Here is a 115,343-nt window from a genome sequence, read left to right on the forward strand (position 1 = left end):
GCCAACTGCAAACTCAATTCGGCCAAACCTTGAGTTTTTGCCATCATCGCAATATGCCAGAAAATCATGCTGATAACCTGCTGTATCCGATCGGATGCGAACTGTTTCCACACTATCTGGCAGAAGCCTTAAGGCATCTTTGAGAACCCTATCCTGTTGAAAACCTGCAGAAACATTGCCATCACGGAACTCAGAATAAAGTAAAAGCTTATGTTCAGCCCAAAATACATTGAAAGGCTGGTAAGCCTTAAACCCCTTGTAACAGTAAAGAGCTTCAGCCTTAAGCGTTTCAATTAAAGTGGCATCCATATCCAAAGTGGCTATTTTTTTCTCGCACTGCTTTTGAATAAAGGCAATGATATCTTTGTTTATCAGGATCAGGTCTCTCAAATTAGAGCTTGTTTCCGGTATTTTCGATTCCCCCATACGAGACTTATAAGTATTTGCAAATTCAGATAAATATCTGTGTATACTTGCTGGAGATGGCGTTACTCTTTTCCGTTCTTTACGCCAGCGAGTCTTTAAACGTCGGCGTTCTGAGCGGGGCACCCCGTGATTCTGCATTTTTTCTAAAATACACCGAAATCCCTCATCCTCTTCCAGGATTCTCATATCTTCGACGCTTTCACCACCAGCAAGATTCAGCATCATAAGTGAAATAATCACTTCGCTGTCTGTAAAACCCTGCTTTTTATTGGCTCCGATCTTCATATGTTTTTCAATAGAATCCCGCAGACCCATGGCATGTATCAGATCCAGATAAAGCGGAAGACCTCCCAGTGCTGTTAATCCTACGCCTCTTTTTTCTTCTTCGTACTTGAATGGAAGGATGCCTTGTGTCATAATTTTTAAAATCCCCGTTGGTGATAGTTTTTGTTCGCAACAAATACTCTATCATACTGTTTTTACAGTAACAACGGGGATTTTTATTTTTTTGATGAAAGATCGGGGACAGAAAAACAAGATGAAACTTTTTTTCAAAACAGCCTTTCCATGGCCTCTTCCACCGTCTTTACCCCTTCCAGCACCATACCCTCAGGTGCCTGCAAACGCCGGGCAGAAGAGACCGGAACCAGACAGCGGGAAAAACCCATCTTCAAAGCTTCACCCATGCGGGTCTCCAGATGACTCACGGCCCTCACCTCACCGGTAAGCCCCACCTCCCCCAGAACCACGGTTTTTCCGTCCACTGGCCTGTCCAGAAAACTCGATGCTAAAGCCGCCACCACACCCATATCCACAGCAGGCTCATCCACCCTTACCCCACCTGCCACATTCATAAAAATATCATGTCCGGCAAGATTCAGACCCACTTTTTTTTCAAGCACCGCTGCCAGCAGCGCCACCCGATTACTGTCAAGGCCTGCAATGGTACGGCGGGGGGAACCACCTCCAGCACCAGTCACCAGTGCCTGCAGCTCCACCAGAATGGGTCTTGAGCCTTCCATGCTGGTTGTGACCACGGAACCGGCGGCAGCTTCCGGTCTTTCCGCAAGAAAAACCGCCGAAGGATTGCCCACTTCCCGCAGCCCCACATCCTGCATTTCAAAAACCCCGATTTCATTGGTGGACCCGAATCGGTTTTTAACTGCCCTGAGTATGCGGAACACATGATTGCGATCCCCTTCAAAATACAGCACAGTATCCACCATATGTTCCAGCAGGCGGGGCCCGGCAATGGCACCATCCTTGGTGACATGACCCACCAACAGGGTGGGAATCCCACTTTTTTTTGCAAAAAGCATAAGTTTAAGGGTTGCTTCCCTGACCTGAGAAACGCTGCCTGGTGCCGAAGACAGGTCTGGGCTGAACATGGTCTGGATGGAGTCTATGACCAGCACATCGGGTTTACCTGCTTCCGCCAGATGCAGAACCCTTTCCACATCCGTTTCCGCAGCCACAAGAATCCCCGGCTTCACAGCCCCCAGGCGCTGGGAACGCAGACGGATCTGCCGGATGGACTCTTCACCGGAAACATAAAGAACCTCCCTGCCCTGTTCCGCAAGCCCCGCAAGGGTCTGCAGCATGAGGGTTGACTTTCCTATACCCGGATCTCCGCCGATGAGCACAAGGCTTCCGGAAACAAGCCCTCCTCCCAGCACCCGGTCCAGCTCAGCGATACCTGTTTCCGTACGATTTTCCGCATCCAGAGGGATGCTGTCCATGGGATAGACCTGAGGTTCATTGCCCTTGCGCACCGCTGCCAGAACCTCCCGCTCCTCCAGAAAACTGTCCCAGGCATCACATTCAGGGCAACGCCCCATCCACCTCGGAGCCCTGTGTCCGCAGGACTGGCAGACAAAAATACTCTTCTGATTTTTCTTCACCATTTGACCCCCGAAGCCAATCAGGATAGTGTTCTCTGCGGATTCGGCCTGATCCGTTCCGCCTTAAACCGTAGAAAGGATAAGTCCATGCTTGACTACCATGTCCATACCCCCCTGTGCAAGCACGCCACGGGCAGGCCTGCTGCCATGGTTCAGGCCGCCTTTGATGCAGGACTAAAAGAAATCGCCTTTCTCGATCACCTGACCCTGCCCCCACTGCCCACGAACCACAGCATGGCTGCCAAAGATATACCCTTTTATCTGAACTGCATCCGGGAACTGGCCGTTGCATGGGAGGGGAAAATCCGGGTGCTGGCCGGTCTTGAGATTGATTATCATCTGGAAAGCCTTGAAGAAATACTCCGTATTACCCAAAGCTATGATCTGGACATGGTGGCAGGTTCCGTTCACTTTGTTCAGGGATACAACATTGCCAGCCGAAGCCGGAGGAACTCATGGTCCCACCTGCCCCCTCTGCCCCTCTTCCATACCTATATCGATGCCATGGAAGCCATGGTGGAGGCGGATTTCTGCGATATTATCTGCCATCTTGATCTTATGGACAAATTCGCTCCGTCCCTGAGTCCTGAGGAGAGAAAAGAAACGGACAACCGGATGGAAAAACTGCTGGATGCCGTATCCCAAAAAAAACTTGTGGTGGAAATCAACGGCTCAGGCCTGGATCAGCCCATGGGAAGGCCCTATCCTTCGGACTTTCTACTGAGTGCCTGCAAAGCAAGAAATATCCCCGTCACCCTGGCCTCGGATGCCCACAGCCCTGATTCAGTGGGAAAGCATGCGGAAACACTCTTAGGCCATATCCGTGCCGCAGGATACAACAGCGTCACAGGCTTCTACAGACGCGAACCCCGGACAATGTCCATAACGTAACTACGATAAAGACCCGATAATAAACTCAAAGGAGAACCCATGTTCATACGATACATCCTTTTTCTTATGATGGCCCTGGCCCTTATGTTACCCGGCCAGAGGCTTTACGCTGAAAAATCCACCACCCTGCCTGCACCGCAGGATATTGAATTTATCCCGGTTCTGGACAGCCTCCTCAAAGAAGGCGTGGATGCTGCCCGGCTTGAAGCCCTCTTCTCCCATCCGGATATGCGCTTCAACCCGAATATACCTGCCCTTTTTTTCACGGTTCAGGACAGCCAGCTGGACTATGGACAGTTTTCAAGACCAGAATCGATCAGCCGTGCAAAACACTATATAAAAGAGCATAAAAAAACCCTTAAAAAAGCCGAAAAAGAATCCGGCGTTCCACCGGAAATCCTCACAGCCCTGCTGCTGGTGGAAACCAGACTCGGCACCTTCATGGGAAGAAATGCGGCAATCGCAAACCTTGCCAGCATAGCAGCCATGACTGATCCGGAAGTTCAGGAAAAAATCCGTAAGCATGTGGGGGATAAAAGCCGTTATCCGGACAAAGAAGCCTTCAGAAAAAGGGCAGAAAACCGGGCGGCATGGGCACAGAAGGAATTGGCCCCCCTGCTGCGCTACGCAGAGGCCAAGGACGTGCATCCCGCTGAAATCAAAGGCTCCTATGCCGGAGCCGTGGGGATATGCCAGTTCATGCCCTCCAATATCGAAGCCTACGCCGCAGACGGGGACGGGGACGGAATAATACGACTGAGTACCCATGAGGATGCCATATTCAGTGCTGCCCGCTATCTGAAGGAGCATGGGTGGAAACGGGGAATGAATATCCAGGAGCAGGAAAGGATACTCCTAACCTACAACCGCAGCAGACCCTATGCCCGTGCCATTCTGGATGTGGCTGAAAAACTCAGGGATTAAAGAAAGGATAAATATAGATGGAAACCGTTCTTGTGTGGGCAGGCCTTGGCTTTCTCTTTCTTCTACTCACCAATCTGGCTTTTTTTGATGTTCTACGAAGGGATTTCGGATCCAGGGGTAAAAAAGTATTCTGGGGTTTTGTGGCCCTCATCCCCTTTATCGGCTGCCTGATCTACGCCATCATAGGCATACATATGGGCAGACGCATTCCAGAAGAACCCGAAGCATAAGAAGGAAAAAAACATGGATCGTATACCGGTTATTCTCACGGCCTTCGGCACCCGCGAAAACACCAGCAGGGTAAGGGATTTCATGGAAGCGCATTTCAGCAAGAACTTTCCGGACTGCAACTTCCACTGGGCCTTTGCCGCCAGAAGTGTGCAGAAAAATAAAAATCCGGACACACCCCCTTCGCCGGAAGAGGTACTGCAGTACCTTGCGGATCAGGGACACGAAAGGACAGTTCTTCAATCCCTGCACGTTGTCTGTGCGGCAGAATTTCACAAACTGATTCCCATCTGCAAAAAAGCCACCCTTGAAACTCACCTTAGCCTCCCTCTTCTGGCATCCATGGAAGACTGCAGGGCTGCTGCCCTTGCCATGGACGGAATTTCCGGACTCCCAGAGGATACGGCAGCGGTACTGGCCCTGCACGGCTCTTCCCACCCCGGTGGTGCCCTCTTTCATCTCATGGGAAAAACCTTCAGGGAGGTGTGGGGGAATCGGGCCTTTTACGGCATGATTGAAGGGGAACCCGGAGGGACTGCAACGGCAGCGGTCATAAAAAAAGCAGGTTTTTCCAAAGCAGTGGTATTTCCCTTTACACTTGTTACGGGAAGACATTTCAAAGAAGATCTTACAGGAGAGAAAAATTCCTGGCATACCGCATTCATGGAGGCCGGAGTCAGACCGGATTTCCATGCCGAGGGTATCGGCATGAACCCGGCCATTGCGGATATCTTCTGTGCTCACTTGCGCCATGTTCTGTAAAAAAACGCCGCATGAAGCAAATCAGACTTCCAAAATTTCCATGATCCGGTTTAAAAGTTTTTCTTCATCAGGGTCCACCACCAGATCGGAAAGGGCAAGACACTGGGCCATTTCCACAACACTGAAGCGATCCGCAGGGTCTTCCAGAAGAATGGGCAAGGCCTCCATGGCAGCGGCAGGATACAACTCCAGAATTCGGGACTGCTCCCGGACCAGCTGACGAATACGGGCATCCGGGAGGTTACCGGTCTTGGGATGATTACGAATCAGCTCCAGAAGTACGGTTATCTCTTCCTGATACACCACACCATCGGCACCGGCTACAGCCACCAGCACACGTACCAGTGCTTCGGCAAAGCCTCCCTTTGTAATTTTTTCCCGCCATAGCACATCTTCTGCAGAACGCCATGCCGCCTCATGGGGCTTGCCCTCCGCCACGGTCGAAGGGAGGTTCAGCTGAGATTCTGAAACCATCCGCACAAAGGGATTGCTGTAAATCATGGTAAAAAGCTGTTCCTCGGCAGCATCCTTCATGCGGGTTCCTGCTTCCATGAAAGAAGCCATTAGATCCATCCCAACACTTTCCGTCTGGCGGAAAATGTTATCCGGTGGAGCAGGAGCCCTGTGGCTTCGTATCACTCGCGCAGCCAGCTTTACGGGCAGCATCGCAGGATTGATATCCGCCAGCACCATGCGCAAAAACCTCTGGGGATGATGCTGCCGCATAAAAGCCGCAGACTGGGGAGTCACCATGCTGCGTATCCAGGGCTGAAAAAAACTCCGGTAACAAAGATCATTGATCCTGGAGATTTCCGCCACAGGATAAAAATCCAGCTCATCCTCCACGCCGTCATCCAGATTTTCAATGTCTTCAAAGGCCCTCGACTCAAAACGCACCCTGTAGGCCTTCTCTGAATACCTGGGGTCCCCCTTCTCAATAACCATCTCATAAAGGCCGGGAGCCAGATAATCCACCATGTCTATACTGCCGATGATTTCCGTGTGTTCTTTTTTGGCAACCCTGTCCGACACAAAAAGACCAATATGCCCAACATTCTCATGAACCATATAGATGATGACCTGTTGTTGCCTTTTCACCTCATCCAGAGTCCCCCAGACCTTCAGAATCCAATTCAAAGCCTGCTGGGGCGGGGTGACATTATCTCCATCCGAGGAAAAAAGAACTATTGGGTCCTCAAGCTCCCGCAGATTAATACGCTTTCCTTCCTGAAAACTCACCTCTCCCATCTCAAGTTTATTTTCAATGAAAAGATGCTGAATCATAAAACGGATTTCTTCTGCGGTCATCAGGTAATAACTGCTCCACCAGCGGGAAAAATCCCGGAACCTCTCAGATTCCGTATCCACATTGGCATATAGATTATAAGGGCTTCTGCAATAGGCCTCCGCAGGATCCAGAGCTTCATGACCTGAAGCCAGATTGGCACCATCAAAAAATCCAGCCCCGAGATCACTGGCCAGCTCCACCCCCCATACACCACCGGTCAGACCTGCCTTATACCGCACCACATGGCGACCCCGTACCCCGGCCCAGTAAGAAATGGGAGATCCGTTAAGTACAAGGGGACCGGCGAGGCTGGGCTTATCAGCACTCATCAGGGCAACAGCCCAACCTGCCTGACTGTTACCGATGATGCTGGGCTTACCACTATCCGGATGCAAACGGGCCACCTCTTCAATGAAGCAGATCTCAGCATTTTTAACATCTTCCAGTGTCTGGCCGGGCACAGGCTCAGGAAAAAACAAAATGTAATAAACAGGATGTCCCTTTTCCAGGGCAATGCCGATTTCAGATGCACGCTTGGAGCCGGCAATACCCGGTGCATTGCCGGAACGTGGATCAATAACCACTACAGGTCTGCGGTCATGATCAAAGGAGTCTATCTTCTTTTTCTTTACCCTGCCCTTCTGCCGCCTGTCCCTCATGCGCACCAAAGCATAATTCACAGGCCTTTCAAAGGTTCTCCCATCCAGTACAATTTCATAAGGGAAATAGAGCACCGGAGGCTGACCGTCGGCAAGATACTGAAAAAAATCATTGCCGTGGTTACGCAGAACATCCCAGTAAAGGATCTGCCGCTGGGATGCATCCACAAGGTAGTCCACCCAGTCCAGACCGCTGCCCGCAAGGGGGAGCATGTCCGCAATTCTTGAAAGATCCGATCTCATGGTATCCTCAGATTCAGGTAAAAGGTTTAGGGAACAAAGCAAAAAGTCCTGTAAATGCTCAGCACACTTTTCTTAGGGAAAAGATCATGTTTAAATCCTTTCCCCGCTCCAGCGCAGTTTGGCCTTGAGCACATCAAAATAACGCTGCCCCGGCAGGGTAATCAGACGCAGAGGCGTATTTGCACGCTCAACGCAAAGACTATCACCATGCTGCAGGTCATGTCCGGACTGACCGTCACAGGTCAGCATTATGTTCTCAGAAGAACGGGAGTCCAGACGAATGGTAATCCTTGCCGCCTCAGGAAGGATCAGGGGCCGGTTAGTGAGGGTAAAGGGGCAGATGGGTGTCAGCAGTATCGCCTCCAGAAAAGGATGGACCACAGGGCCACCTGCAGCCATGGAATAGGCCGTAGAACCCGTAGGGGTAGCCACAATCAGCCCGTCACCAGTATATGTGGTGAGATAACGCCCGTCAATTTCCGTACGTACCCTTGCCAGACGTGCCATGGCGCTCTTTGCTATTACCACATCATTCAGCACCCTTTCCTCCAGAAGAATCTCGTCCCCCCTGTGCAGACTTACCTTGAGACACATCCTCTCCTCTGCGGTATAAAAACCCTGAAGCACTGCATCGGCAATTTCATAAAGCCGGTCCTCGGGTACTTCCGCAAGAAAGCCCACCTCACCGAACTTAACCCCCAGGAGAGGAACCCCCAGATTACCAACCCAGCGGGCTGCGGAGAGAAAGGTACCATCTCCTCCCAGAACAAAAACCACCTCCACGCCCTTTACTGCCTTGCAACATGCAACAGGCCCATATCCGGATGCCAGCGCACGAACAACCTCAAGCCCTCTGTTTACCAGCCAAACGCTGAAAGCATCGGCAGTTCTCTGGGCCTGCTCATCATCTTTAACCATCAATCCAACGGTACGAGCCATGGACGCCCCTTCTATATTGTAAGCTCTTGCAGCATAACGGGTTCAGGACGCTGCGTAAAGGTATTTCCCCTAAGATCTTACAATGAAAATCCCTTTCTTCTTGACGCCCCACCTTCACTTAACTATTTATATCTTTTATTCGTATTTTTATTTTCAACTCCCACTCCATAACATGAGGTAAAAACATGAAATCTTTTATCCGGCTTTCCCTTAGCATGGCCCTGATTCTTCTGGCCACCTCCTTTCTTTTTTCCTGTGGCAAAAAATCCGAGGAAGAGGTCATCAAAATCGGTTATGGCGGTGCCCTTTCCGGAGATCTCGCCTCCTATGGCATCCCCAGCAAAAGGGCTGCAGAAATGGTAATCAACAAAAAAAATGCCGAAGGCGGTCTTCTCGGAAAACAGATTATCCTCTTGGCCGAAGATGATGTATGCCGTCCTGAGGTTGCCACCAACACGGCAACCAAACTTGCCACTGAAGGCGTTGTTGCAGTTATCGGACACATCTGCTCCGGTGCCACCATCTCTGCCTTAGGTATTTACAACAACACCAATACGGTATGCATCTCCCCCTCCGCCACCAGCCCGACAATTACCCAGAGCGGTGAATACCCCGTATTCTTCAGAACCATTGCCCCGGATGACGCCCAGGCAAAACTGCAGGTGGACTTTGCCCTGAAACAACTGAATCTTAAAAAAATCGCTATCCTCCATGACCGCGGAGATTATGGCCGGGGCCTTGCGGAATTTGCAAAAAAATACATTGAAGAAGCTGAAGAAGCCGAAGTGGTTCTCTATGAAGGCGTTACCGTAGGTGCCGTGGATTATACTGCTGTGGTGCAGAACATCCGCAGATCCCAGGCCGACGCTGTCATCTTTGGCGGCTACCATCCTGAAGCTTCCAAAATCCTGATGCAGATGCGCAACAACAACATGGATACCATTTTCATTTCCGCAGACGGCATCAAGGCAGATACCTTCATTCGCATTGCCGGTGAATACGCAGAAGGTGTTTATGCAACAGGTCCTGTGGATGTTTCAACCAACCCCCTTGCCACAGAAGCCCACAAACAGCATGTGGAAATCTACGGTGATGAGCCGGGGAACTTCTTCCTCAATGCCTATGCCGCCACCATGGCCCTGATCAATGCCATTGAAAAAGCAGGTTCCACGGACTCCGCAGCCATCATGAATGCCCTGCGTACGGAATATATTGACACCCCCCTTGGCAGCATAAGCTTTGACAAAAAAGGCGATGCCATTGGGGTGGGCTTCTCCATGTATCAGGTTCAGGACGGTATTTTTGTAGAACTGCCATAAAACACAATTGAAGCATCATATCCTTTCAGGCTGGCTGCTGCGGCAGCCGGCCCTTTTTTAAGAAACTGATTACATGGCTGAAAACGACCATTCTGCTCCAAGTCTGAAACTTAATAATTTTTTTTATACGGACTTGCTCCTGAGTGAAAAATATTATAATACAGCCTCTTGTTAAAAGGTCTGACCATCAGGCAAAAAACTGTGCTCCATACATTTTTTAAAAACTGGAAGCCCATACCATGGAACAATTTCTCGAATACTTTCTCAGCGGACTCACCCGGGGCAGCATCTATGCCCTGATTGCACTGGGATACACGATGGTTTACGGTATCATCGGGCTTATCAACTTTGCCCATGGTGAAATCTACATGATAGGGGCCTTTACCGCCCTGATCGTGGCAACAGCCCTCACCTTTCTGGGGTTCCCCCCTCTGGCCATCCTGCTGCTGGCCGCCCTGGCCTCTGTCATCTGGGCCTCCGCCTATGGTTTTACCATTGAAAAAGTGGCTTACAAGCCCTTAAGGGGTGCCCAACGCCTTTCCCCGCTTATCAGTGCCATCGGTATGTCCATCTTTCTGCAAAACTATGTGATGCTGGCACAAACCTCTGACTTCCTGCGATTTCCTTCCCTGGTTCCTGACTTTCAGTGGCTGGCTCCATGGTCCCATATCATGAGTTCATCCCGCTTCATTATTCTGGCAACGACCGCCCTGGCCATGATTTTCCTTACCATCCTCATCAAATACACACGTACGGGAAAAGCCATGCGCGCCACATCCCAGGACCGGGAGATGGCCCTTCTGGTGGGCGTGAACGTGGACCGTGTCATCTCCAGCACCTTCATCATCGGCTCAGCCCTTGCGGCCATAGGCGGACTTCTCATTGCATCCCATGTGGGCCAGATCAATTATTATGTGGGCTTCATTGCAGGACTCAAAGCCTTTACCGCAGCCGTACTCGGTGGCATCGGCTCCATTCCCGGTGCGGTGCTGGGCGGCCTGATTCTGGGATGGACGGAAAGCTTTGCAACGGGTTATATTTCATCCGAATATGAGGATGTCTTTGCCTTCGGCCTTCTGGTTCTGATCCTAATTCTGCGACCATCTGGGATTCTTGGTAAAAACAGTACCCAGAAAGTGTAATGCCCGGAGCAGACAAAAAACTCAAAGTCCTGCACCTTAAGAGGTTGTCATGTTCAGTCTTCAGGAAATAAAAAAATCAAGTATCGCGGCCATCTGGTTCATGTTCCTGACCTTTCCCATTATGGTCATCCGCGTCAATCCTCTGCAGAGAACCATAGAATGGCGCTGGGATAATATGCTATATGTTGGCATAGGTATTTTTGCCCTCTCTTTCCTGTGGCGGGAAATGCTCCGCAGAAAGGAAATGGGCTTAAAGAAAAAAATGCAGGAAGATGGCAATGAAAAACCGGGCTTCCTGCAGAAATCCGCCGAAAATCCCAAACTCATCATCCCGGCCCTGGGACTTGTCATGGGGATTGCCCTGCTTTTTCCCCATCTGGTGAACCCCTATCAGATCAGCATCATGACCCTGGCCCTCATCTATGTGGTTTTAGGTCTGGGACTCAACATTGTTGTGGGACAAGCGGGCCTGCTCAACCTCGGATATGTGGCCTTCTTTGCCGTGGGAGCCTACACCTATGCCCTGCTGAACAAGCATTTCGGCCTCGGATTCTGGACCTGCCTGCCCATCGGTGCAGGCTTGGCAGCCCTCTTCGGCATTCTTCTGGCCCTTCCCATATTGCGCCTCCGGGGGGATTACCTGGCCATTGTAACCTTGGGTTTTGGTGAAATAACCCGCATTGTTCTGGAAAACTGGGGAAAATTCTCCGGCGGCCCCATTGGTATCCGAGGCATTCCAAGGCCGGAATTCTTTGGCATGAGCTTTTCCCTCAGTGAAGCCATAGTCTATATTTATTACCTGATGATTGCTGCGGTCATCCTCACCATTTTTGTCATCAACCGCCTGCAAAGCTCCCGGCTGGGAAGAGCATGGGTGGCTCTCAGGGAAGATGAAATAGCCTGTCAGGCCATGGGCATAGACAAGGCTAAAGTCAAACTTTCAGCCTTTGCCCTGGGTGCCACATGGGCAGGCATGGCAGGAGTCATTTTTGCGGGATACACCACCTACATCAATCCCAAAAGCTTTACCTTCATGGAGTCTGTCATCATCCTCTCCATTGTAGTGCTGGGAGGCATGGGCTCCATACTCGGGGTGGTACTCGGTGGCCTGATCATGATTCTTCTGCCGGAATACTTAAGGGAAGTCGGACATTACCGCATGCTGATCTTTGGCGCAGCCATGATTACCATGATGGTCTTCCGGCCCCAGGGCCTTATCCAGAGCAAGCGCAAAGCCTATAAATTTCAAGAAGACAAAGGGGCGGCCTAAAACCATGGAACCCATTCTGAAAGTCCAAAATCTCACCATGGATTTCGGTGGCCTTCGTGCCCTGAACCGGGTGAGCCTGGATATCCGGGAAGGTGAAATTGTGGCCCTCATTGGTCCCAACGGAGCCGGAAAGACCACTTTTTTTAACTGCATTACAGGGATCTACAAACCCACAGGCGGCGATGTTACCATACACCCGCCGGGCAAAAAAAACCTCCGCATCAACGGCATGAAACCCAACCTTGTTACAGGAAACGGGCTGGCCCGCACCTTTCAGAACATCCGCCTTTTTCCCAATATGACGGTGCTGGAAAATGTCATGATCGGTCGCCATGTCCGTACGAAAGCCGGTGTGCTGGGTGCCGTCTTCCGTCCGCCTTCCGTTAAAAAAGAAGAACGGGAAACCGTGGAGCACTGCTACAGGCTTCTGAAAAAGGTCAATCTGGCTGGAGAGGTCAATGAGCTGGCAAAAAATCTTTCCTACGGTGCCCAAAGACGCCTTGAAATTGCAAGGGCCATGGCCACCGACCCCTTTCTCCTGCTCCTCGATGAGCCTGCTGCGGGCATGAATGCCTATGAAACCATTGAACTTGATCAACTCATACGAAAAATCCGGGATGAGGATAAAATCAGTATCCTGCTCATTGAACATGACATGAAACTGGTCATGAACATTTCAGAGCGTATTTTTGTCATGGACTACGGATCAAAGATCGCCCAGGGAACCCCGATGGAAATCAAACAGAACCCCCTTGTGATCAAAGCCTATCTCGGAGAGGATGCCGATGCTGACCATTGAATCCATCAACACCTATTATGGCAACATCAGGGCTTTAAAGAATATCTCCATCGAAATTGCCGAAGGGGAGATTGTGGCCCTAATTGGTGCCAACGGTGCCGGTAAAACCACCACCCTGAAATCCATATCCGGTATCACCCCGCCCAGAAACGGCCGCATCAGCTTCATGGGTAAAGACATACAGAATGCACCTCCTGAAAAAATTGTGGCCATGGGGCTATGCCATGTCCCTGAAGGCCGCCATATCTTTCCTCAGCTTTCTGTTATGGAAAACCTTGAGATGGGAGCATTTCTCCGCAGGGACAAAGCAGAGATTAAAAAAGATCTGGACTATATCATGTCCCTTTTTCCCATACTGGCCCAGCGCCGCAAACAGGCAGGCGGCACCCTCTCCGGCGGTGAACAGCAAATGCTGGCCATATCCCGAGCCCTCATGGGCCGACCCAAGCTCCTTCTTCTGGACGAACCCTCTCTGGGCCTTGCCCCCCTCATCATCCGGCAGATTTTTGAGATTATTGAACAAATCAACCGCAGCGGTACAACGATCTTCCTAATTGAGCAGAATGCCAACCTCGCCCTGAAAAGCTCCCACAGGGGTTATGTCATGGAAAACGGTGAAATTACCCTTACGGATACAGCAGACAACCTCCTGCGCAATGATGAAGTCAAAAGAGCCTATCTGGGGATTTAAAGGGATAAAAAATAAGAGCCTGAAATTTAAAAGAATAACCTGCCAGCATTGTAATTATTCAGCACATTTTTTTATGCAAAATTATGCATTAATTTCAAAGCACTGGTTCCAGCAAAAGACAATCGGGCTGTTTGTGAGTGACATTGCAATCGTTTCGGATCAGAGCTTTGCAGGCCTGTGCGAAAGAAGCGGCAAACTGTCAGAGCCGCCAAAAGGCAGCGTGCTTAAGCCTGCCATGGTAATCAAAAAGCTTATCCTGCCTGTGGCGGGGAGTTTTTGCCGCTTCCGCACAGGATAAGAAGCTTCCGAACAAGATTGCGTCACGAACAAATGGTCCGGTTGTCTATGCACCTAATTAATTGTGCTGAGCAGCACCCCACGCTGTGTTACGGCGTTTTGTCATAAAGTAACTTTTGAAGTTACTCAGAAGTTACCCAGCATTTACCATATTATAAGTACATCCCCTTCCTTTAACAGAAGAGCCCTTAGGATCCGGATTTATTTCCACAAAGACCTGGAATATTGACCTTCTTTCAAGAGATAAGATTGTGAGTTTTGCCGATCAAACAAAAAAGGTGCTCTTTCCATCATGGAAAGGCACCTTCGCTGCATACCATACAAGCACATAAAAAAAATATCCTGCCAGCCTTAAAGACTGCATGATACAATCACAAAATAAAGAAAACCCATGAAAAAAAGGCCGGAAAAACCGGCCTTTTTTCAACCAGCATCAGGCTTCTGCCGCTTCTGCAGCAGCAACAGGTGCCGGATCAACAAACTCAATCAGGGCCATGGGTGCAGCATCACCTGCCCGGTAACCCAACTTGATAATACGGGTATAGCCACCCGCACGATGGCCAAAGCGATCCTGTGCTTCGGCAAAGAGCTGATGAACTACACTTTTTTCCCGAATAACGGAAAGAGCCTGACGTCTTGCGTGCAGATCCCCCCGTTTAGCCAGGGTTACCATCTTGTCCACCCAACGACGCAATTCCTTGGCCTTCACATCCGTTGTACGAATACGACCGTGCTTGATCATGGACGTAACCATGTTACGGAACATGGCATCCCGATGGCTGGATGTGCGATTGAGTTTTACGCCTGCTTTTCTGTGTCGCATGCTCCGCTCTCCTACTCGTCGTCTTCCTCAGTCGCTTCTTCTTCAAAGGGTACAAATCCCTCAAGCTTCATGCCAAGGGACAATCCCATATCCGTAAGGACTTCCTTGATTTCATTCAAAGATTTGCGACCGAAATTTTTGGTCTTGAGCATCTCATTTTCACTCTTTTGCACCAGCTGCCAGATCTTAAGAATCTTTGCATTTTTCAGACAATTGGCACTCCGGACAGAGAGTTCAAGCTCATCTACATTCCTGTAAAGATGTTCATTGAATTCACGGCTGCCACTTTCTTCTTCCTCAACAAAGGAAACTTCCGGTACAACCTCTTCATCAAAATTAATAAATACTGACAACTGCTCCTTGAGAATTTTGGCAGCATAGGCCACGGCATCCTCCGGAGAAACACTGCGGTCAGTCCAGACCTCCAGGGTCAACTTATCATAATCCGTCTTTTGTCCAACCCGTGCATTCCCAACGGTATAACGAACCCGCTGTATGGGAGAAAACACGGAATCAATGGCCAGTGTTCCCACAGGCGCTTCGGGATCCTTATTGTAAGATGCAAGGGCAAAACCCTTTCCCAGCCTTACCGTCATTTCCATTTGCAGACGACCACCCGTATTCAGGGTAGCGATATAGTGATCGGGATTCAGGACAGTAACCCTGCCATTGTCCGATATAATATCTGCGGCGGTAATGCGTTTTCCCTCAGACACATCAATACGTATGGTCTGAGGATCAGGATCTTCCGTAAGAAGACGAACTTCCTTGAGGTTAAAAATAATTTCACTGACATCTTCCAACACATGGGGAATCGTCGTGAACTCGTGCATCACATCTTCGAACTTAACGGACACAATGGCAGCACCATGGAGGGAAGAAAGTATCGTCCTGCGCAGAGCATTACCAATGGTTGTCCCAAAACCTCGTTCCAGGGGCTCGAATACAAATTTACCGTATTCTTCTGTTGTCTCCACCTGGATTTTATCGGGCCTGATCATGTCCGTCCAGTTAACATACATAAGTTCGTTCGATGACATATGGCCTTATCTCCAATCGGTTCAGAGGATGCCCGATCCGGTTCGGGAAGCAACAGCCCTACCCGCCCGGTCATGTGACCGAGGATGACGGGGCCTACTTGGAGTACAATTCAACAATGAGCTGCTCCTGAATTGGCAGTGTAATATCTTCACGTACAGGTGCAGATTTTACAGTCCCTTTAAATCCATCCTTATCCAGTTCCAGCCACTGGGGAACACCACGACGCACCACAGCATCCATGGCATCACTTACAGCCTGAACCTTCCGGCTTTTTTCACGAATTTCAATCACATCACCAGCCTTAACCACATAGGAAGGGATATTCACCCGAATACCGTTCACTATAAAATGGTTATGACGGACAAAATGACGGCCCTGGGTTCGGGAATTCACAAAACCCATGCGATAAACCACGTTATCCAAGCGGGATTCCAGATGCATCAGGAGATTAACACCGGTTATTCCCTTTTTCTGTTCCGCTTTGCTGAAAGTAAGCCGGAACTGTTTTTCAGAAAGACCGTACAAACGCTTGACTTTCTGTTTTTCACGAAGCTGTATACCATAATCCGAAACCTTGCTCCGACGCTGGCCGTGCTGACCAGGAGCATAAGGTCTGCGGTCAAAGCTGCATTTGTCCGAAAAGCAGCGATCACCCTTAAGAAATAATTTCATGTTTTCACGTCTGCACATACGGCAAACGGAACCGCGGTATCTGGACAAAGTCTCCTCCTTCAAACACTCAGCACTACGCTACTATGGATTACCGATGCCCCGCCTATGGCCGGACCGGGGTTCAATTTACACCCGGCGACGCTTGGGGGGACGGCAGCCGTTATGGGGTACCGGAGTGACATCTTTAATCATGGTCACTGTAAAACCCGTTCCCTGTATGGCACGCAGAGCGGATTCACGACCCGATCCGGGGCCTTTTACATAGACTTCAACATTACGCATGCCGTGTTCCTGGGCTTTTTTGGATGCATCTTCTGCTGCCATCTGGGCAGCAAAAGGTGTACTCTTTCTTGAGCCTTTAAACCCCATGGCTCCGGAAGAGGACCAGGCAACCACACCACCGGCTGTATCGGAGATGGTTACAATGGTGTTGTTAAACGTGGACTGAATATGCACAACACCTGTCGATATATTCTTTTTAACCTTTTTGGTTTTTTTAGCAGAACGTGCTTTGGCCATAATCTAATCCTGTCTCCTGCTTACTTTTTCTTCTTGACGGCCGCTCTTCTCGGTCCTTTACGCGTCCGCGCATTGGTCCGGGTCCGCTGACCATTAACAGGCAGTCCCCTGCGATGCCGCAGGCCCCTGTAACACCCCAGATCCATCAGCCGCTTGACGTTCATGGAAACTTCAGAACGAAGTTCTCCTTCCACCTTGAACTCCCCGTCAATTGCCTTACGGATACCATTGATCTCGTCATCCGTCAGAGCATCAACCTTGGTGGCGCCATCAAGACCCAGCCCACCTACAATTCTCGATGCACTGGTTCTGCCGATACCATAAATATACGTTAAAGCGATATCCACACGCTTTTTTCTGGGAAGATCCACACCTGCAATTCGAGCCAAAGTATCCCCCTTTACCCTTGCCGCTGTTTATGCCGCTTGATTTCACAAATAACACGTACCACACCCTTGCGCTTCACGACTTTGCATTTCGTGCAAATCTTTTTAACTGAAGCCCTGACTTTCATGGGAAGCTCCTCATTTCTTAAACCGAATCCTACTTGGACCGGTAGGTGATCCGTCCCCGGGTCAAATCATATGGGGACAACTCAACCGTCACCTTATCTCCGGGCAGAATCTTGATAAAATGCATACGCATTTTCCCGGAAATATGCGCCAAAATTTCATGCCCGTTTTCGAGGCGCACGCGAAACATCGCATTAGGCAAGGTTTCAACTACTTCGCCCTGCACCTTGATTGCATCTTCCTTGGCCATTGATCCTCCTGGGTACCCCAAAGGGTGTACCCGTATAATTCAAAGACCCGGAAATATAACACCACAGGATGCCCGAGTCTATACTTATTTCCCGGTCCGCAAAGGGACCGGGAAAAACTGATCATCCGCGGCGTCCCCGAATCCTTCCTGTTTTCTTATTCAAAAACCCTTCATAGTTCCTTGTCAGCATGTGGGATTCCATTTGAGATACGGTATCCAGAGAAACCGCCACAACGATGAGCAAAGCAGTACCCCCGAAATAAAAGGGCACATTGAACTGAGTAATGAGTATGGAAGGCAGGACGCATACAGCTGACACATAGGTTGCCCCACTGAGGGTCAGGCGTGTCAGCACCTTATCAATAAAATCTGAAGTCCGTTTACCAGGTCGAATTCCGGGAATATATCCGCCATTTTTTCTCATGTTCTCTGCCACATCCACAGGATTAAATACAATGGCTGTATAAAAAAAGCAGAAGAAAAAAATAAAAACGACAAATATAGTCTCATAAAGAAAACCACCAGGGTGCATGGCATCCATAACTCCCCTCATCATGGGAAGATCAATGAAGCTTGCTATGGTTGCCGGAAACATAATTATGGAAGATGCAAAAATTGGTGGAATAACTCCTGAAGTATTAACCTTCAATGGCAGATGAGATGTCTGTCCGCCGTACATCTTATTCCCGACAACCCGTTTTGCATAATGTACCGGGATGCGGCGCTGTCCCTGTTCCACAAAAACAATAAATGCAACCACACCAATCATCATGATTACAAGGAATACCACCAGAAAAATACCCATCTCACCAGTTTTGAGAAGGCGGAAGGTATTTCCCATGGCAGATGGCAAGCCTGCCACAATTCCAGCAAAAATCACCAGAGAGATTCCGTTTCCAATACCCCTTTCAGTAACCTGCTCACCCAGCCACATGATAAATGCAGTCCCGGATGTCAGGGTAATCACCGTCATGATACGAAAGCCCCAGCCAGGCTCCAGCACAACGGCACCACCACCCGGTGCCATCATACTCTCAAGGCCTATGCTGATACCAAGTCCCTGAATAATACTAAGGACAATCGTTCCGTAACGGGTGTACTGAGTAATCTTGCGACGGCCCTGCTCACCTTCTTTTTTAAGACGCTCCAGGTGGGGAACGGCTACGGTAAGCAGCTGAATAATGATGGAGGCACTTATATAGGGCATGATTCCGAGGGCAAAGACCGACAGTTGTTCCAAGGCCCCACCGGAAAACATGTCAAACATGGCAAAAAGGGTTCCCTGTGTCCGGGCAAAAATAGCCCCCAGAGCCTCCCTGTCGATGCCAGGAGTAGGCACATGAACCCCGATACGGTAAACCACCAGCATCATCAGGGTAAACAAGACCCGCCGTTTTAACTCTGGTACCCTGAAAATATTCTGAAAGCCACTACCCACCATAAGTCAATTACCCTTCGACTTTGCCACCAGCTGCTTCAATTTTTGCCTTAGCAGCCTGGCTGATCCGGGATACCTGTACAGTCAGAGGCACTGAGACTTCTCCCATTGCAAGGAGCTTAACACCGTCTTTTACCTGCCTGACCACACCTGCCTGAAGAAGTGTCGCTTCATCCACAAGGGAGTTAGCTTCAAATCTGGACAGGTCCGAAAGATTAACAACGGCAAACTGAGTTTTAAAAATACTTGTGAAGCCGCGCTTGGGAAGTCGGCGGTGCAAAGGCATCTGCCCACCTTCAAAACCGGCACGGACTTTACCGCCGGAACGGGAATTCTGTCCGTTGTAACCACGGCCAGCAGTCGTACCATTCCCGGAAGCGACACCACGTCCCTTGCGCTTACGTTTACGGGTCGAGCCCTCTGCCGGAGAAAGTTCATAGAGTTTAACCATCTTATACCTCCTCCACTTTCACCATATGGGCAATTTTGGTAATCATACCCTGTATGGCAGGATTGGCATCAAGGGTTACCATTTTATGCATCTTGGTCAACCCCAGAGCCCGCAGCACTTTCCGCTGCTTTTCAGGTTTACCCACCATACTCCGTACCAACTGAATATTGAGCTTGGTTCCCATTACGATATTCCCCTTTACAGATCTTCGATCCGCAGACCGCGCCGTCTGGCAATCTGGGCCGGGCTTTCCAGTCTGCTCAGCCCCTCAATGGTTGCTTTGACCATGTTATGGGGGTTGTTGGACCCAAGGCATTTCGTCAGAATGTCCTTTACACCGACAGCCTCAAGTACGGCACGCACAGCACCGCCGGCAATCAGCCCAGTACCCTGAGAAGCTGGCTTGAGCAGTACCTTGCCAGCACCGAATCTCCCGGTAACTTGAAAAGGAAGAGAGCCTTCCGCAGTGAGTTGAATTTTTACCATATTCTTCTTGGCCTGCTCAACACCTTTACGGATGGCTTCAGGAACTTCCCCAGCCTTACCAAGGCCCCAGCCAACCTTACCTTCACCGTCACCAACAACGACAATGGCGCTGAAACTGAACCGACGACCACCCTTGACTACCTTGGCAACGCGGTTGATATACACAACCTTGTCGATGTACTGTTTTTCACCCGTGTCTTTTTTAAACAAGGCACAGCCTCCTTACCTTAAAATTCCAGGCCCGCTTCTCTGGCACCGTCGGCCATGGCTTTAACCCGGCCATGATAAATAAAACCATTGCGGTCAAAGACCACCTGGGTCACGCCACCGGCCACGGCACGCTCTGCCAGTTTCTTACCGATTACTTTTGCCTGTTCCAACTTGGCACCAGCTTCTTCGGTTTCCATTATGTCCTTTTCAACACTGGAAGCAGAAAACAGAGTACGCCCTTCAATATCATCAATGACCTGAGCATAAATATGCCTGGCACTTCTGAAAACACAAAGTCTCGGGCGCGCAGCAGTTCCCCGTATCTTTTTACGGATACGGGTCTTTCTTTTCAGCCGCGTCGCATTTTTGGAATTGCAGCTCATTCCCTTAAATCCTCATTGGTTTCGAAACGTCCCACTATGGCCCCTTTGGGCCTGGGCCCGATCCTTTTTTACTTAGCGGCCTTACCAGCCTTACGAATTATATGTTCATCCGCATACTTGATGCCCTTACCCTTATAGGGTTCAGGAGGACGAACGGACCGGATCTCCGCAGCGACCTGTCCAACTTTCTGCTTGTCAACACCGGATATCGTAATATCATTGTTCTTTGCCACAGCCAGACTTATTCCTTCCGGGACAGGATAGTCCACAGGGTTGGAATAGCCCACATGCAGAGTAAGAACATCAGTTTTAAGCTCGGCTCTGTAACCAATACCATTGATTTGAAGAACCTTATTAAAACCTTCACTGACACCGGTAACCATATTAGCCACCAGCGCCCGGGTCATACCTTGAAAAGCAACGGCCTGCCTGTCTTCCGTCAGGGGCTTCACATGCATTACATTTTCAAGCAACTCAAGGTCCACAGACGGATGAATTTCACGCTGCAGTTTTCCCAGAGGGCCATCAACGCTCAGCACACGATCGGCATAACGGACAGTAACCTTGGCCGGAACCTGGATTGGTTTTTTTCCAATTCTTGACATGATCTCTCCTCGACTCCTACCAGACGTTACAGAGCACTTCTCCACCGACATTCTCAGTCTTGGCCTGCTTGTCGGTGAGAATCCCCTTGGAGGTGGAAAGAATCGCTATGCCAAGTCCATTAAGAACGGGCTTTATCTCACCAGTCTTTGCATAGGTCCGACAACTGGGCTTGCTCACGCGGTCAATGCCATAAATCACATGCTTCTGGCCCTCTGAATACTTCAGATACACCCGAAGAATGCCCTGTTTGCCATCATCAACTTTTTTGAAATTTTTGACGTAACCCTGCTCCTTGAGAACCCTTGCAAGTTCCACTTTAATTGTAGAGCTGGGCATATCCACACTGGCGAATTTTGCTTTCCCGCCATTTCTTATACGGGTCAGCATATCCGCGATGGGATCTATGATTGCTGCCATTTATTTCTCTCCATTATCGTCCCTTGATTCCATTCCAGATCCCGCTTTTACCAGCTGGACTTGGTTACCCCGGGCAACAAACCTTCGGATGCCATCTTTCTAAAACAGATACGGCATAAACCAAACTTCCGAAGAAAAGCTCTGGGGCGGCCACAGACAGGACAGCGGTTATACGCTCGTACCTGGAACTTGGGCTTACGATTTGCTTTTGCGATCAAAGATTTCTTGGCCACTTTTTTCCTCCTAAATTCCCTTCCGAAATAATTCTCATCAGTTCCGGAAAGGCATCCCCATGAGCCGGAGCAACTCCTTGGCTTCCGCATTTGTTTTAGCGGATGTCACAATGCAGACATTAAGCCCCTTGACCTTATCTATCTTATCATAGTCAATCTCAGGGAAAATGATCTGCTCCCGAATACCAAGGGTATAATTGCCGTTACCATCAAAGGCTTTACCCGAAACCCCTTTAAAATCCCGAACACGGGGCAAAGCGGCATTGAGAAGACGCGTCAGAAAATCATACATCCGCTGCTGACGAAGGGTTACCGTACAGCCAATGGGCATTCCCTCGCGAAGTTTAAACGCAGCAATGGACTTTTTTGCCCGTGTAATAACAGGCTTCTGACCAGCAATCTTACCAAGTTCATCGGCAGCAGCATCCAGGATTTTGCTGTTATGGATAGCTTCACCAAGACCCATATTAAGGACAACCTTCTCAATCCGGGGAACCTGCATGGGATTCCTGTACTGAAAGGCTTCCATGAGCTGGGGAACCACTTCCCCCTGATACTTACTCTTTAAATACGACATTCGATCCTCCGGCACGATCCTGAACCATCCGCCCGGTAATTAAGCGTCAATGTTTTCATTGCATTTTCTGCATACACGCACTTTTTTTCCGTTTTCCAGTTCCTGCATCCGGATGCGTGATGCCTTCATGCAGTGATTGCACATCAGCATTATATTGGACAGATGAATCGGGGCCTCCTGTTCGATGATCCCGCCCTGCCGATTTTTCATATCCGGCTTCACATGGCGTTTCACCTTATTGATGTTCTCAACAATTACCCGGTTATCTTTACGGATCACCTTGAGAACCTTGCCGATCTTTCCTTCATCCTTACCGGCAATAACCTTGACCTTGTCTTCTTTTTTAATACTCGTCTTTACCGTCATCACGTACTCGTTTCTCCTTGTGGGCTGCCGGTTAGAGGACCTCTGGCGCCAGGGAGACAATCTTCATGAAACGCTTTGCACGCAACTCCCGTGCAACAGGTCCGAAGATACGGGTGCCGATGGGTTCTCTGTTGTTGTTAATCAAGACAGCGGAATTGTCATCAAAGCGGATTTTGGAACCATCCGGACGTGAAATCTCCTTGGATGTTCTTACAATCACTGCTTTCTGCACATCCCCTTTTTTAACTTTGGAATTGGGGATCGCTTCTTTGACAGACACCACAATAACGTCACCGATGCCGGCGTAACGCCGCTTAGATCCTCCCAGAACCTTGATGCAATAAACTTCCTTGGCTCCGGAATTATCTGCCACCGTAAGTCTGCTTTCAGCCTGAATCATGGCGATCTTTCCTTATATCAAGCCGTTTTTTCAACGATTTTACTGACACGCCAGTGTTTACTTTTGCTTAGGGGACGGCTTTCCGTGATAATCACACGATCCCCTATCTTACAGGCGTTTTCCTCGTCATGGGCCGCATACTTCTTATGCGTTTTCACATACTTTTTGTACAGCTTGTGCTTGATCACCCGCTCTACCCGGACAACAACGGTTTTATCCATTTTGTCCGAAACAACGGTTGCAAGCTGCTGCCGCTTCATTCCACGCTCATTCATTATGCATCCTGCCCCTTGGATTTCCGTTGCTGGATCACTGTCATGACACGGGCCACCTTCTTTTTAATCAGTTTAAGGGAGGCTGTGTTATCGAGCTGTGCCGTCGCATGACGGAAACGCAGGTTCATATGTTCCTGCCTGAAATCCTTCAATCTGGCTTCAAGCTCATTCATGTCAAGCGATCTCAATTCATTTGATTTCATTGCCAATCGCCTCTTTCTACGAACCGGGTTTTTACCGGAAGTTTGTAGGAAGCCAGGCGCAAGGCCTCCATGGCCTTCTCCCGGGATACACCTTCCATCTCATAAAGAATCCGTCCGGGCTTAATTACGGCCACCCAACTGTCATGGGGACCCTTACCCTTACCCATACGAACCTCTGCGGGTTTTTTAGTAATGGGTTTATCCGGAAAAATCCTAATCCACATTTTACCGCCACGCCGGACATGGCGAGTCATGGCAATACGCGCAGACTCAATCTGACGGGAGTTGATATAGCCGCACTCAAGGGCCTGAAGACCAAACTCACCGAAACTCAAAGTAGCCCCGCGCTGGGCTGTGCCCTTCATTCTGCCACGCTGCTGTTTCCGGAACTTAAATCTCTTGGGACTCAGCATGTCTCATAAACTCCTGAAGCGACCTACCGGGCGGCAGCCGCCTGAACTTTGTCCTTGCTCAGAACTTCGCCTTTAAAGATGAAAACCTTCACACCAATCTGTCCATAGGTCGTCTTGGCTTCGGCGAAACCGTAGTCAATGTCCGCCCGGAGAGTATGCAGAGGAATACGTCCCTCTTTATACCACTCTGTCCGGGCCATTTCCGCGCCACCAAGACGGCCGGAGCAGATAATCTTCACACCTTCTGCGCCAAAACGCATGGCTGAAGAAACACCTTTTTTCATGGCACGACGGAAAGCCACACGACGCTCCAGCTGCTGCGCCACGTTTTCAGCCACCAGCTGGGCATCCAGCTCCGGCCTGCGCACTTCCTGAATATCAATCATAACTTCCTGGGAAACAACCTTCGCCAGCTCCTGCTTGAGCTGAGCAATTTCTGCTCCCTTTTTCCCGATAACAATGCCGGGACGTGCCGTAAAAATCCTCAGGCGCACACGTTTATTGGATCGTTCAATTTCAATCTTTGATACGCCTGCATGACCCAGGCGTTTTTTCAAGAACCTGCGGATTTTAAAATCTTCATAAATAAAATCAGCATAGCTTTTCTTGGCATACCAGCGGGAATCCCAGGTTTTAATGATCCCCAATCTCAGTCCTGTCGGATTAACTTTCTGACCCAACCTCTCCTCCTTCCTAGGCCGTCTTCTCGGCAACGATGACCGTAATGTGACTGGTCCGTTTCAGAATCCGGGAACCCCTTCCGCGGGCACGGGGACGGAATCTTTTGAGGGATGGTCCCTGGTCTACGAAAATATTTTTTATAAAAAGGGAGTCGACGTCGATTTCCTGCTGATCCGCATTGGCAACAGCAGATTTGAGCGTTTTCCCCAAGATCCCAGCAGCTTTCTGGGGCATAAACTGCAACACATTGATCCCCGCATCCACCGGTTTACCTTTAACTGCATCGATGATCATGCGTACCTTCTGGGGAGAGATGCGTACATATCGGGTAACTGCCTTAACCTCCATCTCCGTCATCCTTTACTTCTTCATTTTGGATTTTTTATCCGCAGCATGACCATAGTAAGTCCGCGTCGGCGAGAATTCGCCCAACTTGTGCCCTACCATGTTCTCGGAAACAAAAACCGGGATGAATTTCTTACCATTATGAACAGCCAGTGTCAGGCCGACCATTTCGGGAAGAATAGTAGAGCGCCTGGACCAGGTTTTAATAACCTTGTTATTCCTGGTTTCCTGCGCAGTAACAATTTTCTTGAAAAGACTCTGGTCCACATACGGACCCTTTTTCAGCGACCGAGGCATGAAAAAAATCTCCCTGTGCACCGGTTTCATACCGGTGTTAGACGGTTATTTGGAGCGCCGTCGTACAATGTACTTGTCGGTGGCTTTATTTTTCCTGGTTCTGTAACCCTTGGTGGGCTTACCCCAGGGAGTACATGGATGACGTCCACCGGAAGAACGGCCCTCACCACCACCCATGGGATGATCCACAGGGTTCATGGCTACACCACGCACACTTGGACGAACACCCATCCAGCGCTTACGTCCGGCTTTACCCAGAGAAAGATTGGCATGATCCTTGTTACCCAGCTCACCTATAGTGGCTTTGCAACGCAGAAGAATCATACGGACTTCACCGGAGGGAAGTTTAACCAGTGCATAGCCATCTTCCTTGGCCATAAGTTGGGCAGAAGCACCGGCAGACCGGACAATCTGTCCGCCCTTGCCAATTTTCAGCTCAATATTATGGATATGGGTACCCAGAGGAATATTAGCCAGAGGCAGTGTATTACCTGGACGGATATCTGCCGTTTCTCCGGACTGTACCGTATCACCGACCTTCAGATTAAACGGGGCCAGTATATAACGTTTTTCACCATCTGCATAGTGCAGGAGTGCAATACGGGCTGTACGATTGGGATCATACTCAATGGCCGCTACCTTGGCCGGAATATTTTCCTTGTCCCGCTTGAAATCCACAATACGATAATGACGTCTGTGTCCACCACCCCGGTGCCGGCAGGTTATACGTCCGTTGACGTTCCGGCCACCGCTCTTACTAAGGGGGCGCAGCAGACTTTTTTCAGGCGTGCTTTTTGTAATCTCGTCAAACGCAGAGTACTCCTGTGCTCTGCGACCCGCCGATGTAGGCTTTACTTTCTTAATTGCCATTGGATGCCCTCTGCTTATACGCCGTCAAAAAATTCGATTTTCTCCCCAGGCATTAACGTGGCAATCGCTTTTTTCCAATCTTTCCGCTTGCCGACAATCCTGCCCCGCTGCTTCACCTTTCCTTTTACATTCTGGGTGTGCACAGACAGAATTTTAACGTTAAAAACCGATTCGATAGCTTTTTTCACTTCGATACGGTTTGCCTTGGGAGCCACCTCGAAGGTAACCTTATTGCCTTCTTCAAGAAGGATATTGGTTTTTTCCGTGTTCAGGGGACGAATAAGAATATCATGGTAATTCATGATGCAAACCTCCCTTCAATACTCTGAACCGAAGACGGCACAAGCAGAAGATCATCGTAGCGGAGAATATCATAAACATTGAGACCTTCTGCTTTCAACACCTTAACGCCGGGAATATTCCGGGCGGAAAGCTCAAGATTCCGATTTTCTTCACCGATGACAATGAGCGTTTTCCGGGTGTTCAGAACCTGCATGATACCAACGAAATTTTTTGTTTTAATTCCGTCGAGACTCAGGTCTTCCAGCACCTTGATGTTCTCATTTTTCAGCTTGCTGCTAAGCGCCATTTTCAACGCCAGCTGCCGAACCTTCTTGGGGAGACTGTACGCATAGGAGCGAGGGTGGGGTCCGAACACAACCCCGCCGCCCCTTAAGAGCGGAGACTTAATATCTCCGCGCCGCGCACGGCCGGTTCCTTTCTGACGGAACAGTTTCCGGGTAGAACCCTTAATATCGGACCGGTTTTTTACGCACGCAGTCCCTGCCCGCCTTTTAGCCAGCTGCATCTTAACTACCTCGTGCAGCACAGCAGGCTTCACTTCCACATTAAAGACGCTGTCTGAAAGCTCCAACTGGGAAACTTTCTCGCCTTCTTTATTCCAAACATCAACGACAGCCATGGTGTTTCCTCATCATATCCAAACGCCGCAGTCCCGACGCACCGGACGGAAGCTATTTCTGGTATTTCCGCTTCTTGATCTCGAGGATTCCGGTTTTGTGACCGGGGACTGCGCCCTTGATCAGGAGGAGATTTTCCTCGGGGCGGATATCTACTATCTGAAGGTTTCTGGCCGTTTTACGATCCACACCCATATGACCGGGCATTTTTTTACCCTTTACAACACGGGAAGGCCAGGCAGAACACCCCACAGAGCCAGGGGCACGAACGTTATGGGAACCATGGGTGACTGGCCCGCGGTGAAAACCATGACGTTTTACTGTACCGGCAAAACCTTTACCCTGAGTGGTTCCAACCACATCCACAAGATCTCCAACTTTAAAGAGATCCACGGTAACTTCCTGACCCAGCGTGAACAGGGAAGGATCTTCCACTGCAAACTCCTTTACCACGGAGAAGCACTGAACTCCGGCCTTGGCAAAATGGCCCTTCATGGGCTTGTTTACTCGCTGTTCTTTTTTCGGACCAAAAGCTACCTGCAACGCATTGTAGCCATCGGTTTCTACTGTTTTAATCTGGGTAACAACACAGGGACCGGCCTGGACGACGGTAACGGGAATACTGTTCCCATCCTGGTTAAAGATCCTTGTCATCCCCAGCTTTTTTGCGATCAGTCCTTTGCACATGATCAAAGCTTCCTCTTACAGTTTGATCTCCACGTCTACACCGGGAGACAGGTCCAACTTCATCAAGGCATCGACCGTCTGCTGGGTCGGCTCCAGAATGTCAAGCATACGCTTGTGCGTCCGGATTTCAAACTGCTCCCGGGACTTTTTGTTGACATGGGGAGACCGGAGAACACAAAACTTGTTTATGCTCGTCGGAAGCGGAATCGGACCGACTATCTTGGCACCGGTCTTTTTGGCGGTATCCACGATATCCAGCGCAGACTGATCCAGCAGCTTGTGATCGTAGGCCCGCAGCCTGATTCTGATTTTCGCGTTCATCATAGTATCAAATTTTCCATTAGTTTCTCTGTTAGCCTCATACCGGCACCCTTACAGCAGCTCCACCTGCTTCTTTTCCTGATACACTCCGGAGCCTGCCAGTGCTATGCCTGCGGATTGAATTCTTATCTTTCTCGCCGGTCTGTTATGTCCTGATTCTTTCCAGAATCCCGGCTTTTCCGCTTAAGACCGTCGGCTACCAACGATAATGGGCAAATGCCTTGTTGGCTTCAGCCATACGGTGGGTATCTTCACGCTTTTTCACGGAAGCCCCACGCTTGTTGGCAGCATCGAGAAACTCCGCCGCCAGCCGGCTGGCCATGGTCTTTTCACCCCGTGCACGGGCATAAGTGATAAGCCACCGAATGGCAAGGGCCGTTCGTCTTTTTGGCCTCACATCCGTAGGCACCTGATAGGAGGCGCCGCCCACACGCCGGGACTTAACCTCCAGCATGGGCTTGACATTCTCCAGAGCCTTTTCAAAGGTTTCAAGCGGAGCTTCTCCGTTTTTTTCAGCCAGAATATCAAAGGCATCATAGAGGATGGATTCGGCGGTACTCTTCTTGCCATCCCGCATCAGCTTGTTAATGAACTGACTCATAAGGACGCTTCCGTACTTTGCGTCCGGGATCATTTTCCGCTCCGGAACTTCTCTTCTTCTGGGCATTCCCTATACTCTCTCTTTTCTCATCACTTGGGTTTCTTAGCACCGTAAAGGGACCGGCTCTTCTTCCGATCCGCAACACCCAGGGTGTCCAGTGCCCCACGAACGATGGAATAGCGCACACCCGGAAGGTCTTTTACACGGCCACCTGCCACAAGCACAACGGAGTGTTCCTGAAGGTTGTGACCAATACCAGGAATATAGGCTGAAACCTCTACTCCCGTGGTCAACCGGACCCTTGCCACTTTACGAAGGGCCGAGTTAGGCTTCTTCGGTGTTGTGGTGTAGACGCGGGTACAAACACCCCGCTTCTGCGGCCCCCCCTTCAACGCCGGCGTACTGACCTTACTGACCATACGCTTGCGTCCTTTCCGGACGAGCTGGTTAATGGTTGGCATCTTTTTGTTCTCTCCTTTCCAATGGACCCGAATACCATTACGACAAAATGTTTATTTTTATACAGACATATCCGACTTGTCAATAAACTATTCTTCTTCTACTGTAGCAATAATGTCTTCAAGGACCTTTATCTCCAGCCCCCGATACTCGTCAATCCCTGTACCTGCAGGGATAAGGCGACCCATTATCACATTTTCCTTTAAGCCACGGAGGTCATCAATTTTAGCCCGAATTGCTGCTTCAGTAAGAACTTTTGTGGTTTCCTGGAAAGAAGCGGCAGAAATAAAACTCTCTGTGGCAAGGGAGGCCTTGGTAATACCCAGAATCAAGGGTTCACCCTGAGCCGGACTCCCCCCCTTGGCAACAACCTCCCGGTTAACCCGCTCAAAGACCTTCCGGTCAATACTTTCCTCCAGAATAAAATCCGTATCTCCGACCTCCACAATTTTAACCATGCGCATCATCTGACGCACTATGACTTCAATATGCTTATCATGAATACGTACACCCTGAAGACGGTAAACCTCCTGAACCTCGTCCACAACATAGGCGGCCAGAGCAATCTCACCTTTAATATTGAGAATATCCTGGGGGTTGACGGAACCTCCGCACAACTGTTCACCAGCGCGCACATAATCACCGTCATATACGTTAAGATGCTTGCCTCTGGGAATCAGGTACTCACATTTTTCACCTACATCCACGGGCTTAATGGTTACTTTCTGCTTACCTTTTGTTCCCTTGGAAATAGCTACATATCCGTCTATCTCACTAAGAACAGCGGTCTCCTTGGGTTTTCTTACCTCAAAGAGTTCTGCTACACGGGGAAGACCACCTGTAATGTCCTTGGTTTTCGTGGTGGCACGGGGGAGCTTGGCCAGAATATCACCGGCACGGACCTCATCTCCTTCCTCCACCATAAGAACCGCACCCACAGGAAGAAAATATCTGGCCATGCCGGAACCTGTGGACAAAACAGCCGTTTTCCCGCTCTCATCCCGTATGGAAATACGTGGACGGATATCAGCAAGCTTGGATTCCATAATTGTCCGGCTGGCCTTACCCGTTACGGGGTCCACCTGCTCCTGCATGGTTTTACCCGAGTAGATATCCGAATACTTGACCACACCATCCACTTCCGTGATGATGGGGGTTGTGAAAGGGTCCCATACAGCCAGCAGCTCACCGGATTTTATCCTCTGACCATCCTCCACCTTAACCGTAGCGCCATAAATCACCCGGTGACGCTCCAGCTCACGACCCGTATCCCCCATAATGGCAAATTCACCACCACGACGGTTCATGACCACAGTATTTCCCTCGGCATTGGTTACCACCTGAATACCGTCAAAGCGGACAGTTCCTTCCATCCGGGCCTTAAGGTCAGCCTGCTCCACGCGCCTCGAAGCCGTTCCGCCGATATGGAAGGTACGCATGGTCAGCTGGGTTCCAGGCTCACCTATGCTCTGGGCAGCAATAATTCCAACGGCCTGCCCCACTTCCACGGGAAGGCCATAAGCCAGATCCCTACCATAGCAGCGGGCACAGACCCCCCTTTCCGCTCTGCAGGTAAGCACAGAACGGATTTTAACAGCATTAATACCTGCATTCTCTATTATTTCAAGAACTTTTTCATCAATTTCAACATTGGCAGGCACAATGGATTCATCGGTAAAGGGATCCAGAATATCCTCAAGGGTCACACGACCAAGAACCCTCTCCCCAAGACGCTGAATGATTTCCCCCCCCTCCGTCAGAGCATGCACCTCAATACCGCTCACTGAGCCGCAATCCGTCTCAGTCACAGCACAATCCTGAGCCACATCAGCAAGACGACGGGTCAGATACCCGGAGTTTGCCGTCTTAAGAGCTGTATCCGCAAGACCTTTACGGGCACCATGGGTAGAGATGAAATACTGAAGAACCGTAAGACCTTCACGAAAGTTGGCCGTAATGGGAGTCTCAATAATCTCACCGGAAGGCTTGGCCATGAGGCCACGCATACCAGCAAGCTGTCTCATCTGATCCTTGGAACCACGGGCACCGGAGTCGGCCATCATAAAGATGGCGTTCATGCGGTCTACTGCCCCTTCTTCCGCATGTTCATGGCGCTTGGTTTTTTTCATGCCATCCATCATGGAATTGGCAATGTCATCGGTTCCTCTGGCCCAGATATCCACAACTTTGTTATATTTTTCACCCTGAGTAATAAGACCCTCGGTGTACTGACGGTTAATCTCAGCAACCTTATCTTCAGCATCCTTGAGAATATCCCACTTATTATCCGGAATAATCATATCATCGATACCAACGGAAAGACCGCCTTTTGTGGAGATACTGTAGCCAAGATCCTTCAGACGATCCGCTAGAATAACTGTTCCCTTGGGTCCGAGGTTTCTATAGGCATAATCCACAAGCTTCCGGATAGTTCCCTTGTCCATGACTTTGTTAACAACGGAAAATGGTATCTCCATCTGCCTGTCGACAACTTCAAAAAAGTGATACTGCCCGCCGTCTTCCATAAGGGGAGACAGGCTACCGGGTTCCATGGCAAAAAGCTGCTGTACGGCAGGCCCCTTTATCCCGAAAACACGGGAAAATTCCTTGGGATCCAGAAAGCCAATGTAGGCGTTGTGATAAACATCGGCACTCTTGGAATACTGCTGAGCTACTTCCGTGAAACGTGCACCCGATGCAAGGGCCTTTTGCACCAGATCCAGGTCTTCTTGACTGGTTACCATGATATGATTGAAACTGGAAACCATGGCATCGGGAATCAGCTCCCAAAGCAGAACGCGACCCGTGGTGGTATCCACCCGGCTGCCATCCTTCATACGCACAACAATGGAGGCATGCATGGAAATTTCGCCAGCATCATAGGCCTGCCTGACTTCCATCACATTGGCAAAACGGGTTCCTTCACCCTTCACCCCTTCAATTTTCTGGGTCAGATAGTAAAGGCCCAGAACAATGTCCTGGGTAGGAATAATGATGGGCTCACCATTGGCGGGACTTAAAATATTATTACTGGCCAGCATCAGCACCCGGGCCTCAATATGGGCCTCTACGGAAAGGGGCAGATGCACAGCCATCTGGTCACCGTCAAAGTCGGCATTAAAGGCAGTACATACCAAAGGATGCAGACGGATGGCCTTCCCTTCTATGAGGACAGGCTCAAAGGCCTGAAGACCAAGCCTGTGGAGAGTCGGAGCACGGTTCAGCATCACAGGATACTCTTTGACCACTTCATCAAGGGTATCCCAGACTTCCGGCGTCTCCCGCTCCACCATCTTCTTGGCGCTCTTGACCGTGGAAACCAGACCTTTCTGTTCCAGATGATGATAAATAAAGGGCTTGAAAAGCTCCAGGGCCATTTTTTTAGGAATACCACACTGATGCAGACGAAGGTTCGGTCCGACCACAATAACGGAACGGCCGGAATAATCCACACGCTTACCAAGAAGGTTCTGACGAAAACGCCCCTGCTTTCCCTTCAAGGTATCAGAAAGGGATTTCAATGGCCTTTTATTGGTACCCGTGACCACGCGACCATGACGACCGTTATCAAAAAGCACATCCACGGATTCCTGAAGCATCCGCTTTTCATTGCGAACGATAATATCCGGGGCTTTCAAGTCCATCAGCCGCTTGAGACGGTTGTTCCGGTTGATGACCCTCCGGTACAGGTCGTTCAGGTCTGAAGTAGCAAAACGACCACCTTCCAGGGGCACAAGAGGCCTCAGATCCGGAGGCAGAACCGGCACTGTTTCCAGAATCATCCAGACCGGGCTTACGCCTGAATTCCGGAAAGCATCCACAATGCGCAGCCGCTTGGATAATTTCTGACGCTTTGCAACGGAAGTGGTTGCTGAAATATCCTCCCGGAGCTGATGATAAATAGTTTCCATGTCCATGGTTTCCAGCAGTCGCTGGATGGACTCTGCGCCAATTCCCGCCTCAAAAGCCCCTTCACCATAAAGATCCAGTGCCTCATAATATTTTTCATCGGAAAGCAGCTGAAGTCTTGAAAGTCCTGTCTCCTTGGGATCAACCACCACATAGGAATCAAAATAGAGAACCTTTTCAAGATTCTTCAGGGTTATATCCAGAAGGTTACCAATCTTGCTGGGCAGACTCTTCAAAAACCAGATATGCGCCACAGGACAGGCCAGCTCAATGTGTGCCATACGGTCCCTGCGTACCTTGGACTGAATGACTTCAACACCACATTTTTCACAGACCACGCCCCTGTGCTTCATCCGCTTATATTTACCGCAGTTACACTCATAGTCTTTGGTGGGTCCAAAGATCTTGGCGCAGAAGAGGCCATCCCTCTCAGGCTTGAAAGTCCGGTAATTGATGGTTTCCGGCTTGGTAATCTCACCAAAGGACCAGTCTCGGATCGTCTGGGAAGAAGCTAGGGAAATCTGAACTCCCGAATATTTTCTCGGGTCCATCGGCTTGGCAAAAAAATCATACAGAGTTTCCAAGTATCCCTCCTCCTTATTCACCTTCGATCAGGTTGACATCAAGACCCAGCGCCTGCAATTCTTTAATAAGTACCCGGAAAGATTCCGGCAGGCCGGGTTCCAGAACGTTCTGACCCTTGACTATTTTTTCATACATGCGTGTTCGTCCTGCCATATCATCGGACTTGACCGTGATAAATTCCTGCAGTGCATGGGCGGCACCATAGGCTTCCATGGCCCAGACTTCCATCTCCCCAAGACGCTGCCCACCAAACTGGGCCTTACCGCCCAGAGGCTGCTGGGTCACCAGAGAATAGGGGCCGATGGAACGGGCATGGAGTTTATCATCAACCAGATGGTGCAGTTTAAGCATATACATGGTTCCTACGGTAATGGGACCGTCAAAGGCCTCACCCGTAAGACCATCATAGAGGGTTGCCTGACCCGAAACACTGACTCCGGCCTCTTCCAGCAACGCCTTGATTTCAGACTCCTGAGCACCGTCAAAAACCGGAGTTGCCATATGCACGCCCCTTCTGTAGCGGCCTGCAAGGGCTATCAGATTTTGATCATCGGACTCATTAATACTTTCTTCCATCTCAGCCTGGGATTTAAAAATACGACCCATTTTATCACGCAGGGCGTCGCTGTCCTTTTTACGTATCATTTCATCCAACTGCTGCCCCAGACAACGGGCCGCCCTGCCCAGATGAATTTCCAGAATCTGTCCGACGTTCATACGGGAAGGCACACCCAAAGGATTAAGAACCATATCCACGAAGCTGCCGTCTTCAAAGTATGGGAGATCTTCCACCGGCAGAATACGGGAAACAACACCCTTGTTACCGTGACGTCCTGCCATTTTGTCCCCAACAGAAAGGATACGCTTGATGGCCACATAAATTTTGATCATTTTAATCACGCCGGGGGGCAGATCATCACCCTTTTCATAGCGACTTACCTGCTCTTCAAAAACCTGGCGGGAATTATCTATCTCACTGCGCCAAAGATCTATCACCCCATGTACACGTTCGGTGACTGCGGCATCTTCAAGGATAAGCCCTTCTAACTGAGAAACGGAAAGTCCTTCAAGGGCAGAAGCATCCACAACCGTACCAGCTGACAGCAGGGTCTTTTTCGCCTTACGCAGATCACTCTGAACAGTCTGGCCCATGAGAAGGCCAAGAATTCTCTGCAATGCCGCTTCTTCAATGATGGCAATACGCTCGTCCCTGTCTTTTTCATACTGACGGATTTCTTCATCCTCAATACTTCTGGTACGTTCATCCTTATCCACGCCTCGGCGGGAAAAGACCTTTGCATCAATAACAATACCTTCAACGCCGGGAGGTACCCGCAGGGAGGTATCTTTCACGTCACCGGCTTTTTCACCGAAAATAGCCCGAAGAAGCTTTTCCTCAGGAGAAAGCTGAGTTTCACCCTTGGGGGTTATTTTACCCACAAGAATATCTCCGGGAACTACTTCAGCTCCAAGACGAATAATTCCTGAATCATCCAGATCTTTCAATGCCTCTTCACCGACATTGGGAATATCCCGGGTAATTTCTTCCTTACCAAGCTTGGTATCCCTGGCTACAACCTCAAATTCCTCAATATGGACGGAAGTGAAAACACCATCCTGCACCAAACGTTCACTGAGAAGAATAGAGTCCTCGAAGTTGTATCCGCCCCAGGGCATGAAAGCCACGGTGACATTTTTACCCAAAGCCAGCTCACCCTGCTCTGTGGAGGGACCATCAGCCAGCACCTGACCCTTAACAACCCTTTGACCCATTTGAACAATGGGACGGTGATTAAAGCAGGTGTTCTGATTGGAACGGGTAAATTTAGAAAGGGCATAAATACTTACCTGATTGTCGAGGGATTCCCCCTCTTTCAGTTCATGTCGAACCACAATGCGGGAAGCATCCACGTTCACAACCACGCCATCCCGTCTGCAGACAATGGCGACCCCGGAATCTCTGGCCACAACACCCTCTATACCGGTTCCCACAAGGGGTGCTTCCGTCCGGGTCAGGGGAACAGCCTGACGCTGCATGTTGGAACCCATGAGTGCCCTGTTGGCATCATCATTTTCAAGGAAGGGAATCAAAGAGGCAGACACACTCACCAGCTGATTGGGTGAAATATCCATCATCTCTACTTCACCGGCGGGAACCATCTGAAATTCACCGGCAATACGGGCAGTCACAAGGGGATTCACATACCGCCCATCATCACCCACAACGGCATTGGCCTGGGCAATGGGGTGATCTTTTTCCTCAAAGGCGGACAGCATGCGAACATCCGTTGAAACCAGCCCTTCCCGAACCATACGATAAGGCGTTTCAATGAATCCAAAATCATTGACCCTTGCATAGGTACACAGAGATACAATCAGACCGATGTTGGGACCTTCCGGTGTCTCAATGGGACAGATCCTGCCGTAATGGGAAGGATGCACGTCACGGACTTCAAAGCCTGCACGTTCACGGGTCAGACCACCGGGTCCCAGGGCGGAAAGACGACGTTTATGAGTTGTTTCAGAAAGGGGATTGGTCTGATCCATGAACTGGGAAAGCTGACTGGTCCCGAAAAATTCCTTAACCACTGCAGAAACGGGCTTGGGATTCACCAGATCATGGGGCATGAGGGTATCAACTTCCTGCATGCTCATACGCTCCTTGATGGCGCGCTCCATACGCACAAGACCAATGCGATACTGGTTTTCCAAAAGCTCGCCAACGGCACGCACGCGGCGGTTACCAAGGTGATCGATATCATCCACCACGCCCTGGGTATCCCGCAGTTCCACCAGGGTTCTGGCGGTCAGCAGAATATCTTCCTTGCGAAGGGTGCGCACATCAATATGAGTATTTATACCAAGGCGATGATTCATTTTCAGGCGGCCCACTCCCGAGAAATCATAATAAGCAGCCTTGAAAAAGAGATGATCTATAAACTCTAAAGCCACTTCTGGAGTGGCAGGATTACCCGGTCTAAGCCTTCGGTATATTTCAACAAGGGCTTCTTCCCTGGATGTGGTTTTATCCGCCATCAGAGTTTTACGTATACAGTCAGCACTGTAGTTGGCATCCACAAAAAGAAGCTCAAAATCCCGCACACCACTTTCCTGCATGCGGGCAAGAATTTCTTCTTCAAGAATATCACCGGCTTTAACTATCAGATCCCCCGATTCAGGATCAAGAATATCTGCCGCAACACCCCGGTCAATCAGCTCTTCCGCATTTACCTTCAGCTCAGTAACACCAAGGTTTCTAAGCTGGCGTATGGCCCTTTTGGTGAAAAAACGGCCTTTACGGACAATAACTTCTGAAGTTTCAGGATCCAGGACATCTTCGCTGGCCCGCTGTCCTTTAAGGCTCTGTTCATTAAAGGCCTTAAAATATTCTTCACCACGGACTTCAATACGCTCTTTCAGATAGAAATAAGCCAGAAGATCTTCGTTGGTATATCCAAAGGCCTTGAACAGGATGGTCACAGGGAATTTACGGCGGCGGTCGATCCGGATATATACAATATCTTTAGGATCAATTTCCATATCAATCCAGGACCCGCGCACAGGTATCACCCTGGCCGTGTAAATAATTTTTCCGCTGGAGTGGGTCTTTCCCTTGTCATGATCAAAGAAAACACCACTGGACCGATGAAGCTGGCTGACCACAACACGCTCGGTACCATTCACAATGAAAGTACCCCGGGGCGTCATCAGAGGCACGGTCCCAAAATAAATTTCCTGCTCTTTTATATCCCTTATGGTTACGGTACCCGCATCTTTATCCACGTCATAGACGACAAGACGGACCCGGATACGCACAGAAATTTCATAGGTCATTCCACGATGGATACACTCGCTTACTGAGTGCTTCACCTCACCGAAATCATAGGACACGAACTCCAGTGATGCGGTTCCCGTGAAATCCTTGATTGGGAAAACAGATTTAAAGACCGCCTGCAGACCGATGTCCCGACGTTGATCCGGCGTCACATCCATTTGAAGAAATCTCTCATAAGATTCCCGCTGCATCCCGATAAGATCCGGGATATCAATAATGGTGTGCTTTCCGCCGAAACGCTTTCTCACACGCTTGTTGGCCAGAGGGCTTCCGGACATGGCTTCTCCCCGATTGCTTACGCAACAGCGGAACAAGTCCGCGAGCCAGGGCCCACGGACTTAATTCCGCAACAGCGTTTATGTGAACGGATGGTGAAAACGACAGGACAAGACAGGAATCGACTACTTAAGCTCAACCTTTGCACCAGCTTCTTCAAGCTGCGCCTTGAACTTATCTGCTTCTTCCTTGGCAATACCTTCTTTGACGGGAGCGGGCGCACCTTCAACAAGATCCTTGGCTTCTTTGAGACCAAGACCAGTAATGGCACGTACTTCCTTGATAACGTTAATCTTCTTGTCTCCTGCAGCCACAAGAATAACGTCAAATTCGGTTTTTTCTTCAGCGGGAGCAGCAGCAGCACCGGCAGGCATAGCAGCCATGGCAACGGGAGCAGCAGCAGATACACCGAATTTCTCTTCAAGTTCCTTAACAAGCTCGGAAAGCTCAAGAACTGTCATGTTTGCAATAAAATCAATTACATCCTGTTTGGTAATTTCAGCCATGGATCAAGCCTCCAAAAAACAAGCGTTTTTATAATAAATAAGGATAATAGTAAACGATCTGCCTGCATGCCAAAGTATCAGGCAGCTTCTTTCTGGTCTTTGATGGCCGTCAGGACATTCACAAGACCACTGGGAACAGCATTGATAACGCGGACAAAACCGGTAGGTACTGCAATCATAGTAGAAAGTACCTGTGCCAGCAGCTCTTCACGGCTCGGAAGTTCAGACAGAGCTTTAAGATCAGCAAGTCCTAAGGGTTTTCCTTCGAGGACAGCAACCCTGATTTCCAACTTATCATTGGCTTCTGCAAACTTGGTAAGAACCTTTGCAGGAAGAACCGGATCCGTTGTGCTGAAGCAAATGGCACTTGGGCCTTTAAAGTGGTCCCGTATAACATCAACCCTGGTTCCTTCCGAGGCCCGCCTAAGAAGAGTATTCTTAACAACCTGAATTTCTGCACCAGCTTCCCGGAGTTCCCGTCTGAGACGGGAGAACTGTTCTACATTCAGTCCTTTATAATCCGCAACAATAGCAATCTGTGCACTGGCGAGACCTTCGTGCAATTTCTGCACAAGCGCTTCTTTTTCGGACAGCTTCATTTCCTAACACCCCCTTTCTTTTTAAATTTGCATGGAGGTGCCGGCCAAACCCAAACATCTTCTGTCTCGGTAGGTCGGCAGCGCCGTTTACACACTCCATGTGTACCTACTGTCTCTGACAGCACCGGTATTTCCGGTTTATGTGAAAAAGCAGGGAGGACATACAGCCTCCCCCCCATTTGCTTCACCTGAATTCAGACAGTTTTTTTACTTCAAAGTAAGGGTATCCACCTTCACACCCCTGCCCATGGTTGTTGAAACAGCCATGCCGCGAATATATGCACCCTTGGCAGCAGAAGGCTTTAGCTTCATAATGCTGTCCAGAAATGCCCGGATATTTTCTTCCAGCTTCTCAGGACCAAAGGACTTCTTACCCATGGGGGCATGAACAATTCCTGCTTTTTCTACCCTGAAATCGATCTTACCCGCCTTCAGTTCATCAACTGCCCGGGCAACATCAAATGTTACAGTACCGGTTTTGGCGTTGGGCATCAGTCCTCTGGGACCAAGAAGCTTACCAATTCTACCCACAACACCCATGGTATCAGGCGTAGCTACGGCTTTATCAAAATCAAACCAGCCGCCCTGGATTTTTTCCACAAGATCTTCAAGACCTACATAGTCAGCGCCAGCTTCTTCAGCTTCCTTAGCTTTTTCGCCTCTGGCAAAAACCAGCACCCGAACTTCCTTGCCAAGACCATTAGGAAGAATGCAGGTACCGCGGACCATCTGATCCGCATGCCTGGGATCAACCCCAAGACGTACGGCAACATCCACACTCTCATCAAATTTCACATATGTGGTTTCAAGGGCAAGCTCTATGCCTTCCCGCAAACCTAATTTTGCCGTGAAATCATGACCTTTGCCCGTTTCCAGATATTTCTTACCGCGCTTCGGCATTTTTTCCGACTCCTTATTTTACTGAACAATCTCGATACCGATGCTTCTGGCAGTACCGGAAATGATCTTCACAGCGGTATCCAGGTCATAGGCGTTGAGATCCGGCATCTTGAGCCTGGCGATTTCTTCAACCTCATTCCGGCTGATTTTTGCCACTTTGTTCAGCTTCGGATTGCTTGAACCCGAAGCAATTTTTGCGGCCTTTTTCAGGAGTACGGACGCAGGAGGCGTCTTGGTTATAAAGGTAAACGTACGATCCTGATATACTGTAATCACAACAGGAATAATCATGCCCGCATCATTCTGCGTACGCGCATTGAAAGCTTTACAGAAATCCATTATATTAACGCCATGCTGCCCCAGAGCCGGACCGATGGGGGGAGAAGGGTTCGCTTTCCCCGCAGAAACCTGGAGCTTTATTTGCGCCATCACTTTTTTTGCCATCTTGGTCTGTACTCCTTACACCTTAAAGCTTGGTAACCTGTACGAACTCCAGCTCAACGGGAGTCGATCGGCCAAAAATACTGACAAAGACCTTGATCTTCCCTTTTTCCGGATTGACTTCTTCAACCGTACCGTTAAAGTTTGTGAAGGGTCCGTCAATCACCCGAATTTCATCGCCGGGTTCAAAATGATATTTTGGCTGCGGCTTCTGCTTGCCCGCTTCCATCCGCCGAAGAATCTGATCCACTTCAGCATCTGTAATGGGTGCCGGCTTGTCTCTGCCACCAAGAAAACCTGTAACCTTAGCAGTATCTTTAACAAGATGCCAGGTATGGTCTGTCAGAGCCATCTGCACCAAAATATAACCGGGGTAAAACTTCCGGGAAGATTCTTTTCGCTCCCCCTTTACCAACTCCACCACTGTTTCCGTAGGAACGATGATCTCACCAAAGTAATCCTTCAGGGGGGAGCTTGCGATCCGTTCCTCCAGAGAGCGTTTCACCTTGCCCTCGAATCCCGAATACACATGTACAACATACCATCTTTTAACCATATCCCCCCCATAATCACCAATTCAAAGCAAGCCGAACCAGACGGGTGAGAACAGCATCGGCAACCCCCAGAAAGAAAGACAATATAAGCACTAGAACAATCACAACCCCGGTAGAAGCCATTGCCTGTTGCCTGGATGGCCACACAACCTTTGAAAGCTCCGCACGGGCCTCCTGAAAAAACTCAAGCCCCTTAGTTACAGCCGTTTTCTTGTCAGGCTTTGCAACCGAGCGGCTTCCCTGAGGTGTTTTGGATGCTTTGTCTGCCTGAGATATACTGATCTCACCAGATTTGTGGGGTTTTACATTTTCAGATGGGGACTCAGCATTTTCATCCTGACCAGCCTTTAACTTCAGCTTTTTTTTCTGAACCTGCTTATCTGTTTTCTTTTTTAATAAGCGTCCCATAACACCCTGCCCCGTTTTCAGCTATGATCAAACCAAGCTTCATGTTTTTGATTTGGCAGGCCAGGAGGGACTCGAACCCCCAGCCTACGGATTTGGAGTCCGCCGCTCTACCATTGGAGCTACTGGCCTGCATAAAAGACCTGCCGACCGACAAAATCTGCCGACAGGTCTTTACTATCATCAAAAAAGAGCGCTACTTGGTTTCTCTGTGCTTGGTGTGATGCTTGCAGAATCTGCAATATTTACTGAACTCCAGCTTATCCGGAGTGGTCCGCTTATTCTTGGTCGTAGTATAGTTGCGCTGCTTACACTCTGTGCAGTTCAGCGTTACAATAACTCTCACCGGACTCTCCTTGGATTAGGCAACAATTTCAGAAACAACACCCGCACCAACGGTACGGCCACCTTCACGAATAGCAAAACGAAGTTCTTTTTCCATGGCGATGGGGGCAATTAGCTCGGCAGTAATGGTAACATTATCACCGGGCATAATCATCTCAACACCTTCCGGCAGATTCATAATGCCGGTAATATCCGTAGTACGGAAGAAGAACTGGGGACGATATCCGCTGAAGAACGGAGTATGACGACCACCTTCGTCCTTAGAGAGAATATAGACTTCCGCCTGAAACTTGGTGTGGGGAGTGATGGTGCCAGGCTTGGATACTACCTGACCACGCTCTACCTCGTCACGCTTGGTACCGCGGAGAAGGAGACCTACGTTATCGCCGGCACGACCTTCATCCAGAAGCTTGCGGAACATCTCAACACCGGTACATACGGTCTTGATAGTCGCACGGATACCAACAATTTCAACGTTTTCACCGGGCTTGACAATACCACGCTCAATGCGACCAGTAACAACAGTACCTCGACCGGAGATGGAGAAGACGTCTTCCACAGGCATCAGGAAGGTTTTGTCCACATCACGCTCAGGCTCAGGAATATAATTGTCAACGGCATCCAGAAGAGCCCAGATACACTTGCAGTCTTCCGAATCAGGATCATCGGACTCCAGTGCCTTCAACGCTGAACCACGAACTATAGGAGTATCACTTCCGGGAAAATCATACTTATCCAGAAGCTCCTGAAGCTCCATCTCAACAAGCTCTATAAGCTCTTCGTCGTCCACCATGTCACACTTGTTCAGGAAAACAACAATACGGGGAACACCTACCTGACGCGCAAGAAGAATATGCTCACGGGTCTGGGGCATAGGACCATCACTGGCTGAAACCACAAGGATGGCACCATCCATCTGGGCTGCACCAGTAATCATGTTTTTAATGTAGTCCGCATGACCCGGGCAATCCACATGGGCATAATGACGCTTTACAGACTCATACTCAACATGGGAGGTTGAGATGGTAATACCGCGCTCACGCTCTTCCGGAGCCTTATCGATATTATCATAATCCACTTTCTGTCCAAGACCTTTTGCTGCACAGGTCTTGGTGATCGCTGCCGTCAGGGTAGTCTTGCCGTGGTCGATATGCCCAATGGTCCCGACGTTCACATGCGGCTTCGTGCGCTCAAATTTTGCCTTAGCCATTGATTCGCCTCCTAAAAAAACCTGCTTGATCGTTTTCTCCGAAGGATTGCGTCCGCCTCTTCACACGACGTCGGACCCACTCGAAAAACCTCAAATAAAAAATAAGCAACAAATGGAGCCCATGACCAGAATCGAACTGGTGAACCTCATCCTTACCAAGGATGCGCTCTACCGGCTGAGCTACATGGGCACACTTATTGCCTTCAAAACATCAGGTAAAAAACCTGACGAATTTAACTGGAGCGGGAGACGAGGTTCGAACTCGCGACGTTCAGCTTGGAAGGCTGATGCTCTACCAACTGAGCTACTCCCGCCAGAAGGTTCTTATGAAGAACCACTCTTTTGTTTTGCAGGCAGCCATGTAGTACAATTGCGATTTCATTGCAAGCATTTTTGCAAAAAAATCTTCTACAAGACCGTTAAGATGGTGGTGGGGGGAGGATTTGAACCTCCGAAGGCTTGGCCGGCAGATTTACAGTCTGCTCCCTTTGACCACTCGGGAACCCCACCGTCTTTTTTTGGAGCCAACGAAGGGATTCGAACCCCCGACCCGCTGATTACAAGTCAGCCGCTCTGGCCAGCTGAGCTACGTTGGCCCTCAAAGACAACTCCTTCTTCTAAACGAATCCAACCATGCTTGACAAGCTTTTTTTTAAAAAAATTTTAAAACCCCCCCCTCATACAATCATGCTATCAATTATATTTATAAATTTAAAAACTTTCTCTGTCACCCTACAATGAGCGAAGCAACACTACCCAAGACATATGAAAATTAACTGAGGGTTAAACCAGTACCTGCCACAGAAAGCACAATTCATCATTGACACAGGCAAGCACCTTGCGTTACTTTTTTAATGTATGCTGAATACTATAAATGAAATCTAAAACAAACCGTCCGTTACGGAACAGACTTTCAGCGCAAATCCTACCTTTTTGATTCAATACATTAACAGTTAAAATACTGACTTTTATATTATGAGCAAAGCAAATTCACATTACCGACAGAGATACCAAATGTTTTTAATACAGAAACAGAGCAAAGCCTCTTTCCTGCATTAAATTATAATACACGTTTACTCATAAATTTTTACATTCTCAAACAACCACAGCTAAACATCTTGATAGATTAACAACATCGGCTACTTCTTACAAAATCATCAAGCCGGCAATGCTGCAAAAATTCTTATACGAGGTCCTTTCAGCATGAAACGTCTAATCCTTTGCCTCTTCTGCTCCAGCCTGTTTTTTTCCGGTTGTGCATCTTTGCATCAAGCACAGGACACCAGCAACGGAAAGCTCAAACAGAGCCATAAACCACATGAAGCTACTCAAAAGCATGTCACGACAAAGAAAAAAACACATATCCCGCCATCCACCAACCTCACCCGCACCGCCTCCCCGGACCTGAAGGGCACAACAACATCATTTGATCAGGCTCTGGACTTTTATGATACTGCCAATGAATTCTGGAAAGCCGGAGAATATGATGCCGCCCTTGAATCTCTGGACCAGGCCTATGCCATAATAATCAGAACTGAAAGCCTGACCCCCGAGGATCTGCAACAAAGAGATGATATTCGGCTGACCATTGCCCGCCGTATCCAGGAGGTTTACTTTTCACAGACCATGGGAATTAAAGGCAAGCAAAGTGCCATACAGATTCCTGACAACATCTATGTTCAGCGGGAAATAGATCGCTTCACCGGACAGGAAAGAGCTTTTTTTGCACGATCCTACCGCCGCTCAGGGATCTATATGGATATGATACTTGAAAAAATACATGCGGCTGGCCTTCCCGAAGAACTGGCATGGCTGCCGCTGATTGAATCAGGATTTCAGGTAAAGGCTCTTTCCAGCGCACGGGCACTTGGGCTCTGGCAGTTCATCCCCTCCACAGGTGTCCGCTTTGGTCTAAAAAGAGACCTCCTCATAGACGAAAGAATGGATCCTGAAAAGGCAACGGATGCGGCCATTGCCTATCTCACGGAACTCCATCGACTCTTTGGCGACTGGCCCACCGTACTCGCTGCATACAACTGCGGGGAAGGCAGAGTGCTCAGAACCATTCGAAGCCAGAATGTCAACTATCTGGATAACTTCTGGGACCTTTACACCAAGCTGCCCAGAGAAACGGCACAATACGTTCCACGCTTCCTTGCCACAGTACATATTATCCAGAATATGGAAAAATACGGTTTCGACCCCAATGACCTGGATACACCACCTTCCTTTGAAACCGTATCCGTAGAGCGTCAGGTCTCACTGCAGGCCATTGCATCTGCAACGGGCATACCTTTGAAAGACCTGAAAAATCTGAACCCGGAACTCCGCTACGATCTGCTACCCAACACAAACTATACTTTAAAAATACCACAAGGCTATACAGACCATTTCCTGGCTTCCATTGAATCCATTGATGAAGACACTCCACCCCAGAGAGCATATCTTCATCACCGGGTGAAACCCGGGGAGGCCCTGTCAACCATTGCAGCACGCTACAAGGTATCCGTACGTCATCTGATGCAGGAGAACAATATCAGAAGGGCCAACCTGATCCAGGCCGGACAGGTTATCAAGATACCCGCCAGTTCTTCACTGGCCCAGACACCTTCTTCCAGACAAAACATCACACCCTCAACCCAACAGCGCCAGACCCTGACCTACACGGTTCAACGAGGAGACACGCTCTGGCACATCTCCAGAAGATTCAACCTGTCGGCAAATGATATTATAGCCGCAAACCAGCTTCCAGACTCAAATCTCCAAATAGGCCAGCGCCTGCGGATTCCCGGTGCTGCACAGCAGGTAAAAACCATTAACTCCCAGCGTCAGGCATACAGGGTACAGGCCGGAGATTCTCCTTTTACCATTGCCATGAAGCACAATATGCCCCTGCAGCGCTTTCTTCAGATTAACAACCTGAACAGACAGAGCACCATCTATCCGGGCCAGCAGCTTTTTATAGAATAAAACAAAACCCTAACCCACGGGCTGCCATTTTTCTTGCGGAATGAATAAAAAGTCTGTATAAGCTCCAAGGTTTTTTGACGTGCCCCCGTAGCTCAGTGGATAGAGCATAGGATTCCTAATCCTTGAGCGCAGGTTCGATTCCTGCCGGGGGCACCATCTTTCCATAAAAACCCAGCGGCAACCCTAAGACCGGGGAGCCATATTATCCCCATCCCCTGGCCCGGATAATCTGTGCCTTCAAAGTCTTACAGGAAAAAACATCCCCCATGAGCAAGCACATCCATAGATCAAAGCTTCCTGTTGAACTGCTTGCGCCTGCTGGAAACATGGAAAAACTTGAGATTGCCCTGACCTACGGAGCGGATGCAGTTTATCTCGGAGGACAAAATTTCTCCTTAAGAAATTTCTCCGGCAACTTCTCCATGCCTGAAATTAAAGAAGCGGTTCGTCTGGCCCACAGCCTTGAGGCAAAAGTCTATGTTGCATGCAACATCTTCCCCAGAAGCCATGAGCTCCCGGAACTGAAAAGCTACCTCAAAGATCTCTCTGCCTGCGGACCGGACGCACTTATTGTGGGAGACCCCGGAGTCCTTATGCTGGCAAAGGAAACCGTTCCCCACATCCCACTCCACCTGAGTACCCAGGCCAACACCACAAATGTGGCAGCCCTGAAGTTCTGGGCAAACCAGGGTATCCGACGGATCAATGCAGCAAGGGAACTTCCCCTGGAAGAAATTCAGATCCTATGCCAGGAGAACCTGGAAGTGGAATGCTTTGTCCATGGAGCAATGTGCATTGCCTATTCAGGCCGTTGTCTCCTGAGCAGCTGCATGACAGGCAGAGACAGCAACCGTGGTCACTGTGCCCATCCATGCCGCTGGAGTTATACCGTAGTTGAGGCTAAAAGACCCGGCCATTATTTCCCTCTGCAGGAAGACCAGAGGGGCAGCTATATTTTTAATTCCAAAGACCTGTGCATGATCTCTCACCTCCCGGAAATGATTGCCGCTGGTATCTCCTCCTTCAAGATAGAAGGCAGAATGAAAAGCATTCATTATCTGGCTGCAACCGTAGGCGCTTACAGGGAAGCCCTGGATCTTTTTTTTAAAAATCCAGTAGCATACAAAGAAGATCCTGCCTGGTACCAGCGCCTTAACAGTCTCCACCATCGGGGCTATGGTACAGGCTTCTACCTGAAAAATCCCAAAGACATAAACCCTGATGCCGAAAATATTGAAGGGAAAGGCCCCAAAGCCCTTTTTGTAGGCAAAATCCTTTCCAATGGACTGTCCGGCCTACATAATATTATCTGCCGGAACCGTTTTGTGGCAGGAGATGTTGTCGAAGTTCTCCACCCAGACGCACCTCCCTCCATGGACCGCATTCTCACCATAGAAGAAGCAGGCACCCCGATCTCCGTTGCACGCCCCAATACAAAGCTTCAGGTGACCCTTGAAAATAATCATACGGCCTTAAGCCTGATCCGAATTCCCGAAGAACCCTTGCCAAAAGCCTCTGTATACTGATATACTTTTCTGCAATGAATCAAACAGATGTTCTCCTTGCCTTAGAAATCTGATCTTTATTAGATTTTCGGATTAACTTAAAAATGGGAAACCGGAATATTTTTAAAGGAATTTAAGGATAGTATCCCAAAATCCCTTTACAGATATTTCATCATCCCCACCCCAGCCCCGTACCCTGAATCCCCGTGCCCATGATGCCGGGGACCAAAAACCTGGATCCGCTATACCCGGAGGCGCACCATGATCTTTGAAGATGACGAAACCTTGCGCATGTATGTGGAAGAATCCCTGGAACACCTTTCAGATATCGAAAATGATCTCCTGGCCATTGAAGCCCAGGGGGCCGACATTGATGAGGATCTGGTCAACAACGTCTTCCGGGCGGCACACTCCATAAAAGGTGGCGCTGGATTCATGGGCCTTGGAACCATTAAAGATCTTTCCCACAACCTTGAAAGCATTCTGGGACTGGTGCGCAGCCATGAGATGGTTCCCACACCTGAAATCATTTCCGTTCTCTTACAGGCCTTTGACCGACTGAGGGAACTGATACAGGATGTGGATAACAGCAACAAGGTAAATATAGACACTCTTCTTCAGGCCCTGATAGCCATCACCGAAGGTTCTCTTCCTGAAGCGGAGAAAAAAACCGTGAGTGAAAAAGTATTCATACAGCACCCCCTGGGACAGGCGCGCATGGAAGCCTCCCGCTTTGATCTGGATCAGGCCTTCAAGCACGGAAAATTCCTCTATCTTCTGGAATTTGACATGCTTCAGGACATCCAGAAAAAAAACAAATCCCCTCTGGATGTCATTACTTCTCTTCTCAACAGCGGTATCATACTGGATTCTAAGATTGACTTTGAAGCCGTGGGTACGCTGGAAGATGAGTTTCCAAGAAGAATTCCCTTTCTCATACTTTTCGCCTCCATTATAGAACCTGATATGGCCTCCATTCTGGTGGACCTGGATCCTGAATACGTTCACCATATTCCACCGGAAACAACCATGGAAAGTGCCGGACCGGAATCACCGGTTTCCGCAAGCAGCCCCGTACCTCCCAAGGCACCTCCGGAAAAACCCATGATGAAAACCGCCGAACAAGCGGCTCCTGTAATACCTGTACCTGAACCATATGAACCAGAACCGAAACAGTCCGCTCCCATATTGAAATCGGAACCTGTAGTAAGTGCCCCTGCTGCTGCCCCGCCGCCTCCACAGGAGACGGCCTATGCTTCCACAGCCGGGGCCTGGTCTTCCGGAAACATGGAAGATCAGGATGAGGAAACAGCGGACAGTATAAATAAAAATGACAAGCAGAAAAGCCAGGCTTCCCTGAGGGTGAATGTCAATCTGCTGGATACCCTCATGACCCTTGCCGGAGAGCTGGTTCTGAGCCGCAACCAGCTCACCCAGGGCATTGCCACCAGCAGCTCCCAGGCCATTGAAGCAGCAGGCCAGCGCATTGACATGATCACCTCCGAGCTTCAGGAAGCCATCATGCGGACCCGCATGCAGCCCATTGCCAATGTTTTCAATAAATTCACCCGTATTGTAAGGGACCTCTCCAAATCCCTCCACAAGGAAATCAACCTGAAAATTGAAGGCAAGGAAGTTGAGCTGGACAAAACCATAATCGAAGCCATTAATGATCCTTTGACCCATCTGGTGAGAAACTCCGTAGATCATGGCATTGAAACACCGGATATCCGCCAGCGCAGCGGCAAGCCCAGAGCCGGAACCATCCGGCTCAAGGCCTTCCATGAAGCAGGTCAGGTCAACATAGAAATTGAAGATGACGGCAAGGGACTTGACCCCGAAGCCATTTCAAAATCCGCCTTTTCCAAGGGCCTGATTTCTGAACAGGACATGCAGACCCTGTCTGCCAAAGAAAAAATCAATCTTATTTTTCTTCCCGGTTTTTCCACAGCCCAGCAGGTAACGGACGTATCGGGTCGCGGAGTGGGTATGGATGTGGTTAAAACCAACCTGGATCGCCTTGGCGGCATTGTGGATATTGATTCCAAGGTTGGTTCCGGAACCATAATCCGCATTAAACTGCCCCTGACCCTGGCCATTATTCCCAGCCAGATCATTTCCGTGGGCAAGGAGCGCTACGCCATTCCCCAGGTAAACCTCAATGAGCTGCTGCGTATACCCGCAGCCCAGGTCAAGGAACGCATAGAAAAAGTGGGAAAAGCAGCCGTTGTACGCCTCAGAGGAACCCTTCTCCCACTTCTGGATCTGTCCGATGTGCTTGGCATTCAAAAAACATTCATTGACCCGGAAACCGGGGAAGAAAAAGAAGACAGAAGGGTCAACATTGCTGACCGCAGATCCGCACAGCTGGATTCAGGTAATGAAAAAACACCAAAAAAAGGCGACGCAGCACCAAGAAAACAGGAAGACCGGAGGTTCAGAGCCGACAGCGCCATTAATATAGCCGTAGTTTCCACAGGAACCTTCCGCTATGGCCTTGTGGTGGACCAGCTCAGGGATTCCGAAGAAATTGTTGTCAAGCCCCTTGGCCGTCATCTGAAGGATTGCAAAGGTTATGCCGGTGCCACCATCATGGGGGATGGACGCGTTGCCCTGATCCTTGATGTGGCATCCCTTGCGGAAATGGCAGACCTTTCCTCCAGTGGCGCTTCCAAAACCCTTGCCCATGCTGAAAAAGAACTCCTCGAAAATACCCAGAAGCAGGAAGACAAAGCATCCCTCCTCCTTTTCCGCAATACAGAAAAGGAGCAGTTCAGTGTTCCCCTCAACCTTGTGGAACGCATTGAACGTATTAAATCCACGGATATTGAATACGTCGGTGGTAAACGGGTTGTACAGTACAGGGGCGGGTCCCTGCCCCTTCATGAGCTGGGAGAAGTGGCAAATATCCAGCCCCTTCCCGAAAGGGAACAGGTAGAAGTCATAGTCTTTAAATTCACAGGCAAGGAAATCGGCCTGATGGTCAGCCCGCCCGTGGACGCCGTGGAAGCCACCCTGAATGTGGATGCCAGCACGCTGAAGCAACCGGGTATCATGGGCTCCATGATCATAGGCGGGCGTACCACCCTTATGGTGGATATATTTGGTGTGGTAAAAACCCTCAACCCGGAATGGTTTACGGGACTTTCCGCCACAGCACCAGTTCTGAACAGCGAAGGAATTGTACAGGGAGGGTCCAAGATTCTCTTTGCCGAAGATTCCGCATTTTTCAGAAATCAGGTTACAAGTTTCCTGACAGAAGACGGATATGAGGTTCTTGTTGCTGAAGACGGGGTAGAAGCCTTCTCCCTTCTGGAAACCCATGGGGATGAAATTGCCCTTGTCCTCACGGACCTTGAAATGCCCAACATGGATGGCTTTGAACTGACCCGTAAAATAAAGGGGGATTCCCGTTTTTCCCATCTTACGGTCATTGCCCTGACCTCCCTTGCCGGTGAAGAGGATATTATAAAAGGACAGGCCGCGGGTATTGATGACTACCAGATCAAACTGGACCGGGAAAAACTGCTGATATCCATACGGGATACCATGGCAAGTATTGTATGAACCTTGTGTGTGGGTGAAAAGGAGAACCTGATCACCCCACATTCCCATCCGGTCCCATTGTGAGGAAAACACCCATGAAAAAACAAACGGAAAAAAATAACCAGGAAGACCGCTTACTTGAGCTGGCAACCTTTTATATCGGAGATGCCCTCTGTGGTATTGATATTCTGAGAATCCAGGAAATCAACAAACTTACGGAAGTCACCACCGTGCCCCAGGCTGCGGACTATGTTCAGGGTGTACTGAATCTCAGGGGGCGCATTGTCACCATCATTGATCTGGGTATAAAACTTGGACTTTCTTCTGTTGAGCCGGGCAAAGACAACCGCAATATCATAGTTGATTTTAAAGATGAACAGGTAGGGCTTCTCGTGGACAGCATCAGTGATGTTCTGCTGGCAGAATCTTCCCGCATCGAACCGCCACCTTCCAACATCGGCGGCGTACAGGGACGTTTTTTCCATGGAGTCTTTAAAACCGAAAAAAAACTCATAGGGCTTCTGGATATCAACACCGTACTGGAAGAATAGGGAGTCATCATTTCTCCAGAGAGGCTGAACAGACAATCCTCAGCTACCCTTTGACCTCTTATCAGGGAACGTTTATCCGTGAGCCAGCTACGTATTCTTGTTGTTGATGATACCATTGTATACCGGAAAATAGTCAGTGATATCCTTTCCACCATTCCCGGTGTACAGGTGGTGGGCAGTGCCAATAATGGTAAAGTTGCCCTTTCCCGTATATCTGCCCTGAAACCGGATCTTATTACCCTGGACGTTGAAATGCCCGAGATGAACGGGCTTGAAGTCCTGGAAGAACTGCACAGAATAGCCCCAGAAGTCGGCGTGGTCATGCTCAGTACCCTCACCACCCGTGGGAGCGATATCACCATCCGTGCCCTGGAACTGGGGGCCTTTGATTTTGTTCCCAAGCCCCAAAGCGGTTCCATGGCAGAAAATCTGGCAGCGGTACGCAGCATCCTTGTTCCCATCATACAGACCTTCCAGAGAAGGAAAGACATACGGGAGCGCCTCCGTGGGATGCCCTCACCCCCTGTCCGGAAAACATTTCTGTCAGGAACAGCCCCAGCTCCCTCTGCCAGCAGCACTGCCGCAAGTGATATCGGTCAGCGCATGCAGAAACTGGCTGCACGCAGATCCAGATCTGAAATTGTTGCCATCGGCATTTCCACTGGTGGCCCCAATGCCCTGGCCCGCATGATGCCCATGCTTCCCGGTGAGATTGGAGTACCAATTCTCATTGTCCAGCATATGCCGCCAATTTTTACGGCATCCCTTGCCAAAAGCCTCAATGCCAAATGTGCCATACAGGTTAAGGAAGCAGAGCAGGGAGAGATTATAAAGAGCAATATCGCCTACATTGCTCCAGGTGGAAAGCAGATGAAAGTGGTGGCTGCCGGAGATGGTAAAAACCGGGTAATCAAAATTACCGATGACCCTCCGGAAAACAGCTGCCGTCCCTCTGCGGATTATCTCTTCCGTTCCGTTGCCAGTCATTATGTGGGCCGGGCTACCGGTGTCATAATGACAGGTATGGGTTCCGACGGTTCTGCAGGCTTAAGGGAAATGAAAAACTCAGGAGCCCACATCATTGCCCAGGATGAAGCCAGCTGTACCGTTTTTGGGATGCCCAAAGAACCCATTGAATCCGGCATTACGGATATTGTGGTTTCCCTGAACGATATTGCTTCAGCCATTCTGAAAACCGTTCGCCCTTAAAATCCGGTGGCCCATGATAAAAATTACTCCCCAAGAATTTGCTCTCTTTTCCAAGTATATCCTTGATATTTCAGGCATTGCCCTTGCTGCTGGAAAAGAGTATCTGGTGGAAACCCGACTGCATCCTCTGCTGGAAGAACTCGGAGCGAGCTCCTATACGGATCTTTACCAGAAAATCCAGAGGGATTTTAAAAAAGATCTTGAAAAACGGGTCATTGATGCCATCTCCACCAATGAAACTTATTTTTTTAGGGACAAACACCCCTTTGAGCTGCTCCAGCATAAAATCATTCCGGATCTTGTAGACAAACGAAGCCAGAAGGGTAAAAAAATAGTTGGTAAAATTCCCATACGCATCTGGAGTGCGGCCAGCTCCACAGGCCAGGAAATTTATTCCATTGCCATGTCCCTGAAGGAACTTGGCCTCGACCTTAAAAATTATGATATCCGTCTCGTGGGAACAGACATATCCGACGCTGCCGTTGCCCAGGCCAGCTACGGACGTTATAATAAATTTGAAGCAGCCCGGGGCCTCACCCCCCAAAGACTCCAGCGCTACTTTAATAAAGACGGCGATAACTGGCGTATCAAAGATGAAATCCGGGCCATGGCTTCTTTTAAAAAAATGAACCTCATGAAACCTTTCACAGGCATTGGAAAATTTGATATTATTTTCTGCAGAAATGTTGCCATCTACTTCACACCCCAGGACCGCAAACAGCTCTACCAAAAAATTGCCAGCGCTTTGGAGCCTGACGGATACCTTCTCATAGGCTCCACGGAATCCTTAAGCAATGAAACGGCTCTTTTTGAACCAAAAAAATACCTGAACTCCATTTTTTATCAGTTCAGAGGCCAGTCATAAGGAAATAATCCATGACAAAAATAAGTATTTCCGAATTTATCGATGAACTGAAGTTCTGCATATCAGAAAAAGATATGGTAAAGGCAAAAGCCCTGCTTCAGTTTCTTCCGAAAATAGATCCAAAAAACCAGATTCGAACCCTTTATGAAATCAGTAAAGCAGAAGATCGCGTTGTACATCCGGCCTTATGCTATATGCTGGAGCTGCCCATTAGCGACCCGGGAGTAAAAAACAGGCTACATGATCTGCTGCTGGACAAGTCATGTGCCTGCCAGGACCTGCTCCTGGAGGAGCTTAAGGCAGACACCCTTGACAAACGCCTGCCCCTTATCCGCATTACAGGAGAACTTCAGGTTAAAGAAGCCATTCCCCTTCTTTCGGATTACCTTTCCCGCAAATCGGATGCTGACTTTCTGCGTGAGACCATAAAAGCCTTAAGTCTCATGGCCTCGCAGACCTGCATCCGGGCCATTGCAGATTTTATTTTTTACGGGGATGAGGAGCTCAAGCAGGAAGCAATATTCGCCCTTGCTGAAATCGGCGGGCCCACAGCCATACACCTTCTGGCAGAAGCCATTCGTGGAGACAACCGTACTGATCAGCTGATTATCGAAGCCTTGGGAGAAATACAGGATCAGGCGGCACTTCAGCGGCTCACCCAGCTACTTAACTCACACTATGTGGATGTCCGCAACTGGACCATAGACAAGCTGATTTCCATTGGAGACAAAGCCGTACCCGTTGTGGTGGAAAATCTGAAAGAATCAGACGATGATGCCCTTGTACATACCCTCAATGTCCTTGGCAACATCGGTGACAAAAGTGCCATTCCCGCGATTCAGAAAATTCTGTTCAGAAGACCCGAAAACGCAAACGTACGCTTTGCCGCCTATGAAGCCATGGAAAGACTGCCTGCTGCCAAAGCCGCCATCAGCCTTGCCACAGGTCTTGAAGACCCTGAAGAACAGGTACGCCTTGCCGCTGCAAGGGCTGTGGATAAAAACCTCTCTCCCATACTGGCAGCAGGCCTCAAGAACATGATCGCCCCCGGCAATGAAAATGCCAACCAGATTGTAGCCACCCTCATTGATGCAGGTGCGGATAAAACCTTTGAAAGTCTCATTCAGGAAGAGTCTTTCAGCAATATGGCCATTTCCCACCTTGCAGGCAAAGCTCATCCGGATATCAGAAAGCATTATCTGGTCCTCATGCAGAGCCAGGGCCACCATGAACTGGCGGAAAAAGTTCTTGCTGCCGTGGCTCCGGAAAAAGAGACCAGGGGACTCACAATATTTGTTGTGGACGATTCCAAGATGATGCTGCGGATCTACAAGAGCAAGCTCCACGCCATGGGGCATACGCCAGTACTTTTCGATTTCCCCTCCAGAGCCATCGAAGCTGCCCTTGAAAATAAACCGGACCTTGTCATTACCGACCTTAACATGCCGGACATCAACGGTATTCAGCTTACAAAGCAGCTGCGACGCAAATACACTCCGGCCAGCCTGCCCATCATCATGATTACTACCCAGAGTGACTTTGTGGGACAGCACTCCGGTCAGCCCAACGCCCGCATAGATACGGAAAGCATGCAAAGTATCGGTATTTCCATGGTTATGAACAAGCCCTTTGATGATGCAGATCTTGCGGCAAACATAAAGAAACTGACCTGATACCCTCACCCTTTTAAAAAAAACGGGGCCCGGCGATCTTCTGTCCGGGGCCCGTTTCATTTTCCGGAACCTGTGATATGAAACGTTTCCTGCTGATCTGGTGCTTTCCGGGTCTTCTTACGGGTATCCTACTGGGCCTTATCATTGGAACCATGCAGGATCTACCCCAGATCACTGCCCTTGAAGAATACCGGCCTTCTGCCCTTACCCGTGTTTTTTCCAGTGATGGTATACTGCTGGCCCAGTTTTATGCTGAAAACCGCATGCCCGTTGCTTCAGACCAGATACCGGATATTTTAAAACAGGCACTTATTGCAACGGAAGACAGAAATTTTTATTCCCACCACGGCATGGACCCAAAGGGAATTTTACGGGCTGTTGTAAGAAATCTGCAATCCGGCGGCTACTCCGAAGGAGCCAGCACCCTCACCCAGCAGCTGGCAAAAACCCTCTTTTTAAGTCCGGATAAAACCCTCATGAGAAAGATTCGGGAAGCCTTTCTTGCCCTGCAGATAGAACGCAGATATACTAAAGAAGAAATTCTCACCCTTTATCTCAATCAGATCTATCTGGGCAGCGGCAGCTATGGAGTGGAAGCCGCTACCAGAAGATACTTTGGAAAGTCTGTGGATGACATCTCCCTTGCCGAAGCAGCCCTGATTGCAGGACTACCCAAGGCTCCCTCCCGTTTTTCCCCAAGGTCCAGCATGGAAAGGGCAACAGGCAGGCGCAATACAGTTCTTCATCAAATGCATACAACGGGTATTATCTCATCGGATCAACTGAAAGCAGCTCTGGAAGAAGCAGTTATCCTCACCACAGGCCACGCTCCCTCCTCCAGAAAAGCACCCTGGTTCATCGAACAGGTACGTATGGAACTGGAAGAAGCCTTAACTCCTGATATTTTGTACAAGTCAGGTCTTAATGTATACACAAGCCTTAACAGCCGGGTTCAGGATCTTGCTGAAAAAGCGGTACAAACCCATATGGCTGCCCTTGAAACCCGTATGCTGGATCAGAAAATAACAGCTTTTCCCCAGTCTGCGGTACTTGCACTGGATATCCATACAGGTGGCGTTCTGGCCCAGGTCGGTGGAAGAAACTATGCCCAAAGCCCCTTTGACCGCTCAACCCAGGCCAGACGGCAGCCCGGATCCGCCTTTAAGCCCCTGATTTTTGCTCTGGCCATTGAAAAGGGAGCGGAACAGGATCAAAATATCAGCGATACTCCCGTAGTTTTTCCCCAAAGCCGGGGCCAGAACTGGATACCCCAGAATTTTTCCAGAAATTTTATGGGAAACATATCCCTTAGAACATCACTGGCCCTTTCAAGAAATATTCCCCCCATACGGCTTACTGACCAGCTGGGACCTGAAAATGTAGTTGCCTTTGCCAAAAGTCTTGGGATCCAAAGCCCACTTCAAGCCAATCTCTCTTTAGCACTGGGGACATCGGAAGTAACCCTTGAAGAGCTTACCGCTGCCTATGCGGTTTTCCCTGCTGGTGGCATGCATAATCAACCATGGCGCATCAGGAAAGTGGAAGATGCCAGCGGCAGGATCATTTATACCTCACCCCGAAAAAGCAGCTCCGTTATGCATCCGGAAAGTGCGGCCATCATAACGGACATGCTTCAGGCCGTAATAGCTGAGGGTACAGGACGCAGGGCAAAGGCTTCGGACCGTGCCCTTGGAGGTAAAACAGGCACCACAGACAATTTCAGGGACGGACTTTTCATCGGATTTTCACCTGCCATGGCCATCGGTGTCTGGACAGGCTGTGACAGAAATGAAAGCCTTGGGAACATGGAGACCGGCGCGCGTACGGCCCTTCCCATCTGGAAGGACATCATGGTTGAAACAGGCCCTGCTGCAAGACCCGAATACTTCTCCATTCCTGCCGGAACGGAACGCAGGCAAATGGAATCGGGTAATATGGGGCTTTTCCGAAAACAATCCAGATAAATCAAAAAGGCACTTGCTGCAGCCATAAAAAAGGCGTAAAGGGAGTTCTTTTATCTTCAATCTTTTAAGTGGAGAAACGCCAATGGTAAGGCACGCAACCATTAAAGATATCCAGACCATCTACAGACTGCTGCAGTTTTTCGGAAACAGAGGAGAGATGATTCCAAGGCCCCTAAGTGCCCTTTACGACCATGTCCGTGATTTTGTGGTTTATATTTCCCCTGAAACGGGTTTGGTGGCAGGTTGCTGTGCTTTGCAGTTCTGCTGGGAGGATCTTGCGGAAATCAGATCCCTTGCCGTGGATGTAGCCCATCAGGGCAAGGGAGTAGGAAGAATGTTGGTGGAAACACTGGTGGAAGAAGCCAGATCCTTTGGTATCACCCAGCTTTTCACCCTAACCTACCAGCCTGTCTTCTTCGGAAAGCTGGACTTTAACCGCATCGACAGGGCAGATCTTCCCCTGAAAATATGGTCGGATTGTGTTCATTGCGTAAAATTTCCTGACTGCGATGAAATAGCCATGATGCGGGAACTCTCCTACGCATAAATAAGATTCACCGGCATGGGAGGGTACATCCAGGCATCCACCATGGGAAGAATCCGCTGGGAACCGACGGTCACCCAATAAGGGTCCGGATTGATTTCCCGCAATTTGCCATCTTCCGGTGGCTTGGCGTGCTGGGTGCGGGAGTAGAGAACCTGCAGAACAAACACAGCATTTTTCCCCTCCCTTGCCACGGCATAGTGCTTGCGGAAAGTGGAGACAGACATGTGGTTTTCATCAGCGAGGGTACGGGTTTCCTCATCGGAAAAACGGACCAGTGTTGCTTTGCTCACTCCCCGCTCCGAAAGCCGTATCAGGGAGCGGGACTCACTGCTACCTGCATAGACTGTGGAAATACAAGAAAGACGGCGCAGATACTGAGCCGCAACAATGGCTGCAGTACGCCTTCCCCCTGCCATCACCGGCTGGGCATAGTATTCAAAAAACTTTTTCTGCACATCTTCAGCATATTTATCCCCTTTTTCATAAAGGTCCTTGGAAATATACCTGAGCCGACGTGCCATATCCTCTGCCGCATCGGCAATGGGCCAGTCAATGCGTACGTGAAAATGGGAGAGATTGTAACGGTCTCTGCCACGACTCATGGGATCCCTTTGAATCAAAAGGGCATAATCCACAGGCAGAAGCTCACGCAGCACATCATTAAACAGAGAAGACTCAAGATACTTCTGACTACGGTCAAATTCATTGGCCAAAGAGAGGGTTCTTGTCCTGAGCAGATTGGACTTGGTGGTTTTATTATCATCAAAAAAACGGATATATTTTTTATGGACAGCGGGAATGGTATCTTCCACAAATATCACAAGAAAAGCATTCTGGGCTTCATACTCAAGGCTGGGAATTCTGGCTTTGGGCTTTAGCTCCCGACGCTCCACAAAGGGGTAGGGAACCTTCCTTGCCTTGAAGTTGTTATAGGAATCCACCAGAGCATACCGCACCATCTGATAATCCAGATGATCCCGCAGCAGCTCGTAATATGATCTCCGAAGCCGGTTGGCCATACTCAAATGATCCCGATACGTCCAGAAGCTCAAGCCATTCTCCTCCCTGATACACGCCAGAAAAAATTATATGAAAATACCAGCTGCGACGATTATCATGATGTCAGCGCATCCACGGCAGGCAGGGATTCACCCTCCAGCAGCTTCAAAAAAGCACCTCCACCTGTGGAAATATACCCCATAGCCGATGCCACCCCTGCCTTATGAATGGCCGTATCCGTATCACCGCCCCCCACAATGGTCAGTCCGTGGCAGGCAGCCACATGTCGGGCCAGCCCCATGGTCCCGCCACTGAAGGGCTCCATTTCAAAAACCCCCATGGGACCATTCCATACCACTGTTTTGGCATTGGCAAGGGCGGCTGCATAAAGGCGTACCGTAGCAGGACCACAGTCAGCAACTTTCCAGCCTTCGGGAATTTCCTGTACAGGCACCACCACACCAACGGCATCCTCTGTAATTTCTTTTGTTACCACTGCATCCACAGGAAGATAAAAGCGGACACCCCTTTTTCTGGCTTCAGCCATGACAGCCTCAGCCGTTTGAAGCATCTCATCCTCAACCAGAGAATCTCCCACAAAAAGGCCGGAAGCCTTTAAAAAGGTATTGGCCATGGCCCCGCCAATTAGAACCTTATCCACCCTGTGCAGAAGATTTTCCAAAGCTTTGAGCTTACTGGAAATTTTAGCTCCCCCCACAATGGCCACCAGGGGGCGGGCAGGTGCTCCCATGGCAGAATCAAAATACCTCAGCTCATCCATGAGAAGATGGCCTGCAGCCTTTTCCTTTACAAAGGCGCATATGGCATGAACAGAGGCGTGTTTTCTGTGGGATACGGCAAAGGCATTGTTAATGTAAACATCGCAGAGATCCGCAAGCTTACTGGCAAAACCTTCATCATTGGCCTGTTCTTCGGGATAAAAACGCAGATTTTCGAGCATGAGAATTTCACCGGAAGCAAGACCAGCTACAGCTGCTTTAACATCAGGCCCTACAGAATCCCCGATCATGGTCACTGGCCTGCCAAGAAGTTCCGCAAGATGTTCCGCCGCAGGCTTAAGGCTCAGGCCCGGCACAATCTGTCCCTTGGGTCTTCCGAGGTGGGATGCCACAATGACCTTTGCTCCGGAATCCGCTGCAAAGCGGATACTTTCCATCCCCCGCCGGATACGGGTATCTTCAGCAATATTCCCGTTTCTGTCCATGGGCACATTGAAATCCACACGTATCAGCACCCGTTTTCCCGCCAGCGGCAGATCCACAATCCCCTTCACAAGCCTTCCCCCCCTGTTTATCATTCTTTATAAATGCTCAATCCGCATTTCTGCCTTTATTCTGATGCAGTGTCTTACGCCTGGACCATCTGCTAAAAAAACCCAGATGCCCGGAAGCATAAGCCCTGTCAAGCTTTTCTTCTTCGGCCTTCCAGCCCTTTTTCCCCTGCAGGGCCGCCCGTAGACAGGCTGTTTTATTTTCACAGGTCAGACACATCTCAGGACTCTCCCTTAAGCCCTCTTCGCCCATGGGAAATACTCTGTCCAGCTCACCAAAACAATCGGGTTTTTGATCTTCACAGGTCATCTTGGTGCCCACTCCTGCATGAATCTGGATTCAGCCTCCCGAACCTCTTCATAGATCGCCCTTATCACTCCATGTTCTGCAAAACTGTAGTACCTGTTATTTCCGATGATCAGGTGTTCATGCACCGTCACATTCACAGGCGCAAGGGTCTGCACCAGACGTCTTGTGATGGCGTAATCTTCTCTGGAAGGCTCAGTATCTCCTGATGGATGATTGTGGACCAAAATTACGGAAGCAGCCTGATGGGCCAGCACCGAACGCAGAACCTCCCTGGGATAAACAGGACTGGCCGAAAGACTGCCCTGAAAGAGTTTTTCTGTATCCAGCAGGCGGTTTTTCACATCAAGAAAAAGCACCATAAAAACTTCCCTGCTGCTTTCCCGCAGCTCAATGTAAAGATAATCCAGCACAGCCTGAGGTGTACCAAGAATTTCCTTACCCTGAATACGCTGCTTCAGAAAACGGTCCGCAGCGGCCTTCACCAGCTTAATGGGAATGGCATTGGTTTCCCCTATACCTTTGACGACACAGAGTTCGGCAAAGCCCGCCTCAAAAACAGCAGGAAGGGTTTTAAACTGGTTAAGAAGTTCCCATGCCATGCCCTTACAGTCTTTTCGGGGCGTTGCCAGAGTCAGCAGCAGTTCCAGCACTTCATGATCCTGAAAACCAGCGAGACCGGATTCCCGGAAACGCTCACGAAGCCTTCTTCTATGCCCCTCCTGAGTGGATTTTTCATCCATACCCCGCCTTTCAAGTCCAGACGTAATTGTTCAGCACATTTTTTCATGCAAGATTTTGCATTAATTGCAAAACATTGGTTCCAGCAAAAGACAATCGGGCTATTAAGGAAAATTATGCTGAATAATTACTCTCAGACAAGATCATGGAATTCCTGTTTCAGGGTCCGGTTCATCAGGCGCTCTCCGGCTTCACGGGGTGTGCTGCCCTCATAAAGCACACGATACACCTCATTGCATATGGGCAGCTCCACACCAAGCTTTGCCGAAAGATTATACACGGAACGGGCGGACTTCACTCCTTCCGCCACCATGCGCATTTCTTTGAGGATCTCATCCAGAGACTTTCCCTCCCCCAGAAGCTGACCTAAGGTGTGGTTACGGCTTAATGCTCCGGTACAGGTAAGCATAAGATCACCTACACCGGAAAGACCGGAAAAGGTATGGGGATTGGCACCCATGGCCACACCCAGCCGACGGATTTCCGCCAGCCCACGGGTAATAAGAGCTGCCCGTGTATTCAGCCCCAGCCCCATGCCATCGGCAACACCTGCGGCAATGGCAATGACATTTTTCATGGCCCCGCCCACCTCAACGCCCATAACATCATCGCTCGTATAAACCCGAAAAACGGGGCTTGCAAATATTTTCTGAACTTTGCTGACATTGTTGGCATCTTTGGAAGCCACAGTCACCACAGTGGGACGTTTTTCACCCACTTCCCGGGCAAAACTTGGACCGGACAGGACAGCCAGCTGCTCTTCGGGAATATGCAGAATCTCTTCTTTGAGAATCCCCGTCATGGTTTTATGTGTGACATTTTCAATGCCTTTGGAAGCCGTCACAAGGATGGCTTTTTCTGAAATCATTGATGCTGCCCTGCGTGCCGTCTCCCGCATCACATGGGAAGGCACCACAAAAAGCACCAGATCCTTATCCTTCAGGGCCTCTTCCATATCACTTGTGGCCACAAGGTTTTCCGGCAGCATAATCCCCGGAAGATAGGTTCTGTTTTCCCTGTGTTCCGCAATTTCCATGGCCACATCCGGCTCATAAACCCACAGCCTGACAGGATAACCCTTCTCCGCCAAAAGCATGGCCAGAGCCGTTCCCCAGCTGCCACCTCCCAGAACCCCTATGTGAAAATCTGCTGTTTTCCCATGCGGCATAAGTCCACCCTTAGATAGTTTTTCTGTAAGTATTCAGCACAGTTTATTCCGAACTGCCAATGCTGTAATTGCAGCAGCTTCGTACTGCTACAAGGCTCCGTGGCTATTTGCAAGTGACATTGCAATCGTTTGGGATCAGAGCTTTGCAGGCCTGTGCATCTGCCTTGCAGGTATGGTACCTGGAAAACTGTACTGAACTGTTACTTTTTTCTCAGGTTTACGGCATTAACAAACATGAGCAGGATTACTCCAAGCCATTAAAACAGACCTTATTCATCCTGATCCAGATCCACAGGCGCACATTCCCCTCCATCCCCTTCTCCGTTCACGGTATCTCCATCCTCCTGCGCCTCCTCATCCAGCCTTGCGGCATCAATGAGTCTTTCCGCTTCTTCCAGCTGAATAAGCCGGACTCCCTGGGTTGCACGGCCAATGACGGAGATACTGCATGCAGCCATACGAATCAGGCGGCCCTTATCGGAAACCAGCATAACATCATCGGATTCATCCGTGAGAACCATGGCCACGACCTTACCATTACGGCCATCGGTTCGGATACCGATAACACCCTTACCACCACGGCGCTGCATGGGGAAGGCCTCCACCTCTGTTCTTTTACCATAGCCGTTTTCCGTAGCCGTAAACAGGGTGCTGCCATGGCCTGTAACCTCCATACCGACAATATAATCGTCTTCAGCCATACGCAGCCCCCGGACTCCCCGGGAAACCCGCCCCATGGGCCTTACATCAGATTCAGAAAAACGGATGGCCTGACCCTGGGCAGATGTCAGCAGAACTTCCTTGCTTCCATCGGTGATCCTTGCGGCAATGAGGGCATCCCCTTCCACAAGGTCAATTGCAATAATCCCTCCGGCCCTGCGCCTGGAATAGGCCATGAGGTCAGTTTTCTTCACAAGCCCGTTCCGGGTGGTCATGAGGATGTATCTCCCCTCCTCAAATTCCGGCACAGCCAGAACCGTACTCAGTTTTTCATCCGGTGCCAGATCCAGAAAATTCACAATGGCTTTACCCCGGCTGGTCCTGCCGCCCTGGGGAAGTTCCCAGACCTTGGACCAGTAAACTTTGCCGAGGTTGGTGAAGAAAAGGAAGGTATGGTGGGTGGAAGCCACAAAAAGCTTTGTGACAAAATCCTCATCACGGGTGGTCATGGCCGTCTTACCTCTGCCGCCACGCCGCTGGCTCTGATACAGGGTAATGGGATTACGCTTGATATATCCGGTACGGGTCAGGGTAACCACCATGTCTTCTTCGGCAATGAGATCCTCCATGCCAATTTCTCTGGTGGATTCCACAATTTCCGAACGGCGGCTGTCTCCGAACTCTTCTTTGAGATTAACCAGTTCTTCTTTGATCAGATTCATGACAATGGTTTCACTGCCTAAAATTTCCTTGAACCAGGCAATGTCTTTCATAATCGAATCATATTCTTCAAGAATGCGGTCCCTCTCCAGGCCGGTCAGTCTTTGCAGCCGCATATCGAGAATAGCCTGAGACTGCAAAGCAGAAAGCCCGAAACGGGTCATCAGACCTTCTTTGGCCTCCACCGGAGAAGAAGACTTACGGATCAGGGCCACCACTTCATCAATATTATCCAGAGCTATTTTAAGGCCCTCAAGGATATGAGCCCTTGCCTGGGCCTTTTTCAGATCATAGCGGGTACGACGTATAATTACTTCTTTTCTGTGGCGGATGAAGTGGATCAGCATTTCTTTCAGAGTAAGAACTTCAGGCCGGTTATTCACCACCGCAAGGAAGATGATGCCAAAGCTGTTCTGAAGCTGGGTATGCTTGAAAAGCTGATTTAACACCACCTCGTGCATGGCATCCTTTTTCAGGCCTATGGCGATGCGCATGCCATCCCTGTCGGACTCATCCCGGATGTAACTGATACCCTCCAGCAGTTTGTCCCGTACCATTTCATGAATCGCCTTGACCAGACGGGCCTTGTTAACCTGATAGGGCAGCTCCTTGACCACAAGGGTCTCCACATTCTGAGAATCCGTTTCCAGATCCAGCAGAGCCCTTACCCGAATGATCCCACGGCCTGTCCTGTACGCTTCCACAATACCGGATTTTCCGTAAATAATTCCACCCGTGGGAAAGTCCGGCCCCGGAAGAATAGAGAGAAGCTCTGTGACATCAATTTCCGGGTTCTCTATAACCGCAATAATGGCATCCGCCACCTCACGCAGGTTGTGAGGCGGTATATTGGTGGCCATACCCACGGCAATACCCGAAGAACCGTTAACCAGAAGTGCCGGAAAACGGGTGGGAAGAACCAGAGGCTCTTCCAGGGATTCATCATAGTTTGTGATAAATTCGACGGTTTCCTTATCAAGATCCGCCAGCATTTCCTGGGCCAGACGCTGCATGCGGATTTCCGTATAACGCATGGCAGCCGGAGAATCTCCGTCAATGGAGCCGAAGTTCCCCTGCCCGTCCACCAAAGGATAGCGCATGGAGAAATTCTGGGCCATACGAACAATGGTGTCATAAACTGCCGTATCACCATGGGGATGGTATTTACCAATGACATCACCCACAATACGCGCAGATTTTTTGTAAGGGCGGTTCCAGTCATTCTTGAGTTCCCGCATGGCAAAAAGCACACGGCGATGCACAGGTTTCAGGCCGTCCCGCACATCCGGCAGGGCCCGACCAATAATAACGCTCATGGCATACTCAAGGTAGGACTGCCGCATCTCTTTCTCGATGCTGATCTCCGAACCCAACTCTGTATCGATCATGGACACATCCTGCTTTCCGTGGAAAAGCACCTGTACCGGGAATAAACCCAAGATGCTTCCATTTTATGTTTTTTATTTCCCCTTACGCCATTACGGCTCTTCTGAAACACCGCCAGAATAAAGGATCGGCGCAAACGTGCTATCATAACATTCTTCAGTAAAGCCTGCGACCCTTTTTCAGGTATTTTATTCAAAAGAAACAAAAAAACAAAGGCCGCATCCGCCCGAAAGCAGATACGACCTTCACATACAAAAATATCAGAAATCAAAAACTAAAGAGCTATGCCTTTTCCACGATCATGGCCATACCCATACCGCCACCTATGCACATGGAAATAATGCCTGTACCATAACCCTTGCGCTGCATCTGATACATGCCCGTCACCATCTGCCGGGCACCAGTAGCTCCGATGGGATGGCCGATGGAAATTCCGGAGCCCAGCTCATTGGGTTTTTCAAAATCAATACCAAGCTCCATCATGCAACCGATGGCCTGACCGGCAAAGGCTTCATTGAGCTCAATCATATCAATGTCGCCCATCTGCATCCCGGTACGGGCAAGGAGCTTGCGGATGGCAGGAACAGGGCCTAAGCCCATGAATGCCGGATCCATACCGCCGGAAGCAAAACCCTTGATTTTGATAATGGGCGTAAGGCCCAACTCTTTGGCCTTCTCCGCCGACATCATCAGTACGGCAGCGGCACCATCATTGATACCGGAAGCATTGCCTGCGGTTACGGAACCGTCCTTTTTGAAGGCGGCCTTCATTTTGCCCATTTTTTCCATGCTGGTTTCCATGGGCCGCTCATCGGTCTCCACAATGGTATCACCCTTGCGGCCCTTAATCACCACAGGAGCAATTTCCGACTTGAAGGTACCGTTTTTAATGGCTTCCATGGCTCTGGCGTGGCTGAGGACGGCAATCTTATCCTGATCCTCACGGGAGATACCATATTTACCCACAATATTTTCAGCGGTAATCCCCATATGGTAGCCATAGAAGATTTCGTAAAGACCATCATAAACCATCAGGTCATGGACAGGGCCCACACCGGTAAGCTCCATGCGGTGTCCCCAGCGGGCCTTGAGCAGCGCCATGGGTGTATTACTCATGCTTTCCTGCCCACCGGCGAGAACCACTTCCGCATCACCCGTCATAATAGCCTGGGCACCCAGGGCAATGGCCTTGAGGCCGGAACCACAGACCTTGTTCACAGTAAAAGCAGGAGTCTCCTTGGAAAGTCCAGCACGGATCATGGACTGACGGGCCGGGTTCTGTCCCTGCCCTGCCTGCAGCACGTTACCCATGATCACTTCATCAATGGCAATGGGCTTGAAGGCCTCGTCATAGTCATAGCCTCCTGCTTCCAGCTCAATGCGACCCAGACCCTTGAGCTTATCCGGACAAAATGACTCCATTTCGGCACTGGGCTGGGGACGCAGACCTGCTTTTTTCAAAACGTCCTTCATGACCGTGGCACCAAGATCCACACAGGAAACGTCCTTGAGTATGCCACCAAAAGCACCGACTGCTGTCCGAGATCCACTGACAATAACTACTTCTTTCATTCTTTTATCCTCCTTAGCGATGACGAGTGCCCCCGCACTGTGTTATACGCAATTTTCCCCGAGTTTTCAGAAACGCTAACCGGATACAGCGGGAAAGTCAACAATCAGGTGAACAAAGCACCCCTTTTAAAAACGGCGTTGCAGCTAAAACCCAAAAAAACCCAACCATCAAAGCTCCAGAGGCTTTCGAAAGGAAAAATGATCCCATGTGTCTCATTCTCTTTGCAGTGCAGCAGCACCCGGACTGGCCCCTTATCGTAGCGGCCAACAGGGACGAATTCCACAAACGCCCCACAGAACCAGCCCGTTTAAGGAAAACATCTCCCTCTGTGCTTGCGGGAAAAGATCTCCAGGAAGGAGGAACATGGATGGGCATTGTTCCAGAAACCCTTTTGTTTGCAGCCCTAACCAACTACAGAGATCCTTTATCCAGAAAAAATCCGGCACCCTCAAGGGGCCATATCGTGGAACAGGCCCTTGGGTCTGCTGAGGATATGGAGCCTTTTCTAAAAAAATTAAAAAAAGAAGGCACTAACTTCAACGGCTTCAACCTGATCTTCGGCACCCCTGAAAAGCTTTTTTATTACAGCAACCAGACAGAAAAGAGCCTTGTGATTCCTCCCGGCGTGCACGGCCTTTCCAATCATCTGCTGGGCACGCCGTGGCCCAAGGTGACAAAGGGATGCAGGCTACTGGATCAGGCCATTAAGAAAGGGGCTGAAGAAGAAGACTTCTTTCTTCTGCTGCAGGATCGCTCCATGCCGGAAGACAGGGAGCTTCCGGACACAGGCATGGGACTTGAGTGGGAAAGAATTCTTGCACCGCTCTTCATTGTCCACCCCCTTTACGGGACACGGAGCAGCACGACGCTGAAGGTACACTGCAGCGGAGAGTTTTTTTTCACAGAAATAAGCTGGGATGAAAGGGGAAAGGAAACGGGGAGGGTCCGTTTTACGGGGCAGGGCAAACGCCCCTTTATGCCTTAAGCATACACTTTTTACCAGGCAGCAGCACGCTTCCCAAAAAGACGCATATGCACACCGGCCATTTGTTCGTGACGCAATCCGGCACTCAAGCTGAAAAGCCCAAGCCCTTTACGGGAGCAAAATGCCTATGTACCCTATGCAAAGCCCAACTGCAAGCAAATAAAACGACAATTATTTGAAATAAAAAAGCAAACGTAACTGCTTAGCACAGTTTCCCAAGTACCATACCCGCAAGACAGATGCAAAGGCCCCAGGCTATTTGCCCGTGACGCAATCTTATTCGGGAGCTTCTTGCCCTGTGCGGAAGCGGCAAAAACTCCCCGCCACAGGCAGGATAAGCTTTTTGATTACCATGGCAGTCTTAAGCACGCTGCCTTTGTGGCGGCTCAAACAGTTTGCCGCTTCTTTCGCACAGGCCTGCGAAACTCTGATCCGAAACGATTGCAATGTCACTTGCAAATAGCCACGGAGCCTTGCAGCAGTACGACGCTGCTGCAACTACAGCATTGGCAGTCAGAAATGAACCGTGCTGAATACTTACCAAAAATCTAAGACTTCTTCCGGGCAGTTTCCCTTATTCTGCGCCAGCCATCCATGCGCTGGGCCACCAGCTTTTCATAGCCCCGGTCCGTGGGCGTATAATATCTGTCCTGCAAAAGAGCATCAGGAAGATAATCCTGGGGCACATAGGCATCTTTGAAGTCATGGGCATAGCGGTACTCCCTGCCGTAACCAAGATCCGCCATCAGGCCTGTGGGAGCGTTTCGGATATGCAGAGGAACAGGCGAAGCACCGGTTTCCCGGATACGGGCCACCACAGCCTTCTGGGCCATATAGACTGCATTGCTTTTGGGTGCCGTGGCCAGATAGACGGCCGCCTGAGCCAAAGCTCCCTCCCCTTCGGGAGAACCCAGAAAACGGTAGGACTCCATGGCTGAAAGAGCAAGGGCCAGTGCGCCCGGATCGGCCATACCCACATCCTCCGAAGCAAAACGGACCATGCGCCGGGCCAGATACAAAGGATCTTCTCCGGCTTCCAGCATGCGGAAAAGCCAGTACAATGCTCCGTCCGGATCACTGCCCCGCATACTTTTATGAAAAGCTGAGATCAGATTGAAGTGGGAGTCTCCGGCCTTGTCATGGCGCAGTGCCCTATCCCCGAATACCGCAGCCAGATCCTCCTTTATAATAACCCTCTCCCTGCGACTTCCGTCTCCAAGGCAGTGAAAGGCCGCCATTTCCAGCCCGGAAAGAGCCGCCCTCATATCTCCATCAGCCATTTCCGCCAGAAGGCCAAGCTCATCATCACCTGCCGTAATACTCAGCCTGCCAAGCCCCCTTTCTGTATCCAAAAGAGCCCGCTTCAGTACTCCGACACAGGCTTCCTGCAATACTGGCTGCAGCACCAGCACCTTGCACCGGGAAAGCAGAGCAGCGATCACCTCAAAGGATGGGTTTTCCGTGGTTGCGCCAATGAGGGTAATGAGACCTTCTTCCACATGCTGAAGAAAGGCATCCTGCTGGGCCTTGTTGAAACGGTGGATCTCATCCACAAAAAGAAGGGTTCCCCTGCCATTTATACGCCTTCGGGTACGGGCTTCTTCAATAATCTTGCGAACCTCCTGCACACCGGAAAACACGGCAGAAATCTGAACAAAACCCTTTTGCGTCTCCTTTGCAAGCACCCTTGCAAGGCTGGTTTTTCCGCAACCCGGAGGCCCCCAGAGAATCATGGAAAAGAGGCGATCCCCATCCACAGCACGGCGCAGCACCGATCCTTTAGACAGAAGATGCTCCTGCCCGGCAATATCTTCCAGAGAATCCGGACGCATTCTTTCAGCAAGGGGCTTTTCCGTATAATCAGAACCATCCTGTACAAAGAGATCCTCCATGAAAAAGCCTTTCACCTTTCTGCCTAACGGTTTCTGCGCTTACGACTCCGCCTTGTTGCCTGCAGCTTTTTCAGAAGAGCAGGAGAGGGCTTACTTTTTTTACCGCTGTAATCGGTCCGGCCGCTTCTCTCCCTGAATTCAACTCGAATGGGCGTCATATCCAACCCAAGGGCTTCCCGGATCTGATTGACCAGATACCTTTTATAGGAAAAATGAATGGCATCCGGATAATTGGTGACAAGGGCAAAGGTGGGGGGCGCATTTTTCACCTGGGAAGCAAAATAAAACTTGATGCGCTTGCCATTGTGGAGGGATGGCTCTGTCCGGGCTGTGGCATCCTCAATAATCCGGTTGAGGTGACTGGTACTGACCTGGGTGATGTACTGTTCATGCACCTTATCGATCATGGGAAAGAGCTTGGTCACCCGCTGCCCAGTCAGGGCGGAAATGGTCAGAACAGGCGCATACCCTAAAAACTTGGCCTCCATGCCAATATCTTCTTTCATACGCTTCACATCTTTTTTTTCCGGCGGCACCAGATCCCACTTGTTGCATACAAAAATACAACCACAACCTCTGTCACTGGCATAGCCTGCCACCCGGACATCCTGATCCGTAACCCCTTCGGCGGCATCCAGGAGAACCAGCGCCACCTCACAGCGTTCCAGACTTTTCAGAGCCTTGATAACAGAATACTTTTCAACGCGATGAGTGACCTTGCCCTTCCGCCGTATCCCAGCGGTATCAATGAAAAGATAGGATTTACCGCCAAAACGCACAAGGGAATCCACGGAATCACGGGTGGTGCCCGCCACCTCACTGACCACCATACGCTCTTCCCCAAGAAGACGGTTGATCAGGGAAGATTTACCTGCATTGGGCCTTCCCACCACAGCCACCCGGACCGGACCTTCTGGCTGAATCCCTTCGTCTACCCCGTCACATGGCATATCTGCGGTAAGAACATCCATGAAATCCGAAAAACCATACCCGTGCTCTGCGGATAAAGGAAAGGGCTCCTCTACTCCCAGAGCATAAAAATCATTCAGCGCCACCTCATGCTTTTCTCCGTCAATCTTATTCACAAGACAGAAAAAAGACTTTCCCCTGGCCCGCAAAAGCTCCACCAGATCCCGGTCATAGTAGGAGATGCCACTCTTACCATCCACCACAAGCACAACATAATCCGCATCCTCCAAAGCCAGCTCCACCTGGGCCCGGATGTGAGAAGCAAAGGAGTCCGCATCATTGGAAAGGAACCCGCCGGTATCCACCAGAATAAAGGATTTGTCTTCCCATCGGGCATCACCGAAGTGGCGGTCCCTTGTCACCCCCGGCATGTCATCGACAATGGCATCCCGACTCCGGGTCATACGATTGAACAGGGTGGACTTGCCCACATTGGGGCGTCCCACAAGGGCGACCACTGGCTTCATGTCATTCATTCCTTATATTGTTTTGGCTTTTTGTCTGAGAAGGTGAAAAACAGGCAAACAGACCTTTAAGATATGCTGCACCAAATGCCTGCCGAAAATCAAACAAAAAAATAGACACGCCATCCTAACACGCCAGAAACAAAACAGGCACTCACATCTCTGTAAGTGCCTGTTTAAATTTGGCGTCCCCAAGGGGATTCGAACCCCTGTCGCCGGCGTGAAAGGCCGGTGTCCTGGACCGGGCTAGACGATGGGGACTTATAAGTGGTGGGTCGTGTTGGATTCGAACCAACGACTCTCTGCTTAAAAGGCAGATACTCTACCGGCTGAGTTAACGACCCTTGCTACCGTCAAAAACGAGTGCTTATCTACCCGTGATGCCCCCATGTGTCAACATAAAAAAAACACTAGCTTCATTTTTTTTTGACTTCACCAGACAAAATCCTGAAAACACAAGAAATATACCACCAAAAGATAAAGGAGCAGCATCTGCAAGCTCCAACTTCCGCCAGAGTTACGGCACAGAAAGTAATTGTTCAGCACAGTTTTCCAAGCACAATACCTCCCATAGAGATACACAGCACCCAAGTTACCCGTGACGCAATCCGACGCTCAAGCTGAAAAACCCTTGTCCATGCCCGACTGTTCATGCAAATGTATGATTGAGGCATCAATTCATATCAAGCTATATCAAGGACGGACCTTCCCATGAAAACAACTTCTTTTCCTGTCATCCCCTATGGAAGACAGAACATCTCCGAAAAAGATATCCATGCGGTACTGGAGGTACTTCATTCAGACTATCTGACCCAGGGCCCAAAGGTCCCTGAATTCGAGAAAAAAATGACTGCCTTCTGCGGGGCCTCCCACGCCGTTGCCGTCAACAGTGCCACCTCTGCCCTGCATCTGGCCTGCCTTGCCCTTGGCCTTGGCCCCGGCGATACGCTCTGGACCAGCCCCATCACCTTTGTGGCCTCAGCCAACTGCGCCCTTTACTGCGGTGCTTCGGTGGATTTTGTGGACATTGATCCAAAAACCTGGAACCTCTGCCCCATTAAACTTGAAGAAAAACTGCATCAGGCAGAAAAACAAAACAGACTGCCAAAAATTGTGGTTCCCGTACACCTCTGCGGCCAACCCTGCGACATGGAGGCCATTCACCGGCTTTCTTTAAAATATGGTTTTTCCATAATAGAAGATGCCGCCCATGCTACGGGGGCTTCCTGTAAAAAGGAAACCGTTGGCAACTGCCGCTACAGCGACATCACCATTTTCAGCTTTCATCCCGTTAAAATCATCACAACGGCGGAAGGCGGCATGGCCATGACCAACCAAAAGGATCTGGCAGAAAAAATGGCCCTCCTCCGCAGCCATGGCATTACAAGGGATGAAAATGCAATGACGCAGCCCCCGGATGGGCCATGGTATTACCAGCAGATTGATCTTGGCTTCAATTATCGCATGACAGAAATACAGGCTGCTCTGGGCATAAGCCAGATGGACAGACTACAGGAATTTATAAAAAAACGGCAACAACTGAGCCAGCGTTACAGCCAGCTGCTAAAAGACCTCCCCCTTACCCTGCCCTTTTGCCTTCCGGATTACGACTCCGCATGGCACCTTTATATTATACGGCTGCAGAAGAATCAGATCTCAAAAAGCCACAGAGAGATCTTTGAAGCATTGAGGACAGAAGGCATAGGTGTCAATCTCCATTATATACCGGTACACACCCAGCCCTACTACAGAGCCATGGGTTTTCGTGAAGGCCAGTTCCCCGAAGCAGAAAACTATTATAAAGAAGCCATCAGCCTGCCGCTTTTCCCGGATCTTCAGGAGGCGGACCAGAACAGGGTCATAGATGCCCTTAACCGGGTTCTTGGCATGGGACAGACCCATAAGACTTAAGACAAGAGGATCAAATACATTCCACCTTAAACCAATACCGGAAATGAATACTCCACCCATCCCTTACCCGGGCCAGTGCCATGGTTCAATTTTCGGGTACACTTAATCCAACATCGGGCATGGGCAGGGTAAGAATATCCGAAATGCTCAGACGAATACGCCCGTCAAAACCCGATTTTTTGCGCAGATCCCGCTCCAGAAGGGCAAGATTTCTGTAAAGGGGCGTCCGGTCAAGAAGCATATCACCACTGGCTCCAAAAGATTCACACCCAGGCCCCTTGATCTCACCACCACGACCCAGCATTTTCCATGGCACACCATGAAGCCTGCAGATCATGGGTCTGTGGGCATAAACACGGCACAATCCATCCACATTCAAAGGGCAAAGCGCCCTAAAAACACCATCCCCTCCTTCGGCATCATGGGCTTTCATGGCCTTACACAGGTCCAAAGCCCTTTGTTCCATGGCAGAGCGCTCCTCCTCACCAAGCATGGAGAAACCTTTTAAAAGATAAAGAACCTCCACAAGGGTATAGTGATAAAACCGTGTGTTACAGCAGCTGTCCGCACATCCACCACAGGAAAAACCGGTACTTTCCGCCACAGCGGCATAGGCCGAATCCATCTGGACATAAAGCTCGTCCATTCCGGAGAAAAAAGAAGCCAGCACCTCAGGTGCAAGCCCCGTTTCAAAGGCATCCATGAAAAATATTCCTCCCATTGCTATTCTCCCTTCCCTCAGAACTGGGGAAAGGGCATAAAAATTTTATGATAAAGATTCAGGGCATAACGATCCGTCATGCTGGCAATGGTATCACAGACCACTTTTTCACGCACCTCCTCTGCCGGATCAAAGACAGGAAGCTCCATCCGCCGCAGCTCCGTCTGAAGCGAGTCCTCATTCTCCATAAGAAAGGCAAAAAGCTCCATCAGAATTTTCTTGGCCTTTACAAACTCATTGTGCACCCTTGGAGAACGGTACACATTATCAAAAAGAAACTGACGCAGCTCCACCATGGTTTTGTAAACCTCATCACTCATGCGCAGACAGAACCCATCCTTTTCCATGCTGCTTTGAAAAATAATATCCCGGATCATGGAAGTTCCCCTGGCCGAATGGCTTTCACCCAGAACCCTGATACAGGATTCAGGAATCTCATGACGTCCGATAACACCACTGCGCACAGCATCATCCAAATCATGGTTCAGATAGGCAATTATGTCTGCAATACGTACCACCCTCCCTTCTATGGTAAGGGCAGTCTCTCCGGGTTCTGTAGGAAGAATATTCCCAAAACCCTTGGAATGCTTTAAAATACCATCCCTTACCTCATGGGAAAGATTCAAGCCTTCCCCCCGCCTTTCAAGACGATCCACCACCCGCAAACTCTGCGCTGCATGGGAAAAATGCTCCGAATATATTTCCTTGAGCGCTGTTTCACCGGAATGACCAAAGGGTGTATGGCCAAGATCATGCCCCAGAGCAATGGCTTCGGTAAGATCCTCATTTAGACGCAGGGCCCTGGAAATGGTCCGGGCCACCTCTGCAACTTCCAGAGTATGGGTCAGCCGGGTTCTATAATGATCTCCCAGCGGAGAAAGAAAAACCTGGGTCTTATGCTTTAACCTTCTGAAACCGCTTGAAAAAACAATCCTGTCCCTGTCCTGCTGAAAAAGTGTGCGGATGGGACATGGCTCTTCCCTGCGGCGACGCCCCCTGGATGCTGCGGCACAACAGCCATAGGGGGCAATGAAGCCCGCCTCCCTTTTCTCAAAATCTTCCCGTATGGTCATTGCTTGCCTGCCTGATGGAATTAAGTTAAATTTAACGCTTGGATCAATGCCGGACAGGGACTATCCTATGCATAAGAGCCCCTGTCTTGTAAAGGGGCGATGCCAAGACAAAAAAACCGACAGCCCCGAAAAGGACTGCAACCATGAAAGGGCAGGCATGGGCAAGCATCATCTCGTCCTTGGCAGCATGCAGGACATCCTTAGCGAGCAGACAATAGAAGACAACCACGACAACCGTTACCGCCAGAAACTGGCAAAACTCCTTCTGGATGCTGGATATACAAAACAGAATATCAGCTCCCACATTCCGCTGGTCCTGAAATGTGATGAAAAAAGAGCGCTGATTCATCTGGATTTCCTGGTAAAGCCCCATGGAAAAGCAGCCATCCTTATCCGCTATGGCCCCGGCTCCATTGTCACCCGCCGAACACCGGGCCGGGCAGCAGCCCTTCTCATGGATGCGCCCCTCCTTCTGGTTACCAACGGGGAAGATGCCGAACTTCTGGAAACCCGGACAGGCAACCTCCTTTCCCGGGGCCTGAACAGCATTCCCCCTCCGGAAGACCTCCCCCCGGTTCAGCCTGCGGCCCCACCCCTGACACCCAGCATAGAAGAGCGCTGCCACCGGATTCTTTATGCCTTTGAAGTCAATGATGCCTGCCCCTGCGATGATGCGGTCTGCCATCTGGATACGGAGAAACTATGAATAACGATCATGAATTCATGGGAGAAGCCCTCATACTGGCAGAAAAAGCCCTGAAAGAAGGAGAGTTTCCCGTGGGATGCGTCATATCTCTGGACGGAAAAATCCAGGTAAGATCCAGACGTAAAGCATCAAACGGCAATCTTCCCAGCGAAATAACCCATGCGGAAATCCTCGCCATCCGGGAGATGGAAAACCTTGTCCCCACAGATATGCGCCACAAAGCCACCCTCTATGCCACCATGGAGCCATGCCTCATGTGCTATGCCGCCATTCTTCTTTCCGGCATCGGCCGGGTGGTGTGGGCCTACGAAGACGCCATGGGTGGCGGTACAGCCTGTGACCTTTCAACCCTCCCCCCCCTGTACAGCCAAAGACAGCCGGAAATAACCCCTGCCTTCAGGCGTGAAGAAAGCCTTGTGCTTTTCATGGAATTTTTCCGCAATCCCCGGAACGCCTACTGGAAAAACAGCCTGCTTGCCCGCTACACCCTGGCCGGAGGAAAATCCCTGCCCCAAACCCCTTAAGCCACAGGCCTGATCAAAAGCAGTCCGAAAGACAGAAAAGCGCCCATATCGGGACAAACCAGATGTCTTTATTATTTATTTCTTGCACAGCCTCAGAACATGGGGTATATGTTCATGCTGATCTACATGAACCGATCACTTTTTACCTGACAAGTGATTTCAACGGATAACGCGCACCACGAGGAGGTCCGGTATAATTAGCAACGGACGCCAGCAGGGCCAGGAAGCTCTGCAACAAAGCAGAACAAGAATCAATCGTAACATCAGAGCCAAGGAAGTCAGGGTCATTGATCCCGACGGAGAACAGCTGGGTATTATGCCTGTGCCCAAAGCCCTTGACATTGCCGCAAGCCTGTCTCTCGATCTGGTAGAAGTGTCGCCCCAGGCCAAGCCCCCTGTATGCAAAATCATGGACTATGGAAGGTTCAAATATGAGCTGACCAAAAAACAACAGGAGGCCAGAAAAAAACAGACCGTTGTCCAGCTGAAGGAGGTCAAGGTAAGGCCCAAAACCGGGGATCATGACCTGGAAACAAAGCTGAAGAACATCCGTAAATTCATAGAAAAACGAAACAAGGTAAAAGTTACGGTTATGTTCAGGGGCAGAGAAATCACCATGAGTGACCGTGGGCGCAGCGTCCTTGAAAGCATCATCACAGAGGTTGAAGACGTTGCTGTGGTAGAATCCACGCCCAAATTTGAAGGCCGAACCATGATGATGATTCTTGTACCCAAAGCCTGAATGGTTTTTTAAAAATAAGGGAAACAATAAACAGCCTGCCTCCACAGGCAACAGGGATGAAAATTCAAACCTGCATACTGCACCCTTATCTTATAAACCGGTTATAACCGGACAGAAACATAAGGTGTCCATACCAGTATCTACTTTTCCCTTATGTTCAGAACATCCGCATATTTTGTGTTCCCTTTTCTGGCGTGTGTCTTTATGCGCCAGAATTTTTGTTCCCTACCCCCTGTAAATTGTTTGCAGCACAATATCAGGGCGAACGAGTGGCCTTTGCCATGCGAAGGCAGTATCAATTAAGGAGGCGTTCATGCCGAAAATGAAGACCAACCGGGCCGCAGCCAAGCGCTTTACACGCACCGGCTCAGGCAAGTTTAAAATCCGGAAGGCCAATTCAAGCCACATTCTGACCAAAAAAACCACCAAGAGAAAACGCAACCTGCGCCAGGGCCAGATTGCGGACAAAACCAACGAAGCACAGCTCAAGCGACTTATGCCCTACGCATAAGCGCCGGGACTACGGTTATCCCATGCTGTAAGAACAGCCTTCTCCGAACCTCGTCATTACAAGGGTCGCCATGGCCCTGTCCTCCGGGGTGCTACTGAATCCGGAGAATAAAGGGAAAACCGGTTTTATGACACGTTTTTTTGAGGAGACACATCCATGCGCGTAAAAAGAGGCTTTAAAGCCAGACAAAGACGTAAAAAAGTATTAAAACTTGCCAAAGGCTTCCGTGGAGGTCGCAGCAAGCTTTTCCGCACAGCAGCGGATTCCGTGGATAAGGCCCTGATGTATGCCTACCGCGACCGCCGTCAGAAAAAACGGGATTTTCGCCGTCTCTGGATTGCCCGTATCAATGCTGCCGCCCGGATAAACGGCCTTTCCTACAGCCGTTTTGTTCACGGCCTGAAAATGGCCGAAATTGATCTGGACCGCAAGGTTCTGGCGGAGCTTGCTATTTCCGATCCTGAAGGTTTTGCCATCATTGCTAAAACCGCCTCCGAAAAGCTGCAGGCTTAAAAGGCACGAAAGCCTGAACAGACAGGCTGTCTTTTTGTCTTCTGACCACCATGACGGGTCATACTGAAAAGCCGGAACCTCCGCCCCCTTTCCGGGCTCAGGTTCCGGCTTTTTTTGACCGCCATTTCAACGTTCACCACCCCACCGAAACAGGGCATACGACGTGGAAACCAGCATCGAACAACTCAAAGAAGAGGCCCTGGCCGCCCTTGGGAACGCCGGGGATCCAGCAGAAATACAGGCCCTCACCGTGCGCTATCTGGGAAAAAAAGGTCTTCTTACCCAGCATCTGCGCACCATGGCCACCCTTGCTCCGGAAGAACGGCCCGCCTTTGGCCAGCGGGTCAATGCCGCCAAAGAAGCCCTTGAAACGGCCTTCACCGAAAAAAAAGCCGTCCTTGAAACGGCAGCCGCCGACCGGGCCACAGACATTGACATCACCCTTCCCGGACGTAAACCTTCCCAGGGAACACTGCACCCCCTCACCCGTATCCGAAGGGAAATATCCGACATTTTCAGCCGCCTGGGCTTTGAAATATCCGAAGGCCCCGAAGTGGAGCTGGACTGGTACAATTTTGAAGCACTGAACATCCCACCCCATCACCCGGCAAGGGACATGCAGGACACCTTCTATGTATCGGACAGGGTGGTACTGCGTACCCACACCTCTCCCATACAGATCCGCTTCATGGAGAACCACAAGCCACCCATCCGCATCATAGCTCCGGGACGGGTCTACCGCTGCGACTCGGACATCACCCACACACCCATGTTCCATCAGATTGAAGGGCTTCTTGTGGATGAAAAGGCCAGCTTCGGCGACCTCAAAGGCATACTCACCGCCTTTATCCATGCCCTCTTTGATAAAGATACCAGCCTGCGTTTCCGCCCCAGCTTCTTTCCCTTCACAGAACCCAGTGCAGAGGTGGACATACGCTGCGTCATGTGCCGGGGCAAAGGCTGCCGCATCTGCTCCCAGACCGGGTGGCTGGAGGTTCTTGGCTGCGGCATGGTGCATCCCGTTCTCTTTGAGAACACAGGCATTGATCCGGAGCGCTACCGGGGCTTTGCCTTTGGCATGGGTGTGGAGCGTCTGACTATGCTCAAATACGGCATCGACGATCTCCGGAAGTTTTTCGAAAACGATATCCGATTCCTGGAGCAGTTTTAGCCATGAAACTCAGTCTCAACTGGCTTAAAAGCCTCATACCCGTACCCATGAACACCGAGGAACTGGCCCACGCCCTGACCATGGCAGGTCTCGAAGTGGAAGCCGTTGAACGGCCCTTTGCCCACCTTGACGGCATTGTGACGGGACGTATTTTTGACATTGCCCCCCATCCCAATGCGGACAAACTGCAGACCTGCAAAGTAGATACCGGCAATGATATATTCAGCGTGGTCTGCGGTGCGCCCAACATAGAAAACGGCATGATAGCCCCCCTGGCTCCGGCAGGAACGACCATGCCCGACGGCACGGTCCTTAAAAAGGGTAAAATCCGGGGAGAAGTTTCCGAAGGCATGCTCTGCAGCGCAAAGGAACTAAACTTAGACAACGACCACTCCGGCATCCTTGCCCTGCCTCAGGAAACTCCGCCCGGCCTCCCCTTCTGCGAAGCCATGGAAATGGATGACACCGTGCTCACCATCGGCCTGACACCCAACCGGGTGGACTGCGCCAGTGTCATGGGCCTTGCAAGGGAAGTAGCCGCCTTCGGAGAATCTTCCTTCAGGGCAGAACCCGCCTCCCTCCCGCCTGCGGACCCTGCGCTGGGTACAATTTATACCCATACCAGCGTCACCGTGGAGGACAGCGAAGGCTGCCCCCGCTATGCGGCAAGACTGCTTGCAGACATCACCGTGGGACCATCTCCTGCATGGCTGAAAAACCGCCTCATTGCCGCAGGCTTAAGGCCCATAAATAACATCGTGGACATAACCAACTTTGTGATGCTGGAAACGGGCCAACCCCTGCATGCCTTTGATTTTGACACCCTTGCCCAGAATCGCATTATTGTCCGGAAGGCCAGAGATGGGGAAACCTTCATTACACTGGATGAAAAAGAGCGCAGACTGGACACAGACATGACCATGATCTGTGACGGGGAAAAACCCGTGGCCATAGGCGGTGTTATGGGCGGTCTGCATTCCGGTGTCACGGAAAGCACCCGGCGGGTTCTGATCGAAAGCGCCTGCTTTGATGCACCATCCATACGGAGAACGGCAAAAAAACTGGGGCTTTCCACGGATTCCTCCTATCGTTTCGAACGGGGCGTAGACCCCCTGGGCACCCTTTATGCATTGGACAGAGCCGCAGTCCTGATGCTGGAAACCGCTGGCGGAAGCATGGCAGAAGGCCATATTGACATCCACCCCAGCCCCCCTGCTCCCGCCACCATCCGTGTCAGCCCGGACTTCATCAATCAGCGCATAGGCCTTGACCTTTCCGCAGAAAAGATGATCCTTCTGCTGGAAAAGGTGGGTTTTTCAGCCATGCTTCAGGACAAAGACATTGAAGTCACCGTACCATCCTTCCGTGTGGACGTTTCCCGCAAGGAAGACATTTCAGAAGAGGTGGCAAGACTCTACGGATATGACAATATCCCCGTAACATTTCCGGAGATGCCTGCTGAAACAAGACTAGACCCCCCATCGGTCACCTTCCGCCGCAGACTGCAGGACCAGATGTGCGGACTTGGCTTCCACGAAGTCATCTCCTACAGCTTTGTTGCAAAGGAAAGCGCAGACCACCTGCGTCTTCCCGAAGAGCATCCCATGCGACCTGCCGTGGCCCTGTTAAACCCCATATCCGAAGACCTGGCCGTCATGCGCACCAGCATGGTGCCATGCCTCATGGGACTTCTGGCACGCAACATTGCCCAGCAGGAAAAAAATCTGAAAATTTTTGAAATCGGCAGCACCTTTACCCCCCGTGCGGGTGAAGACCTTCCCATGGAAAGGGAAGTACTGGCTCTGGCCTGGACTGGCAAACGTCACCCCGGTGGCTGGTATGAACATTCTCCCGAATGTGATTTTTTTGACATCAAAGGAGCCGTGGAAGGCCTGCTGGAGGCCATGAATATTTCCGAAGCTGACTACGCAGCTCCGGATAGCCAGGACAGCTTTCCATGGGTACGAAAGGGTGCCTGTGCCTGCATACGGTACGAAGACAGCATAGCGGGCCATATATATGAGGTACACCCTGAAACACGGCGTTTTTTTGGTATCAAGCAGCCCGTTTTCATGGCAGAGCTGGACCTCGTCCTTCTGATGGAAAAACAAAAAAATCTCTTCCTCTCAAAGGAGATTCCAAGGTATCCTGCCACCACAAGGGATGTGACCCTGATTCTTGAAAAAGAAACACCGGCGGCAGAAGTGTTAAAACTCTGCCGGAAAAACCAGCCGGAAATCCTCGAATCCGCCAGCATCCACGACCTTTATCAGGGCGACAGAATACCTGCTGGCAAAAAAAGCCTGACTCTGCGCATGGTCTACCAATCCTTTACGGAAACCCTTGCAGATAAAAAAGTCAACAAAGTTCAGGAAAAAATAACCCAGAATCTCCTTTCACATTTTCAGGCCACCCTGCCGGGCTGACCACCAGCCCTTTCTGCCCCTGAAACGGGCAGAAGGGCTCTCCCAAAGGCACCATTGGCGGAAAAGCGGACTTGACAATCCCATAAAAAAATAATATTTACTTCAATTGGTATGCATTGTGCCTTGCCCCTGATCTTTTTCAAAAGACAGGACACAAGCACTTCTTTTCATGCCAACAGTACCGGAATCGCCACGGAAAACGGGCCGCTGCCCGTTTTTTCTTTATGGAATTCCGGTCTTCCTTTTGCTTTGGAGGCACCCGGTTGCACACGGAAAATAAAACTCTGATCCATCGAATTCATGATCTTGCCCAGCCCCTTCTGGAATCCCAGGGACTGGAACTTGTTCTGGCAGACCTGGTTACGGAAGACGGTCACCGCATTCTACGCCTTCTCCTCGACAAATCAGGGGGGATCACCCTTGATGACTGCGCCCGTTTTGCCAAGGAATTCGGCTACCTGCTGGACATACACATCAACATACCCGGACAATACTCCCTGGAGGTATCTTCTCCGGGTATCAACCGTCCCCTGGTCCAGCCCCGGGATTTTGAACGCTTTGCCGGAGAAACCATAAAGCTGCGCACCCATACAAACATAGACGGGCAACGCAACTTCCGGGGGGAACTTCTAGGCATCACCGAGGATCAGGTGAACATCAAGCTTGCCGAAAAGACCGTTGCCATTCCCTACATGGAAATTCACTCGGCACGGCTCTGCCGGGATTAACGGAGACCAAATCATGCTGTTCAGCGATATAAAAAGGGTAATAGAACAGGTCAGCCGGGACAAGGGCATTCCCATGGAAAGCCTTATCCAAACCCTGGAAGAAGCCCTGGAATCTGCAGCTAAAAAAAAACTGGGTTCCCACATTGATGTGGAAGCACAGTACAATCCGGATGCCGGGGAAATCGAAGTATTCCAGTTCAGGGAAGTCGTTGAGGAAGTAACCAACCCGGACTTCCAGCTCTGCCTGAAAGATGGCCGCAAGCTGGATCCGGATTGTGAAATCGGTGATTCTCTGGGTTCAAAGCTGGATACCACAAGCTTCGGACGCATAGCAGCCCAGTCTGCCAAACAGGTGATTATCCAGAAAGTCAAGGACGCGGAACGCAATGCCGTATACGACGGCTTCATTGACAGAAAAGGTGAAATCATCAATGGCATTGTTCAGCGGGTAGACAGGGGAGATATTGTGGTCAACCTGGGCCAGACCGAGGCCCTGCTCCCTGCCAGAGAACAGATACCTAGGGAGACCTACCGCAGGGGCGACCGTATCCGTGCCAGCATTATGAAGGTACTTCAGGACAGCCGGGGTCCTCAGATTATCCTTTCCCGTACCCATCCGCAGTTTCTCATTGCACTTTTCCGCAGTGAAGTTCCGGAAGTGGCAGAAGGTGTTGTAAATATTGAAACCGCATCCAGAGAACCCGGTGTGCGTGCAAAAATAGCCGTATCTTCCCAGGATTCCGGCGTGGATCCCGTGGGTGCCTGTGTGGGCATGAAAGGCTCCAGAGTTCAGGCCGTGGTACAGGAGCTCAGGGGTGAGAAAATTGACATCATTCCATGGAATCCCGATTCTGCCCGCTTTGTCTGCAATGCCCTTGCACCTGCAGAAATTCTCCGGGTGATCATTGACGAAGACAACAGGGCTATGGAAGTAATTGTGCCCGATGAATTTCTTTCCATTGCCATCGGCAAAAAGGGTCAGAATGTCCGACTGGCATCCCGGCTTACGGGCTGGCACCTGGATGTTAAAAGTGAGGCATCCTACAGTCAGGCCATAAAAGAAGGGTATGCCGCCCTCATGGGCATTCCCGGTATCGGCATGACTCTGGCGGAGGCCCTTTACTCCGAAGGCTTCACTACCCTGCAGGATGTTGCGGATGCTGTGGTGGAAGACCTGCTGCAGGTGGAAGGTGTGGATGAAGATACGGCACTGAACATGATTCAGTCTGCCCTTCAGGTCCTTGCCAGTGAAAAAAATAAAAATGCCCAGCAAGGCAAGACGGATACACAAGTAGAAGAAGCAGAAGAAACAGAAGAAGCAAACAGTGACAATGAAGACGATTCAGAAACAACCTTAATAGATGAAAACCGGCAGGTCCCCGCAGATGAAGCGGCGACACCGGAATCGGAAAACGAGTAATTCCGGACCGGGAAAACCGCGGTGATTCGGAAGCTTCAGAGGTAAGAGCCTCTGCTACCGGTGATGAAGGGGGAAATGGATGGGACGTATGCGAGTCTATGAGCTGGCCAAGGAGCTGAACATGACCAACAAAGCGCTCCTCGATAAAATTGGCAAGATGGATGCCGTCGAGGTACGCAGCCACATGAGCGCCCTGGAAGATGGTGAAATTGAAACCATCAAGCGCTTTGTGATGGGAAAAGACAAGGAAGAAGAAGAAAATCAACGGGTTCAGCCCTCTGTGGTACGTCGTCGCAAGCGTCGTTCCGGTCGTTCCGGTTCTGCGGCTACGCAGCAACCGGAATCCCTTTCTTCCGCTGGCAATACAGAAACACCGGATTCTACTGCCGAGCAGGCAGAAAATGAGGCTACACAGCCAGAAACAGCAGAGACCGCAGCCCAGACTACGGAAAAAACTCCTGCAGCTTCTCAAACAAAAACAGAAGAATCTGCAAAGCCTGCGGCAAAACCAGCGAAAAAAAACAAGCCTGCAACATCTGCAAAGGTTCTTTTCCGCCCTGAAGCACCCCAGCCTGAAGCTGCAGAAGAAGAAAAAGCTGAAACCCCAGAAGAAACAGCACCAAAGCAGGAATCCCCTGCCCCCTCTCTGCATGATGTTTCCGAAGAAGCTGCTGAAGCATCTGATATTCCGGTAAAAGATGCACTTCCTGAAACGGAGGATACCGCAATTTCACAGATAGAAACCTCCAAAAAAACAGAAAGCTCCCCAAGAACAACCGAGGGAGCAAAAGCAGAAGAGCGTACAGCGGAAAAAGAAGATGCTGCCCAGGTAGCACGTAAAAAGAAAAAGAATACAGCTGCAAAAATCATCAAACGCATTGATCCTGCAGTTCTTGCCCAGATGAAATCGGACCGGAACCCGTCCAAGCCTGCAGCCCGTCCTGCTCCTGTGGAAAAACCTGCGGAACCTGACCCCCTGGAACTTCTTATTGCAAACGAAACTCCTGCCCAGGAGACAGCACCTTCCAGCGGCAGCCGCAAGAAAAAAGGCAAAGACAGCCTTTCCAAAGACCTTGTGGAATCCCGCAATGACGATACGGAACGCAAAAGCAGGAAAAAAGGCCGCAAAAAATCTGTTGTGGAGGGAGATGCCCTCTATAACCGGGGTAAAAAGGGCAAAAAGGGTAAAAAGCAGGAACAGCATCAAAAAACCCAGATCACAGTACCCAAGGCCATCAAACGCCGCATCAAGGTGGATGATACTATTATTCTGGCGGAACTGGCCAAGCGCATGGGCATCAAAGCCAGCCTCATGATTCAAAAGCTGATGATGATGGATGTCATGGCCACGGTCAACCAGACCATAGATTATGACACTGCTACTATTGTTGCCGGAGAATTCGGATTTGAGGTCGAAAGGGCCTCCTTTGAAGAAGAAAACATTCTTCAGGGCCACGAGGACAGGCCGGAGGAAATGATCACACGGGCACCTGTGGTAACAGTCATGGGCCATGTTGACCACGGAAAAACCTCTCTGCTGGACACCATCCGTAAAACCCGTGTTGCAACAGGGGAAGCCGGAGGCATTACCCAGCACATCGGTGCCTATTCCGTGGAAATGGATGGCGGACGTATCACCTTCCTCGACACTCCGGGCCATGAAGCTTTTACGGCCATGCGTTCCAGGGGAGCCAAAGTAACTGACATTGTTATCCTTGTGGTGGCCGCAGACGACGGTGTCATGCCCCAGACCGTGGAAGCTATAAACCATGCCAAAGCCGCAGAAGTGCCCATTATTGTCGCAGTCAACAAGATAGATAAGCCCGGAGCCGATCCGGACAGGGTAAAAAGAGAACTTTCTGACAAGGGTGTTGTTGCAGAAGACTGGGGCGGAGATACCATCTTCACCCATGTATCAGCCAAGGAAAACATAGGCATTGACACCTTGCTGGAAATGGTTCTGCTCCAGACAGAAGTCCTTGATCTCAAAGCCAACCCGGATAAAAAAGCTCTGGGCCATGTGGTGGAAGCCAAGCTGGACACAGGAAGAGGCCCCGTGGCCACAGTACTGATCCAGGAAGGCACCCTAAGGACCGGAGATGCGGTGGTCTGCGGTATTCACCACGGTAAAATCAGGGCCATGATCAATGACCAGGGCGCACCCATAAGCGAAGCAGGCCCATCCATTCCCGTGGAAATTCTAGGGCTTTCCGGTGTACCCGGTGCCGGTGATGAACTCTTTGCATTAAAGGATGAAAAGGATGCCAGACAGGTGTCCACTCACAGATCCCAGAAGCAGAGGGCCAAGGAACTGGCAAAAACCAGCCGTATGAGCCTTGAAAAACTCTTCGAACAGATGGAAGAGGGTGAAGTCAAGGAGCTTAATCTTATTCTGAAGGCGGACGTTCAGGGTTCCATTGAAGCCATCCGGGATTCCCTTGAAAAAATGTCCACCCAGGAAGTCAAGATTCACATCATTCATTCAGCAACAGGGACTGTAACGGAATCCGATATCTCCCTCGCTGCGGTTTCCAACGCCATCATCCTTGGATTCAATGTCCGTCCCGGAGCCAAGGTCCATGAAATGGCCAAGGAAGAAAACGTGGATATGCGTTTCTATGACATCATCTACAATGCCCTGAAAGATATTCAGGATGCCATGGTGGGCATGATGGCTTCCACCTTTGAGGAAAAAGTTCTGGGCCGCGCGGAAGTCCGCCAGACCTTCTTTATCCCCAAAATCGGCACCATTGCCGGATCTTTCATCACCGACGGCAGTGTCTTCAGAAACCAGAAAGTCCGCCTGCTCAGAGACGGTGTCATCATGTACGACGGCAAAATGTCCTCCCTCAAGCGCTTCAAAGATGATGCCAAAGAGGTGGCAAAAGGCTATGAGTGCGGTATCGGCATAGAAAATTATAACGACCTCAAGACGGGTGATATCATTGAATCCTATGAGATCATTGAAATCAAACCCACCATGAAAGAATAAGGACTGCGAAGACATACCGCAGCCCAGAGCCAAAAAACCCCGAAGCCGCCCGGTGAGCGCATTCACCATCGGGCGGCTTTATTTAATAGACAGGGCCTGATCAGAGATCAGCCCATGGCCAAAGGAGTTTTACCATGAAAGGCTCTCCCAGATCCGACCGGATCCGAGGCCGAATCCAAGAGGTCATCTCAACTCACCTCACCCGGAACATACAGGATCCGCGCCTGCATCTTGTCACAGTTACCGGTGTTGAACTCAGCCGGGATATGCGCATTGCCACCATCTTCTTCACCACATCCATCGGCGCGGATGCCCAGGCCGATGCCCTGAAGGGCTTTGAAAGCGCCAAGGGCTTTCTCAAACGCAATGCCGCAAAGGATCTCGGCCTCCGCCATATGCCGGATCTGCGTTTCCGCCATGACGATTCCTTTGATTATGGTGCCCGCATGGAAAAAATGCTCAAAGAAGTTCTCACGGAAGATCAGAAAGGGGACGGCCATAATGAAAACAGCAGTAATGAAGACTCCCATGATCCAGACCCTTCTTGAAAAAAGCAGCCGCATCCTGCTGGTATCCCATGTCCAGCCCGACGGGGATGCCATCGGCTCCCTTCTGGGGCTGGGACTCAGTCTTCATGCAAAAGGAAAAAACATCGTAATGTACAATGAAGATCCGGTTCCCGCATCCTTTGCCTTTCTTCCGGGGGCTGATCTCATTGTGCAGGACACAGGAGATATTGACAGCTTTGATACCCTTATCGTCCTGGATTCCGGTGATGCGGAACGTATGGGAAAAAAGGCAGCGAAGCTGAAAAAAATCCCTGCCATCCTCAATATAGACCATCACCCCAGCAATACAGGCTTTGGCACACACAATCTCATTGATACGGATGCCGCCTCCACCACCGTGATGATATGGCGTCTTTTAAAGGAAATGCACTGGGATATACCCCTTGATGCCGCCTGGGGAATTTATACGGGCATATTTACGGACACTGGCGGATTCCGCTTTGGAAACACCAATACCGAAGCCCTTAACATTGCAGCAGAAATGACCGCCTGCGGTGTTCATCCTGAAACCGTTGCCACAAATATTCTCGGCAGCTATTCTTTTTCCTATATCAGTCTTCTTCAAAAAGCACTGGCTTCCATCCGCCTCTGCGCCGACGGAAAACTCGCCACCATGACCCTCACACGATCCATGTTTGAGGAAACCGGAGCCAGCGAAGAAGAGGCCAGCGGCCTTGTCAACTATGCCCGCTACATCCGTGGTGTAAAAATGGCTGTTTTGGTACGGGAAAAAGAAGAAGATGCAGATCTTCCCTGGAAGGTCAGCATGAGGGCTGACAAGGACATCGACGCCTCTGCCATAGCCGTGGCCCATGGTGGTGGCGGCCACAGGGCAGCGGCAGGTTTTTCCACAGCCCTGTCCCCGGACGCCATTCTGGATATGCTGGAAAATCAAATACAATCTCAGGGGATATAAGAATACATTTTTATGCACAAAGACAGCATCCTCCTCATTGACAAACCTCCCGGCCTCAGCTCGGCAGCGGTGGTGGCACGGGTAAAAAAATATTCCGGTATAAAAAAAGTGGGCCATGCCGGTACCCTTGATCCCTTTGCCACAGGCCTTCTCGTGGTCTGTCTTGGCAAAGCCACCCGGATTTCCCGTTACTTTCTGGGTGGAGACAAATCCTATGAAGCCACCCTGCGCCTCGGCACGGCAACGGAAACCCAGGATCCGGAAGGTCGTGTCACAGCCACCCTGCCCATACCGGATGTGGACGAAAAAAAACTTCTGAAGGTATTTGAAAAATTTACAGGCCCCATACAGCAAAGCCCCCCCATATATTCTGCTTTAAAGCACAATGGGGTTCCCCTGTACCGCCTTGCCCGTCAGGGTAAAGCCGTGCAGAAGCCTCCAAGGCAGGTTGTCATTCACAGCATACAGCCTGAAAGCATCCAGCTGCCGGATATCCGGTTCAGCGTACACTGCTCCTCGGGCACCTATATCCGTACCCTGGCCCTTGATGTGGCCGAAGCACTGGGCAGCACAGGCCACCTTGTTTCCCTGAAAAGAACGGAAACCTGCGGTTTTAATCTCAGACAGGCAGCATCCCTTGATGATACCCTGAACAGCCTGCAGGCCTCGCAGCCCATGTCCTCCCTGATTCCAATGGCCCAGGCCCTTGGCTTTCTACCTGAAATCCGTGTGAATAATACTTTGACGGAAAAGATCTTTCATGGCAAAGTGCTTGACACAGAGGAGATCAACTCCCCTGTTCCGGGTCCCATAAGGGTGCTGACGGAAGATGGCAGGCTTGCCGCTGTTATTCGAAGAGATGAAAACAGACAGGGCCTTTTTTCTTATGATGCCGTACTGTTGCCCCGCATTGCCGCAGAGGGGCAGACTTAAAAAAAGCAAGCACGGACAGACATACCGTCTCATGGCGTCTGCTGTCCTTTATTAGAATATCCTCATGCATACTGTTTAAGCACTGGTGCTTACGGTCTGAATGGAATATCGGATCGAAAACGCATAAGGATAAAGACATGATTATTCCAAACAAGGAGAAAAACCGTGGTATTTACCAATGAGCAGAAAAAAGAAATTATTGAAAAATTCAAAACCCATGAATCCGACACCGGATCTCCGGAAGTCCAGATTGCCCTGCAGACCCACCGCATTTCCTACCTGACCGAGCATCTGAAGATTCATAAAAAAGACCATGCCTCCCGCAGGGGGCTTCTGATTCTTGTAGGCCAGCGCAGACGCCTGCTGAACTACCTAAAAAAGAAGGAAATGCAGCGTTACAGAGACATCATCGCAGCCCTCGGACTGCGGCGCTGATTTCAAGGGGGAAAAGGGTTTTTCCTTTTCCCCCGGTTTTATCCACAGGGCCTGTTTCCTTAAATCTGGAAAAGGCCCTGCCCCATTCCAACGCCCATGCCCATACGAGGGACTTCCGCAAAAACACCTTCACGACTCTAAAAAATTTGACAATCAGAGTCGTCAGGATGTTTCTGCGTAAGTCCGTTCCAGCGTATAGCAGGCACACGGGCCTTCGTACCAAAGGAGTTTTTATATGCAATCCACCTTTTCAGCAGACATCGACGGAAAAACCATATCCATCAGCACCGGAAAAATTGCCAAACAGGCTTGTGGCACTGCCATTGTTCAGTGCGGCGAAACCGTTGTTATGGTAACTGCAGTTTCTTCCAATGACGAACGGGACATCGACTTTCTTCCCCTCACCGTTGAATATCAGGAAAAAATCTATGCGGCAGGCCGCATTCCTGGCAACTATTTCCGCAGGGAAATGGGCAGGCCCAGTGAAAAGGAAATTCTCACCTGCCGCCTGATAGACCGGCCCATCCGTCCCCTTTTCCCCAAAGGATACAGAAGTGAAATCCAGATCATTGCCACTGTCCTTTCCATGGACAAGGAAAATGATCCGGATATCCTTGCCATCATCGGCACCTCTGCGGCACTGACCATTTCCGACATCCCCTTTGAAGGCCCCATTGCCGGCATCCGTGTGGCAAGAATCAATAACAGATTTGTCTTCAACCCCACCCTCTCGGACCTTAAAACCCCCGGCTGCGACATGAACATTATACTGGCGGGTTCCAAAACCGGTGTTGTAATGGTGGAAGGTGGTACGGATTTTGTCAGCGAAGCTGATGTACTGGACGCCATTTTTTCCGGGCACGAAGCCATGCAGCCCCTTATCCGGATTCAGGAACAGCTGCGGGAAGCCGCTGGCAAAACCAAGCGCAGTTTCACTCCCCCCACAGTGGATGAAGCTCTGGCTGCAAAGGTATACGAACTGGCGGCAGCTCCTCTGGCAACTGCCCTGAAGGTCGATGATAAAATGGTTCGCAAGGCCAATGCCAGCGCTGTCAAAAAACAGCTTCTGGAAAGTCTTGGAGAAGAAGGAACAGAACGTAAAAATGAGGTGATGTCCCTCTTTGGCAGCCTCATGAAAAAGGTAAGCCGAAAAATTGTCCTCGAAGAAGGCACCCGCGTTGATGGCCGGGCCTTTGATAAAGTACGCCCCATCAGCTGTGAGGTCGGCACCCTGCCCCGCCCCCATGGTTCCGCCCTCTTCACCCGTGGAGAGACCCAGGTGCTGGGTGTTCTTACCCTGGGATCCAGCAGGGACGAACAGCGTATCGAAACCCTTTCCGGCGACGAAACAAAGCCCTTTATGCTGCATTACAACTTCCCCCCCTACTGCGTGGGCGAAGTCAAGCGTGTGGGCTCTCCCAGCAGAAGGGAATTTGGCCATGGCGCCCTTGCCACCCGTGCCATTGAACCCATTCTTCCCAATACCGAAGACTTTGAGTACACCATCCGGCTGGTATCCGAAGTCACCGAATCCAATGGCTCATCTTCCATGGGCACAGTATGTGCCGGAACTCTGGCCCTAATGGACGGCGGTGTTCCCATCAAAGCCCCCGTTTCCGGCATCGCCATGGGACTTGTAAAGGAAGGCGATCAGGTAGTGGTCCTCTCTGATATTCTCGGAGACGAAGACCACACCGGAGACATGGACTTCAAGGTGGCCGGAGGCGAAGCCGGTATCACCTCCATCCAGATGGATATCAAAATCACGGAGCTTTCCAGAGATATTATGGAAAAAGCCCTGGCACAGGCCAAGGAGGGACGGCTGCATATTCTCCATGAAATGCTGGCTGCCATTCCGCAGACCCGTGATGCTTTATCTCCCTATGCTCCCAAGGTCTTTACCATCAAGATCAACCCCGATAAAATCCGGGATCTCATTGGTCCCGGCGGCAAAATGATCCGGGCCATTCAGGCGGATACCAATTGTGACCTGAATGTGGATGACTCAGGAACCGTTAAGATTTCCGCAGCCAATCTGGAAGATGCCGAAGCTGCCAAAAAACTGGTTCTTGAAATCTGCCTGGAACCTGAAGTTGGCGAAATATATACAGGCAAAGTTGTCCGCACAACTGATTTCGGAGCCTTTGTACAGCTGAAGCCCGGAACCGACGGCCTGGTACACATCTCTGAGCTGGCCCACCACCGCGTCAAAAAAGTCACGGATGTGGTCAATGAAGGAGAAGAACTTAAGGTTAAGGTTCTAGAAATATCCAGAGACGGAAAGATCCGTCTCAGCCACAAGGCCCTTCTGGACCCCCCTGCAGATGCTCCGGCTGATTCCGGAAACGGAAGCAACGATCGCCCCCGCAGGGATGATTCCAGCAGCAACAGACCCCCTCGGAGATAACAAGACATATATATGGACCCGATGACCCGAAAAACTACATTGGCCAACGGTGTCCGGATTCTGACCCACCAGGTGCCCCATGTGCGATCCGTCGCCATGGGCATCTGGGTAGATGTTGGTGCCAGGGATGAATCCGAAGAGGAAGCGGGCTATTCCCACTTTCTGGAACACATGATGTTTAAAGGTACAAAGAGACGCTCCGCCTATGAGCTGGCCAAGGCCTTTGATGCCATCGGCGGGCAGTCCAATGCCTTTACCACTATGGAAACCACCTGCTACCATGCCCGTGTCATGGATACCCACCTGCCCACCATGGTGGACATTCTCTCGGACATGTTTCTGAACTCCTGCCTGGATCCCGAAGAAATTGAAAACGAACGACCGGTGATTATTCAGGAAATAGGCATGCTCGAAGACTGTCCCGAAGAATTTGCCCACCATCTTCTGGAAAAACACGCTTGGGGAGAACATCCCCTTGGCCGCTCCATTCTGGGAACGCCTAAAAATATCCTCAGCCTTTCATCGGAAAACCTGTCCCTTTTTTTCCGCAAGCACTACTGCCCTTCCAGGGTGATCATCTCCCTTGCGGGCAATCTGGAACATAACCAGGTACTGGATCTTCTGGCTCCGGCCTTTGAACAGCTTCCTCCTAGCCCCGGAAGGCCCATGCGCCATACTCCGGTAATGCAAAAGGGTGTCCGGACCACTGTACGCCCCATTGAGCAGGTGCACCTCTGCCTCGGGGCTCCCGGTCTTTCCATCACCCACGAGGACCGCTTTGCAGCCTCTCTGCTGACAACTATCCTCGGGGGCAACATGAGTTCCCGCCTTTTCCAGGAAATCAGGGAAAAACGGGGGCTGGCCTATTCGGTCTATGCTTTTTCCGCAGGTCATATGGATACGGGCATGATGGGTATTTACGCCGGAGTTGCTCCAAGCACGGTGGAAACTTCTGCGGAGCTGATTCACAAAGAACTTAAAGGACTCTGTGCTGAACCCGTAACCCTGGAAGAACTGGAAGGTGCACGGGCCTATACCAAGGGAAATATCCTGCTTTCCATGGAAAACACGGAAAACCTCATGGTAAAACTGGCCCAGAATGAAATCAACTTCGGCCGATATGTCCCTGTGGAAGAGACCCTTGCCAAGGTAGATGAAGTCAGCCGGGAAAATATTCTTTCCCTGGCATGCGGCGCATTTTCAGAAAATAACTTTCTTGTTTCCGTACTCGGCCCTTCGGACAACACTGCAGCTCTGGGAGAAAAATTCGGCATCAGTGAGAAAAAAGAAACGGCAGGAGAAAAGAAACAATGAAGATCCCCCTGCTCCGTATGCCAAATGGAGAAGGACTGCCTTTACCTGCCTACATGACAGAGCTTGCGGCAGGAATGGACATCCCTGCCGCGGAAGCCTGCACCCTGGATCCCGGAGAGATTACCCTTGTCAGAACAGGTTTTGCAATGGCACTGCCCGAAGGATTTGAGGCCCAGATCAGGCCAAGAAGCGGACTTGCCATCCGGCACGGCATCACCATTGTTAACGCACCCGGAACCATTGATGCTGATTACAGGGGGGAAATCAAAGTTGGCCTTATTAATCTTGGTAAAAAAAGCGTTGAGATAAACAGGGGTGAGCGCATAGCCCAGATGGTGATTGCCCCGGTATACCGGATTTCATGGGAGGAAACCGGAAGCCTTGAAGATACAGGCAGGGGAAACGGAGGCTTCGGCCATACAGGCTCAGGAGAAAAACCATGAAAGATGGCTTCACCATACCCTCTTCCCCCTTCCTTTCCCTTACCGTGCTGGCCAGTGGCAGCCGGGGCAACTGTATCTGCATTGAAAGCGAAGAAACCGCCATTCTCGTGGATGCTGGGTTTTCATGTAAGGAACTCCTGCGCCGCATGGACATAACAGGCCTTTCACCTGAAAAATTATCCGGTATTGTCCTTTCCCATGAACACAGTGACCATGTAACGGGGGCAGGTGTACTGTCCCGTAAGTTTCAGATCCCAGTTTATGGCACTTCCGGAACCCTGGATGCAGCAAAAAACAAAACAGGGATTCTACACCGCCGAAAAGACATTACCTGTGGCGTCCCTTTTGCCGTAGGCGATCTTCTCATCCACCCCTTTTCCATCTCCCACGATGCCGCAGACCCGACAGGTTTCACCGTCAGCTCCGGTGGCGTTAAAATTGGTATTGCCACGGATCTTGGTATTGCCACCAGCCTTGTTAAAAATCATCTGAAGGGCTGCCATGCGCTTGTTCTGGAAGCCAATCACTGCCCTGCCATGCTTGAAAAAGGCCCCTATCCATGGAGCCTGAAACAAAGGGTTAAAGGCCGGACAGGTCATCTTTCCAATGCCAACGCCAGGGATCTTCTCGGAGAAATTATACACCCGGCCCTATCCTGCGTTGTCATTGCCCATATCAGTGAAAAAAATAATACCCCGGAAAAAGCAGGCTCTGTGGTGGCTGAAGCCCTGAAAAGCAGTAGAGCCAAGCTTGTGACAGCGTGCCAGCAGAGTCCCACGGACCCGATCCGGCTGACATCCTCTCCGGCCACCTGCCCCTGCTCTGACAATGCAGAATTCTATCAGCCTGATAACCTGGAATTCTCTTTTGCTAACTAAAATGTCATTCTTCAAGGCTGTTTTTTAAACTTCATACCTGTCAGACAGATGCATGGGGCATCGGCAATACATACAGGCCCAAACGCAAGAAACCGGCCAAGAAGCCGGTTTCTTCAATAAAATATGCGCTCCCCCCGGAGACTGTATCATTTGGGTTTCTTAAAGCGATACTCCATTTTCATATCTTTGGTATTGGGTGTTACACCAAAAAGCGTCCAACCCCGCTCCTGATAATGGCGGATTGATTCTGTATGACGCATGGCATTCAGCCCATCCATAAGAACTTTTTTATACTCAAGATTTACATTTAACATAATACACCTCCAGATTCAGAAAGCGTTACAGGCCCGGATCTGTTACAGAAACCACCGGGGCCCGATCATGCAGGGCCTGCAAAAGGCCTGCACCTAAGGTGTTTTTTTCTACCATCCATAATGGCCACAAAAGCTACAGGCTCATCCTGAAAAACAGGTGTAAAAACGCCACTAACCAGAAAAACCATAGAATAAACCAAAGGACCTTGAAGTCCGGAAAAAAGTACCGGACCCCAGGATATGGGGGAGACACACGAACTATAATTTAATCTATCATTTTTCCATTCCAGTCAAGTCTTTTTTTAGAGATTATTCCTCCGGAATCCATAAGAGAAACTCAAACCCTTTAAGAAAACCCAAAACAGCCCTGCTCCATAAGGATATATTTTAAAAGATTCCATCAAGCCTGTTTACAAAAAAGCTTTAATCCTATAAGGAAGCAATTTAAATTGCGGTGTGAATAATATGGAAATCCATAACGGTCCGAAAAAGACCGATGACACAAAGGGGTTATCATGGCAAAAAAACCAGTAAAGAAAAAAACCACGACAAGCCCGGCAAGCGAAGACAGTGCAAAGAAAAAAAACAGTACTGCTAAAAAGACCAGTACTGCTAAAAAAAACACTGCGGCAACCAAAGCCAAAACAACAGCAAAAACCAGCACAGCCAAAACCGCTGCAACAACTAAAATGGATCCTGTCCTTTTCAGAAAATTTGATGACTGGAAACCAGCAACACCTTTCCAGCCTGTGCTTACAACACAAACCACTCCCTCTGCTCCTCCCTTTTGCAATACATCCGATCCCGAAGAAGCCAAACGTATTGCAGCGCTTCTTTTAAAACCCTTCTCTCCACAGGACTTTATCCTCTCTCCTGAAAAGAAAGCCGAACAGGAAGCCCGTTTCAAAGCTCAGGAAGAAGAAAGAATAAAGGCCAAAGAGGAAGCAAGGAAAAAAGCAGAGGAAGAGGCTATAATAAAGGCCGAAGAAGAAGCAAGGAAAAAAGCAGAAGAAGAGGCCAGAATAAAGGCCGAAGAAGAAGCAAGGAAAAAAGCAGARGAAGAGGCCAGAATAAAGGCCGAAGARGAAGCAAGGAAAAAAGCAGAAGAAGAGGCCAGAATAAAGGCCGAAGAAGAAGCAAGGAAAAAAGCAGAGGAAGAGGCCAGAATAAAGGCCGAAGAGGAAGCAAGAATAAGGGCGATAAAAGCGGAAGAAGCAAGAAAACAGGCCGAAGAAGCAGCCCGCATAAGGGCCGAGGAAGAAGCCAGAATACAGGCCGAGGAAGAAAAAGCCCGGCTGCTGGCCGAAAAAAAGGCACGATCCGAAGCCATAGTTAAAAATATGCTGACAGCAGGGGCCTGTATTGCGGCCATCTTTGTTCTGATTATCGGTTCAAGCATATCTAATAAAAGCCAGTATTTTATCAAAACCAATAAAGATTCCATTGAAATCTGGCAGGGTGCTTTCTCTCCAAGAGGAAAAAATCATATACTCACACTGCCCGGTGTTACCGGACCCGAAGTGGCAAAGGAAGCATACACACGCAGTGAAGTGATGCCTTTGGCCTTTAATTTCTATATGGATAAAGCCATCGAGGAATCCCGGAAACGGGGAACACCTGATTTTGATAAAGTGGAAAAACTTCTGAAAAAAGCCCAGTCCTTTGCCAGTTCACAGGACGAGCGTCAGGCCGTTGCAGCCAGGCTTCAGGCCATCACCAAGACCATCGAAAATTATAAGGCAGAAATAGCCAATCCTTGAATACTCAAGGGAGCAGACTCCCTGTTTAGATGAAAAATCTGATAAAAGGGCGGGAACTTTTTCCGCCCTTTTTCTTATGCCAAAAAAGTATAAATACTTTTTATTTTCATCATGACTCTGATTTAAGGCTGGAAAAGTGGGAGAGCGATCAGACAAAAAGCATGGGATCCAGGGGTTTTGAAAATTTTACATGCACAGAATACTCATTGTCCATGTGGCTTAGAACGCCAGTTACAACCCCCTTACATACCATGGGCTGCAAGTTGCCGGAAGCCGAAAGCACAAACTTCATACCCAGCTTGGCATCCAGAAGCTGACGGACATTTTTATCGTTACCTGTCTTCACATAAAAGGAGAGACCGCCTGCTGAAATATCAGACATTCTTCCCTTAAAAAGTCCCGGCGAAGAGCCCTGACCAGACTCTTTGGGAATCACCTGAAAAACAATGACTCCCTGAGCCGGGATACGTTTATACATCCTCCGATTGATCCCTTTGGACTGAAGAACAGCACTGGATGACCTGCCTTCAAGACAGAAATCCTGAAGCTTCGGTGCAAGTCCCGGAACCTTTTCAGCCAGAGGCAAAAGTTTTTTTCTCTTCAATACACGACAAGCTCCTGCTGTCAAAGCCACAAGACTTGTGGTACAGACACTGGTTTTATAGAATGTATCCTCACCGGCAAAGGTTCCCGGCGCCAAACGCCGTATCAGCGTTTCCTGCCCCCCGTCAGAAACTGAAATCAGCTGCAGAGAACCTCTGTCCACAAAAAATAAAGATCTGTTTTTTTCTCCCTGACGGAATAGAGATTCTCCCGCCGAAAAAAGCAGTGGTTCCGTTGCAAAGAAAAAAGCACTGCGCTCCTCAGGCGCAAGGCGGGTGTACCAGGGCTTCCAAAGGGCCATATGCTCTTTGTCAATGGCCTTGTTTTTTTCCTGCTCAATACGTTCCGCTGCCGCAACAATCTGTTGTATGGCAAGGGAGTCCAGCGCCATCATTTTCTGACGCAGCATTTCCGCGCGCTCAAACTGCCCCATTCTGGCAAAAATAACCACCAGCTCAAAAAGCAGATCCATGGCTTCAGCCCTGCGACCTGCTGCAAGAAGAGATTTTAACTGTATTTCCTTGGCCTTCAGGATTTCCTTCATGCCATTTACACCCAGATTTTTCCGGCATACGCCAAGAGAATTAACCTACCCGCCTATACAATGGATCTGCTGTTTTATCAAAACCATGAAACATCAGTAACATAAAAAAAAAATAACACAAGATAAAATCAGAATACATTTTCAAGCAGCCATTAACTGCTGCCAGGTGAAAGATGATGAGATTCAGGCATATCTGTGGTGGCCAGATCCTTATAAGATAACAGCATAAAGTAATTGCAACAATCCTGCCAGAGAGGAAACCAACTCAAAAAAGATACAGAAAACGTTTAAGGATAATACACAGTATTTGGCTTCGCTCATTTTGATGATATATCAGGCATCAGAGACAAGTGAAACAATTATAACACCAAAAAAATGCCTGTTAAAATAAGGATCTGACTGAAACAGAAAAGGAAAAGCGTATTTGGAACGAGCTTTGAATAGCCCTTCTGTCAAAGCTTTTCCTCTCTTAGCTGACTTGCTATGGCTGAATTCAATGGACTTCAAGGACAGCAGGAAGGCACTTGAGCTGCTTCCTGAATTTTACATGGACTGAGTATTCAAGGTTCTGACAGGGCAGAATCCCCACCACTGTCCCCTTGCAGACCACAGGGTGTCTTCCCTCCTGCAACTGCAAGATAAGCTTCATGCCTATCTCTCTGCCCAGAAGGCTGCGCACGGCCCTGTCATTGGATGCTGAAACATAAAAGGAAAGACCACCCGCAGAAATATCGGACATCAGTCCTTTTAAAAGGACATTTTCAGCACGCCCCTCCATGCAAAGAAGCTGAAACACTATGATGCCGCTATCAGGAATACGGACATATGCCCGCCGGTTCACACCTCTGGCGGAAAGTTTCTGGCCCGTGGTCCCGGCATGAATACAATAAGCCTGAATTCTTTTAATGAAACCTGGAAAATCATCTTCAAGACGACCCAGTGCCTCCAGTGACAGCTTTCTACAGACACCGCCCTTAAGCCCCACAAGGCTTGCGGTACAAAAGAGACTGTTACCAAAGAAGGTATCCTCTCCGGCAAACTCACCCGGCCCCACTCGACCTAATATTTTTGCATGTCTCTCACCGGACAAAAAAATCAGATGCAGACACCCTTCATCCACAAAAAACAGATTCCTGCTTTTCTCCCCCTGGCGAAAAAGAAAATAACCTGAAGAAAAGGGAAGGGGATCACAGGCAAAGAAAAAAGCACTGCGCTCTCCCGGTGTAAAAGAGCTGTACAAATCCTTCCAGTTTTCACGGTGCCTGCCATCAATGATCTGATTTTTTTCCTGCTCAATACACTCTCCTGCCTCAACAATCAGAGCAATGGCCATGTCATCGAGCTGCAGCATTTGTTTCCGAAGAGCTTCCGCCCTGACAAAATCCCGCTGCCGGGCTGCTTCCCCAACCATTGCACAAAGCAGATGCATGGCATCTCTCTTCCGACCCTCAGCAATCAGGCTTTCAAGAACACAGCCCTTATCAGATGTCATAGGCTCTCCTTTATTCAGCCTTTGCAACAGCCAGGCTATCCTCAAATGAAAAACTGCCCTTCAAGATTACAGCCCGTCACTTTGGGAACGGAAACGGTTAACCCTTGGCAGATTCTTCTTCTCACCCTTTTCATCCAGTCCTGCAAAGGTAACGCAGGTTGAAAAAATCGCCTCTTCTTCACTGGCTCCGGGCGCATCGGCAAAGACAGTCACTTTGTATCTTACAGAGGAATTCCCCAGATGCTCCGGCAGAATCTCAAAACGCAGGATAGAACCGCTCACCGCACGTTTTCTAAACTGCAGATCCTCCATGGCTACGGTTACAAGGGTGCACCCCTGAAAATCTCTGGATGCCACCAGCCAGGCATATTCATCCACCCACCGGAGCATGGCACCACCAAAAAGGTAGCCATGGTGATTCAGGTGTTCCGGCCTCACAATGGTGTAGGTATTCATCAGGATGCCTCCAGGGCTGCCATGGCATCTTCAATGGCCTCACGAATATCAACACCCGATAAAGACATAAGGGATGCGAGCCTTGGTTTCCATAGAGAAGGACGACCAAAACCCATAAGATAAACCATGTCTCCCATTACGGCATCATCCAGACTTTCTCTTTTTTCCCAAACCCACTCCAGAAGCTCCTCTCCCAGATCCGGAGATGCCAGAATAATACTTTCCGATGCCACCATGGCCCCAAGGCGCACAGTCCATTTCTCATGGATAAGAAGATTATAAAAATTCGGTAAAATAAGATTTTCCGCCTGCATCATGGCAACCAACCGCTGGGCATCCCCGCTTTCCAGAATATTCAGAAGGCTCTCTTCACTCAACAATTGCGGATTCACGCCACAAAGGGCATCTTCTATATCTTTTCCATTCAAATGCCCTGTCCAGCGGAAGATATCCTCTTTTCCCGCCAGCATGAGGGTGGGCACAGCCATCACCTGATAATCCGACGCCATATCCGGGCAATGGTCCACACTTACCACCTCAAGGGAAATAAGCCCGTTATCCAAAAATCCCAGAAGCATCCTGAGGGCTCCGGGACAATGGGGGCAATGACCGCTGACAAAAAGACGCAGCAGGGCAGGTTCCATCATATCAGGTGCAGAATAAATTTTCTGATAAGATCCGGTCAGATAGTCAAGCAGAATACCCTCTTCCCTTTTTCCGGGAATTCCACGAAAAATAAGCCCTCTGTTCTCCAGGGAAAAACCGGGACAACCTCCATCTTCACCTCCTGAAAAAACACTTCCGCCGCTTTTGATGCCCCCCAGAAAAGAGTCTATATACTCTTTCACAGAATGCTCCGAGCCACCCTTCCCCAAAAGGCGAATACAAAGACTTCCACGGGAAGATCTGCCGTCCTTGGCCCCCTGATCCTTTTCCATCATCCAGCCATCCCTTTTTCCTGCGGGTGCCCAATAAGCCCCACAGAAAGAATGTATTCATTTAAAAATTAAAAATCCCCACAGCCTGATGCCCTGAAACAAAGAAATCTGAAGCCTCCGGACTTTCCAATGACAAAAAAAACTTAATGACGATCCTGGTATTGAAGGAAGGCGGCAAACTCAATCTGATAAAGATACAGAAAAACTGAAGCCATCCCGAAAATAAGGGGACCATAAAGAAGACCGGCCATGCCAAAGAGCTGAAGTCCTCCGAGAATAGCAAAGAAAACAAGGATTCCGTTCATCTGTGCTCCACCGCGCATGAAAAAAGGCCGGAGAAAATTATCCAGAGACCCCACCACCACCAGACACCAGACCAGAAGCCCCAAAGCCTTGCCGCCCTCTCCGGCCAGCCACAGCCAGATCACGGCAGGTACCCATATCAGTGCCGTTCCAACCATAGGAATCAGAGATGCAAAGGCCATGACAGCCCCCCAGAAAATCCCCGGAAAACCCACAGCCATAAAAGCCAGACCGCCGGCAGCTCCCTGGGCTGCTGAAGTCATAAAGGTACCCACAAAAACCGAACGGACCAGAAGTCTCAACCTTTCAAAAATTCTTTTTTCCTGCGTTCCGGAAAGGGGAAGAAGATGAAAAAGCTTTGATAAAATGGCATCATGGTTACGGATGACCATAAAAAAAACCAGAAGCATTAAAAAGAAATGCAATAGAAGTATGCCGATATTCCCCGCCAGACCACCGCCATGGCGGACAAGAAAACGGAGGCCCGAAGTTGCTGTAGCTAAAAGCCCACCCTGTATATCAATGGTATTAATATTAAAATCCGGATAAAAATACATAATCTTATCCATCCATGCGCCCTTAACGCCCTCAAGGGCAGCCTGCAGCCAAAGCTCTATGCGTGCAGGCCCTCCTCCCGCTATCCAGGACTGCAGGGTCTGAAAAAATGCAATCCCCTGACTGATCACAGCCCCTGTAATCAGAAAGGCTGGCACCACCACCAGCAGTACCAGCATCAGCGTACTTAGAGCCGCAGCCAGCGTTCTGTTGCCCCGGGCATATCCTTCCAGCCGGTTCTGCACAGGATGGCAGGCCATGGCCAGAAGAATCCCCAGAATTATGGGATGACGGTAGGGCCACATCAGACAGGCAACTCCCAGCAGACCAAGAACCAGAAAAAATAAAAGAACTCCTCCTGCACCCCTGCGATAAAAGCCCTTTTTCAAAGAACCGTAAGGCCTGTAAGATACCATCAGTCTTTCCCATCCCGCATGAAAGTATCTGCCTGATTTACCAGTCCGTCCAGCATTGCCCGTGCTTCCTTGCATACCTGACCGCAATGAATACGAAGGCATGCATAAATATCCGGAATACGGTCCTCAGCTCCCTCAGAGAGAACCTGCTGCAGCAGCTCCCCATAGGAGGCAGCCCTGTTTGCAGCCAGATACTTCAAAGCACCCGTGAGTTTATGGGCCATTTTACCCAAGGCTTCATAATCTTTTTTCTCCACCAGACGACCCATTATCTCAATTTCCTGCGGTTGATTCTCTATGCAGTTTCTCAACAAAACCTTCTGGACAAGGGGACTTTCCCCTACAATGGCAACCAGAGCTTCTCTGTCAATGGCAGGGCCTTCCCCTTTGGATACAGCCAAACCCCTTCCTTTTTCCCCATTATGGGAATACAGATACTTTGTCAGCATTGCCCCAAGGGCCTGTTTTCTAAGGGGCTTGGTCAGATAATCATCCATGCCTGCGGCCAGAAAACGCTCCCTGTCCCCTTTCAGGGCATGGGCGGTAAGGGCAATGACAGGGAGACTTCTCCCATATCGCTCCCGGATTTTTATGGTGGCTTCAAATCCATCCATTTCCGGCATCTGCCCATCCATCAATACAAGATCCGGCAAACCTTCCTTCTCCAGCCAGTCAAGGGCTTCTTTCCCGTTTTCCACTGACACCACACCAAAGCCGATGGAACGTAAGATGTTTTCGGCAACCTCACGGTTAATGACATGGTCCTCCACCAGCAGGATCTGAAAACCTTCTCCTGAAAAATTATTCATGGAATTCCTTTTTTTCTGAACAGGTGGCTGCAGATAATGCCTTATGCAAATAAAAGACAACCCCACACCTGAAAAAACGGCCATTGTCTTCTCAAATCCCGAAAACTTTTGAAAACAAAAAAATACTGTAAAGACAGATTTCCGCTTATTTTATAAAATATCACGCTTCAGAAACTTCTGTTTTCTCAAGAGAAGAAGGAGATTCAGGTTCCCTGTGCGGAAACTCTTCCCCACTTTTTTCAGCAATGATTTCAGACAACTCAGGATATTGCCCTGCTATAAAATCCAGAGCTGCGGCCCTTCTTCCAGCAATGGTTTCAAGATTTCCTATGGAAGTCCTCTGACTTTCCATAATGGAAGAAAACTGCATACGTACCTGTTCCTCATTTCGTTTAAGAATATTGTAAACAAAAATCAGAGATAAAACCTCAAGGAAGAGCGCAAGCATGAATCCAATGACAAAGCCCCTGTCATAACCGTAATAGACGCAGCCCATGGCAAGAACGGCTGTTATCAAAACCATAAAAAACTCCTGCTCCCCAGAAAACATAAGAGATCTGATGCGTTCCCACCAGCAGGTCCGGACACAGAATACGGACTATTACCGGGTTTCAATATACATGGCTACTGTGTTAAATATACTTTCTTTTATTATACAGAAGGTGGCATGCTGAAAAAAGGGTAAAAACAAAACTCCGACAGAAAAAATGAAAGCAGGATTAAAAAAACACCTTTTTTTTCCTGTACCCGGAGTTATAATAATACTTTAAGCTGGTACAAAAATATCCGGCGATTCAGAATGAGGGAGATCGATATGAGTGTAATGCAATATCCCAGAGGTGCTTTCCCATCCGCAGACATGGATGCCAAGCGCGCCCAGCAGATAGAAGAAACGGAACAGACCCTTTCCCCGGCCTACAGGCTGGCTTTTCTGGACGAAGATCTTCTGGTACGCAGCAGCCTGCGACCTGTCCGCCTTCAGCTGGAAATGATGAAACCTGAAATTGTCCTCACCGAAGAGGGCATAGAATCCACAATCGTGATTTTCGGCAGTGCCCGCCTTCCGGATCCGGAAACAGCCCTTTACCAGATGGAGGAAGCCAGACGGAATCTCGCCATGGCTCCCGAAGATGAGGAACGTATCCAGCGGCTGAAACAGACGGAACGGGCCGTGGAAATGAGCCGCTATTATGATGAAACAAGAAAGCTTGCCCGTCTTGTTTCTGAAAACACAGGCCCCAACCGCCATGTGGTCATCACCGGCGGCGGTGGCGGCATTATGGAGGCTGCCAACCGCGGTGCACACGATGTCAATGCCAAAAGCATCGGCCTTAATATTGTCCTGCCCTTTGAGCAGGCACCCAACCCCTACATCACACCGGAGCTATGCTTTCAGTTCCACTACTTTGCCATAAGAAAAATGCATTTTCTCATGCGGGCCAAAGCTCTGGTGGCCTTTCCCGGCGGTTTCGGCACCCTCGATGAGTTGTTTGAAGCCTTAACCCTCATCCAGACCGGAAAAATGGAAAAACTGCCGGTGCTGCTTTTCGGTAAGGAATTCTGGCACAACCTCATCAACTTTGACTACCTCGTTGAGCAGGGAACCATTTCTCCCTCGGATCTTTCCCTCTTCCAGTATGTCAGTACCGCAGAAGAAGCATGGGAAATCATCCGGGCCTCCAACGGACTTTAACAGGAGTTTTTTCCCTGGCAGTCAGACTATAAAGCCGGACCTGCCGGAAAAAAGCAACTCCCTTTCATGTCTCCTTCCCTCATCGGGATAGAGATAATTCATGTAAACACAAAACCCCCACCGTATCAAAGATGCGATGGGGGTTTTTAGTGTAGCTTATTCAGATCAGAAAACTTTATTCGTCATCTTCCGCAGTTTTGGGAAGGTTTACTTCCTGAAGCTCAGGACCCAGATAGGTTCTCTCATTGGGGCCAAGAATACCAAGGGAAAGACAGATAATAGTCCAGATGTGAACCACATGATAATGGGCACCATAAACCTCACCCAACTCATGGATCTGAGCGTGGCAGTTATGACAGCCTGCAACGCAATAGGTGGCACCTGTGGCCTGAATCTGAGCGTCCTTGATTTTTCCGTACTGCAGGCGTTCTTCCTTGAATCCGCTCTGGAGAAAACCACCGCCCCCGCCACAGCAGAAGTTGTTGGACTTGCCCGGATACATATCAATCAGATTTTCTTTGCCCACACAGGATTCAATGACAAAACGGAGGTTGTCCGCAGCCCTGTCGCCAAAGGCTTTGCGTACAATATTGCAGGGATCCTGTACCGTGAACTTGATCCCAAGCTCCTTGTTCCAGTCGGAATTTACGGGAAGCTTGCCTTCACGGATCCAGTCTGCATAGTAATTGTAGATGTTTTCGATTTTTTCTACGTTGGTATCAATGTTGAACTTTTTCTGTCCTGCCAGGACAGAGAAGGTGATGTGCCCTCATTCAGTATTGAGGAAAACCTTGCACCCCAGTTCATCGGCCTTACCCAAAGTCCCCCTTGTATGCTTTTCCCAGGAAGGATCATCGGCAAGAAAAAGACAATAGTTCTCACCGGCCCAGCCAGTAGAACCATAGGTCCAGTCCGCACCCACAAGGTTGAGAATCTTCCAGAGGGGAACCATTTCCTCAGGCTCCACCATGGGCTCACGGGAGTTCTGGTTCAGGAAGAAGTAGGCACCCTGCTTGTCTATGGGGGCCTGAAGATCTCTTTCTTCCCATTCGGGCTGCTCTTCCCTCACTTCATCCAGAATATCCTGCACCACAAACTCAAAATCCTCCTGGGTTGTGCCCATGGCACTCAGGGTAGGATTCTTCATGGCCATATCACAGGAAGCAAGAATACCTTTGGGTCTTTCTTCTCTGGGATTCAGTTTTCTGGCATTGAACACCAGCTGCGGGATATTGATCTTCATGGGGCAGGCATACATACACCGCGTACACATGCTGCACATCCATACCCACTCGCTCTTTTTGATCTCCTCATCCATGCCCAGCGCGGCCATTCTCAGAAACTTCCGGGGATCCATATCCCGAAGCCCTGTAGCCGGGCAGCCGGAAGCACAGAGACCGCAAGTCAGGCAGGCATTGAGGTTTCCGCCCTCCGGCAGAATCTCCTTCACCTTATCGATGAAGAAGCTGCCCGACTTCTTCTCTATCTTGACTGCTTCTTCCGCCATTTGTGCATCTCCTCCGTTTTGTTTTTTCTCAAAAACTTTCTTCCATCAGGTTTTCCATAATATTTACAGGAAATCTTCCGTGACGGGCTGGCCACGGCACACCTTCAGGAAACCCGAATATCGGCGGGAGGCCGCCCACTGGCGATCAGGGACTGCCTCCTGACATGTAGTGTCTGAACAAAAGCCGCTTTTTTCCCGATCCAATACCTGAAATTTTATTATCATTTTATACATGCATCCCATAGTCTCACCGGAATGCGGATTTTCATAATTTCAGATTATCACAATACCCGGAAAGGCCAAAAAACCACTTTCGGCCAGCCACTATTTAGACTATTACTTTTTCTTCTCCCTTATTCCAGTGCCTGTGTCAATACAAAATCGGGAATCCATTTATAATGCAAATACGACTCATTGAAAAAATACCACCGTCATATCCCGCTGCCAAGTCTTTGAAAAAGTTCCATGGCACCACATCAAACAGAAATAAAATCATAAAAAAAAGACAATAACAGAATATATGTCGGATTGACACCGATTTAGCCATACGATAATACTTATTATGGGGAAAAAAACGCATCCCCTTTCCCAAAAGCCAGATACCCTGCCCCATACGCAGGGAAAACCTTTTTAAAGCCCAATGACCTCCAGCCAAGGACTTATCCATGATCAGAATGAACAGCCATTACAAAAAACTCAAGGCCTCCTATCTTTTTTCCGACATTGCAAAGCGTGTCAGCACCTTTCAGGAAAACAATCCAGACACCCCCATCATCCGCCTTGGCATAGGGGATGTAACCCACGGACTGCCCGAGGCCTGCATCAAAGCCCTGCATAATGCCGTGGATGAAATGGCTGAAGATAAAAGCTTCAAGGGCTATGGCCCGGAGCAGGGCTATGCCTTTCTGCGGGAAGCCATTGCAGAAAATGATTTCAAATCCAGGGGATGCGCCATTGAAGCCGATGAGATTTTTGTCAGCGATGGTGCCAAATGTGACACAGGCAATTTTCAGGAGCTCTTTGCCACAGACATCCGGGTAGCCATTCCCGACCCCGTATATCCGGTGTATCTGGATACCAACATCATGGCAGGACGCACCGGAGAATTTCTTGATGGCCGGTATCAGGGTCTCGTTTATCTGGACAGCACAGCAGAAAACGGCTTTGTTCCCCCTGTCCCCGAACAGGCCGTGGACCTGATCTACCTCTGCTACCCCAACAATCCCACCGGAGCTACGGCCAGCCGTGCCCAGCTTCAGGAATGGGTGGACTATGCAAGGAAAAACAAGGCTCTGATTCTCTTTGATGCGGCCTATGAAGCCTTTATCACAGACCCGGAAATCCCCCACTCCATCTATGAAATTCCCGGCGCAAGGGAAGTGGCTGTGGAGTTCCGCAGTTTTTCAAAAACCGCAGGCTTCACCGGCACCCGCTGTGCCTTTACCGTGGTTCCCAAGGATTGTATGATCTATGATGAAAAGGGAGAAGCCCATGCTCTCCATGCCCTGTGGAACCGCCGCCACTGCACCAAGTTCAACGGCGTGGCCTACCCCATCCAGAAGGCGGCTGCAGCAGTGTACAGCCCCGAAGGGCAGGCGCAGGTCAAGGCCCTCATCACCGGATACCTCGAAAATGCCACCATTATCCGCAGCGCCATGAAAGAGCTTGGCTTTGACTGTGTGGGGGGCGACAACTCTCCTTATATATGGATCAACGGTAAAAGCGATTCCTGGGAATTCTTTGACCGCCTTTTAAAGGCTGGGGTTGTCTGCACACCGGGTGCTGGCTTTGGCCGCTGCGGAGAAGGCTTCATCCGCATTTCCGCCTTTAATTCAAAGGTCAATGTGGTTGAGGCCATGGAACGCATCCGGAAAACACTGGCCTGATTGTAACTATTCGCCACACTCTTCCATGCAAGATTGTGAATTAATTTCAACATATTGATTCCATCAAAAGACAATCGGGCTGTTTGTGAGTGACATTGCAATCGTTTCGGATCAGAGCTTTGTCCGGCACTCAAGCCATAAACCTATAGTCTGCTGTGAAAAAACAATAAGCTTTTTCAGGCTTGAGTGCCGGAGTGCTAATAAGAAGCGGCAAACTGTCTGAGCCGCCACAAAGGCAGCGTGCTTAAGCCTGCCATGGTAATCAAAAAGCTTATTCTGCCTGTGGCGGGGAGTTTTTGCCGCTTCCGCACAGGGCAAGAAGCTCCCGAATAAGATTGCGTCACGAACAAATAGTCCGGTTGTCTATGCGCCTGATTAAAGGCATTCGATTTACCAAAGGAAAATTGTGCTGAATAATTACGCCTGATCTTACAAAACCACGAGAAAATAAAAACGTACATAAAGACCCGACGCAGATTCCCTCCGTCGGATCTTTTTATCCTTGCCTTTTTCATTTTGCAGCCTATGTTTTGCATTTTAAGAAAAGCAGGGAGACAGAATGCAGAAAGAACCCGTTGATATTCATATTACAGAGCTGGAAGAAATACTGGACCACTATCTGGATGCCGCAGGCAGACTCAATTATGCCATCAAGATCGTGGGACATCCGGGTATCGGCAAAAGCTCAGTGGTCCGTCAGGCTGCGGAACGCAAAAACTTCCTCTTCATAGATACCCGCCTTGCCTTCAAGGAAAATATCGATCTTGGCGGCTACCCCGTTCCGGATCACGAAAACCAGCGCATGATCTATTTCAGGCCCCGCTTCATTCCGCCGGAAAGCGTTCCCACAGAACATGAAGGCATCCTCTGGTTTCTGGATGAAGCCAACCGTGCCCACCCTACGGTGATTCAGACCCTTTTCCAGATCATCACCGAAGGCCGCTGCGGAGAACATCTGCTGCCGGAAAAAACCGCCATTGTTCTGGCCGGTAACCTCGGAGAAGAAGACAGCACAACCATCACGGATTTTGATGATGCAGCCCTGGATGGCCGCCTTGCCCTTTTCCACTTAAAACCCCGTGCCATTGACTGGCTGCGCTGGGCTGCGGGCAGGGATGTCCATCCTTCCGTACTCCGTTACATCGCCCTTTTCCCGGAAAGACTCTGGGATGAACAGCGCATCCATCCCAATCCCAGGGGCTGGCATCAGGTATCCCATGCCCTTGCCACGGCCTATGGCCTGACCAGCGAAGCAGCCCTCATAGAAGCTTTAAAAACCAAAAAGACAGCCAGCCTTGAAAAACTGATCATCTCCCTTGTGGGAGATCTTGCAGCCTTTGATTTCATCCGCCAGCTGACCCATCCAAGACAGATTACTACGGCGGATATCCTCTCGGGAGCCCCGGACAAACTGGATGCTGCGGAAAAGGAAAAACTTCCCGCCGAAGATCTGCTCTGGGCCATCACAGGTGCCATCTCAAAGCTAAGGGAAGATCTGCTGGCCCAGACCACAGACCACGCCCGTAAAACCACGGAAGAACTCAGCCATGTTCTCTCTTTTATAGCCTGCTGCCGCAGCGACAGCAGACTGGCCTTTTTCCATCTGCTCCTCAGGGAATGCGGGCTGCTGACAGCCATTCCTGCAGCCATTGCCATTATGGAAAATCCTGAGACAAAAGAAAAAATCCGCCTTTCCATGGAGACGCTTCTCTCATGAAGGTAAAACAGCATCCCGTATGGGAGACCGTACTGGAAGAGTTGTGGCGGCAGAGCCGATTCACATCCTATTTCTACCAGAGCGTCCAGTTTACCCCCAGCACTTCGGTGCCCACACTGGCCTTAAGCATAGCTTCCATGCGGCCTGTGCTTCTCTATCATCCGGATTTTGTGGAACGCCAGAACAAAGAAAGTCTTAAGGCACTGCTGGTCCATGAGCTTCTCCATATTGTCCACGGACATGAGCACAGACAGCTCAAGGACCATGAACCCTATCTCCAGAATCTGGCGCAGGACATGGTCATCAACTCCTTTCTAAGAAGCCGGGCAAAGAACTTTTTCTCATCCACGGATGGTCAGCAGCAAAGCCTTTACCTGCCAGCGGAACTTCCCGGTATTCCCGATGCCTTTTTTGAAGAAACCGGAGAAAAAGATCCCTCATGGGAAAATCTCTACCACTGGTTCGGCAGACGGGGACCGGAATCATTAAGAATTTTCAGTGATGCGGTGCGAGATATGTTCCGGGATCTGAAGAAAAAACCGGCAAAAAAAGCCCTTGATAATAAGTCCGTCCATTTTACGGAACCTGAGGACAGCGATGATCCGGCAGATACTGACACCATCCCCGAAGGCATCTGCCTTGTGGATAAAAAAGGAGAGGCTCTGCCCACGGGTACCCACCTTTTTCTGGGCACCATGGAAAAACGACAGCTTCAGACCCAGGTACGTAAAATCATGGATCTGGCCGGAAACGACCCTTTCTCACCCACAGACCGGGTTTTCGAAGCCCTGAGCCGCATGATTGAAGGTGTGGAAAAACTGCATTCCCTTCCCTGGCAGCGCAGACTGCGGAGTATTCTGGACCGCAATGTCCACTCCAGCGAATGGTTCTACACAAAGAGCCGTTTCAACCGTCGTTTTCTGCCCCACGGCATCTACAGCAGCGGCCGCATGTTCCGGGAAAAGGAACTGCTCACGGTCTGCGTGGATGTTTCCTCTTCCATGACCACCACCCCCGGAGAAATGGCAGGGGCCTTTGCCGTCATTGAAAGCCTCTTAGACAGATTCCGGGTAAATCTCCTCTGCGTGGATGAATCGGTTTTTGTTCCCCGCATCCGGAAAGAAGGCATGGAAAAACAACAGGATCTGAAAAAACCTTATTTTTACAAAAAAGGGGACTGGAAACATCTGGAAACGGGCAATTCCGGCACCACCTTCTTTGCACCGCTCTTCAATACCTATATGAGAAAGCACAGGGAGCTGCTGCTGGTAATCACAGACGGCCATATCCATGATCTGGGCCGCCTTATCCCTTACAGCCCCACCCTCTGGCTCATTTCATCGGGCAGAAAAGAACCCTTTAAGGCCCCCTTTGGAAAAGCCCTTATCCTTGAAACTTCCGGAGCCATATCATGAATCCTTCTGACATCCATCAGTCCGTGATGCAGGGACAGCTCTCTCCGGAAAAGGGGCTTGAAATACTGGGAAGATTCCCCGATGCAGAGACCCTTTTTCTTGCTGGCAGATACTGGGCCGGTCTTGACCATGAAAAGGCCCTTGACCTTCTCATGGCCACACGCAGTGCATTTTTTTTGTACCGGGCAGGACTGCACTGGCCTGAAATCAAGCACAAAAAAGCCGCAGAGGCCCTCATATTACTCAATGACAGCGAATCCATATATAAAGCGGGCCGGACATGGAAAAGCTTTGATCCAAAAGCAGGCCTTGATGCCCTCTTTGCCCTCAAGGACAGCCGCCGCATCTACTATGCAGGTAATGACTGGAAAAACTTTAACTTTATAAAGGGTCAGAAAGCCCTTGCCATACTGGGAGATTCTGCCTTTATTTTTTATGCTGGCTGCCACTGGCGCAGTTTTGATTTTACAAAGGGCATGCAGGCCCTGCTGGCAACGGGCAACCTCAATTATCTCTTTCAGGCAGGAAAACGCTGGCAGCACTTCGACCATGCAGCAGCATGGGATCTTTTTGAAAAACAGATCCGGGATGGTTCCCCATGGCGGGCAAAGGCCCTTGAAGACCCCAGATGGAAAAAGCACCTTCTCCGCCGTTTCAAGGGGCTGTGCGGCATGGAGCAAAGGGAAGAAGGAAAGGAAAAAAGCCAAGCGCCGGAACGGGGACCGGGACGATGGGAAATCCATTTCAGCCCCAAAGGACCATCCTGAGACCGAATCGGATCTGCATACAGACCTCCTTCCCAGGGACAAAGATCCTGTCACTTCCTTCTGTTCAATGCATTGGATATGGTATATATATTCCGACGGTAAAAAAATCTGCGTCAGATATGTAAAAAACAGAAGATCACGCAACCGGAGGCATTATTCCCGTGGAAATTCATTGCACTGCATGCAAAAAAAAATATATCCTCTCACCGGAACAGGCTGAAAAGCTTGTTTCCGTTCCCAAAATCCCCTGCCCTGCATGTGGCACCCTGATTATCACCCAGATTGAAAAGCCTGCTTTCATCAGCAAAGAAAAACTCCTGAAACAGACCGGCGCCCTGCCCCCCATGCCGGAAATCCTCATCCGGGCCAAATCCATCATTGACTCACCCTATGGGGACATACGGGATCTTGCCGATATCCTTGAAAAGGATCAGGCCATGACTTCAAGACTTCTGAAGCTGGCAAACTCCGCCTATTATGGTCTCCGTTACCCAGTGGAATCAGCACACAAGGCCTGTCTTGTACTGGGGGAACAGACCCTTTTGCAGATGATTACCATAGTCAGTACATCCAAACTTTTCTCCAATAATCTTGATGGATACGATCTGGATGCGGCAACGGTTTTCTCCCATGCCCTTTTTGTGGCGCTGGTTTCCAGAGACATCTGCAAAAACCGTTTTAAAGTACTGGAAAACAGTGCCTTTGCCGCAGGCCTCCTCCACGATGCCGGAATGCTGGTACTTGATTCCCACATAAAAAACACAAAAGCACATTACAGAAAACTAAGAGACAAAGGCCTTTCCCAGCATGCGGCAGAAAAAGAATTTTTCGGCTTTGACCATGCAGAAATCGGATATGATTTTTGTATCAACTGGAATGTGCCCGCAGATCAAGCCCTGGCAATCCGGTGGCACCATGAACCCCGGATGGCAGATTCGGATCTGGCCCATGTGCTTTATACAGCAGATATTCTAGCATGGCAGGATCCCGACCGCATACCCGGCGATGATCTTGATGAAGTCAGCTTCCGCAGGGTGGGCCTTTCCAGTGAAGAACTGCATGAAATCCGCAGCCGGGCATGGCAGGATGTGGCACAGATTGTTGCCGATATTCTCATCTCCTGAAAATGGTGTCATCCATGCCGAAAACCTGTCTCATTGCCGCCATGACCCTCTGCGGCCACATCGGTCCCCATACCTTTGCCAGTCCCGAAGACCGCCAGCATCTGGAATACTGGCGGGACAAAAGTGATGCCAGTCTCATGGGTGCTGCCACCCTGAGGGATGCAGACCCGGAGATGCGTGGCTCCGGTGGTATTCTTAAGGCAAACCGCATCCGGGCCTTTATCTCCGCATCAGGAGATATCCCCTTTGACGGACGTCGTGCTTTTCTCCATGGCCCACCGCCACTCATCTTCACATCTGAATACCTTGCAGAACCCCTTCAGAAAAAAGCAGGCTCCCGTGCAAAGGTTCTGATCGCAGACACAGAAGATACAGGGCTTAACCTGAAACATGTTCTGGAAATTCTCAAAAACAAAGGGGTAAAAACCCTGCTTCTGGAAGGTGGCGGCGGTCTCAACCGGGAAGCACTTAAGCAAGGTGTTGTGGATGAACTGCTCCTTACCCTCTGTCCTGTGATCTGCGGCAGCTCCAATGCCGTTCCCTTTGTCCGAAAAGGAAGGCCTCTCCATGAAACCGGCCACTGGCGACTTGCAGCCCATAGAACCGGAAAATTCGGTGAAATTTTTCTGCATTACAAAAAAACATAAGCGCTCCGTATACTTTCCAGCCTTGTAGCTGCCATATCCTTAAAGCAGATGTATAGGAACACAGGCGATTTGCTCGTGAGTCAAAACGATTGCAAGGTTACCCACAAACAAGCTGTCTACCTTATGATCCACCGGTATATTGTCAAACCCAAACCACAGACACCTGGCCTGTAGAACCAAAAACAAGGAGATTTTAATAATGAGCAGCCCGGCCCCCCTTGCCATACTTTTTTCCGGAGGCAGCGATTCCCTTGCCCTGTATACCATGGCCCTTTCCGGGCATCACCGGGCCATACCGAAAACCTCTTCCGTGCACCTTGTCACCATGCTCAACGGGATGGCCCGCTTCCCCCATTTTACGGAAAACCGCTTCCGGACCGCCCGTGAACTCCTTGAGAAACAGCAGCCATCTCCCCTTCCTCCATCCTTCCGGGTTGAGCTGGACTGCGGCCGTCTCTTTCAGGAACTGTGGCTGGACCGCTACGAGACACTCATGCCCCGCTTTGGCGGTAAAAATCTTGTATGCGTTGCCTGTAAGCTGGCCATGCACACCCGCATCCTGCTTTACTGCCTTGAGCAAAAAATCCCTGCCATGCTTGCGGGCTACACCCTGAAGCAATCCTTTTACCCGGAACAGACCCCGGCCTTCATGGACCGAATGAAAATATTCAGTGAAGATTTTGATATAAAAACAACTTTTCCTGTGTATGAGGATTTTTCTGAAACCGCTGTTTCCAGACATTATCTGGAAGATCAGGGGCTGCCTTCAAGCGGAGGCGGTGAACGTAAATGTCTTTTCTCCCAGACCCGTACCACAGCCACAGAAGAGGAAACAGCAGCCTACCTCGATGCAATGATTCCGGTGGTTTCCGACTATATCCGCCTGAGGCGCAAAGGAGATGTTGCTGCTGCAGCAAGGGCCTTTCATGCCATAGACAGCACAACGGCCTAAGACCCCTAAGGACCTTAAAGACCCCAAAGACTATAAGACCCTAAAGTCCCCAAAGACTATGAAACCCTAAAGACCCTAAAGACCCTAAAGACCCTAAAGACCCTAAAGACCCTAAAGACCCTAAAGACCCTAAAGACCCTAAAGACCCTAAAGACCCATGACTAAAAAAACAATTGACAGGAAACAAGAGATTTTGTAAAAAACTGACATGTCAGTCACCGCTTCACATAAAGCCACCACAAGGCAAAATATCCTGGATGCAGCCATAGCCATCTTCAGGGAAAAGGGCTTTCAGAAAACCCGTGTATCGGACATTGTTTCCGCTGCGGGTCTGGCCCAGGGCACCTTTTATCTGTATTTTAAATCCAAGGAAGACATCGCAAGGGAAATCTGCAGAAACTTCATGGACAGTTTCAGTGGCATTGTTGAAGCAGACCACAACATCTTTGAAAGCAAAACCATAGATGAGCTAAACAGCCGCCTCAGGCAAATGGTTTTCAGTGCGCTGAAGGTCTTTAAAAACAATGCCGAAGCCGCTGAAATTGTTCTCAGGGAAGGCATAGGTCAGGGCGGGCTGTTCAAGGAACTTTACGAAAATCTTATCATCCGTTTTATTGAGCTTCTCGGTGAAAAAATTGCCAATGGTCGCAGCCAGAACATGCTGGGCATTCCCAATCCGGACACAGCAGCCGTTTTCATTGTAGGCCTTGTAGAACGCAGTTTCTTCTTTTTTATGGTCATGCGCAAAGACCTTAATATTGATGTAATTGCCGATGATATGACCTCTTTCATACTACACGGGCTTGCACTGCAGTCCCAGCAATGAAATGCATGGTCAGACAAGACCCATACGAACGAATATTTTGATGCAGGCAGGCTTGAAGGCCTGCCCCAGCGAAGGTTTTTTCGGCCCTCTTTTGTAGGGGCAGGCCCCCGTGCCTGCCCTGGTTTTGGGCAACCACAGGGGGTTGCCCCTACAGAAAACCCATTAATGTTTCACGGTTGACCGCTTGGAGTATAAGATGCAGAGCATGGAAACACCACTGCCCGGAAAATGGCAGTTTTTTTAAAACCAGCAAGTGACTGACAAGTCAGTCAAGAAACGGAAAAGGCTGATGGTGAAAGAAAAAAAGCTTGCCGATATTATTCTCCCCGCTGCAGGCAACTTCAAGCTGCTGATCAGCTGCCTGAGTCTCATTACAGTCTTTTTTGCCCATGGCATGGGAAAACTCACCATAGAAAATGACATCATGTTCATGCTCCCGGACAGCAACCGGGAGAAAACCATCTTCATGGATACCCAGGAAACCTTCGGTTCCACAACGGG

The 115,343-nt window shown here is 49.9% G+C and carries 115 protein-coding genes and 8 tRNA genes (1 of these 123 running past the window's edge); 51 read left to right on the forward strand and 72 right to left on the reverse strand.

Features of this window, described 5'->3' with window-relative positions:
- The coding region (locus tag FIM25_RS07705; protein ID WP_179953244.1) for a transposase at positions 1 to 843 on the reverse strand (843 nt) is incomplete at its 3' end.
- Between the two features lie 134 nt (positions 844 to 977).
- A complete protein-coding gene (gene radA, locus FIM25_RS07710) occupies positions 978 to 2,330 on the reverse strand; it encodes a DNA repair protein RadA (protein WP_139447965.1) in 1,353 nt (450 codons plus the stop codon).
- Between the two features lie 84 nt (positions 2,331 to 2,414).
- On the opposite strand from radA, the gene FIM25_RS07715 reads away from it, so the two are divergent.
- Genes FIM25_RS07715 through FIM25_RS07730 form a run of 4 tightly spaced genes read left to right on the forward strand, consistent with a single transcriptional unit; the run spans position 2,415 to position 5,132 of the window.
- Complete coding sequence (locus FIM25_RS07715; RefSeq protein WP_179953245.1) at positions 2,415 to 3,218, forward strand: histidinol-phosphatase; 804 nt, start codon at positions 2,415 to 2,417, stop codon at positions 3,216 to 3,218.
- 39 nt (positions 3,219 to 3,257) lie between these two features.
- The gene (locus FIM25_RS07720; RefSeq protein ID WP_139447969.1) at positions 3,258 to 4,142 is read left to right on the forward strand and encodes a lytic murein transglycosylase; all 885 of its coding nucleotides are present in this window, start codon (positions 3,258 to 3,260) and stop codon (positions 4,140 to 4,142) included.
- A 17-nt stretch (positions 4,143 to 4,159) separates the two neighbouring features.
- Positions 4,160 to 4,372, forward strand: coding sequence for a PLDc N-terminal domain-containing protein (locus FIM25_RS07725; RefSeq protein ID WP_139447971.1), 213 nt, complete (start codon positions 4,160 to 4,162; stop codon positions 4,370 to 4,372).
- Between the two features lie 13 nt (positions 4,373 to 4,385).
- Entirely contained in the window at positions 4,386 to 5,132 is a 747-nt protein-coding gene (locus FIM25_RS07730) for a sirohydrochlorin cobaltochelatase (protein WP_139447973.1), read from the forward strand.
- A gap of 21 nt (positions 5,133 to 5,153) precedes the next feature.
- Here FIM25_RS07730 and FIM25_RS07735 read toward each other — a convergent pair whose 3' ends face one another.
- Positions 5,154 to 7,322, reverse strand: coding sequence for a DUF3141 domain-containing protein (locus tag FIM25_RS07735; protein WP_139447975.1), 2,169 nt, complete (start codon positions 7,320 to 7,322; stop codon positions 5,154 to 5,156).
- 90 nt (positions 7,323 to 7,412) lie between these two features.
- Positions 7,413 to 8,261, reverse strand: a complete 849-nt coding sequence (locus FIM25_RS07740; protein WP_139447977.1) for an NAD(+)/NADH kinase — start codon at positions 8,259 to 8,261, stop codon at positions 7,413 to 7,415.
- A gap of 185 nt (positions 8,262 to 8,446) precedes the next feature.
- Here FIM25_RS07740 and FIM25_RS07745 point away from each other — a divergent pair, with 185 nt between their 5' ends.
- The 6 genes from FIM25_RS07745 (at position 8,447) to FIM25_RS07770 (ending at position 13,780) form a co-directional block, all read left to right on the forward strand.
- Complete coding sequence (locus tag FIM25_RS07745; protein WP_139447979.1) at positions 8,447 to 9,580, forward strand: branched-chain amino acid ABC transporter substrate-binding protein; 1,134 nt, start codon at positions 8,447 to 8,449, stop codon at positions 9,578 to 9,580.
- Between the two features lie 239 nt (positions 9,581 to 9,819).
- Entirely contained in the window at positions 9,820 to 10,722 is a 903-nt protein-coding gene (locus FIM25_RS07750) for a branched-chain amino acid ABC transporter permease (RefSeq protein WP_139447980.1), read from the forward strand.
- 49 nt (positions 10,723 to 10,771) lie between these two features.
- Positions 10,772 to 11,992 carry an ABC transporter permease subunit gene (locus tag FIM25_RS07755; protein ID WP_139447982.1) on the forward strand — a complete coding sequence of 407 codons (1,221 nt, stop codon included), beginning with the start codon at positions 10,772 to 10,774 and terminating at the stop codon, positions 11,990 to 11,992.
- A 4-nt stretch (positions 11,993 to 11,996) separates the two neighbouring features.
- Positions 11,997 to 12,791: an ABC transporter ATP-binding protein gene (locus tag FIM25_RS07760; RefSeq protein WP_139447984.1), complete on the forward strand. Its 795-nt coding sequence runs from the start codon at positions 11,997 to 11,999 to the stop codon at positions 12,789 to 12,791.
- Positions 12,778 to 13,482, forward strand: coding sequence for an ABC transporter ATP-binding protein (locus FIM25_RS07765; protein ID WP_139447986.1), 705 nt, complete (start codon positions 12,778 to 12,780; stop codon positions 13,480 to 13,482). Before FIM25_RS07760 ends, FIM25_RS07765 begins: the two co-directional genes overlap by 14 nt.
- The gene (locus tag FIM25_RS07770) at positions 13,451 to 13,780 is read left to right on the forward strand and encodes a hypothetical protein (RefSeq protein WP_179953246.1); all 330 of its coding nucleotides are present in this window, start codon (positions 13,451 to 13,453) and stop codon (positions 13,778 to 13,780) included. The genes FIM25_RS07765 and FIM25_RS07770 overlap by 32 nt, the downstream gene beginning before the upstream one ends.
- 432 nt (positions 13,781 to 14,212) lie before the next feature.
- On the opposite strand, the gene rplQ is transcribed toward FIM25_RS07770, so the two are convergent.
- The 46 genes from rplQ to FIM25_RS08000 form a co-directional block, all read right to left on the reverse strand.
- Positions 14,213 to 14,602, reverse strand: coding sequence for a 50S ribosomal protein L17 (gene rplQ, locus FIM25_RS07775; protein WP_139447991.1), 390 nt, complete (start codon positions 14,600 to 14,602; stop codon positions 14,213 to 14,215).
- Between the two features lie 11 nt (positions 14,603 to 14,613).
- Complete coding sequence (locus FIM25_RS07780) at positions 14,614 to 15,642, reverse strand: DNA-directed RNA polymerase subunit alpha (protein ID WP_139447993.1); 1,029 nt, start codon at positions 15,640 to 15,642, stop codon at positions 14,614 to 14,616.
- 94 nt (positions 15,643 to 15,736) lie between these two features.
- A complete protein-coding gene (rpsD, locus tag FIM25_RS07785) occupies positions 15,737 to 16,363 on the reverse strand; it encodes a 30S ribosomal protein S4 (protein ID WP_139447995.1) in 627 nt (208 codons plus the stop codon).
- A 78-nt stretch (positions 16,364 to 16,441) separates the two neighbouring features.
- Entirely contained in the window at positions 16,442 to 16,834 is a 393-nt protein-coding gene (gene rpsK / locus FIM25_RS07790; RefSeq protein WP_139447997.1) for a 30S ribosomal protein S11, read from the reverse strand.
- 20 nt (positions 16,835 to 16,854) lie between these two features.
- Complete coding sequence (gene rpsM / locus FIM25_RS07795; RefSeq protein ID WP_139447999.1) at positions 16,855 to 17,223, reverse strand: 30S ribosomal protein S13; 369 nt, start codon at positions 17,221 to 17,223, stop codon at positions 16,855 to 16,857.
- A gap of 11 nt (positions 17,224 to 17,234) precedes the next feature.
- Complete coding sequence (gene rpmJ / locus FIM25_RS07800; RefSeq protein ID WP_139448001.1) at positions 17,235 to 17,348, reverse strand: 50S ribosomal protein L36; 114 nt, start codon at positions 17,346 to 17,348, stop codon at positions 17,235 to 17,237.
- Between the two features lie 29 nt (positions 17,349 to 17,377).
- On the reverse strand, positions 17,378 to 17,596 hold the full coding sequence (infA, locus tag FIM25_RS07805) for a translation initiation factor IF-1 (RefSeq protein WP_139448003.1): 219 nt from the start codon (positions 17,594 to 17,596) through the stop codon (positions 17,378 to 17,380).
- A gap of 121 nt (positions 17,597 to 17,717) precedes the next feature.
- On the reverse strand, positions 17,718 to 19,037 hold the full coding sequence (secY, locus tag FIM25_RS07810; protein ID WP_179953247.1) for a preprotein translocase subunit SecY: 1,320 nt from the start codon (positions 19,035 to 19,037) through the stop codon (positions 17,718 to 17,720).
- 7 nt (positions 19,038 to 19,044) lie between these two features.
- On the reverse strand, positions 19,045 to 19,485 hold the full coding sequence (gene rplO / locus FIM25_RS07815) for a 50S ribosomal protein L15 (protein ID WP_139448005.1): 441 nt from the start codon (positions 19,483 to 19,485) through the stop codon (positions 19,045 to 19,047).
- Between the two features lies 1 nt (position 19,486).
- Positions 19,487 to 19,669: a 50S ribosomal protein L30 gene (gene rpmD, locus FIM25_RS07820; protein ID WP_139448007.1), complete on the reverse strand. Its 183-nt coding sequence runs from the start codon at positions 19,667 to 19,669 to the stop codon at positions 19,487 to 19,489.
- A gap of 14 nt (positions 19,670 to 19,683) precedes the next feature.
- On the reverse strand, positions 19,684 to 20,181 hold the full coding sequence (gene rpsE / locus FIM25_RS07825; protein ID WP_139448009.1) for a 30S ribosomal protein S5: 498 nt from the start codon (positions 20,179 to 20,181) through the stop codon (positions 19,684 to 19,686).
- Positions 20,182 to 20,198: 17 nt separating this feature from the next.
- Positions 20,199 to 20,564 carry a 50S ribosomal protein L18 gene (rplR, locus tag FIM25_RS07830; protein WP_139448011.1) on the reverse strand — a complete coding sequence of 122 codons (366 nt, stop codon included), beginning with the start codon at positions 20,562 to 20,564 and terminating at the stop codon, positions 20,199 to 20,201.
- 68 nt (positions 20,565 to 20,632) lie between these two features.
- Positions 20,633 to 21,169: a 50S ribosomal protein L6 gene (gene rplF / locus FIM25_RS07835; protein ID WP_139448013.1), complete on the reverse strand. Its 537-nt coding sequence runs from the start codon at positions 21,167 to 21,169 to the stop codon at positions 20,633 to 20,635.
- A gap of 16 nt (positions 21,170 to 21,185) precedes the next feature.
- On the reverse strand, positions 21,186 to 21,587 hold the full coding sequence (gene rpsH / locus FIM25_RS07840) for a 30S ribosomal protein S8 (protein WP_139448015.1): 402 nt from the start codon (positions 21,585 to 21,587) through the stop codon (positions 21,186 to 21,188).
- Positions 21,588 to 21,634: 47 nt separating this feature from the next.
- The gene (locus FIM25_RS07845; protein ID WP_425456380.1) at positions 21,635 to 21,910 is read right to left on the reverse strand and encodes a type Z 30S ribosomal protein S14; all 276 of its coding nucleotides are present in this window, start codon (positions 21,908 to 21,910) and stop codon (positions 21,635 to 21,637) included.
- Positions 21,858 to 22,397: a 50S ribosomal protein L5 gene (gene rplE, locus FIM25_RS07850; protein WP_139448019.1), complete on the reverse strand. Its 540-nt coding sequence runs from the start codon at positions 22,395 to 22,397 to the stop codon at positions 21,858 to 21,860. Before rplE ends, FIM25_RS07845 begins: the two co-directional genes overlap by 53 nt.
- 39 nt (positions 22,398 to 22,436) lie before the next feature.
- On the reverse strand, positions 22,437 to 22,763 hold the full coding sequence (gene rplX, locus FIM25_RS07855) for a 50S ribosomal protein L24 (RefSeq protein WP_139448021.1): 327 nt from the start codon (positions 22,761 to 22,763) through the stop codon (positions 22,437 to 22,439).
- Positions 22,764 to 22,794: 31 nt separating this feature from the next.
- Entirely contained in the window at positions 22,795 to 23,163 is a 369-nt protein-coding gene (rplN, locus tag FIM25_RS07860; protein WP_139448022.1) for a 50S ribosomal protein L14, read from the reverse strand.
- Between the two features lie 17 nt (positions 23,164 to 23,180).
- Entirely contained in the window at positions 23,181 to 23,438 is a 258-nt protein-coding gene (gene rpsQ / locus FIM25_RS07865; RefSeq protein WP_139448024.1) for a 30S ribosomal protein S17, read from the reverse strand.
- Positions 23,438 to 23,641, reverse strand: a complete 204-nt coding sequence (gene rpmC, locus FIM25_RS07870; RefSeq protein ID WP_139448026.1) for a 50S ribosomal protein L29 — start codon at positions 23,639 to 23,641, stop codon at positions 23,438 to 23,440. Before rpmC ends, rpsQ begins: the two co-directional genes overlap by 1 nt.
- On the reverse strand, positions 23,638 to 24,054 hold the full coding sequence (rplP, locus tag FIM25_RS07875) for a 50S ribosomal protein L16 (protein ID WP_139448028.1): 417 nt from the start codon (positions 24,052 to 24,054) through the stop codon (positions 23,638 to 23,640). Before rplP ends, rpmC begins: the two co-directional genes overlap by 4 nt.
- Positions 24,055 to 24,077: 23 nt before the next feature.
- Positions 24,078 to 24,734, reverse strand: coding sequence for a 30S ribosomal protein S3 (gene rpsC / locus FIM25_RS07880; protein WP_139448030.1), 657 nt, complete (start codon positions 24,732 to 24,734; stop codon positions 24,078 to 24,080).
- 13 nt (positions 24,735 to 24,747) lie between these two features.
- The gene (rplV, locus tag FIM25_RS07885) at positions 24,748 to 25,083 is read right to left on the reverse strand and encodes a 50S ribosomal protein L22 (protein ID WP_139448224.1); all 336 of its coding nucleotides are present in this window, start codon (positions 25,081 to 25,083) and stop codon (positions 24,748 to 24,750) included.
- Between the two features lie 12 nt (positions 25,084 to 25,095).
- Positions 25,096 to 25,377, reverse strand: a complete 282-nt coding sequence (rpsS, locus tag FIM25_RS07890; protein WP_139448032.1) for a 30S ribosomal protein S19 — start codon at positions 25,375 to 25,377, stop codon at positions 25,096 to 25,098.
- Positions 25,378 to 25,422: 45 nt separating this feature from the next.
- Positions 25,423 to 26,247 carry a 50S ribosomal protein L2 gene (rplB, locus tag FIM25_RS07895; protein ID WP_139448034.1) on the reverse strand — a complete coding sequence of 275 codons (825 nt, stop codon included), beginning with the start codon at positions 26,245 to 26,247 and terminating at the stop codon, positions 25,423 to 25,425.
- 14 nt (positions 26,248 to 26,261) lie between these two features.
- Positions 26,262 to 26,549 carry a 50S ribosomal protein L23 gene (gene rplW / locus FIM25_RS07900; RefSeq protein ID WP_139448036.1) on the reverse strand — a complete coding sequence of 96 codons (288 nt, stop codon included), beginning with the start codon at positions 26,547 to 26,549 and terminating at the stop codon, positions 26,262 to 26,264.
- Complete coding sequence (rplD, locus tag FIM25_RS07905; protein WP_139448038.1) at positions 26,546 to 27,169, reverse strand: 50S ribosomal protein L4; 624 nt, start codon at positions 27,167 to 27,169, stop codon at positions 26,546 to 26,548. Before rplD ends, rplW begins: the two co-directional genes overlap by 4 nt.
- Before the next feature lie 52 nt (positions 27,170 to 27,221).
- The gene (gene rplC, locus FIM25_RS07910) at positions 27,222 to 27,854 is read right to left on the reverse strand and encodes a 50S ribosomal protein L3 (protein ID WP_139448040.1); all 633 of its coding nucleotides are present in this window, start codon (positions 27,852 to 27,854) and stop codon (positions 27,222 to 27,224) included.
- A 15-nt stretch (positions 27,855 to 27,869) separates the two neighbouring features.
- Positions 27,870 to 28,178: a 30S ribosomal protein S10 gene (gene rpsJ, locus FIM25_RS07915; RefSeq protein WP_139448042.1), complete on the reverse strand. Its 309-nt coding sequence runs from the start codon at positions 28,176 to 28,178 to the stop codon at positions 27,870 to 27,872.
- Between the two features lie 193 nt (positions 28,179 to 28,371).
- The gene (gene rpsG / locus FIM25_RS07920) at positions 28,372 to 28,842 is read right to left on the reverse strand and encodes a 30S ribosomal protein S7 (protein ID WP_139448044.1); all 471 of its coding nucleotides are present in this window, start codon (positions 28,840 to 28,842) and stop codon (positions 28,372 to 28,374) included.
- Between the two features lie 23 nt (positions 28,843 to 28,865).
- Positions 28,866 to 29,237 carry a 30S ribosomal protein S12 gene (gene rpsL / locus FIM25_RS07925; RefSeq protein WP_139448046.1) on the reverse strand — a complete coding sequence of 124 codons (372 nt, stop codon included), beginning with the start codon at positions 29,235 to 29,237 and terminating at the stop codon, positions 28,866 to 28,868.
- A gap of 87 nt (positions 29,238 to 29,324) precedes the next feature.
- Positions 29,325 to 33,728 (reverse strand): DNA-directed RNA polymerase subunit beta', encoded by a 4,404-nt coding sequence (rpoC, locus tag FIM25_RS07930; RefSeq protein WP_139448048.1) that lies wholly within the window; start codon positions 33,726 to 33,728, stop codon positions 29,325 to 29,327.
- Between the two features lie 13 nt (positions 33,729 to 33,741).
- Positions 33,742 to 37,842: a DNA-directed RNA polymerase subunit beta gene (gene rpoB / locus FIM25_RS07935; protein WP_139448050.1), complete on the reverse strand. Its 4,101-nt coding sequence runs from the start codon at positions 37,840 to 37,842 to the stop codon at positions 33,742 to 33,744.
- 123 nt (positions 37,843 to 37,965) lie between these two features.
- Positions 37,966 to 38,346 (reverse strand): 50S ribosomal protein L7/L12, encoded by a 381-nt coding sequence (rplL, locus tag FIM25_RS07940; protein ID WP_139448052.1) that lies wholly within the window; start codon positions 38,344 to 38,346, stop codon positions 37,966 to 37,968.
- 77 nt (positions 38,347 to 38,423) lie between these two features.
- Positions 38,424 to 38,945: a 50S ribosomal protein L10 gene (gene rplJ, locus FIM25_RS07945; RefSeq protein ID WP_139448053.1), complete on the reverse strand. Its 522-nt coding sequence runs from the start codon at positions 38,943 to 38,945 to the stop codon at positions 38,424 to 38,426.
- Between the two features lie 207 nt (positions 38,946 to 39,152).
- The gene (gene rplA / locus FIM25_RS07950; protein ID WP_139448055.1) at positions 39,153 to 39,845 is read right to left on the reverse strand and encodes a 50S ribosomal protein L1; all 693 of its coding nucleotides are present in this window, start codon (positions 39,843 to 39,845) and stop codon (positions 39,153 to 39,155) included.
- Between the two features lie 18 nt (positions 39,846 to 39,863).
- Complete coding sequence (gene rplK / locus FIM25_RS07955) at positions 39,864 to 40,289, reverse strand: 50S ribosomal protein L11 (protein WP_139448057.1); 426 nt, start codon at positions 40,287 to 40,289, stop codon at positions 39,864 to 39,866.
- Positions 40,290 to 40,311: 22 nt separating this feature from the next.
- Entirely contained in the window at positions 40,312 to 40,842 is a 531-nt protein-coding gene (nusG, locus tag FIM25_RS07960) for a transcription termination/antitermination protein NusG (RefSeq protein WP_139448059.1), read from the reverse strand.
- Positions 40,843 to 40,855: 13 nt separating this feature from the next.
- Positions 40,856 to 41,248: a preprotein translocase subunit SecE gene (gene secE, locus FIM25_RS07965; protein ID WP_139448061.1), complete on the reverse strand. Its 393-nt coding sequence runs from the start codon at positions 41,246 to 41,248 to the stop codon at positions 40,856 to 40,858.
- A gap of 53 nt (positions 41,249 to 41,301) precedes the next feature.
- Positions 41,302 to 41,377 (reverse strand) — tRNA-Trp (locus FIM25_RS07970).
- 64 nt (positions 41,378 to 41,441) lie between these two features.
- A complete protein-coding gene (rpmG, locus tag FIM25_RS07975; protein WP_139448063.1) occupies positions 41,442 to 41,591 on the reverse strand; it encodes a 50S ribosomal protein L33 in 150 nt (49 codons plus the stop codon).
- A 15-nt stretch (positions 41,592 to 41,606) separates the two neighbouring features.
- On the reverse strand, positions 41,607 to 42,800 hold the full coding sequence (tuf, locus tag FIM25_RS07980) for an elongation factor Tu (protein WP_139448065.1): 1,194 nt from the start codon (positions 42,798 to 42,800) through the stop codon (positions 41,607 to 41,609).
- A 113-nt stretch (positions 42,801 to 42,913) separates the two neighbouring features.
- Positions 42,914 to 42,990 (reverse strand) — tRNA-Thr (locus tag FIM25_RS07985).
- 48 nt (positions 42,991 to 43,038) lie between these two features.
- A tRNA-Gly gene (locus FIM25_RS07990) sits at positions 43,039 to 43,114 on the reverse strand.
- Between the two features lie 111 nt (positions 43,115 to 43,225).
- Positions 43,226 to 43,310: transfer RNA gene (locus FIM25_RS07995), tRNA-Tyr, on the reverse strand.
- A 9-nt stretch (positions 43,311 to 43,319) separates the two neighbouring features.
- Positions 43,320 to 43,396: transfer RNA gene (locus FIM25_RS08000), tRNA-Thr, on the reverse strand.
- Between the two features lie 607 nt (positions 43,397 to 44,003).
- On the opposite strand from FIM25_RS08000, the gene FIM25_RS08005 reads away from it, so the two are divergent.
- The 10 genes from FIM25_RS08005 to FIM25_RS08050 all read left to right on the forward strand — a co-directional run bounded on the left by FIM25_RS08005 (position 44,004) and on the right by FIM25_RS08050 (position 57,630).
- Positions 44,004 to 45,770: a lytic transglycosylase gene (locus FIM25_RS08005; protein WP_139448067.1), complete on the forward strand. Its 1,767-nt coding sequence runs from the start codon at positions 44,004 to 44,006 to the stop codon at positions 45,768 to 45,770.
- A gap of 81 nt (positions 45,771 to 45,851) precedes the next feature.
- Positions 45,852 to 45,926: transfer RNA gene (locus FIM25_RS08010), tRNA-Arg, on the forward strand.
- A gap of 110 nt (positions 45,927 to 46,036) precedes the next feature.
- A complete protein-coding gene (locus tag FIM25_RS08015; protein WP_139448069.1) occupies positions 46,037 to 47,296 on the forward strand; it encodes a peptidase U32 family protein in 1,260 nt (419 codons plus the stop codon).
- 240 nt (positions 47,297 to 47,536) lie between these two features.
- Entirely contained in the window at positions 47,537 to 50,842 is a 3,306-nt protein-coding gene (locus FIM25_RS08020) for a hybrid sensor histidine kinase/response regulator (RefSeq protein WP_139448071.1), read from the forward strand.
- 74 nt (positions 50,843 to 50,916) lie between these two features.
- The gene (locus FIM25_RS08025; protein ID WP_139448073.1) at positions 50,917 to 51,372 is read left to right on the forward strand and encodes a chemotaxis protein CheW; all 456 of its coding nucleotides are present in this window, start codon (positions 50,917 to 50,919) and stop codon (positions 51,370 to 51,372) included.
- A 78-nt stretch (positions 51,373 to 51,450) separates the two neighbouring features.
- Positions 51,451 to 52,581 carry a protein-glutamate methylesterase/protein-glutamine glutaminase gene (locus tag FIM25_RS08030; protein ID WP_139448075.1) on the forward strand — a complete coding sequence of 377 codons (1,131 nt, stop codon included), beginning with the start codon at positions 51,451 to 51,453 and terminating at the stop codon, positions 52,579 to 52,581.
- Positions 52,582 to 52,594: 13 nt separating this feature from the next.
- Complete coding sequence (locus FIM25_RS08035; RefSeq protein WP_139448077.1) at positions 52,595 to 53,446, forward strand: CheR family methyltransferase; 852 nt, start codon at positions 52,595 to 52,597, stop codon at positions 53,444 to 53,446.
- A gap of 11 nt (positions 53,447 to 53,457) precedes the next feature.
- Positions 53,458 to 55,119, forward strand: coding sequence for a HEAT repeat domain-containing protein (locus FIM25_RS08040; protein ID WP_139448079.1), 1,662 nt, complete (start codon positions 53,458 to 53,460; stop codon positions 55,117 to 55,119).
- Between the two features lie 77 nt (positions 55,120 to 55,196).
- Entirely contained in the window at positions 55,197 to 57,083 is a 1,887-nt protein-coding gene (locus FIM25_RS08045; protein WP_139448081.1) for a penicillin-binding protein 1A, read from the forward strand.
- An 82-nt stretch (positions 57,084 to 57,165) separates the two neighbouring features.
- Complete coding sequence (locus FIM25_RS08050) at positions 57,166 to 57,630, forward strand: N-acetyltransferase (protein ID WP_139448083.1); 465 nt, start codon at positions 57,166 to 57,168, stop codon at positions 57,628 to 57,630.
- Here FIM25_RS08050 and FIM25_RS08055 read toward each other — a convergent pair.
- The 7 genes from FIM25_RS08055 to FIM25_RS08085 all read right to left on the reverse strand — a co-directional run bounded on the left by FIM25_RS08055 (position 57,621) and on the right by FIM25_RS08085 (position 66,474).
- Positions 57,621 to 58,682, reverse strand: coding sequence for a hypothetical protein (locus tag FIM25_RS08055; protein WP_246052087.1), 1,062 nt, complete (start codon positions 58,680 to 58,682; stop codon positions 57,621 to 57,623). The two genes, FIM25_RS08050 and FIM25_RS08055, sit on opposite strands and share 10 nt — an antisense overlap.
- A 62-nt stretch (positions 58,683 to 58,744) precedes the next feature.
- Positions 58,745 to 59,947 (reverse strand): phosphoglycerate kinase, encoded by a 1,203-nt coding sequence (locus FIM25_RS08060; RefSeq protein WP_139448085.1) that lies wholly within the window; start codon positions 59,945 to 59,947, stop codon positions 58,745 to 58,747.
- A gap of 13 nt (positions 59,948 to 59,960) precedes the next feature.
- Positions 59,961 to 60,230 carry a hypothetical protein gene (locus FIM25_RS08065; RefSeq protein WP_139448087.1) on the reverse strand — a complete coding sequence of 90 codons (270 nt, stop codon included), beginning with the start codon at positions 60,228 to 60,230 and terminating at the stop codon, positions 59,961 to 59,963.
- Positions 60,227 to 60,970, reverse strand: coding sequence for a RadC family protein (radC, locus tag FIM25_RS08070; protein ID WP_139448089.1), 744 nt, complete (start codon positions 60,968 to 60,970; stop codon positions 60,227 to 60,229). The genes FIM25_RS08065 and radC overlap by 4 nt, the downstream gene beginning before the upstream one ends.
- A gap of 131 nt (positions 60,971 to 61,101) precedes the next feature.
- Positions 61,102 to 62,136 carry an NAD(P)H-dependent glycerol-3-phosphate dehydrogenase gene (locus tag FIM25_RS08075; protein WP_139448091.1) on the reverse strand — a complete coding sequence of 345 codons (1,035 nt, stop codon included), beginning with the start codon at positions 62,134 to 62,136 and terminating at the stop codon, positions 61,102 to 61,104.
- A 269-nt stretch (positions 62,137 to 62,405) separates the two neighbouring features.
- The gene (gene gyrA, locus FIM25_RS08080) at positions 62,406 to 64,904 is read right to left on the reverse strand and encodes a DNA gyrase subunit A (protein ID WP_139448093.1); all 2,499 of its coding nucleotides are present in this window, start codon (positions 64,902 to 64,904) and stop codon (positions 62,406 to 62,408) included.
- A gap of 280 nt (positions 64,905 to 65,184) precedes the next feature.
- A complete protein-coding gene (locus FIM25_RS08085; RefSeq protein WP_139448095.1) occupies positions 65,185 to 66,474 on the reverse strand; it encodes a thiolase family protein in 1,290 nt (429 codons plus the stop codon).
- Between the two features lie 206 nt (positions 66,475 to 66,680).
- Here FIM25_RS08085 and FIM25_RS08090 point away from each other — a divergent pair, with 206 nt between their 5' ends.
- The gene (locus tag FIM25_RS08090; protein WP_139448097.1) at positions 66,681 to 67,460 is read left to right on the forward strand and encodes an NRDE family protein; all 780 of its coding nucleotides are present in this window, start codon (positions 66,681 to 66,683) and stop codon (positions 67,458 to 67,460) included.
- A 548-nt stretch (positions 67,461 to 68,008) separates the two neighbouring features.
- Here FIM25_RS08090 and FIM25_RS08095 read toward each other — a convergent pair.
- The 4 genes from FIM25_RS08095 to FIM25_RS08110 form a co-directional block, all read right to left on the reverse strand.
- Entirely contained in the window at positions 68,009 to 69,352 is a 1,344-nt protein-coding gene (locus FIM25_RS08095) for a replication-associated recombination protein A (protein WP_139448099.1), read from the reverse strand.
- A 23-nt stretch (positions 69,353 to 69,375) separates the two neighbouring features.
- Complete coding sequence (der, locus tag FIM25_RS08100; RefSeq protein ID WP_139448228.1) at positions 69,376 to 70,788, reverse strand: ribosome biogenesis GTPase Der; 1,413 nt, start codon at positions 70,786 to 70,788, stop codon at positions 69,376 to 69,378.
- Positions 70,789 to 70,968: 180 nt separating this feature from the next.
- A tRNA-Glu gene (locus FIM25_RS08105) sits at positions 70,969 to 71,046 on the reverse strand.
- A 7-nt stretch (positions 71,047 to 71,053) separates the two neighbouring features.
- A tRNA-Lys gene (locus FIM25_RS08110) sits at positions 71,054 to 71,129 on the reverse strand.
- Between the two features lie 367 nt (positions 71,130 to 71,496).
- Here FIM25_RS08110 and pseC point away from each other — a divergent pair.
- The gene (gene pseC, locus FIM25_RS08115; protein ID WP_139448101.1) at positions 71,497 to 72,696 is read left to right on the forward strand and encodes a UDP-4-amino-4,6-dideoxy-N-acetyl-beta-L-altrosamine transaminase; all 1,200 of its coding nucleotides are present in this window, start codon (positions 71,497 to 71,499) and stop codon (positions 72,694 to 72,696) included.
- Positions 72,697 to 72,781: 85 nt separating this feature from the next.
- Here the strand turns inward: pseC and FIM25_RS08120 are convergent, their stop codons facing one another.
- Both FIM25_RS08120 and FIM25_RS08125 read right to left on the reverse strand, forming a co-directional pair.
- On the reverse strand, positions 72,782 to 73,417 hold the full coding sequence (locus FIM25_RS08120; RefSeq protein WP_139448103.1) for a YkgJ family cysteine cluster protein: 636 nt from the start codon (positions 73,415 to 73,417) through the stop codon (positions 72,782 to 72,784).
- A 17-nt stretch (positions 73,418 to 73,434) separates the two neighbouring features.
- Positions 73,435 to 74,490, reverse strand: a complete 1,056-nt coding sequence (locus tag FIM25_RS08125) for a deoxyguanosinetriphosphate triphosphohydrolase (RefSeq protein ID WP_139448105.1) — start codon at positions 74,488 to 74,490, stop codon at positions 73,435 to 73,437.
- 67 nt (positions 74,491 to 74,557) lie between these two features.
- Here FIM25_RS08125 and FIM25_RS08130 point away from each other — a divergent pair, with 67 nt between their 5' ends.
- From FIM25_RS08130 to FIM25_RS08215, 18 genes are all read left to right on the forward strand, one after another.
- Entirely contained in the window at positions 74,558 to 75,196 is a 639-nt protein-coding gene (locus tag FIM25_RS08130; protein WP_179953248.1) for a type I restriction enzyme HsdR N-terminal domain-containing protein, read from the forward strand.
- Positions 75,193 to 75,720: a nucleoside deaminase gene (locus tag FIM25_RS08135; protein WP_139448109.1), complete on the forward strand. Its 528-nt coding sequence runs from the start codon at positions 75,193 to 75,195 to the stop codon at positions 75,718 to 75,720. The genes FIM25_RS08130 and FIM25_RS08135 overlap by 4 nt, the downstream gene beginning before the upstream one ends.
- 229 nt (positions 75,721 to 75,949) lie before the next feature.
- A complete protein-coding gene (gene infC / locus FIM25_RS08140) occupies positions 75,950 to 76,462 on the forward strand; it encodes a translation initiation factor IF-3 (protein ID WP_139448111.1) in 513 nt (170 codons plus the stop codon).
- 313 nt (positions 76,463 to 76,775) lie between these two features.
- Positions 76,776 to 76,973, forward strand: coding sequence for a 50S ribosomal protein L35 (rpmI, locus tag FIM25_RS08145; protein WP_139448113.1), 198 nt, complete (start codon positions 76,776 to 76,778; stop codon positions 76,971 to 76,973).
- 156 nt (positions 76,974 to 77,129) lie between these two features.
- Complete coding sequence (gene rplT / locus FIM25_RS08150; RefSeq protein ID WP_139448115.1) at positions 77,130 to 77,486, forward strand: 50S ribosomal protein L20; 357 nt, start codon at positions 77,130 to 77,132, stop codon at positions 77,484 to 77,486.
- Between the two features lie 163 nt (positions 77,487 to 77,649).
- Positions 77,650 to 78,657, forward strand: coding sequence for a phenylalanine--tRNA ligase subunit alpha (pheS, locus tag FIM25_RS08155; RefSeq protein ID WP_139448117.1), 1,008 nt, complete (start codon positions 77,650 to 77,652; stop codon positions 78,655 to 78,657).
- Between the two features lie 2 nt (positions 78,658 to 78,659).
- Positions 78,660 to 81,083, forward strand: a complete 2,424-nt coding sequence (pheT, locus tag FIM25_RS08160) for a phenylalanine--tRNA ligase subunit beta (protein WP_139448119.1) — start codon at positions 78,660 to 78,662, stop codon at positions 81,081 to 81,083.
- A gap of 263 nt (positions 81,084 to 81,346) precedes the next feature.
- Positions 81,347 to 81,811 carry a ribosome maturation factor RimP gene (locus FIM25_RS08165; protein ID WP_179953249.1) on the forward strand — a complete coding sequence of 155 codons (465 nt, stop codon included), beginning with the start codon at positions 81,347 to 81,349 and terminating at the stop codon, positions 81,809 to 81,811.
- A gap of 13 nt (positions 81,812 to 81,824) precedes the next feature.
- Positions 81,825 to 83,231, forward strand: a complete 1,407-nt coding sequence (gene nusA, locus FIM25_RS08170; protein ID WP_139448123.1) for a transcription termination factor NusA — start codon at positions 81,825 to 81,827, stop codon at positions 83,229 to 83,231.
- Positions 83,232 to 83,310: 79 nt separating this feature from the next.
- Positions 83,311 to 86,223 (forward strand): translation initiation factor IF-2, encoded by a 2,913-nt coding sequence (gene infB, locus FIM25_RS08175; protein ID WP_139448125.1) that lies wholly within the window; start codon positions 83,311 to 83,313, stop codon positions 86,221 to 86,223.
- 134 nt (positions 86,224 to 86,357) lie between these two features.
- Positions 86,358 to 86,771, forward strand: coding sequence for a 30S ribosome-binding factor RbfA (rbfA, locus tag FIM25_RS08180; protein WP_139448127.1), 414 nt, complete (start codon positions 86,358 to 86,360; stop codon positions 86,769 to 86,771).
- Complete coding sequence (locus FIM25_RS08185; protein WP_179953250.1) at positions 86,725 to 87,708, forward strand: DHH family phosphoesterase; 984 nt, start codon at positions 86,725 to 86,727, stop codon at positions 87,706 to 87,708. The genes rbfA and FIM25_RS08185 overlap by 47 nt, the downstream gene beginning before the upstream one ends.
- Positions 87,709 to 87,720: 12 nt before the next feature.
- Complete coding sequence (truB, locus tag FIM25_RS08190) at positions 87,721 to 88,641, forward strand: tRNA pseudouridine(55) synthase TruB (protein WP_139448130.1); 921 nt, start codon at positions 87,721 to 87,723, stop codon at positions 88,639 to 88,641.
- A gap of 165 nt (positions 88,642 to 88,806) precedes the next feature.
- Positions 88,807 to 89,076, forward strand: a complete 270-nt coding sequence (rpsO, locus tag FIM25_RS08195; RefSeq protein ID WP_139448132.1) for a 30S ribosomal protein S15 — start codon at positions 88,807 to 88,809, stop codon at positions 89,074 to 89,076.
- A gap of 235 nt (positions 89,077 to 89,311) precedes the next feature.
- Positions 89,312 to 91,483, forward strand: coding sequence for a polyribonucleotide nucleotidyltransferase (pnp, locus tag FIM25_RS08200; RefSeq protein ID WP_139448134.1), 2,172 nt, complete (start codon positions 89,312 to 89,314; stop codon positions 91,481 to 91,483).
- A 12-nt stretch (positions 91,484 to 91,495) separates the two neighbouring features.
- Positions 91,496 to 92,797, forward strand: a complete 1,302-nt coding sequence (locus FIM25_RS08205; protein WP_139448136.1) for a M16 family metallopeptidase — start codon at positions 91,496 to 91,498, stop codon at positions 92,795 to 92,797.
- The gene (dut, locus tag FIM25_RS08210; protein ID WP_139448138.1) at positions 92,794 to 93,240 is read left to right on the forward strand and encodes a dUTP diphosphatase; all 447 of its coding nucleotides are present in this window, start codon (positions 92,794 to 92,796) and stop codon (positions 93,238 to 93,240) included. Before FIM25_RS08205 ends, dut begins: the two co-directional genes overlap by 4 nt.
- Complete coding sequence (locus FIM25_RS08215; RefSeq protein ID WP_139448140.1) at positions 93,237 to 94,118, forward strand: MBL fold metallo-hydrolase; 882 nt, start codon at positions 93,237 to 93,239, stop codon at positions 94,116 to 94,118. Before dut ends, FIM25_RS08215 begins: the two co-directional genes overlap by 4 nt.
- A 146-nt stretch (positions 94,119 to 94,264) precedes the next feature.
- Here the strand turns inward: FIM25_RS08215 and FIM25_RS17060 are convergent, their stop codons facing one another.
- The gene (locus FIM25_RS17060; RefSeq protein ID WP_179953251.1) at positions 94,265 to 94,432 is read right to left on the reverse strand and encodes a hypothetical protein; all 168 of its coding nucleotides are present in this window, start codon (positions 94,430 to 94,432) and stop codon (positions 94,265 to 94,267) included.
- Between the two features lie 515 nt (positions 94,433 to 94,947).
- Here FIM25_RS17060 and FIM25_RS17065 point away from each other — a divergent pair.
- A complete protein-coding gene (locus FIM25_RS17065) occupies positions 94,948 to 96,192 on the forward strand; it encodes a cell envelope integrity TolA family protein (protein WP_179953252.1) in 1,245 nt (414 codons plus the stop codon).
- Between the two features lie 148 nt (positions 96,193 to 96,340).
- Here FIM25_RS17065 and FIM25_RS08225 read toward each other — a convergent pair whose 3' ends face one another.
- From FIM25_RS08225 to FIM25_RS08255, 7 genes are all read right to left on the reverse strand, one after another.
- Complete coding sequence (locus FIM25_RS08225; protein ID WP_139448141.1) at positions 96,341 to 97,339, reverse strand: cyclic nucleotide-binding domain-containing protein; 999 nt, start codon at positions 97,337 to 97,339, stop codon at positions 96,341 to 96,343.
- A gap of 493 nt (positions 97,340 to 97,832) precedes the next feature.
- Complete coding sequence (locus tag FIM25_RS08230; RefSeq protein WP_139448143.1) at positions 97,833 to 98,831, reverse strand: cyclic nucleotide-binding domain-containing protein; 999 nt, start codon at positions 98,829 to 98,831, stop codon at positions 97,833 to 97,835.
- Between the two features lie 66 nt (positions 98,832 to 98,897).
- Positions 98,898 to 99,287 (reverse strand): acyl-CoA thioesterase, encoded by a 390-nt coding sequence (locus tag FIM25_RS08235; protein ID WP_139448145.1) that lies wholly within the window; start codon positions 99,285 to 99,287, stop codon positions 98,898 to 98,900.
- Positions 99,287 to 100,228 carry a thioredoxin family protein gene (locus FIM25_RS08240; protein ID WP_139448147.1) on the reverse strand — a complete coding sequence of 314 codons (942 nt, stop codon included), beginning with the start codon at positions 100,226 to 100,228 and terminating at the stop codon, positions 99,287 to 99,289. Before FIM25_RS08240 ends, FIM25_RS08235 begins: the two co-directional genes overlap by 1 nt.
- 140 nt (positions 100,229 to 100,368) lie before the next feature.
- Entirely contained in the window at positions 100,369 to 101,499 is a 1,131-nt protein-coding gene (locus tag FIM25_RS08245) for an AI-2E family transporter (RefSeq protein WP_179953253.1), read from the reverse strand.
- The gene (locus FIM25_RS08250; RefSeq protein ID WP_179953254.1) at positions 101,499 to 102,308 is read right to left on the reverse strand and encodes a response regulator; all 810 of its coding nucleotides are present in this window, start codon (positions 102,306 to 102,308) and stop codon (positions 101,499 to 101,501) included. Before FIM25_RS08250 ends, FIM25_RS08245 begins: the two co-directional genes overlap by 1 nt.
- A gap of 160 nt (positions 102,309 to 102,468) precedes the next feature.
- A complete protein-coding gene (locus FIM25_RS08255) occupies positions 102,469 to 102,831 on the reverse strand; it encodes a hypothetical protein (RefSeq protein ID WP_139448153.1) in 363 nt (120 codons plus the stop codon).
- Between the two features lie 291 nt (positions 102,832 to 103,122).
- Between FIM25_RS08255 and FIM25_RS08260 the strand changes: the two genes are divergently transcribed.
- Positions 103,123 to 104,001, forward strand: a complete 879-nt coding sequence (locus tag FIM25_RS08260) for an LOG family protein (RefSeq protein ID WP_139448155.1) — start codon at positions 103,123 to 103,125, stop codon at positions 103,999 to 104,001.
- Between the two features lie 175 nt (positions 104,002 to 104,176).
- On the opposite strand, the gene FIM25_RS08265 is transcribed toward FIM25_RS08260, so the two are convergent.
- Positions 104,177 to 105,508 (reverse strand): (Fe-S)-binding protein, encoded by a 1,332-nt coding sequence (locus tag FIM25_RS08265; RefSeq protein ID WP_139448157.1) that lies wholly within the window; start codon positions 105,506 to 105,508, stop codon positions 104,177 to 104,179.
- Between the two features lie 665 nt (positions 105,509 to 106,173).
- Here FIM25_RS08265 and FIM25_RS08270 point away from each other — a divergent pair.
- From FIM25_RS08270 to FIM25_RS08310, 9 genes are all read left to right on the forward strand, one after another.
- On the forward strand, positions 106,174 to 107,394 hold the full coding sequence (locus FIM25_RS08270) for an LL-diaminopimelate aminotransferase (protein WP_139448159.1): 1,221 nt from the start codon (positions 106,174 to 106,176) through the stop codon (positions 107,392 to 107,394).
- A 559-nt stretch (positions 107,395 to 107,953) separates the two neighbouring features.
- Positions 107,954 to 109,111: a hypothetical protein gene (locus FIM25_RS08275; RefSeq protein WP_139448161.1), complete on the forward strand. Its 1,158-nt coding sequence runs from the start codon at positions 107,954 to 107,956 to the stop codon at positions 109,109 to 109,111.
- Positions 109,108 to 110,526, forward strand: coding sequence for a vWA domain-containing protein (locus FIM25_RS08280; RefSeq protein ID WP_139448163.1), 1,419 nt, complete (start codon positions 109,108 to 109,110; stop codon positions 110,524 to 110,526). The genes FIM25_RS08275 and FIM25_RS08280 overlap by 4 nt, the downstream gene beginning before the upstream one ends.
- Positions 110,523 to 111,293: a hypothetical protein gene (locus tag FIM25_RS08285; protein ID WP_139448165.1), complete on the forward strand. Its 771-nt coding sequence runs from the start codon at positions 110,523 to 110,525 to the stop codon at positions 111,291 to 111,293. The genes FIM25_RS08280 and FIM25_RS08285 overlap by 4 nt, the downstream gene beginning before the upstream one ends.
- A gap of 161 nt (positions 111,294 to 111,454) precedes the next feature.
- Positions 111,455 to 112,417 (forward strand): HDOD domain-containing protein, encoded by a 963-nt coding sequence (locus FIM25_RS08290; RefSeq protein ID WP_139448167.1) that lies wholly within the window; start codon positions 111,455 to 111,457, stop codon positions 112,415 to 112,417.
- 14 nt (positions 112,418 to 112,431) lie between these two features.
- Positions 112,432 to 113,064 (forward strand): RibD family protein, encoded by a 633-nt coding sequence (locus FIM25_RS08295; RefSeq protein WP_179953255.1) that lies wholly within the window; start codon positions 112,432 to 112,434, stop codon positions 113,062 to 113,064.
- A gap of 199 nt (positions 113,065 to 113,263) precedes the next feature.
- Positions 113,264 to 114,016: a hypothetical protein gene (locus FIM25_RS08300; protein WP_139448171.1), complete on the forward strand. Its 753-nt coding sequence runs from the start codon at positions 113,264 to 113,266 to the stop codon at positions 114,014 to 114,016.
- Between the two features lie 208 nt (positions 114,017 to 114,224).
- Complete coding sequence (locus FIM25_RS08305; RefSeq protein WP_139448173.1) at positions 114,225 to 114,842, forward strand: TetR/AcrR family transcriptional regulator; 618 nt, start codon at positions 114,225 to 114,227, stop codon at positions 114,840 to 114,842.
- Positions 114,843 to 115,131: 289 nt separating this feature from the next.
- Positions 115,132 to 115,343: the start of an efflux RND transporter permease subunit gene (locus tag FIM25_RS08310; protein WP_139448175.1), read on the forward strand. The gene runs 2,791 nt beyond the window's last position; the window shows 212 of its 3,003 coding nt (coding positions 1-212); its start codon is at positions 115,132 to 115,134; its stop codon lies off the right edge, out of view.

Source organism: Desulfobotulus mexicanus, assembly GCF_006175995.1.
Lineage (GTDB): Bacteria > Desulfobacterota > Desulfobacteria > Desulfobacterales > ASO4-4 > Desulfobotulus > Desulfobotulus mexicanus.

Excerpts from the sequence above, each read along its gene's own strand:
- radA (WP_139447965.1), bottom strand. The coding sequence starts at position 2,330 with ATGGTGAAGAAAAATCAGAAGAGTATTTTTGTCTGCCAGTCCTGCGGA.
- FIM25_RS07715 (WP_179953245.1), top strand. The coding sequence starts at position 2,415 with ATGCTTGACTACCATGTCCATACCCCCCTGTGCAAGCACGCCACGGGC.
- FIM25_RS07720 (WP_139447969.1), top strand. The coding sequence starts at position 3,258 with ATGTTCATACGATACATCCTTTTTCTTATGATGGCCCTGGCCCTTATG.
- FIM25_RS07725 (WP_139447971.1), top strand. The coding sequence starts at position 4,160 with ATGGAAACCGTTCTTGTGTGGGCAGGCCTTGGCTTTCTCTTTCTTCTA.
- FIM25_RS07730 (WP_139447973.1), top strand. The coding sequence starts at position 4,386 with ATGGATCGTATACCGGTTATTCTCACGGCCTTCGGCACCCGCGAAAAC.
- FIM25_RS07735 (WP_139447975.1), bottom strand. The coding sequence starts at position 7,322 with ATGAGATCGGATCTTTCAAGAATTGCGGACATGCTCCCCCTTGCGGGC.
- FIM25_RS07740 (WP_139447977.1), bottom strand. The coding sequence starts at position 8,261 with ATGGCTCGTACCGTTGGATTGATGGTTAAAGATGATGAGCAGGCCCAG.
- FIM25_RS07745 (WP_139447979.1), top strand. The coding sequence starts at position 8,447 with ATGAAATCTTTTATCCGGCTTTCCCTTAGCATGGCCCTGATTCTTCTG.
- FIM25_RS07750 (WP_139447980.1), top strand. The coding sequence starts at position 9,820 with ATGGAACAATTTCTCGAATACTTTCTCAGCGGACTCACCCGGGGCAGC.
- FIM25_RS07755 (WP_139447982.1), top strand. The coding sequence starts at position 10,772 with ATGTTCAGTCTTCAGGAAATAAAAAAATCAAGTATCGCGGCCATCTGG.
- FIM25_RS07760 (WP_139447984.1), top strand. The coding sequence starts at position 11,997 with ATGGAACCCATTCTGAAAGTCCAAAATCTCACCATGGATTTCGGTGGC.
- FIM25_RS07765 (WP_139447986.1), top strand. The coding sequence starts at position 12,778 with ATGCTGACCATTGAATCCATCAACACCTATTATGGCAACATCAGGGCT.
- FIM25_RS07770 (WP_179953246.1), top strand. The coding sequence starts at position 13,451 with ATGAAGTCAAAAGAGCCTATCTGGGGATTTAAAGGGATAAAAAATAAG.
- rplQ (WP_139447991.1), bottom strand. The coding sequence starts at position 14,602 with ATGCGACACAGAAAAGCAGGCGTAAAACTCAATCGCACATCCAGCCAT.
- FIM25_RS07780 (WP_139447993.1), bottom strand. The coding sequence starts at position 15,642 with ATGTCATCGAACGAACTTATGTATGTTAACTGGACGGACATGATCAGG.
- rpsK (WP_139447997.1), bottom strand. The coding sequence starts at position 16,834 with ATGGCCAAAGCACGTTCTGCTAAAAAAACCAAAAAGGTTAAAAAGAAT.
- rpmJ (WP_139448001.1), bottom strand. The coding sequence starts at position 17,348 with ATGAAAGTCAGGGCTTCAGTTAAAAAGATTTGCACGAAATGCAAAGTC.
- infA (WP_139448003.1), bottom strand. The coding sequence starts at position 17,596 with ATGGCCAAGGAAGATGCAATCAAGGTGCAGGGCGAAGTAGTTGAAACC.
- secY (WP_179953247.1), bottom strand. The coding sequence starts at position 19,037 with ATGGTGGGTAGTGGCTTTCAGAATATTTTCAGGGTACCAGAGTTAAAA.
- rplO (WP_139448005.1), bottom strand. The coding sequence starts at position 19,485 with ATGGTTAAACTCTATGAACTTTCTCCGGCAGAGGGCTCGACCCGTAAA.
- rpmD (WP_139448007.1), bottom strand. The coding sequence starts at position 19,669 with ATGGGAACCAAGCTCAATATTCAGTTGGTACGGAGTATGGTGGGTAAA.
- rplR (WP_139448011.1), bottom strand. The coding sequence starts at position 20,564 with ATGAGCTGCAATTCCAAAAATGCGACGCGGCTGAAAAGAAAGACCCGT.
- rplF (WP_139448013.1), bottom strand. The coding sequence starts at position 21,169 with ATGTCAAGAATTGGAAAAAAACCAATCCAGGTTCCGGCCAAGGTTACT.
- rpsH (WP_139448015.1), bottom strand. The coding sequence starts at position 21,587 with ATGGCAGCAATCATAGATCCCATCGCGGATATGCTGACCCGTATAAGA.
- FIM25_RS07845 (WP_425456380.1), bottom strand. The coding sequence starts at position 21,910 with ATGCGGAAGCCAAGGAGTTGCTCCGGCTCATGGGGATGCCTTTCCGGA.
- rplE (WP_139448019.1), bottom strand. The coding sequence starts at position 22,397 with ATGTCGTATTTAAAGAGTAAGTATCAGGGGGAAGTGGTTCCCCAGCTC.
- rplX (WP_139448021.1), bottom strand. The coding sequence starts at position 22,763 with ATGACGGTAAAGACGAGTATTAAAAAAGAAGACAAGGTCAAGGTTATT.
- rplN (WP_139448022.1), bottom strand. The coding sequence starts at position 23,163 with ATGATTCAGGCTGAAAGCAGACTTACGGTGGCAGATAATTCCGGAGCC.
- rpsQ (WP_139448024.1), bottom strand. The coding sequence starts at position 23,438 with ATGAATGAGCGTGGAATGAAGCGGCAGCAGCTTGCAACCGTTGTTTCG.
- rpmC (WP_139448026.1), bottom strand. The coding sequence starts at position 23,641 with ATGAAATCAAATGAATTGAGATCGCTTGACATGAATGAGCTTGAAGCC.
- rplP (WP_139448028.1), bottom strand. The coding sequence starts at position 24,054 with ATGCTGAGTCCCAAGAGATTTAAGTTCCGGAAACAGCAGCGTGGCAGA.
- rplV (WP_139448224.1), bottom strand. The coding sequence starts at position 25,083 with ATGGAGGTTAAGGCAGTTACCCGATATGTACGCATCTCTCCCCAGAAG.
- rpsS (WP_139448032.1), bottom strand. The coding sequence starts at position 25,377 with ATGCCTCGGTCGCTGAAAAAGGGTCCGTATGTGGACCAGAGTCTTTTC.
- rplB (WP_139448034.1), bottom strand. The coding sequence starts at position 26,247 with ATGGCAATTAAGAAAGTAAAGCCTACATCGGCGGGTCGCAGAGCACAG.
- rplW (WP_139448036.1), bottom strand. The coding sequence starts at position 26,549 with ATGAATTACCATGATATTCTTATTCGTCCCCTGAACACGGAAAAAACC.
- rplD (WP_139448038.1), bottom strand. The coding sequence starts at position 27,169 with ATGGCTGTCGTTGATGTTTGGAATAAAGAAGGCGAGAAAGTTTCCCAG.
- rplC (WP_139448040.1), bottom strand. The coding sequence starts at position 27,854 with ATGTGCAAAGGACTGATCGCAAAAAAGCTGGGGATGACAAGGATCTTT.
- rpsJ (WP_139448042.1), bottom strand. The coding sequence starts at position 28,178 with ATGATGAACGCGAAAATCAGAATCAGGCTGCGGGCCTACGATCACAAG.
- rpsG (WP_139448044.1), bottom strand. The coding sequence starts at position 28,842 with ATGCCCAGAAGAAGAGAAGTTCCGGAGCGGAAAATGATCCCGGACGCA.
- rpsL (WP_139448046.1), bottom strand. The coding sequence starts at position 29,237 with ATGCCAACCATTAACCAGCTCGTCCGGAAAGGACGCAAGCGTATGGTC.
- rpoB (WP_139448050.1), bottom strand. The coding sequence starts at position 37,842 with ATGTCCGGAAGCCCTCTGGCCAACAAGCGTGTGAGAAAGCGTTTCGGC.
- rplL (WP_139448052.1), bottom strand. The coding sequence starts at position 38,346 with ATGGCTGAAATTACCAAACAGGATGTAATTGATTTTATTGCAAACATG.
- rplJ (WP_139448053.1), bottom strand. The coding sequence starts at position 38,945 with ATGAAGCTGTCCGAAAAAGAAGCGCTTGTGCAGAAATTGCACGAAGGT.
- rplA (WP_139448055.1), bottom strand. The coding sequence starts at position 39,845 with ATGCCGAAGCGCGGTAAGAAATATCTGGAAACGGGCAAAGGTCATGAT.
- rplK (WP_139448057.1), bottom strand. The coding sequence starts at position 40,289 with ATGGCAAAAAAAGTGATGGCGCAAATAAAGCTCCAGGTTTCTGCGGGG.
- nusG (WP_139448059.1), bottom strand. The coding sequence starts at position 40,842 with ATGGTTAAAAGATGGTATGTTGTACATGTGTATTCGGGATTCGAGGGC.
- secE (WP_139448061.1), bottom strand. The coding sequence starts at position 41,248 with ATGGGACGCTTATTAAAAAAGAAAACAGATAAGCAGGTTCAGAAAAAA.
- tuf (WP_139448065.1), bottom strand. The coding sequence starts at position 42,800 with ATGGCTAAGGCAAAATTTGAGCGCACGAAGCCGCATGTGAACGTCGGG.
- FIM25_RS08005 (WP_139448067.1), top strand. The coding sequence starts at position 44,004 with ATGAAACGTCTAATCCTTTGCCTCTTCTGCTCCAGCCTGTTTTTTTCC.
- FIM25_RS08015 (WP_139448069.1), top strand. The coding sequence starts at position 46,037 with ATGAGCAAGCACATCCATAGATCAAAGCTTCCTGTTGAACTGCTTGCG.
- FIM25_RS08020 (WP_139448071.1), top strand. The coding sequence starts at position 47,537 with ATGATCTTTGAAGATGACGAAACCTTGCGCATGTATGTGGAAGAATCC.
- FIM25_RS08025 (WP_139448073.1), top strand. The coding sequence starts at position 50,917 with ATGAAAAAACAAACGGAAAAAAATAACCAGGAAGACCGCTTACTTGAG.
- FIM25_RS08035 (WP_139448077.1), top strand. The coding sequence starts at position 52,595 with ATGATAAAAATTACTCCCCAAGAATTTGCTCTCTTTTCCAAGTATATC.
- FIM25_RS08040 (WP_139448079.1), top strand. The coding sequence starts at position 53,458 with ATGACAAAAATAAGTATTTCCGAATTTATCGATGAACTGAAGTTCTGC.
- FIM25_RS08045 (WP_139448081.1), top strand. The coding sequence starts at position 55,197 with ATGAAACGTTTCCTGCTGATCTGGTGCTTTCCGGGTCTTCTTACGGGT.
- FIM25_RS08050 (WP_139448083.1), top strand. The coding sequence starts at position 57,166 with ATGGTAAGGCACGCAACCATTAAAGATATCCAGACCATCTACAGACTG.
- FIM25_RS08060 (WP_139448085.1), bottom strand. The coding sequence starts at position 59,947 with ATGATAAACAGGGGGGGAAGGCTTGTGAAGGGGATTGTGGATCTGCCG.
- FIM25_RS08065 (WP_139448087.1), bottom strand. The coding sequence starts at position 60,230 with ATGACCTGTGAAGATCAAAAACCCGATTGTTTTGGTGAGCTGGACAGA.
- radC (WP_139448089.1), bottom strand. The coding sequence starts at position 60,970 with ATGGATGAAAAATCCACTCAGGAGGGGCATAGAAGAAGGCTTCGTGAG.
- FIM25_RS08075 (WP_139448091.1), bottom strand. The coding sequence starts at position 62,136 with ATGCCGCATGGGAAAACAGCAGATTTTCACATAGGGGTTCTGGGAGGT.
- gyrA (WP_139448093.1), bottom strand. The coding sequence starts at position 64,904 with ATGATCGATACAGAGTTGGGTTCGGAGATCAGCATCGAGAAAGAGATG.
- FIM25_RS08085 (WP_139448095.1), bottom strand. The coding sequence starts at position 66,474 with ATGAAAGAAGTAGTTATTGTCAGTGGATCTCGGACAGCAGTCGGTGCT.
- FIM25_RS08090 (WP_139448097.1), top strand. The coding sequence starts at position 66,681 with ATGTGTCTCATTCTCTTTGCAGTGCAGCAGCACCCGGACTGGCCCCTT.
- FIM25_RS08095 (WP_139448099.1), bottom strand. The coding sequence starts at position 69,352 with ATGGAGGATCTCTTTGTACAGGATGGTTCTGATTATACGGAAAAGCCC.
- der (WP_139448228.1), bottom strand. The coding sequence starts at position 70,788 with ATGAAGCCAGTGGTCGCCCTTGTGGGACGCCCCAATGTGGGCAAGTCC.
- pseC (WP_139448101.1), top strand. The coding sequence starts at position 71,497 with ATGAAAACAACTTCTTTTCCTGTCATCCCCTATGGAAGACAGAACATC.
- FIM25_RS08120 (WP_139448103.1), bottom strand. The coding sequence starts at position 73,417 with ATGGGAGGAATATTTTTCATGGATGCCTTTGAAACGGGGCTTGCACCT.
- FIM25_RS08125 (WP_139448105.1), bottom strand. The coding sequence starts at position 74,490 with ATGACCATACGGGAAGATTTTGAGAAAAGGGAGGCGGGCTTCATTGCC.
- FIM25_RS08130 (WP_179953248.1), top strand. The coding sequence starts at position 74,558 with ATGCATAAGAGCCCCTGTCTTGTAAAGGGGCGATGCCAAGACAAAAAA.
- FIM25_RS08135 (WP_139448109.1), top strand. The coding sequence starts at position 75,193 with ATGAATAACGATCATGAATTCATGGGAGAAGCCCTCATACTGGCAGAA.
- rpmI (WP_139448113.1), top strand. The coding sequence starts at position 76,776 with ATGCCGAAAATGAAGACCAACCGGGCCGCAGCCAAGCGCTTTACACGC.
- rplT (WP_139448115.1), top strand. The coding sequence starts at position 77,130 with ATGCGCGTAAAAAGAGGCTTTAAAGCCAGACAAAGACGTAAAAAAGTA.
- pheT (WP_139448119.1), top strand. The coding sequence starts at position 78,660 with ATGAAACTCAGTCTCAACTGGCTTAAAAGCCTCATACCCGTACCCATG.
- nusA (WP_139448123.1), top strand. The coding sequence starts at position 81,825 with ATGCTGTTCAGCGATATAAAAAGGGTAATAGAACAGGTCAGCCGGGAC.
- infB (WP_139448125.1), top strand. The coding sequence starts at position 83,311 with ATGGGACGTATGCGAGTCTATGAGCTGGCCAAGGAGCTGAACATGACC.
- rbfA (WP_139448127.1), top strand. The coding sequence starts at position 86,358 with ATGAAAGGCTCTCCCAGATCCGACCGGATCCGAGGCCGAATCCAAGAG.
- FIM25_RS08185 (WP_179953250.1), top strand. The coding sequence starts at position 86,725 with ATGAAAACAGCAGTAATGAAGACTCCCATGATCCAGACCCTTCTTGAA.
- truB (WP_139448130.1), top strand. The coding sequence starts at position 87,721 with ATGCACAAAGACAGCATCCTCCTCATTGACAAACCTCCCGGCCTCAGC.
- pnp (WP_139448134.1), top strand. The coding sequence starts at position 89,312 with ATGCAATCCACCTTTTCAGCAGACATCGACGGAAAAACCATATCCATC.
- FIM25_RS08205 (WP_139448136.1), top strand. The coding sequence starts at position 91,496 with ATGGACCCGATGACCCGAAAAACTACATTGGCCAACGGTGTCCGGATT.
- dut (WP_139448138.1), top strand. The coding sequence starts at position 92,794 with ATGAAGATCCCCCTGCTCCGTATGCCAAATGGAGAAGGACTGCCTTTA.
- FIM25_RS08215 (WP_139448140.1), top strand. The coding sequence starts at position 93,237 with ATGAAAGATGGCTTCACCATACCCTCTTCCCCCTTCCTTTCCCTTACC.
- FIM25_RS17060 (WP_179953251.1), bottom strand. The coding sequence starts at position 94,432 with ATGTTAAATGTAAATCTTGAGTATAAAAAAGTTCTTATGGATGGGCTG.
- FIM25_RS08225 (WP_139448141.1), bottom strand. The coding sequence starts at position 97,339 with ATGAAGGAAATCCTGAAGGCCAAGGAAATACAGTTAAAATCTCTTCTT.
- FIM25_RS08230 (WP_139448143.1), bottom strand. The coding sequence starts at position 98,831 with ATGACATCTGATAAGGGCTGTGTTCTTGAAAGCCTGATTGCTGAGGGT.
- FIM25_RS08235 (WP_139448145.1), bottom strand. The coding sequence starts at position 99,287 with ATGAATACCTACACCATTGTGAGGCCGGAACACCTGAATCACCATGGC.
- FIM25_RS08240 (WP_139448147.1), bottom strand. The coding sequence starts at position 100,228 with ATGATGGAAAAGGATCAGGGGGCCAAGGACGGCAGATCTTCCCGTGGA.
- FIM25_RS08245 (WP_179953253.1), bottom strand. The coding sequence starts at position 101,499 with ATGGTATCTTACAGGCCTTACGGTTCTTTGAAAAAGGGCTTTTATCGC.
- FIM25_RS08250 (WP_179953254.1), bottom strand. The coding sequence starts at position 102,308 with ATGAATAATTTTTCAGGAGAAGGTTTTCAGATCCTGCTGGTGGAGGAC.
- FIM25_RS08255 (WP_139448153.1), bottom strand. The coding sequence starts at position 102,831 with ATGGTTTTGATAACAGCCGTTCTTGCCATGGGCTGCGTCTATTACGGT.
- FIM25_RS08260 (WP_139448155.1), top strand. The coding sequence starts at position 103,123 with ATGAGTGTAATGCAATATCCCAGAGGTGCTTTCCCATCCGCAGACATG.
- FIM25_RS08270 (WP_139448159.1), top strand. The coding sequence starts at position 106,174 with ATGATCAGAATGAACAGCCATTACAAAAAACTCAAGGCCTCCTATCTT.
- FIM25_RS08275 (WP_139448161.1), top strand. The coding sequence starts at position 107,954 with ATGCAGAAAGAACCCGTTGATATTCATATTACAGAGCTGGAAGAAATA.
- FIM25_RS08280 (WP_139448163.1), top strand. The coding sequence starts at position 109,108 with ATGAAGGTAAAACAGCATCCCGTATGGGAGACCGTACTGGAAGAGTTG.
- FIM25_RS08285 (WP_139448165.1), top strand. The coding sequence starts at position 110,523 with ATGAATCCTTCTGACATCCATCAGTCCGTGATGCAGGGACAGCTCTCT.
- FIM25_RS08295 (WP_179953255.1), top strand. The coding sequence starts at position 112,432 with ATGCCGAAAACCTGTCTCATTGCCGCCATGACCCTCTGCGGCCACATC.
- FIM25_RS08300 (WP_139448171.1), top strand. The coding sequence starts at position 113,264 with ATGAGCAGCCCGGCCCCCCTTGCCATACTTTTTTCCGGAGGCAGCGAT.
- FIM25_RS08305 (WP_139448173.1), top strand. The coding sequence starts at position 114,225 with ATGTCAGTCACCGCTTCACATAAAGCCACCACAAGGCAAAATATCCTG.